At 36.2% G+C, this 115,343-nt stretch carries 101 protein-coding genes, 2 pseudogenes and 1 riboswitch (1 of these 104 only partly in view); of the genes and pseudogenes, 68 read left to right on the forward strand and 35 right to left on the reverse strand.

Translation table 11 applies throughout. The annotated features are described in order from the left end of the window. The first annotated feature begins 6 nt into the window (after positions 1 to 6). Positions 7 to 5,223 (forward strand): pectate lyase, encoded by a 5,217-nt coding sequence (pelA, locus tag ACTWP4_RS07345; protein ID WP_443128111.1) that lies wholly within the window; start codon positions 7 to 9, stop codon positions 5,221 to 5,223. Positions 5,224 to 5,393: 170 nt separating this feature from the next. Here pelA and ACTWP4_RS07350 read toward each other — a convergent pair whose 3' ends face one another. Then, positions 5,394 to 5,831: a YndM family protein gene (locus ACTWP4_RS07350; protein ID WP_443128112.1), complete on the reverse strand. Its 438-nt coding sequence runs from the start codon at positions 5,829 to 5,831 to the stop codon at positions 5,394 to 5,396. A gap of 425 nt (positions 5,832 to 6,256) precedes the next feature. On the opposite strand from ACTWP4_RS07350, the gene sppA reads away from it, so the two are divergent. From sppA to ACTWP4_RS07365, 3 genes are all read left to right on the forward strand, one after another. After that, positions 6,257 to 7,258 carry a signal peptide peptidase SppA gene (gene sppA / locus ACTWP4_RS07355; protein WP_443128113.1) on the forward strand — a complete coding sequence of 334 codons (1,002 nt, stop codon included), beginning with the start codon at positions 6,257 to 6,259 and terminating at the stop codon, positions 7,256 to 7,258. A gap of 12 nt (positions 7,259 to 7,270) precedes the next feature. Beyond that, positions 7,271 to 7,735 carry an RDD family protein gene (locus ACTWP4_RS07360; protein WP_443128114.1) on the forward strand — a complete coding sequence of 155 codons (465 nt, stop codon included), beginning with the start codon at positions 7,271 to 7,273 and terminating at the stop codon, positions 7,733 to 7,735. Between the two features lie 154 nt (positions 7,736 to 7,889). After that, entirely contained in the window at positions 7,890 to 8,081 is a 192-nt protein-coding gene (locus tag ACTWP4_RS07365) for a CBM96 family carbohydrate-binding protein (RefSeq protein ID WP_443128115.1), read from the forward strand. Positions 8,082 to 8,174: 93 nt separating this feature from the next. Here the strand turns inward: ACTWP4_RS07365 and ACTWP4_RS07370 are convergent, their stop codons facing one another. Together ACTWP4_RS07370 and ACTWP4_RS07375 are read right to left on the reverse strand one after the other, a co-directional pair. Next, positions 8,175 to 9,248, reverse strand: coding sequence for a response regulator transcription factor (locus ACTWP4_RS07370; RefSeq protein WP_443128116.1), 1,074 nt, complete (start codon positions 9,246 to 9,248; stop codon positions 8,175 to 8,177). Then, positions 9,233 to 11,053: a sensor histidine kinase gene (locus tag ACTWP4_RS07375; protein WP_443128117.1), complete on the reverse strand. Its 1,821-nt coding sequence runs from the start codon at positions 11,051 to 11,053 to the stop codon at positions 9,233 to 9,235. Before ACTWP4_RS07375 ends, ACTWP4_RS07370 begins: the two co-directional genes overlap by 16 nt. A gap of 165 nt (positions 11,054 to 11,218) precedes the next feature. Between ACTWP4_RS07375 and ACTWP4_RS07380 the strand changes: the two genes are divergently transcribed. From ACTWP4_RS07380 to ACTWP4_RS07425, 10 genes are all read left to right on the forward strand, one after another. Continuing rightward, complete coding sequence (locus tag ACTWP4_RS07380) at positions 11,219 to 12,565, forward strand: ABC transporter substrate-binding protein (protein WP_443128118.1); 1,347 nt, start codon at positions 11,219 to 11,221, stop codon at positions 12,563 to 12,565. A 23-nt stretch (positions 12,566 to 12,588) separates the two neighbouring features. Further along, positions 12,589 to 13,539 carry a carbohydrate ABC transporter permease gene (locus ACTWP4_RS07385; RefSeq protein ID WP_443128119.1) on the forward strand — a complete coding sequence of 317 codons (951 nt, stop codon included), beginning with the start codon at positions 12,589 to 12,591 and terminating at the stop codon, positions 13,537 to 13,539. 32 nt (positions 13,540 to 13,571) lie between these two features. After that, positions 13,572 to 14,405: a carbohydrate ABC transporter permease gene (locus ACTWP4_RS07390; protein ID WP_443128120.1), complete on the forward strand. Its 834-nt coding sequence runs from the start codon at positions 13,572 to 13,574 to the stop codon at positions 14,403 to 14,405. A 109-nt stretch (positions 14,406 to 14,514) separates the two neighbouring features. Then, on the forward strand, positions 14,515 to 15,378 hold the full coding sequence (locus ACTWP4_RS07395) for a sugar phosphate isomerase/epimerase family protein (protein WP_443128121.1): 864 nt from the start codon (positions 14,515 to 14,517) through the stop codon (positions 15,376 to 15,378). A gap of 25 nt (positions 15,379 to 15,403) precedes the next feature. Continuing rightward, positions 15,404 to 16,414, forward strand: coding sequence for a Gfo/Idh/MocA family protein (locus ACTWP4_RS07400; RefSeq protein ID WP_443128122.1), 1,011 nt, complete (start codon positions 15,404 to 15,406; stop codon positions 16,412 to 16,414). A gap of 39 nt (positions 16,415 to 16,453) precedes the next feature. Continuing rightward, positions 16,454 to 17,476 (forward strand): Gfo/Idh/MocA family protein, encoded by a 1,023-nt coding sequence (locus tag ACTWP4_RS07405; RefSeq protein ID WP_443128123.1) that lies wholly within the window; start codon positions 16,454 to 16,456, stop codon positions 17,474 to 17,476. A gap of 20 nt (positions 17,477 to 17,496) precedes the next feature. Next, positions 17,497 to 18,258 carry a glucosamine-6-phosphate deaminase gene (locus ACTWP4_RS07410; RefSeq protein WP_443128124.1) on the forward strand — a complete coding sequence of 254 codons (762 nt, stop codon included), beginning with the start codon at positions 17,497 to 17,499 and terminating at the stop codon, positions 18,256 to 18,258. Next, entirely contained in the window at positions 18,248 to 19,414 is a 1,167-nt protein-coding gene (gene nagA / locus ACTWP4_RS07415) for an N-acetylglucosamine-6-phosphate deacetylase (protein WP_443128125.1), read from the forward strand. Before ACTWP4_RS07410 ends, nagA begins: the two co-directional genes overlap by 11 nt. A gap of 125 nt (positions 19,415 to 19,539) precedes the next feature. Then, positions 19,540 to 19,665 carry a hypothetical protein gene (locus ACTWP4_RS07420; RefSeq protein ID WP_443128126.1) on the forward strand — a complete coding sequence of 42 codons (126 nt, stop codon included), beginning with the start codon at positions 19,540 to 19,542 and terminating at the stop codon, positions 19,663 to 19,665. Between the two features lie 17 nt (positions 19,666 to 19,682). Continuing rightward, complete coding sequence (locus ACTWP4_RS07425; protein WP_443128127.1) at positions 19,683 to 20,639, forward strand: hypothetical protein; 957 nt, start codon at positions 19,683 to 19,685, stop codon at positions 20,637 to 20,639. A gap of 359 nt (positions 20,640 to 20,998) precedes the next feature. Here the strand turns inward: ACTWP4_RS07425 and brnQ are convergent, their stop codons facing one another. The 3 genes from brnQ to ACTWP4_RS07440 all read right to left on the reverse strand — a co-directional run bounded on the left by brnQ (position 20,999) and on the right by ACTWP4_RS07440 (position 25,302). Continuing rightward, positions 20,999 to 22,318, reverse strand: a complete 1,320-nt coding sequence (gene brnQ / locus ACTWP4_RS07430; RefSeq protein ID WP_443128128.1) for a branched-chain amino acid transport system II carrier protein — start codon at positions 22,316 to 22,318, stop codon at positions 20,999 to 21,001. Between the two features lie 723 nt (positions 22,319 to 23,041). Next, positions 23,042 to 24,298 (reverse strand): oligosaccharide MFS transporter, encoded by a 1,257-nt coding sequence (locus ACTWP4_RS07435; RefSeq protein WP_443128129.1) that lies wholly within the window; start codon positions 24,296 to 24,298, stop codon positions 23,042 to 23,044. Next, positions 24,295 to 25,302, reverse strand: coding sequence for a glycoside hydrolase family 43 protein (locus ACTWP4_RS07440; protein WP_443128293.1), 1,008 nt, complete (start codon positions 25,300 to 25,302; stop codon positions 24,295 to 24,297). The genes ACTWP4_RS07435 and ACTWP4_RS07440 overlap by 4 nt, the downstream gene beginning before the upstream one ends. A gap of 424 nt (positions 25,303 to 25,726) precedes the next feature. On the opposite strand from ACTWP4_RS07440, the gene ACTWP4_RS07445 reads away from it, so the two are divergent. From ACTWP4_RS07445 to ACTWP4_RS07460, 4 genes and pseudogenes are all read left to right on the forward strand, one after another. Further along, positions 25,727 to 26,230, forward strand: a complete 504-nt coding sequence (locus ACTWP4_RS07445; RefSeq protein WP_443128130.1) for a DinB family protein — start codon at positions 25,727 to 25,729, stop codon at positions 26,228 to 26,230. 63 nt (positions 26,231 to 26,293) lie between these two features. After that, positions 26,294 to 26,391, forward strand: a riboswitch (TPP riboswitch). A gap of 128 nt (positions 26,392 to 26,519) precedes the next feature. Next, entirely contained in the window at positions 26,520 to 27,203 is a 684-nt protein-coding gene (gene tenA, locus ACTWP4_RS07450; protein ID WP_443128131.1) for a thiaminase II, read from the forward strand. Continuing rightward, the gene (locus ACTWP4_RS07455; protein WP_443128132.1) at positions 27,203 to 28,474 is read left to right on the forward strand and encodes an acetylornithine deacetylase; all 1,272 of its coding nucleotides are present in this window, start codon (positions 27,203 to 27,205) and stop codon (positions 28,472 to 28,474) included. Before tenA ends, ACTWP4_RS07455 begins: the two co-directional genes overlap by 1 nt. 141 nt (positions 28,475 to 28,615) lie before the next feature. Beyond that, positions 28,616 to 28,780 (forward strand): annotated as a pseudogene (locus ACTWP4_RS07460) (short chain dehydrogenase); the annotation flags it as partial. Positions 28,781 to 28,968: 188 nt separating this feature from the next. Here ACTWP4_RS07460 and ACTWP4_RS07465 read toward each other — a convergent pair. After that, the gene (locus tag ACTWP4_RS07465; protein ID WP_443128133.1) at positions 28,969 to 30,711 is read right to left on the reverse strand and encodes an ABC transporter ATP-binding protein; all 1,743 of its coding nucleotides are present in this window, start codon (positions 30,709 to 30,711) and stop codon (positions 28,969 to 28,971) included. Positions 30,712 to 31,040: 329 nt separating this feature from the next. Here ACTWP4_RS07465 and ACTWP4_RS07470 point away from each other — a divergent pair, with 329 nt between their 5' ends. From ACTWP4_RS07470 to ACTWP4_RS07490, 5 genes are all read left to right on the forward strand, one after another. Continuing rightward, positions 31,041 to 31,436, forward strand: coding sequence for a GNAT family N-acetyltransferase (locus ACTWP4_RS07470; protein WP_443128134.1), 396 nt, complete (start codon positions 31,041 to 31,043; stop codon positions 31,434 to 31,436). A 385-nt stretch (positions 31,437 to 31,821) separates the two neighbouring features. Further along, positions 31,822 to 32,640 carry an STAS domain-containing protein gene (locus tag ACTWP4_RS07475; RefSeq protein WP_443128135.1) on the forward strand — a complete coding sequence of 273 codons (819 nt, stop codon included), beginning with the start codon at positions 31,822 to 31,824 and terminating at the stop codon, positions 32,638 to 32,640. 117 nt (positions 32,641 to 32,757) lie between these two features. Then, a complete protein-coding gene (locus tag ACTWP4_RS07480; RefSeq protein ID WP_443128136.1) occupies positions 32,758 to 33,324 on the forward strand; it encodes a DUF4256 domain-containing protein in 567 nt (188 codons plus the stop codon). A gap of 275 nt (positions 33,325 to 33,599) precedes the next feature. Continuing rightward, on the forward strand, positions 33,600 to 34,250 hold the full coding sequence (locus ACTWP4_RS07485) for a lysostaphin resistance A-like protein (protein WP_443128137.1): 651 nt from the start codon (positions 33,600 to 33,602) through the stop codon (positions 34,248 to 34,250). A gap of 128 nt (positions 34,251 to 34,378) precedes the next feature. Continuing rightward, positions 34,379 to 34,816: an NUDIX hydrolase gene (locus ACTWP4_RS07490; RefSeq protein WP_443128138.1), complete on the forward strand. Its 438-nt coding sequence runs from the start codon at positions 34,379 to 34,381 to the stop codon at positions 34,814 to 34,816. Between the two features lie 130 nt (positions 34,817 to 34,946). Here the strand turns inward: ACTWP4_RS07490 and ACTWP4_RS07495 are convergent, their stop codons facing one another. From ACTWP4_RS07495 to ACTWP4_RS07505, 3 genes and pseudogenes are all read right to left on the reverse strand, one after another. Further along, entirely contained in the window at positions 34,947 to 35,060 is a 114-nt protein-coding gene (locus ACTWP4_RS07495; protein ID WP_443128139.1) for a YjcZ family sporulation protein, read from the reverse strand. Positions 35,061 to 35,216: 156 nt separating this feature from the next. Further along, a complete protein-coding gene (gene fosM, locus ACTWP4_RS07500) occupies positions 35,217 to 35,639 on the reverse strand; it encodes a FosM family fosfomycin resistance protein (RefSeq protein WP_443128294.1) in 423 nt (140 codons plus the stop codon). A gap of 183 nt (positions 35,640 to 35,822) precedes the next feature. Next, positions 35,823 to 36,041, reverse strand: a pseudogene (locus ACTWP4_RS07505) (phosphotransferase family protein); the annotation flags it as partial. Between the two features lie 198 nt (positions 36,042 to 36,239). Here ACTWP4_RS07505 and ACTWP4_RS07510 point away from each other — a divergent pair. From ACTWP4_RS07510 to ACTWP4_RS07530, 5 genes are all read left to right on the forward strand, one after another. Next, positions 36,240 to 37,685: a HAMP domain-containing sensor histidine kinase gene (locus ACTWP4_RS07510; RefSeq protein ID WP_443128140.1), complete on the forward strand. Its 1,446-nt coding sequence runs from the start codon at positions 36,240 to 36,242 to the stop codon at positions 37,683 to 37,685. Next, positions 37,669 to 38,367, forward strand: a complete 699-nt coding sequence (locus ACTWP4_RS07515) for a response regulator transcription factor (RefSeq protein WP_443128141.1) — start codon at positions 37,669 to 37,671, stop codon at positions 38,365 to 38,367. Before ACTWP4_RS07510 ends, ACTWP4_RS07515 begins: the two co-directional genes overlap by 17 nt. Positions 38,368 to 38,512: 145 nt before the next feature. Next, entirely contained in the window at positions 38,513 to 39,007 is a 495-nt protein-coding gene (locus tag ACTWP4_RS07520) for a hypothetical protein (RefSeq protein WP_443128142.1), read from the forward strand. A 19-nt stretch (positions 39,008 to 39,026) separates the two neighbouring features. After that, positions 39,027 to 39,233: a hypothetical protein gene (locus ACTWP4_RS07525; protein WP_443128143.1), complete on the forward strand. Its 207-nt coding sequence runs from the start codon at positions 39,027 to 39,029 to the stop codon at positions 39,231 to 39,233. Positions 39,234 to 39,687: 454 nt separating this feature from the next. Continuing rightward, the gene (locus ACTWP4_RS07530; protein WP_443128144.1) at positions 39,688 to 40,665 is read left to right on the forward strand and encodes a D-alanyl-D-alanine carboxypeptidase family protein; all 978 of its coding nucleotides are present in this window, start codon (positions 39,688 to 39,690) and stop codon (positions 40,663 to 40,665) included. 181 nt (positions 40,666 to 40,846) lie between these two features. Here ACTWP4_RS07530 and ACTWP4_RS07535 read toward each other — a convergent pair whose 3' ends face one another. After that, positions 40,847 to 45,646 (reverse strand): hypothetical protein, encoded by a 4,800-nt coding sequence (locus ACTWP4_RS07535; protein WP_443128145.1) that lies wholly within the window; start codon positions 45,644 to 45,646, stop codon positions 40,847 to 40,849. An 876-nt stretch (positions 45,647 to 46,522) separates the two neighbouring features. Here ACTWP4_RS07535 and ACTWP4_RS07540 point away from each other — a divergent pair. Continuing rightward, positions 46,523 to 46,684, forward strand: a complete 162-nt coding sequence (locus ACTWP4_RS07540; RefSeq protein WP_443128295.1) for a hypothetical protein — start codon at positions 46,523 to 46,525, stop codon at positions 46,682 to 46,684. Between the two features lie 100 nt (positions 46,685 to 46,784). Here ACTWP4_RS07540 and ACTWP4_RS07545 read toward each other — a convergent pair whose 3' ends face one another. Genes ACTWP4_RS07545 through ACTWP4_RS07555 form a run of 3 tightly spaced genes read right to left on the reverse strand, consistent with a single transcriptional unit; the run spans position 46,785 to position 47,896 of the window. Beyond that, on the reverse strand, positions 46,785 to 47,147 hold the full coding sequence (locus tag ACTWP4_RS07545; RefSeq protein WP_443128146.1) for a DoxX family protein: 363 nt from the start codon (positions 47,145 to 47,147) through the stop codon (positions 46,785 to 46,787). Between the two features lie 22 nt (positions 47,148 to 47,169). Continuing rightward, entirely contained in the window at positions 47,170 to 47,571 is a 402-nt protein-coding gene (locus tag ACTWP4_RS07550) for an SRPBCC family protein (protein ID WP_443128147.1), read from the reverse strand. Next, entirely contained in the window at positions 47,561 to 47,896 is a 336-nt protein-coding gene (locus ACTWP4_RS07555) for an ArsR/SmtB family transcription factor (RefSeq protein ID WP_443128148.1), read from the reverse strand. Before ACTWP4_RS07555 ends, ACTWP4_RS07550 begins: the two co-directional genes overlap by 11 nt. A 310-nt stretch (positions 47,897 to 48,206) precedes the next feature. On the opposite strand from ACTWP4_RS07555, the gene ACTWP4_RS07560 reads away from it, so the two are divergent. Next, positions 48,207 to 48,782, forward strand: a complete 576-nt coding sequence (locus ACTWP4_RS07560) for a DUF3995 domain-containing protein (RefSeq protein ID WP_443128149.1) — start codon at positions 48,207 to 48,209, stop codon at positions 48,780 to 48,782. Between the two features lie 196 nt (positions 48,783 to 48,978). Here ACTWP4_RS07560 and ACTWP4_RS07565 read toward each other — a convergent pair whose 3' ends face one another. After that, positions 48,979 to 50,244, reverse strand: a complete 1,266-nt coding sequence (locus ACTWP4_RS07565) for an FAD-binding protein (RefSeq protein ID WP_443128150.1) — start codon at positions 50,242 to 50,244, stop codon at positions 48,979 to 48,981. A gap of 234 nt (positions 50,245 to 50,478) precedes the next feature. Here ACTWP4_RS07565 and ACTWP4_RS07570 point away from each other — a divergent pair, with 234 nt between their 5' ends. Then, positions 50,479 to 51,444, forward strand: coding sequence for a bile acid:sodium symporter family protein (locus ACTWP4_RS07570; RefSeq protein ID WP_443128151.1), 966 nt, complete (start codon positions 50,479 to 50,481; stop codon positions 51,442 to 51,444). Between the two features lie 133 nt (positions 51,445 to 51,577). On the opposite strand, the gene ACTWP4_RS07575 is transcribed toward ACTWP4_RS07570, so the two are convergent. Then, on the reverse strand, positions 51,578 to 52,495 hold the full coding sequence (locus tag ACTWP4_RS07575) for a VOC family protein (RefSeq protein ID WP_443128152.1): 918 nt from the start codon (positions 52,493 to 52,495) through the stop codon (positions 51,578 to 51,580). A gap of 302 nt (positions 52,496 to 52,797) precedes the next feature. Continuing rightward, entirely contained in the window at positions 52,798 to 54,153 is a 1,356-nt protein-coding gene (locus tag ACTWP4_RS07580) for an alkaline phosphatase (RefSeq protein WP_443128153.1), read from the reverse strand. A 619-nt stretch (positions 54,154 to 54,772) separates the two neighbouring features. On the opposite strand from ACTWP4_RS07580, the gene ACTWP4_RS07585 reads away from it, so the two are divergent. The 4 genes from ACTWP4_RS07585 to ACTWP4_RS07600 all read left to right on the forward strand — a co-directional run bounded on the left by ACTWP4_RS07585 (position 54,773) and on the right by ACTWP4_RS07600 (position 57,648). Further along, the gene (locus ACTWP4_RS07585) at positions 54,773 to 55,141 is read left to right on the forward strand and encodes a hypothetical protein (RefSeq protein ID WP_443128154.1); all 369 of its coding nucleotides are present in this window, start codon (positions 54,773 to 54,775) and stop codon (positions 55,139 to 55,141) included. 194 nt (positions 55,142 to 55,335) lie between these two features. Next, entirely contained in the window at positions 55,336 to 56,070 is a 735-nt protein-coding gene (locus ACTWP4_RS07590) for a gamma-glutamyl-gamma-aminobutyrate hydrolase family protein (protein WP_443128155.1), read from the forward strand. An 86-nt stretch (positions 56,071 to 56,156) separates the two neighbouring features. Beyond that, the gene (locus ACTWP4_RS07595) at positions 56,157 to 56,795 is read left to right on the forward strand and encodes a hypothetical protein (protein ID WP_443128156.1); all 639 of its coding nucleotides are present in this window, start codon (positions 56,157 to 56,159) and stop codon (positions 56,793 to 56,795) included. Positions 56,796 to 57,015: 220 nt separating this feature from the next. After that, complete coding sequence (locus tag ACTWP4_RS07600; RefSeq protein ID WP_443128157.1) at positions 57,016 to 57,648, forward strand: spore coat protein; 633 nt, start codon at positions 57,016 to 57,018, stop codon at positions 57,646 to 57,648. Between the two features lie 75 nt (positions 57,649 to 57,723). Here ACTWP4_RS07600 and ACTWP4_RS07605 read toward each other — a convergent pair whose 3' ends face one another. Together ACTWP4_RS07605 and ACTWP4_RS07610 are read right to left on the reverse strand one after the other, a co-directional pair. Further along, positions 57,724 to 58,254 carry a GNAT family N-acetyltransferase gene (locus ACTWP4_RS07605; RefSeq protein WP_443128158.1) on the reverse strand — a complete coding sequence of 177 codons (531 nt, stop codon included), beginning with the start codon at positions 58,252 to 58,254 and terminating at the stop codon, positions 57,724 to 57,726. A 180-nt stretch (positions 58,255 to 58,434) separates the two neighbouring features. Next, positions 58,435 to 59,475: an NAD(P)/FAD-dependent oxidoreductase gene (locus ACTWP4_RS07610; RefSeq protein WP_443128159.1), complete on the reverse strand. Its 1,041-nt coding sequence runs from the start codon at positions 59,473 to 59,475 to the stop codon at positions 58,435 to 58,437. Between the two features lie 204 nt (positions 59,476 to 59,679). On the opposite strand from ACTWP4_RS07610, the gene ACTWP4_RS07615 reads away from it, so the two are divergent. Continuing rightward, complete coding sequence (locus ACTWP4_RS07615; protein WP_443128160.1) at positions 59,680 to 61,614, forward strand: fructose-1,6-bisphosphatase; 1,935 nt, start codon at positions 59,680 to 59,682, stop codon at positions 61,612 to 61,614. 87 nt (positions 61,615 to 61,701) lie between these two features. Here the strand turns inward: ACTWP4_RS07615 and ACTWP4_RS07620 are convergent, their stop codons facing one another. Next, positions 61,702 to 62,403: a MerR family transcriptional regulator gene (locus tag ACTWP4_RS07620; RefSeq protein ID WP_443128161.1), complete on the reverse strand. Its 702-nt coding sequence runs from the start codon at positions 62,401 to 62,403 to the stop codon at positions 61,702 to 61,704. 187 nt (positions 62,404 to 62,590) lie between these two features. Between ACTWP4_RS07620 and uvrA the strand changes: the two genes are divergently transcribed. The 4 genes from uvrA to ACTWP4_RS07640 all read left to right on the forward strand — a co-directional run bounded on the left by uvrA (position 62,591) and on the right by ACTWP4_RS07640 (position 69,978). Next, positions 62,591 to 65,059: an excinuclease ABC subunit UvrA gene (uvrA, locus tag ACTWP4_RS07625; RefSeq protein WP_443128162.1), complete on the forward strand. Its 2,469-nt coding sequence runs from the start codon at positions 62,591 to 62,593 to the stop codon at positions 65,057 to 65,059. 466 nt (positions 65,060 to 65,525) lie between these two features. Next, positions 65,526 to 67,604, forward strand: coding sequence for a 5'-nucleotidase C-terminal domain-containing protein (locus ACTWP4_RS07630; protein ID WP_443128163.1), 2,079 nt, complete (start codon positions 65,526 to 65,528; stop codon positions 67,602 to 67,604). 327 nt (positions 67,605 to 67,931) lie between these two features. After that, positions 67,932 to 69,002, forward strand: coding sequence for an NAD(P)H-dependent flavin oxidoreductase (locus ACTWP4_RS07635; RefSeq protein ID WP_443128164.1), 1,071 nt, complete (start codon positions 67,932 to 67,934; stop codon positions 69,000 to 69,002). Positions 69,003 to 69,174: 172 nt separating this feature from the next. Beyond that, positions 69,175 to 69,978 (forward strand): pentapeptide repeat-containing protein, encoded by an 804-nt coding sequence (locus ACTWP4_RS07640; RefSeq protein WP_443128165.1) that lies wholly within the window; start codon positions 69,175 to 69,177, stop codon positions 69,976 to 69,978. Between the two features lie 128 nt (positions 69,979 to 70,106). Here ACTWP4_RS07640 and ACTWP4_RS07645 read toward each other — a convergent pair whose 3' ends face one another. The 3 genes from ACTWP4_RS07645 to ACTWP4_RS07655 form a co-directional block, all read right to left on the reverse strand. Beyond that, positions 70,107 to 70,454, reverse strand: coding sequence for a DUF1801 domain-containing protein (locus ACTWP4_RS07645; protein WP_443128166.1), 348 nt, complete (start codon positions 70,452 to 70,454; stop codon positions 70,107 to 70,109). 76 nt (positions 70,455 to 70,530) lie between these two features. After that, the gene (locus ACTWP4_RS07650; RefSeq protein ID WP_443128167.1) at positions 70,531 to 70,863 is read right to left on the reverse strand and encodes a hypothetical protein; all 333 of its coding nucleotides are present in this window, start codon (positions 70,861 to 70,863) and stop codon (positions 70,531 to 70,533) included. Between the two features lie 348 nt (positions 70,864 to 71,211). Continuing rightward, positions 71,212 to 72,090, reverse strand: a complete 879-nt coding sequence (locus ACTWP4_RS07655) for a helix-turn-helix domain-containing protein (protein ID WP_443128296.1) — start codon at positions 72,088 to 72,090, stop codon at positions 71,212 to 71,214. 207 nt (positions 72,091 to 72,297) lie between these two features. Between ACTWP4_RS07655 and ACTWP4_RS07660 the strand changes: the two genes are divergently transcribed. From ACTWP4_RS07660 to ACTWP4_RS07730, 15 genes are all read left to right on the forward strand, one after another. After that, positions 72,298 to 73,542, forward strand: a complete 1,245-nt coding sequence (locus ACTWP4_RS07660) for an ABC transporter substrate-binding protein (RefSeq protein WP_443128168.1) — start codon at positions 72,298 to 72,300, stop codon at positions 73,540 to 73,542. 68 nt (positions 73,543 to 73,610) lie between these two features. After that, positions 73,611 to 74,498: a carbohydrate ABC transporter permease gene (locus tag ACTWP4_RS07665; RefSeq protein WP_443128169.1), complete on the forward strand. Its 888-nt coding sequence runs from the start codon at positions 73,611 to 73,613 to the stop codon at positions 74,496 to 74,498. Between the two features lie 2 nt (positions 74,499 to 74,500). Beyond that, positions 74,501 to 75,319 carry a carbohydrate ABC transporter permease gene (locus tag ACTWP4_RS07670; protein WP_443128170.1) on the forward strand — a complete coding sequence of 273 codons (819 nt, stop codon included), beginning with the start codon at positions 74,501 to 74,503 and terminating at the stop codon, positions 75,317 to 75,319. 34 nt (positions 75,320 to 75,353) lie between these two features. Then, positions 75,354 to 77,669, forward strand: coding sequence for an alpha-xylosidase (gene yicI, locus ACTWP4_RS07675; RefSeq protein ID WP_443128171.1), 2,316 nt, complete (start codon positions 75,354 to 75,356; stop codon positions 77,667 to 77,669). A 124-nt stretch (positions 77,670 to 77,793) separates the two neighbouring features. Further along, positions 77,794 to 78,954, forward strand: coding sequence for a GntR family transcriptional regulator (locus ACTWP4_RS07680; RefSeq protein ID WP_443128172.1), 1,161 nt, complete (start codon positions 77,794 to 77,796; stop codon positions 78,952 to 78,954). Positions 78,955 to 79,156: 202 nt separating this feature from the next. Continuing rightward, positions 79,157 to 80,443 (forward strand): glycoside hydrolase family 125 protein, encoded by a 1,287-nt coding sequence (locus tag ACTWP4_RS07685; protein ID WP_443128173.1) that lies wholly within the window; start codon positions 79,157 to 79,159, stop codon positions 80,441 to 80,443. 31 nt (positions 80,444 to 80,474) lie between these two features. After that, the gene (locus tag ACTWP4_RS07690) at positions 80,475 to 81,767 is read left to right on the forward strand and encodes an ABC transporter substrate-binding protein (RefSeq protein WP_443128174.1); all 1,293 of its coding nucleotides are present in this window, start codon (positions 80,475 to 80,477) and stop codon (positions 81,765 to 81,767) included. Further along, on the forward strand, positions 81,754 to 82,686 hold the full coding sequence (locus tag ACTWP4_RS07695) for a carbohydrate ABC transporter permease (RefSeq protein WP_443128175.1): 933 nt from the start codon (positions 81,754 to 81,756) through the stop codon (positions 82,684 to 82,686). Before ACTWP4_RS07690 ends, ACTWP4_RS07695 begins: the two co-directional genes overlap by 14 nt. 17 nt (positions 82,687 to 82,703) lie before the next feature. Then, on the forward strand, positions 82,704 to 83,573 hold the full coding sequence (locus ACTWP4_RS07700; RefSeq protein WP_443128176.1) for a carbohydrate ABC transporter permease: 870 nt from the start codon (positions 82,704 to 82,706) through the stop codon (positions 83,571 to 83,573). Between the two features lie 51 nt (positions 83,574 to 83,624). Further along, entirely contained in the window at positions 83,625 to 84,248 is a 624-nt protein-coding gene (locus ACTWP4_RS07705) for a YesL family protein (RefSeq protein ID WP_443128297.1), read from the forward strand. Between the two features lie 90 nt (positions 84,249 to 84,338). Beyond that, positions 84,339 to 86,147, forward strand: coding sequence for a glycoside hydrolase family 76 protein (locus ACTWP4_RS07710; RefSeq protein WP_443128177.1), 1,809 nt, complete (start codon positions 84,339 to 84,341; stop codon positions 86,145 to 86,147). A gap of 86 nt (positions 86,148 to 86,233) precedes the next feature. Beyond that, on the forward strand, positions 86,234 to 87,202 hold the full coding sequence (locus ACTWP4_RS07715; protein ID WP_443128178.1) for a Gfo/Idh/MocA family protein: 969 nt from the start codon (positions 86,234 to 86,236) through the stop codon (positions 87,200 to 87,202). A 25-nt stretch (positions 87,203 to 87,227) separates the two neighbouring features. Next, positions 87,228 to 88,097 carry a sugar phosphate isomerase/epimerase family protein gene (locus tag ACTWP4_RS07720; RefSeq protein WP_443128179.1) on the forward strand — a complete coding sequence of 290 codons (870 nt, stop codon included), beginning with the start codon at positions 87,228 to 87,230 and terminating at the stop codon, positions 88,095 to 88,097. A gap of 72 nt (positions 88,098 to 88,169) precedes the next feature. Continuing rightward, positions 88,170 to 89,000, forward strand: a complete 831-nt coding sequence (locus ACTWP4_RS07725) for a sugar phosphate isomerase/epimerase family protein (protein ID WP_443128180.1) — start codon at positions 88,170 to 88,172, stop codon at positions 88,998 to 89,000. Between the two features lie 117 nt (positions 89,001 to 89,117). Next, positions 89,118 to 90,194: a glycoside hydrolase family 76 protein gene (locus tag ACTWP4_RS07730; protein ID WP_443128181.1), complete on the forward strand. Its 1,077-nt coding sequence runs from the start codon at positions 89,118 to 89,120 to the stop codon at positions 90,192 to 90,194. 230 nt (positions 90,195 to 90,424) lie between these two features. Here the strand turns inward: ACTWP4_RS07730 and ACTWP4_RS07735 are convergent, their stop codons facing one another. Then, entirely contained in the window at positions 90,425 to 92,695 is a 2,271-nt protein-coding gene (locus ACTWP4_RS07735; RefSeq protein WP_443128182.1) for an AraC family transcriptional regulator, read from the reverse strand. A gap of 903 nt (positions 92,696 to 93,598) precedes the next feature. After that, the gene (locus ACTWP4_RS07740; RefSeq protein WP_443128298.1) at positions 93,599 to 95,104 is read right to left on the reverse strand and encodes an extracellular solute-binding protein; all 1,506 of its coding nucleotides are present in this window, start codon (positions 95,102 to 95,104) and stop codon (positions 93,599 to 93,601) included. Between the two features lie 247 nt (positions 95,105 to 95,351). Here ACTWP4_RS07740 and ACTWP4_RS07745 point away from each other — a divergent pair, with 247 nt between their 5' ends. Next, a complete protein-coding gene (locus tag ACTWP4_RS07745) occupies positions 95,352 to 96,284 on the forward strand; it encodes a D-2-hydroxyacid dehydrogenase (RefSeq protein ID WP_443128183.1) in 933 nt (310 codons plus the stop codon). A 313-nt stretch (positions 96,285 to 96,597) separates the two neighbouring features. On the opposite strand, the gene ACTWP4_RS07750 is transcribed toward ACTWP4_RS07745, so the two are convergent. Next, positions 96,598 to 97,737 carry a hypothetical protein gene (locus ACTWP4_RS07750; RefSeq protein ID WP_443128184.1) on the reverse strand — a complete coding sequence of 380 codons (1,140 nt, stop codon included), beginning with the start codon at positions 97,735 to 97,737 and terminating at the stop codon, positions 96,598 to 96,600. 69 nt (positions 97,738 to 97,806) lie between these two features. Between ACTWP4_RS07750 and ACTWP4_RS07755 the strand changes: the two genes are divergently transcribed. From ACTWP4_RS07755 to ACTWP4_RS07790, 8 genes are all read left to right on the forward strand, one after another. Continuing rightward, positions 97,807 to 98,352 (forward strand): hypothetical protein, encoded by a 546-nt coding sequence (locus tag ACTWP4_RS07755; RefSeq protein ID WP_443128185.1) that lies wholly within the window; start codon positions 97,807 to 97,809, stop codon positions 98,350 to 98,352. Between the two features lie 143 nt (positions 98,353 to 98,495). Continuing rightward, on the forward strand, positions 98,496 to 99,278 hold the full coding sequence (locus tag ACTWP4_RS07760) for a DUF2935 domain-containing protein (protein ID WP_443128299.1): 783 nt from the start codon (positions 98,496 to 98,498) through the stop codon (positions 99,276 to 99,278). A gap of 260 nt (positions 99,279 to 99,538) precedes the next feature. After that, positions 99,539 to 99,919 (forward strand): hypothetical protein, encoded by a 381-nt coding sequence (locus ACTWP4_RS07765; protein ID WP_443128186.1) that lies wholly within the window; start codon positions 99,539 to 99,541, stop codon positions 99,917 to 99,919. A 68-nt stretch (positions 99,920 to 99,987) separates the two neighbouring features. After that, the gene (locus ACTWP4_RS07770) at positions 99,988 to 101,076 is read left to right on the forward strand and encodes a sensor histidine kinase (RefSeq protein WP_443128187.1); all 1,089 of its coding nucleotides are present in this window, start codon (positions 99,988 to 99,990) and stop codon (positions 101,074 to 101,076) included. A gap of 24 nt (positions 101,077 to 101,100) precedes the next feature. Continuing rightward, positions 101,101 to 101,703: a response regulator transcription factor gene (locus tag ACTWP4_RS07775; protein ID WP_443128188.1), complete on the forward strand. Its 603-nt coding sequence runs from the start codon at positions 101,101 to 101,103 to the stop codon at positions 101,701 to 101,703. 560 nt (positions 101,704 to 102,263) lie between these two features. Continuing rightward, complete coding sequence (locus ACTWP4_RS07780) at positions 102,264 to 103,013, forward strand: nucleotidyltransferase domain-containing protein (protein ID WP_443128189.1); 750 nt, start codon at positions 102,264 to 102,266, stop codon at positions 103,011 to 103,013. Between the two features lie 86 nt (positions 103,014 to 103,099). Next, complete coding sequence (locus ACTWP4_RS07785; RefSeq protein WP_443128300.1) at positions 103,100 to 103,867, forward strand: Cof-type HAD-IIB family hydrolase; 768 nt, start codon at positions 103,100 to 103,102, stop codon at positions 103,865 to 103,867. An 88-nt stretch (positions 103,868 to 103,955) separates the two neighbouring features. Next, entirely contained in the window at positions 103,956 to 104,576 is a 621-nt protein-coding gene (locus ACTWP4_RS07790) for a chloramphenicol phosphotransferase CPT family protein (protein ID WP_443128190.1), read from the forward strand. 43 nt (positions 104,577 to 104,619) lie between these two features. Here the strand turns inward: ACTWP4_RS07790 and ACTWP4_RS07795 are convergent, their stop codons facing one another. Next, complete coding sequence (locus ACTWP4_RS07795) at positions 104,620 to 105,189, reverse strand: GNAT family N-acetyltransferase (RefSeq protein ID WP_443128191.1); 570 nt, start codon at positions 105,187 to 105,189, stop codon at positions 104,620 to 104,622. A gap of 18 nt (positions 105,190 to 105,207) precedes the next feature. Beyond that, a complete protein-coding gene (locus ACTWP4_RS07800) occupies positions 105,208 to 105,558 on the reverse strand; it encodes a VOC family protein (RefSeq protein ID WP_443128192.1) in 351 nt (116 codons plus the stop codon). A 137-nt stretch (positions 105,559 to 105,695) separates the two neighbouring features. Between ACTWP4_RS07800 and ACTWP4_RS07805 the strand changes: the two genes are divergently transcribed. Then, positions 105,696 to 106,175 carry an SRPBCC domain-containing protein gene (locus ACTWP4_RS07805; RefSeq protein ID WP_443128193.1) on the forward strand — a complete coding sequence of 160 codons (480 nt, stop codon included), beginning with the start codon at positions 105,696 to 105,698 and terminating at the stop codon, positions 106,173 to 106,175. Between the two features lie 352 nt (positions 106,176 to 106,527). On the opposite strand, the gene ACTWP4_RS07810 is transcribed toward ACTWP4_RS07805, so the two are convergent. From ACTWP4_RS07810 to ACTWP4_RS07840, 7 genes are all read right to left on the reverse strand, one after another. Then, a complete protein-coding gene (locus ACTWP4_RS07810) occupies positions 106,528 to 106,992 on the reverse strand; it encodes a DinB family protein (protein WP_443128194.1) in 465 nt (154 codons plus the stop codon). 52 nt (positions 106,993 to 107,044) lie between these two features. Continuing rightward, on the reverse strand, positions 107,045 to 107,239 hold the full coding sequence (locus ACTWP4_RS07815; protein ID WP_443128195.1) for a DUF6366 family protein: 195 nt from the start codon (positions 107,237 to 107,239) through the stop codon (positions 107,045 to 107,047). 34 nt (positions 107,240 to 107,273) lie between these two features. After that, positions 107,274 to 108,230: an acetamidase/formamidase family protein gene (locus ACTWP4_RS07820; RefSeq protein ID WP_443128196.1), complete on the reverse strand. Its 957-nt coding sequence runs from the start codon at positions 108,228 to 108,230 to the stop codon at positions 107,274 to 107,276. 62 nt (positions 108,231 to 108,292) lie between these two features. Then, positions 108,293 to 108,946 carry a VanZ family protein gene (locus ACTWP4_RS07825; RefSeq protein ID WP_443128197.1) on the reverse strand — a complete coding sequence of 218 codons (654 nt, stop codon included), beginning with the start codon at positions 108,944 to 108,946 and terminating at the stop codon, positions 108,293 to 108,295. 688 nt (positions 108,947 to 109,634) lie between these two features. Further along, complete coding sequence (locus ACTWP4_RS07830; RefSeq protein WP_443128198.1) at positions 109,635 to 111,275, reverse strand: methyl-accepting chemotaxis protein; 1,641 nt, start codon at positions 111,273 to 111,275, stop codon at positions 109,635 to 109,637. Positions 111,276 to 111,293: 18 nt separating this feature from the next. Next, positions 111,294 to 112,271: a BMP family lipoprotein gene (locus tag ACTWP4_RS07835; RefSeq protein WP_443128199.1), complete on the reverse strand. Its 978-nt coding sequence runs from the start codon at positions 112,269 to 112,271 to the stop codon at positions 111,294 to 111,296. A 313-nt stretch (positions 112,272 to 112,584) separates the two neighbouring features. Continuing rightward, positions 112,585 to 113,151, reverse strand: a complete 567-nt coding sequence (locus tag ACTWP4_RS07840; RefSeq protein WP_443128200.1) for a Maf family protein — start codon at positions 113,149 to 113,151, stop codon at positions 112,585 to 112,587. A 116-nt stretch (positions 113,152 to 113,267) separates the two neighbouring features. On the opposite strand from ACTWP4_RS07840, the gene ACTWP4_RS07845 reads away from it, so the two are divergent. The 3 genes from ACTWP4_RS07845 to ACTWP4_RS07855 all read left to right on the forward strand — a co-directional run. Further along, complete coding sequence (locus ACTWP4_RS07845; RefSeq protein ID WP_443128201.1) at positions 113,268 to 114,182, forward strand: hypothetical protein; 915 nt, start codon at positions 113,268 to 113,270, stop codon at positions 114,180 to 114,182. Then, positions 114,183 to 114,563: a MazG nucleotide pyrophosphohydrolase domain-containing protein gene (locus ACTWP4_RS07850; RefSeq protein ID WP_443128202.1), complete on the forward strand. Its 381-nt coding sequence runs from the start codon at positions 114,183 to 114,185 to the stop codon at positions 114,561 to 114,563. Positions 114,564 to 115,188: 625 nt separating this feature from the next. Next, on the forward strand, positions 115,189 to 115,343 hold the 5' portion of the coding sequence (locus tag ACTWP4_RS07855; RefSeq protein ID WP_443128203.1) for a glycoside hydrolase family 43 protein. 808 nt of this gene lie beyond the right edge of the window; only the first 155 of its 963 coding nucleotides appear in the window; it begins with the start codon at positions 115,189 to 115,191; its stop codon lies off the right edge, out of view.

The raw sequence follows: 115,343 nt of genomic DNA on the forward strand, positions 1-115,343 counted from the left end.
AAGTGGATGAAAACAGTATTTAAGATTTTTGTAACGTTTATTTTATTGCTCTCATTTATGCCAAATAGTGTTTTTTCAGGATTATCAGCAGCTACAGAAAACCTACCATCTAAACCAATAGGATTAACGGCTGAACCACATGAAAGTCAGCAGGTTGAGTTAAATTGGATTGCTGGACTTGGAAAACATATCTTGTATGTAGGTACAGGAAATCGTGCTGATGAAATGACAATGAACCACTTTGAATCACTAGGGTTCTCGATAACTTTTAAGGAAGATAAAGAAGTTATTGGAGAGGATGCGGCTTCCTATGATCTAGTATTTGTTGGTGAATCATCAAGCTCATCAAATATTGGGAATAAATTTATTGATTCTTCTGTTCCTGTTGTTTATGCAGAACCATTTGCACTGGATGATGTCCAGTTGACTGAATCCACCTCCGGATCTTTTGGAAGCTATGAGGATCAAGATTCAATAAATATCAAAGCAAGTGAACATCCTTTAGCTGCAGGATTAAGTGGTACCGTCAAAGTTTATAATAAGGCTGGTAAAATTAATTATGCTACACCAGGTGAAGAGGCAATTACCATTGCTACTGCAGCTGATGATGATAGTAAAGCAACCATTTTTGCCTATGAAAAAGGTGCAAACAATGTAAATGGAGATCCAGTTCCTGCACGTCAAGTTGCCACGTTTTTATTTGCTGGCCAAGAAGAATATATGACAGAAGCAGGCTGGAAATTACTTGATCAATCCGTTATGTGGGCGCTAGGTATGGATAATATTAATAATAATGAAACCTATACAATAAAGCGGAGCACAAAAGACGGAGGTCCTTATGAAGTTGTCGCAACAGATGTAACGGAAACGAGTTATATCGATAACGGATTAACGAATTATACGACGTATTATTATGTGATTTCTGCAGTGAATGCTGCAGGTGAAAGCGAAGATTCAGAACAAGTCAGCGTCACACCTATTGAAATACCTGATCCTCCAGCAGCACTGACAGATTTAACGGCTATTGAGAGAAATAGTCAGGTTGATTTAACTTGGAATGCTGGTGACAGAAAACAGATCTTATTTGTTGGAACAGGTATTCCAGCTGATGAAAAAACAATGAAACACATAGAGTCAATTGGTTTCGACGTAACGTTTAAGAAAGATAATGAAGTAAGTGGAGAAGATGCGGCATCCTATGATTTAGTGTTTGTTGGTGAATCCTCAGGGTCTGCCTATATTGGTACCAAATTCATGAATTCACCAACTCCTGTTGTCTATGCTGAACCATATGCCCTGGATGATGTTCATTTAAGTGAAGCGGAATCTGGATTATTTGGAAGCTACGAGAATCAGGAATCTATTACTATTAATAATAGCAATCACCCATTAGCTGCAGGATTAAGTGGTACAACTAAAGTCTACAACCAGGCTGGAAAAGTCAACTTTGGTACACCTGGAGAAGAGGCGATTACGATTGCTACTACTGCAGACGATGATGGTAAAGCAACTATTTTTGCTTATGAAAAAGGAGCAAAAAATCTAAATGGTGACCCAGTTCCTGCGCGTCAAGTAGCGACGTTCTTATTTGCTGGACAGGAAGATGTTATGACGGAAGATGGTTGGAAGTTGATTGATGCCTCCGTAAAATGGGCGCTAGGCATGGAAGATAAGTACGCTTATAAAGAAACCTATAATGTAAAGCGTAGTACGACAAAAGAAGGGCCTTATGAGACAATCGCTGAAAACATTGAGAAAACAACATTCCGTGATACAGGATTAGAAAATGGCACGAATTATTATTATGTTGTCTCAGCCGAAAACATTGGTGGGGAAGGTAATCATTCAAATGAAATAAGTGCTTTACCTGTAGCTCCATTACAAGCACCAACTGGCTTGTCCGCAAGTAATGGTAGTCAAGAGGTAACAATTAGTTGGGAATCAGTCAATGGGGCAACCTCGTACCAAGTCTTACGTAGTAAAGAAAAGGGCATATCCTATGAGGTAATTGAAAATGCAGTAACGGAAACGTCGTATACAGATACTGACTTAACAGAAGGTGAAACGTATTATTATGTGGTATCTGCTCAGAGTGAAACATCTCAAAGTGCAAACTCCGATCCTGTAAGAGGAGTTGCTATTCCGGAAAGTGGAGTTCCTGCGATACCGACTGGAATAGAAGCAACTGCTGGCGAAGGACAAGTAGTCTTAGAGTGGCCTTCTGTTAGCGGAGCTGACACATATAACATTAAGCGTGGTTCATTTGAAAGTGGTGAATATGAAGTCATTGCTACAGATGTTCCTCTTACAAGTTATCAAGATGCAGGAGTAACGAATGGTGAAACATATGATTATGTAATTTCCGCTGTAAATGAGAATGGGGAAAGCTTAGATTCTGAACCATTAGCTGTTACACCTGCTGAAGTGACGATTGTAGCAAAAGAAGGCGGAGATTTTAAAACAGTACAAGAAGCGATTGATGCTGCACCAGATAATAGTTCTAAACGTCATGTCATCTACATTAAAGATGGGGAGTATCGCGAAAAACTGACGATTCCAGAGAGCAAAACAAATCTTAGTTTTGTAGGTGAAAGTAAAGAAGGAACTGTCCTTGTATATGATGATAACGCAAACACACTAGGTCCAGATGGCAATCCATTAGGTACTTCAAAAAGTTCAAGCGTTTTTATCTATGCAGATGATTTTATTGCAAAAAACTTAACTATCGAAAATGATTCTGGTCAAGGGACAGGACAAGCGGTAGCTGCTTATGTTGCAGGAAATCGTGCATACTTTGAAAACGTTAGGTTTTTAGGTTATCAGGATACGTTGTATACACACTCTGGAAGACAGTATTATAAAGACTGCTATATTGAAGGTGATGTTGATTTCATCTTTGGTGGAGCGACAGCGGTTTTTGATAATTGTCAAATCCATAGTAATCGTGACGGTAGCATGTTGACAGCTGCAAGTACACCACAAGATATTCCGTTTGGCTATGTTTTCCTAAATTCTAAAATTACTTCAGATGAAGGGATAGAAGATGTACGTTTTGGTAGACCTTGGCGTCCATATTCAGCTGTTTCCTTTATCAATACCGAAATGGATGCTTCTATTGCTCCTGATGGTTGGGATAACTGGGGAGAACAGGCAAACGAAGAAACGGCAAGATATTCAGAATATAATAGTACAGGTCCTGGGGCAAATCCGAAAATGCGTGATCCTTGGACGAAGCAATTAACGCCGAAAGAAGCGAATCAATACACAGTTCAAAATGTGTTGAAAGGTTCAGACGGATGGAATCCAACTAGAATTGGGGTCATTCCGTTATCTGCGATTTCAGCACCGATTATTTCGCTTGAACAGGAAGACGCTATTGTAAATGAGCCAAGCTTTACTATTTCAGGTAAAGTAGACAAAGAAGCTACTGTTTCTGTAAATGGAAAGGACATACCTTTAAAACAGGACTTAAGTTTTAGTGTAACTGTTGAACTAGAATCAGGCCTAAATACGTTCACTGTAGAGGCGGTTGATGCAGAAGGTAATAAATCGGTTCCTGCTGTCTTAACAGTTGAATACGATCACGTGAAACCAGTTGTAACGGTAGATGATCCTGAAGCTGAAAAAGACGGAAATCACTATAATGTGATGTATAATCCATTCCCGATTACTGGTAAGCTTAATGAAGCAGGAAGTGTAAAGATTAATGGGGAGGAAGTAAAATCATCGGCTGATTTTACATTTAGTTCAAAGGTAGAGCTTGAACCTGGATTAAATAAGGTAACCATTACGGCTGTTGATCGTGCCGGAAATGAATCCGAACCTGTAACGCTCCAACTTGTTCCAAAAGGGAGTTCTGTACCAGACGGTCCAATAAAGATCATTAAAAGTGAGGTTACAGGCTCTAACACGGTAGAAGTAACATTCAATAGTAAGCTCAAAAACTTTGATTCAAGTGATATTGAATTACAGTTGGCAATGAATGATTGGGCAGATCTTGATCCTGGTCTTGAACCGAACGTCACTGTAGAAAGTATCTCTACAAGAGTGAACAAAGAAAAGCAAACAGTAGCGGTTATTAAAACGAAGGAGTCCTTTAACGAGGATGGAACGATTAATAAACCAACCACAGAAGATCCATTTAACATTCCATACCTAAATGCTCCTTATTATACCGGTGATAGAGCTAATGATATAAAACAAGCTGATGCACTATTAACTTGGCAAATGGATCATGGCGGATGGTATAAGAACATGGAAGATAAGTATAATCGTCCTTGGGATGGTGAAGAACCGAAGTCCGAAATGTACACGCCTGAACATGGTGAACTAGGTGTGATAGATAACAATGCAACAACAAACGAAATTCTCTTTTTAGCTCTAATGTATAACGAAACTGGTGACACTCGCTATAAAGAGTCTGTATTGAAAGGAATTAATTATTTACTTGAAGCTCAATATGATACTGGTGGCTGGCCGCAAGTATACCCTGCAAGAGGCAACTATTCGGATTACGCGACGTATAACGATAATGCGATGATTCGCGTTATGAATGTGTTAACCATGTTCTCACAAAAAGAGTATCCATTTAATACAGATATCGTTACGGATGATCTTTCGAAACAGATAGATGCGTCATTAGATCTTGGATTAGAGTATATTCTAAAATCTCAAATTACGGTAGATGGTGTATTAACGGCATGGTGTGCACAACATGATCCTGTTACGTATGAACCAATGGGAGCTCGTTCTTATGAACATCCATCCATTTCAGGTTCAGAGTCAGTCGGAATTGTACAGTATCTCATGTCATTGCCTAATCCTTCCAATGAAGTGCAGGCCGCAATTGATGGTGCCTTAAACTGGTTTGAAGAGGCTAAAGTTGAAGGGGTAAAATACGTATCAGGTGATCCTGAAGGTCAATATTTCTACCCTGATTCAACAACTAACACCTGGTACCGCTTCTATGAAATTGGCACTAATATACCAATTTTTTCAGGAAAAGATGGTGTTATCAAGCATAAGATTCTAGAAATTGAGAAGGAAAGAAGAGATGGTTACCGCTGGGCTGGGGAATGGCCACAACAATTACTGGACGTAGCGAATTCAACAGGTTATTACGAGGATCGCGTCTATGTCAAAGTAGTTGGTGAAAACTCGCAAAATGCTGTAGGTGAAACATTGGAAAAAGGAAGTTTATTTAGAGTTGAAGCTGGTATGTAATGACCATGTCTATTAAATAACCTATGTCATATATAGCCTTAGTCCAAATCGGACTAAGGCTATTTTTATTTGCATACTCTCTTGGGGCCAAGTCCCGACGGAGAAAGAAAAGAGTATATCCTTTTATGATATGTCTTGATGTAGGCTAGATAGGTTTATGTTTATATAATTTATTCATCTTTATTATTTTCAGATCGTCTTTCTCCTAACTCATCCGATATTTCTGTCTGGTATTGAAGGTTTCTATTTGCGATATTGGTATCATTAGGTAAAGTCTGATTAGCCAAATAGCGATGAAAGAACGTTTCAAACAAACCTATTCCTACTGCAGCAATCAAAGAAGCAGTAAAGACGTTATCAGCTACAGTCATACCATCAGCAAAAAAATAAATAATCATCCATGCTAAGAAAAAGTCTGCAACGGTTGCTACCGCATTATTTGTTCTTGGCAATATGAGCATGTCACCGATAAGATAAGCAGCTATTCCTAACACTGCAGTTAAAAGTAAAACCTCTCCAAAAGTCATTTCATACATTAATCCAAGAATAATATATAGAAGACCTAGAGTAGCTAAAAACTTTATCACTAAAGCTCTAAAATGTTTCATGAGTGTTCCTCCTTTTGTTTATCATGGTGTCAATCGTTCGCAAAATCCAACTGATGGAAATCTCACTTTATATTGTTGATTGCTTTTGAAAAATTATTCCTTCCTGTAATAATAGTTACTTGGAGCTTTTTCCCAACGAAACAGCATCTGGGTTCAATCATTGCTTTGTTGTGGAATCGGGTTAATTGCCATATTATGATTTAACATAACTTAAACAGGCAGAATATATAATAAACTTACCTAATCAGTTTGGAAAATCTAGAGGTAAACCTACAAGGGAAATTATGGGGAATAGTTTTCGTGCACTCAATGTATAATCAATCAACTTTAAATGTTATTTAAAAAATGTCGTTATAAATGAAACATCTATGAAGTAACGTACGTAATCATTTTAGCAGAGGAAACGAAAAAAGGAGGAATTACATATGAACAAAAAGCGCTGGATCGCTTTAGTAGTTGCAGTAGGACTATTTCTTGCTTCCATAGGTTTTCAGTTTCTAACAAGCCTGGCAACTGCTGATTATGAAACCATGTTTAATTTTCAAGATCCGGAAGATAACTTCGGCGAAAAGGTGATTGAGAAGGGATCAGGTACTAACAAAATTGCAGTACTTCATTTAAATGGAGTGATTCAAGATACAACACCAAGCACGTTAATCAACACAAATTCCTATAATCATGAACGCTTTTTAGATATGCTCGAAAAAGCTGGAGAAGATAATCGTGTTGATGGCATTATCTTACGTGTGAATACCCCTGGTGGTGGTGTAGTAGAAAGTGCAGAAATACATGATAAAATCGTAGAAATTCAAGAGCAATATAAAAAGCCAATCTATGTATCGATGGGCAATACTGCTGCATCAGGAGGGTATTATATTGCGGCACCAGCAGATAAAATTGTTGCACATAATGCTACTCTTACTGGTTCGATTGGTGTGATTATGGAAAGCTTTAATTTTGCTGAATTTGCCGATGAACATGGTATTGATTTTAATACGATTAAAAGTGGTGAATATAAGGATATCATGTCGATGTCTCGTAAAATGACAGATGATGAACGAGAGATATTGCAAACAATAATTGATGATATGTATGCTGAGTTTGTTCAAGTAATTGTAGATGGCCGCGGATTGTCAGAGGATCGTGTACGTGAATTAGGAGATGGCCGAGTATATACGGGAGCGCAAGCACAGGAAGTGAAACTAGTCGATGAACTTGGTTCGTTGGACGATACCATTGAAATGATGAGGGAAGATCATGAACTGGAAAATGCTCAAGTCATTGAATACGAACGAGGGTTGAATTTTAACCAGTGGCTAGGTGGAACTGTTCAAAGTATGCTTGGTTCGGAAACAGATTTAGTTGGTATCAAAGATTTACTACGAGAAAATAATGCACCACGTGCCATGTATCTCTATTCACAATAAGGAGGTGTCTGAATGACTGAAGAACAAATGAATTACCCTTCAACATCAACAATAAATAAACGCTATGCAGGGTTTTGGATGCGATTCTGGGCTTACCTCGTTGATTTAATTATTGTATTCAGTATTAACGGCATCTTACTTGTGCCACTTAAATTTATCAATGACGGATTTAGTATGGAATTAGGATATTGGACGATTACAGGGATTATTGGTTCCATTGTTTTTTATCTTTACTTTTTGTTGATGACTAAGTACTTTAACCAAACATTAGGTAAAATGATTTTTGGTTTAAGAGTTATTCGCGAGGATAGTCAATCACTTAGGTGGAGTGATCTCCTCTTTCGGGAAGTAGTCGGGAGATTTATTCACCGCGTGTTTTTTATCACCGTGTTTTTGTACTTGTTTGTCGCATTTGGTGCTCAGAAGCAAGGGATCCATGACATGATTGGTAATACACGAGTTGTAATTGAAGAATGATCAGATATAATAACAAGTGCCTGTCACTGTAGCGACTTTACTCGCCACTAGTAACAGGCACTTTATATGCATTCATCAAACCAAAATTTCTTGAACAGTCTGCATCAAAAAAACCAATAATATCTAATTAACTGGAATAATCGCCCAGGCTCAAGTGATTCAGACAGTTGGAACAATTGATGTCACTGGAGCAGGATGGTACAGTATTGACGTAACAAATTTTATTAATGATGAAATGGGAGATAAAATCGTGTCATTTAAATTTTCTGACGATGCCACAATGGAAAGAATTGTTAAAGTAGACAGTAAAGAGAATACGAATCCGGCTTATCTCGTTTTTCAATAAAATAGTACAAAAGCTCTCCCATTTGGTAGAGCTTTTGTATTTTCGTAAAGTAGACTCATTCCGGAAATGGAACGATTCATTGACTGATAGAAATCATTCCTGTTTAGATAGAAGCCCATCTTTTTCTACCTGCTTTCTAAATTCAATTGGTGTAAGACCATAATATTTTTTAAATGTTTTGCTAAAATGTGGATAATCAGAGAATCCCACTTTAAAGGCAATATTAGTAATATTCATTTTCGAGTCTATTATCATTTCTTTCGCTTTTGTCATTCTTAGTTTGATTAAATATTTTTTAAAACTAATGTTCATTTCTTCTTTAAAAGAACGACTAAAATAAGCTTCTGAAACTCCAATAATACCAGCTACCTCTTGTAGCGATAACTCTTCTTTTGAAAAGTTTTCCTTTATATATTTTACAGATTTCAGGATATTTTGACGTGATCCTAAATTACGAAGTCCTTTAATAGTATTTATCAAATAACTAATTTCATGTTTTGCTCTTTTAATAATCATATCCATCGTATCTGGCCATTTCATATCTTCAGGCAGACGTTGAGGAAGATTAAGGTTTCTGTTTATTAATTCGTTTTCTATATCTCTTAATAGATTTTCTAATAATTGAGAGAGAGAAAATGGATTATTTTGCAGCTTATGATGTCCTTCAATAATAGTGCTAATTTTTTCATGCGCTTTGTCTTCATTAAATTGCCAAATATATTCGATAATTTCTTTCTTATAGGTTTCAAGTAGTAGTACCCAATCATTATGTTTTGTGTAAGAAGATTCGTATTTTTTCATTTGTCTATATATATTATCTATGGTGGTGAATATTTGTTCCGGTACGATAGGTTTTAAAATAAAGTCCGAAACACCAAAACGAATGGCTTTTTGTGCATAGTTAAAATCATTATAGCCGGAAATGATGATAAACTTAATGTTCGGGTCAATTTTGTTAGCAGCTTCTATAAGTTCAAGTCCATCCATTTCGGGCATGCAAATATCTGTAATAATTAAGTCTATAGAGTGTTTCTCTAACAATTGAATAGCTTCTTTTCCATCTTCAGCAATTCCTATTACTGAAAATGCATCTTTTCTTTTTGTAAGCAGTTTTTGTAAACTTAATTGAATTACATGTTCATCATCTACAATCATGACGTTATACATGAACTTGCCTCCTCCGAATAGGGAAGTTTTATTTCAATAATGGTTCCTTTATCTTGGGTTACTTCTTTGATTTGTAATCCATATGAGGAACCGAAAGCTAAACGGATTCTTTCATGGACATTCCATAAACCAATACTTTTAGATTCTTTTTCTTTATCCTGAATGTGATCATCATTAGTACTCTTAAAAGCAAGATTATATTTTTCTTTAATGTTTGAATTGATTCCATACCCTTTATCAATAATTTGAACGATAAAGTAATCTGAATTTTTAAACGTATGAATGCCTATGTAAGAAGCTTTCATTTTATGATCTTGGTATCCGTGTAAAAAGGCATTTTCAACTAATGGTTGCAGGGATAAACGGATTATTGAAATTACCTCTAGGCATTCATCATCTATTTGTAAGTCTATTTCTAAATGCCTGTGTCTTTCCTTCTGAATCTCTAAGTATGATTTGATATGGTCAATTTCTTCTTTTAATGAAACAACCTGTCGGGCATCACCAAGATTATAACGGAACATATGTGCAAGAGACGTAGCTGTTTTACTAATGATCGTATTATCTTCTAAGATTGCATGTGAATTAATAATTTCCAGTGTGTTATAGAGAAAATGCGGATTAATTTGAGCCTGCATAGCACGAAGAGCGGATTCTTTTTGTTTAATCTGCATTTTTTGTTCTTTTAATTGAGCTAAATGGACTTCTTCATATAATCTTTTCAATTCATTAATCATTCTGTTAAAACTTCGAAATAAATTTCCGATTTCATCTTTACGTTCTTTATATTTTGTATGTTGTACTGTTAAGTCTCCTAATTCCACTTTTTTCATTAAATTTTGAAGGTAGGAAAGAGAACCAGTTAGTGACAATGAGAATCCTCCAAAAACCGAAAGAGCCACCATAATAATAATTCCACCTAAAATAATAGTGATTGTTCGTAACTCTAGTAAATGGCTAATAATTTTTTCGTGGGGGAGTTGCGCAATTAAAACCCAGTCTGTAGCCTGGAAGTGCTCATAAATAAAAATATCCTTCTCTTTGTCCTGAGTAGTAGTAAAAACGTCACTCCTATTCTTTAGATAACGATCTAATGTAGCTGATTTTACATATTCCCCAATAAGGTTGGGATTTGTATGATAAATGATTTGACCAGTATAATCCATTATCCAGACATTTGAATTCTCTATGAATAGGTTGTTACTTATATTGGAAATTTGGTTTAAGTTTATATCCACAATTAATAATGCTTCATATAAATAGGAATTATTGCTATGAATTTTTCTTGAAACGGTTATAACAGGCTGGGATCCAATTTTCTGTAATCCTATAACATTAAAGTTATCCATCTCAGTTGCCTTATTTAAAAGGGAGTAATTCCTGTTTCTAACGCGATCCATGTCAATTAATTCAGTACTATTATAGTAAGTTATCTGTCTGTTATTTTTACTTATCAGGGATATCCCAACTATGTCTGACCTTCCATCCATCATCTGTGTGAATAACTCTTGTTCAATTTGTTCTGATAAAATAAAATGTTCATATCTACTTAGTTCACGGCTGTTAATGAATCTTTGAATTTGAGAGTTGGAAATAAACGGATATGTAGAATTCTCCAAGTTAGAAATGTATAAATTTAAGTATTCATTTGTCTGCTGCATTAATTTTTTGTTTGATTGAATTGCTGCTTGTTCAATAGTAGAGGTTGAGTTTTCATACCATATGAAGCCTATTATAGAAATCGGTAAAAAAACAAAAAGAATAAAGATCCACAATAGCTTCCCTTTTATTGAATGCGCTTTCATAATTACCACTTCCATACCTTGAATTTTTTAAAAATTGTATTAGTTCTATTACTTGAGAGCAAAAAATCACAAGTAAGCAAAGAAAAACCATTCCGTATGATAGGAAAATGTTTAATAATAATAGATGTAAGCGTTATACAGAATAAAAAATAGGAGGTACAAGGAATGAAGCAACACATAAGTTTTTCTATTTTACTTTCACTAATTTTGGTAATGGTAATATTTATAGCGGGATGTTCATCTAATTTAACTACAGAAAATGATACATCAAATTCAGAGGAAGAACAAGTAACAATCAATCTTGGTTATTACTCAGGGGGGGAATCTGATGAGAAAATGCAAGAGTTAATTGATGGTTTTATGGAAAAGAACCCAGAAATTAAGGTTACTACACAGAGTGCTCCATATGGACAGTTTTTCCAGAAACTTGACACACAAATCGCTGCGGGGGAAGCGCCAGATATTTGGCTGTCAGATGGTGTATTAGTAATGAAATACGCAGAAAGAGGAGCAGTTAAGGATTTAACCGAATGGATTAATCGAGATTTGAATAAAGAAGAGTATTACGGGTTGGAATTTAACGAGGACACAAACGGAAAATACTGGGGTGTACCGCAAGGTATTCAAATCGGTGCTCTTTATTACAACAAAGATCTCTTTGATCAAGCAGGTGTAGATTATCCTAATGAGGATTGGACGTGGGAAGATTTAAAAGAAGTAGCTGCGAAATTAACTATTGACGCTTCAGATAAGAAACCAGGTGATGAAGGATTTAATAGTGATAATATCAAACAATTCGGTTTAACATTCTTCAGTATTACTGAAGGATGGTTCCCAGTTCTAAAATCATATGGCGGCGGTATCTTAAATGACTCATTGAATAAGTCTATTATTAATTCAGATGAAAACAAACAAGCATTAGAGTGGATGGTAGACGGAATGAGTCGTGGTATCATAACTGACCCTGCTGATTTAAAGAGTTTCCAGAGTTCGATGGCGGTATTTCCAAGTGGTTCAGCTGCAATGAGAATTGGGATTTACGCTCGTGTGTTAGCTGCGAACGAAGCAGGATTAAACTATGATGTCACGGTACTGCCAAAAGGTCCGGATGGGGAGAGATTTTCACCAGTAATAGCAAACTCATGGGTGATTAATGATAGTACGAGTGACAAGAAAGCAAAGGCTGCCTGGGAATGGATAAAATACTGGGCGACTGAAGATGAGGTACAAAAAGAATGGGCTGCTCTTGGGGAAGCTGTGCCAGTAAAAAAATCGGTGGCAAATTCTGAAGTATTCTTAAATGCATCTGACAAACCTGAGAATAGAGAAGCATTCTTAGAAAGTTTTGATTTTGCAGGAACACTTGATACCAATGCAGTCTGGAGTGAATGGGTAGCAAAATTTAATGAGCATGCTCAACGTGCTTTTCTTAAAGAATCGACAATCGATGAGGCTCTGGAGAATGCAGATAAAGACATTCAGGAAATCGTAGATGAATTCTATAAAGAATAATATATATGAAAGGGATTGGTAAGATGGAAAGTCAACGTGTAACTCAGACACCTACAATCCTAACAACAAAAAAACGTAAACTACTAACATATGAGGGGAGATGGGGGCTTCTGTTGGTCTCCCCTTATTTAATTCATTTCTTTGTATTTGTTGTTGGGCCATTAATAGCTTCCTTATATTTTAGTTTTTCTCAATATGATATGTTGAATCCTCCTAACTGGGCAGGATTAGAAAATTATGAAAAGTTATTTAATGAACCTTTATTTTATAAATCCCTTTGGAACACCCTATATTTTGCCATTTTATTCGTTCCAACACAGGCTTTCTTAGCTTTATTGTTAGCGGTTGCCCTAAACCAAAAACTGAAAGCATTAAAACTATATCGTATGGCACATTTTATTCCGGTTATTTCATCATGGACGGTTGTGATGTATGTTGTAGACGCTATTTTCAATCCTCGTTTTGGAATGGCGAACAACTTTTTAATTAAACTCGGTCTTGAGCCGCAACGGTGGTTAAATGATGAACAACTCGTAATACCCCTGTTAGTCATAGTAGCGGTCTGGAAAGGGGTTGGATATATGATGGTTATATATTTGGCAGGATTACAAAATGTTCCAAATGAATTATATGAAGCTGCTGAAATTGATGGCGCTGGTACGATTAAGAAATTCAAGTCGATCACACTCCCATTAATTTCACCAACTACTTTTTTAGTTATTGTTCTAAGTACGATTACAACTTTCCAAGCCTTTGAGCAGATCTATGTTATGACAGGTGGAGCTGCTGATATAACTGCAGCGGGTGGACCGAATGATGCTAGTTTAGTACTTATGCTCTATTTATACCGAGAAGGTTTTTCTTTCCTGCATATGGGGTACGCTTCGGCTATTGCTTGGATTTTGTTCATCATTTTATTTCTTTTAACACTTCTTCAGTTGTGGGGACAAAAGAAATGGGTTCATTATAATTGATCATTTTCACTAAGAGAAAGGAGTTTATGTGTATGAAGAAAGAGCGTAAGTTTTTTTCAGCAAAGGCATTAGGGTACTTCATTATTACTATTAGTGCCTTAATCATGGTCATGCCATTCGTTACTGCTTTATTTAACTCTCTTAAAACTTATGCTGAGTTTACGGCAGTTCCACCTATATGGATTCCAGAAGTGTTTCAATGGTCTAATTATGCAGAAGTGTTTAAATTAGGTAACTTTTTAGACTATACCGCGAATAGTTTTCTCGTTACGTTTTTGTCTGTATTAGGAGCGCTGCTTTCATGTTCGATGGTAGGGTTTGCGTTTGCTCGATTAGAATTCCCTTGGAAAAACATTTTATTTGTCATGGTTTTAGGAACAATGATGATACCGCCAGTCGTTATCATCATCCCTCATTTTATGATTTTTAAACAAATGAACTTACTGGATACATTAACACCTCTTTGGCTTCTGGAATGTTTAGCACAACCATTTGGGATTTTCCTAATGAGACAAGCGTTTTTGAGTATTCCAAAAGAATACGAAGAGTCTGCAAAATTAGACGGTTGTAATCCTTTTCAAACTTACTGGAGAATTTTCATGCCAATGGTAAGACCTAGTTTAGCAACAGTAGCTATATTTACCTTTATGACTAAATGGAATGAAATTCTAGCTCCTTCCATTTATTTAACATCGAATGAAAAATTCACATTGCCAATTGGAATTTTGTCATTAAGTGGGCAGTGGTTTGGAAATGAACAATATATGGTGGCTGCCGCTTTAATGAGTTTGATTCCGATTTTAATTGTGTTCTTGTTTGCAGAACGCTATTTTGTGAGTAATTTTACAAATTCTGGTATAAAGTAAAGAAGACAAGGAAACAGAAGCACAAATGTAAGATGAAGGAGAATTTTGATCCAATTAATGTTTCATAAGCTTCATCTGTTTTACATTATCTTGAAAAGGAGAAATTCATATGAAATATGCGGCTTTTAGTGGGGTGTTTATAGAATACAGTATCCAGCAGGCAATGTTTTTTTCGAAGGAATTGGGCTTTGATGGGATTGAAATTGCATGTAAAGAACCCCATTTATCTCCCTTTACTTCGCTTCAAAGAGTAAAGGAAATCAAAGAAATAGCTGATCAATTAGATCTGAAAATCCCTGTTCTAGGAGGGTATATGGGCCATTTTTCAACTTCTAGTGATAAGGAATGTGAAAAAGCATTACAAGAATTTAAGGAAATTATAGAATGGGCAAATATTCTGGATGTGGATATGATTCGTGTATTTCCAGGAGGACCTAATGCTTTTTTAGCTGAGAATTATCATTATGAAAAAGCAGCTTATTGGCTTAAGAAGTGTGTGGAAGAAGCAAAGGTTCACGGAATTAAAGTTCTACTTGAGATTCATAATATTAGTTTAATAGAAACAACTGAAAGCAGTAAAAAATTATTGAAAATGGTGGATGAGCCTGGGAATATTGGGCTGATTCACGATGCAGGAAACATGTATATCACTGACACATGTTATACAAGAGAGTCCATTCTTGAATTAAGGAACCAATTATTTCATGTTCATGTAAAGGATGAAAAGAGGATTGGAGGAGCAGGTGAACCAGGGACCTTCACGAATTTAACCAAAAATGGGATGGAACATTTTCTTCAATGTTTACTTGAAGAAGGGAAGGTCGAACATCAGCCTGTATTTGATACTTTAAGTGAAATTGGTTATGACAAGTGGATTACTTTAGAATGTGCTGCACCTTATCCTCCGAAAGAAAGATTGTTAAAAGACCTGGTAAAAGTGAAAGACATGATCAATAGAAGTACTCATTCTTAATTGGGAAAAGAAAGGAAGGAATAACGTGAAGTTTTCGATAATTGGATGCCAGCATCCACATATTAGTATATTTATTGAAGAAATGCTGGAATTAGGTCATGAGTGCATGGGTCTTTATGAAACAGAAAATGTATCACTAGCAAATTCAATAGCCAAGAAATATCAATTACAAGTTGTTAATGATATGGAATGTTTATTAGTGGATGAGGTAGAATTAGTAGGCTGTGCCAGTATAAATAACGAAAAGATAAACGTAATCGAAAAATGTGAGAAGTATGGAAAGCACGTTATGATCGATAAACCGGCTGTTACAAATCGTAGAGATTTAGTTAAATTAAAAGAAGTTATGGATAGAGAAAAGATTCAGGTCGGAATGCTTCTTACAGAGAGGTTTAGACCAGCTCTTTATACATTGAAGCAGCAAATTGATAAAGGAGAACTTGGCGACATTATTAGTATTTCAATGAGAAAACCTCATCAATTAAAGCCTTCTAAACGCCCACGTTGGCATTTTTCAAAAGAGAAATCAGGTGGGATTATTATTGATTTATTTATCCATGATATTGATTTACTTCGATGGTTAACAAGAAGTGAAATACAATCCATTTCTAGTTATATGACAAAAAATATTTGTCCAGAATACGAATCCTTTTATGATACAGCAGGACTTCAAATAGTCATGGAGAGTGGCATTAGTTCGCAATTATATGCAGACTGGCATACCCCAGATAAAAGCTGGACATGGGGGGACTGTCGTATCTTTGTAGTAGGAACTAAAGGAGTATCTGAGGTTCGTCTAGAAGGAGATCCTTTTATATCGAAAGAAGAAATACTCTTTCAAGTGAGTGATCAAAATGATTTAGCAAAAATAAACATGATTGCTGCTCCTTTGACAATTACAGCAGATTTTCTTAATCGAATTTTTTGGGCAAACAGTACATTGGGGCATCAGGATATTCTTACTGCCACAGAAGCTACCATCATTGCGGATGAACAGGCAGAAAGAATAGAACATAAGTCTTTATATGATCATTAAAGAGATTGATTGATAGGAAAATAGAAAGGATGGTACAAAATGCCAAAAACTAGATTTGCCATATTAGGTTGCGGTATTATAGCAGAAGTTCATGCAGAAGGGATTACTAAAATAGAGGAAGCAGAATTAGTTGCAGTGTATGATATAAATCCGGAAGAGGGAGAAAAATTTGCTGAAAAGTACGGGGCGGTACCGTGTAGCAATTTTGAACAAATGTTAGAGATGGAAAGTATTGACGTAGTGTGCATTTGTACACCAAGCGGTTTACATGCTAAGCAAACAATACAAATTGCCAAGGCGAAAAAACATGTGCTAGTAGAAAAACCTATGGCTATTAAACTAGAGGATATAAATCCTATGATTCAAGCATGTGAAGAAAATCAAGTATTGCTTTCTACTGTATTTCCACGACGAATGTCTCCTCAAGCTCGTTTTGCGAAAGAGTTAATTCAGAACGGAAAATTAGGGGAATTAAGTCTATGTTCAGCTTATGTCAAGCTGTATCGAAATCAAGAATATTACGACAGTGCAGGTTGGAGAGGAACATGGGAAGTAGATGGCGGAGGAGCCATGATGAATCAGGGGATCCATACTGTGGATATGCTTCAATGGTTAGTGGGCCCAGTTTCTTCACTCTACGGAAAAACGAAAGCAGTTTTACGAGATATTGAAGTGGAAGATACAGCTGCTACTCTATTGCAGTTTAAAAATGGTGCAATGGGGATTCTGGAAATTACGACAACAGCATATGAAGGAAAAGGTCAACGATTGGCCATTCACGGTGAAAAGGGAACGATTGAAATAGAAGAAGATACAATTACTAAGTTTGAAATTGAAGGTGAAGAAGTAGAACTACCGGATTTTGAAAGTTTTAATGTAATACCTGATGGACATCGCCTGCAAATCAAAGATATGGCTTTAGCTGTTCATGAAAACCGTACTCCTTATGTTCCTGGTGCAGAAGGAAGACATTCCCTTGAAATTATTCTTGGAACCTATGAATCTAGTCGACTATTAAGAGAAGTCGATTTATCAGGAAAAAGTCTAAAATATTTTGATTAAGCTGTGGAGGTGAAAAGAAGATGAGACCTATTAAATTTGAAAAAGTTGACCAGCTAAATTTACACATTTTTAATAATCGTGATGAATTGGGGAAATCTGCTGCAAAAGACGTGGCAGCAAAGATCATGGAACTGTTATCACAAAAAGACACAGTCCGAATGGTTTTTGCAGCTGCCCCATCTCAGATCGAATTTTTACAAGCGCTTGTATTTGAGGAAGAGATTGAATGGGAAAGTATCACTGCATTTCATATGGATGAATATATAGGTCTTGAAAGGGATGCTTCTCAAAAGTTTAGTGCATTTTTAAAAGAGCATATATTTGGAAGATTGAATTTTGGACAAATTCATTACATTGATAGTATGAATGACCCTCGAGAAGAATGTAGAAGGTATGTAGATCTCATTCGATCTGATCCTATCGATATTATCTGTCTGGGGATAGGAGAAAATGGCCACATCGCATTTAACGATCCACCGGTAGCGGATTTCCATGATTCAGAAAAAATGAAGGTGGTAGAGCTGGACGATGTTTGCAGACAACAACAGGTAAATGATGGTTGTTTTAATCATGTAGATGATGTACCTTCACATGCACTAACATTAACGATTCCGACAATAATGTCTGGGAAATTCCTGTATTGTATAGTTCCCGGTCAATCCAAAAAAAACGCAGTGAAAAACACGCTAACTGGTGACATCTCGACAAAATGCCCAGCATCTATTTTAAGAGAACATGCAAATTGTTATATGTATGTGGATCGTGATTCATATGACATCTAAAAAAGTATTTCAAGGTATTCACTATAAGACAAAGAAACCAATACAAGTGACATTGAATGCAGATAAGATCGAGCGAATAGAAGAGTTCGATAGTGACAGGAATGATTATCTACCCATAATTACACCAGGGTTAGTAGACCTTCAAATTAATGGTTTTAAAGGAATAGATTTCAATGCAACTTCCTTATCCAAAGAAATGATTAAAGATGTGACCAGAGCCCTTTTTGAGGAAGGTGTAACAACCTACTATCCCACAGTTATTACAAATGGGGATAAAGAAATTGAAAAGGCTGTATATGAAATTTCACAAGCTTGTAAAGAGGATGAGATGATTTCAAAAACGATTGCCGGTATACATTTGGAAGGTCCATTTATTTCTTCAGAAGATGGACCGCGGGGTGCCCATGGACAAGAGTATGTTAAAGCACCGGATTGGAAACTATTTCAGAGATGGCAAGGGGCAGCTCAAGGGAAAATTAAGTTATTAACGCTCTCTCCTGAATGGCCGAACTCCTCGGAGTTTATTCTTAAATGTATAAAAAAGGGGATTCAGATTTCAATTGGACATACTGCTGCCACCGTAGAACAAATTCAAGAAGCAGTAGAAGCAGGTGCTAGCATGTCTACTCATTTAGGAAATGGAGCACATCTTATGTTACCGCGTCACCCTAATTACATTTGGGAACAGTTAGCCCAGGATGATCTATGGACGTGTTGTATAGGTGATGGTTTTCATTTGCCAGATTCTGTTTTAAAAATAATCTTTAAATTGAAAAAAGAGAGGGCTGTATTAGTTAGTGATGCTGTATATTTAAGTGGATTAGAGCCTGGAGAGTATAACACTCACATCGGTGGTGAGGTAATCCTTACTAAAGAAGGAAAACTCCATTTATCGCATAACCCAGATTTACTTGCTGGTTCAGTTCAAATGTTAAAAGAGGGGATTAGGCATATAGTGGATGCTGGCATATGTTCATTTGCAGAAGCGTGGGAAGCCGCATCTCTCCATCCTTCCCGCTTAATGAATTTGGCTTCAAAGTTCGGATTAGAAGAAAATGCACCAGCAGACTTGGTACTGTTGAAACAAGATTCAGACCTAAAAATAAGTCATACGTTGAAAAATGGTCAAATAGTTTTTGAAGGAAAGTATAAATGATATAGAAAAAGGTTATTAATAGTAATTAATTTGGAGTGCAAAAGTCCTGTATGTACAGCTACTTATACAAATGTTGTAATAGATTTAGGGTTTCTATGGGATTGCTTAAATTACGGGAGTTATGCGTGAAGGAGCTTGAAAATGGTGTTAACCGTAAGGGAATAGGTGCAGGAATAATTGCCTCAGAACATATGAAAGTTGTAAAAAGGATAAGAGAATTACGGTTGGTTGCCGTAGCTGATATCGATTAAAAATAGGAGGATGCGTAATGATTAAAGGAAAAAGTAAAAGAGTACAATGGTTTACTGTGCTATTGATGTTAATTTTTTTGGTTCCAGCGATTCCAACATCTGTATCTGCCGAAACGACTGCAGGAAAGGATAAAGCGATGTGGGCATGGTTTCCTAATCAAGATATCAATACAGTAGCTGGGCGGAAGGAAATGATCGCGTTTTCCAAAGAAAAGGGCATTAACGTGATCTACTTGAATATTGGTGAAAGGGACAGTGATCCTTATTTAGAAACGCATCCAGAACAATACCGGGAATTCATCAGATTGGCTCATGCAAATGATATTAAAGTTTACGCTTTAGACGGGGCAGCCGAATGGGCAAAACAAGAAAACTATAAAATCCCGATAAGCCGTATGCTAAACGTATTTATGTATAATCATAATTCGACCGGGGAGGAGCAATTCGACGGGATTCAATTCGATATCGAACCGTATCTGTTGGACGAATGGGATACTGATGGCCGCGGTCAATTGATCCAGGAATATTTGAATGTATTAAAGGTTTTGAACCACATGGCTGACGCTTATGGCAAAAACCATGACTTTGATTTCATGGCAGCGATACCGTTTTGGTTTGACGGGGAAAGATATGAGACCACTTATCATGGCAAAACAAAGCCATTATCTGACCACGTGATGGACATTGTCAGTAATGTGGCACTCATGGCCTATCGAGATTTTGCGGAAGGTCGCGATTCCATCATATATCACACTGAACATGAAGTCGAATATGCAAATGAAATTGGAGCGAAAGCCGTAATCGGAGTAGAAACACAATATCTTGAACCATACGAAAAAGTATCCTTCTTTGAAGAAGGAGAAACTTACATGAATAACCAATTACAAATCGTAGATCAAATCTACTTCGACCAATTAGGATACGGAGGCCAGGCGATTCATAAGTATCAAAGTTATCAGACGATGAGGCCATGAATAACAGTGGAAATCAAATGAAGGTAGTACTGCTCGTGTGCATAGCCTTACTGACAGGTGAGTATTTCTATGAAGCTAAGTGAGGGATAAAATGATTTAATAACTTACTGATAAGTTTCTTTAACCATCAAGGGGCAAAAAACTCCCACTTTAGGTAAGATTTATAAAAATTGAGCACCCTAGGTTAGGACTAGGGTGCTCTAGTGAGGTATTAAAAAACTCCTCCGAGGTGCTAAACTATTTCGGCTCGCCAACCAAAAGAAAAGCATGATGAGGAGTTTTAAATGGACACTTAATTTAGCACGAAAAACGGAATTGTAAGTATCATCTTTACTCGTCAAATGTGGCAGGCACTTTTATTATATGTTAGTAGGTTTAATAAAGCTTAAAATCAAACCTACTAAACCACCGACAATTGCTGGTATAATCCAACCCAATCCTACAGTATATAAAGGAAGTACAGTAGTAAACCATTCATTAACCACTTGTATGTTTATCCCCGCTGCATTCAAGCCATCAAACAGAGCTATAATAAATGTACATAATATGCTTATTTGATAAACTTCTTTCCTTCCTTTGAAAAGCGGGTGTAAGAAGGTTAAAATCATTAAGCACATCGCTAATGGATAAAGCATAGATAAGACTGGTATCGAAAATTCGATAATAGTAGATAGTCCAAAGTTTGAAATAACCGCACTAAACAAAGTAAAAATTATCGCCCATACTTTATATGAGACGTTTGGCACAATTTTATGAAAGTAGGATGCACAAGACGTAATTAAGCCGATACTTGTAGTTAAACATGCAGCTACCACAATAAATCCAAGAATTATTTTTCCATATGAACCAAAATAGAATGCAGATGTCGCCGCTAAAATCGCACCGCCATTATCCAAATAGCCAATGCCATTTACACTGATCGCGCCGAGATAGGCTAGCGATGAGTAGACAATAGCTAAAAGCGCTGCAGCAATTAGTGCAGCTTTCATAGTAGAAACTAAGAGCTTTTTTTTCGATACAGAGCCTTGGTCTTTCATGGTATTAATAATGATAATTCCGAAGACGAATGCTGCGAGTACATCCATGGTTAAATACCCTTCTTGAAAGCCTTTGAAGAAACTGTTTACCGTGTAGCCTTCTGTCGGCTCTTGAATGGCACCAATCGGATTAAAGAAGGCTGCTAAGATTAATAACGTAATAACAATTAACAAAAGCGGTGTTAGTATTTTCCCGATAATATCGACGAGCTTCTTAGATTGCAACGAGAAATATAGAGATAAACCAAAGAATATGATGGTAAAGATCAGCAATGACCAATTGCTCGATTTATCCTCCAAAAACGGAAGAATTCCCATTTCATAAGCAACTGTATTAGTTCTTGGCAATGCAAATAATGGTCCGATTGTTAAATACAAAGCAACAGTAAAAATGAGACCGTACAATGGATGAACTTGACTTGCAAGTGATTGCAAATTACTTTTGCCTGAAATGCCTAATGCTAAGACAGCAAGTACAGGCAATCCGACGCCGGTAATGATAAAACCTAAGTTTGCTAAAAATAGATTTTCCCCTGCAGCTTGCCCTAATTGTGGTGGGAAAATTAAGTTTCCTGCCCCAAAAAATAGAGCAAATAACATAAAACCTACTGTGATGACACTTACTGAATTACGTGATGACATACTAAACCTCCGTTAATTATTATGTAAAATGCCATACAAGGCATTGTGGTTGTGTCGACATGCTTCGTCAAAAAATACAGAATATCATGTAATCATTTGAAAAGCAATACATATTAATATCTGTTTTATAGGTAAATATTAGGGCGGAAGATATATAGAGTTGATAGAGAAGCGCTAGAAGTTGATAGAGAAGCGCTAGAAGTTAATAGAGAAGCGCTTGAAGTTGATAGAGAAGCGCATGAAGTTGATAGAGAAACGCCTAAAGTTGATAGAGAAGCGCTTGAAGTTGATAGAGAAGCGTTTGAAGTTGATAGAGAAGCGTTTGAAGTTGATAGAGAAGCGTTTGAAGTTAATAGAGAAACGCATGAAGTTGATAGAGAAACGCTTGAAGTTGATAGAGAAGCGTTTGAAGTTGATAGAGAAACGCTTGAAGTTGATAGAGAAGCGTTTGAAGTTGATAGAGAAGCGCTAGAAGTTGATAGAGAAACGCCTAAAGTTGATAGAGAAGCACTTGAAGTTGATAGAGAAACGTCTGAAGTTAATAGTAGATCCGAACTGTTGAAATTCTTACGTGACATTTTCAATTTATGTTCGAATATAAAAATAATGAAAGCTATCGCCAGATTCTTATGACAATAGCATAAGTGTTCAAAGCCCAAAAGGCTGCCAGACCTACCTGAACTAGGTGGCCTGGCACTTTCATTTCAGTTATTGTTCTAATCACTATGCAGCAGATAGATTTTTTCTGGTATCTGTATAATGTCTTTCACTTTTCATGATCAAAGCTCCAACAATAACAAAGGCTAGAATGATAAACGCCAGCACGACATATCCATTCTGGAAGCCAAGAATATTGTATAAGTAACCCATTACAAAAGAGAAGATAGAGATTCCAACCTGTTTCGCGAAATTAAATCCTAGCATATATACGGTAGCTGATAAACGAACATCAAATACACCCGTAATATATTTCATAATAGAAACAAGCATTAAAGGCATCTCAATAGCAGCTAGTAATCTCCAAGTTGCTAACATCCATATTTCTGTGAAGAATGCTGACCCAATTACACGGATAAACAATACAATTCCAGCTAGAATCAGACCATTTTTAGCACCAATTTTATTGATAAACCATGGCGCTAAAACCATAAATCCAGCTTCAAGGAATACTTGTACAGAAGCAATTCGACTAAAAACAAGCTCACCTCTCGATGCATCATTGAAAAAGCTTGCAAAATAATTGGGGAACTGTTGATCAAATACATCAAACATTGTTGCGATACCGATCATCATAATACAAAATCCCCAGAAGCTTCGATTTCTAAATACATTTAAAATATTTTCTTTTGTTACTGGTGTTTCTTCCTCTTCTGAAGCTTCTGGTGCATCAACGTTCGCTTCTTCTTCTTTTCTTACACGAAGCGTCCATAAAAGAATACCAAGAATTACTGCTGATACTGTACAAGCCCAGAAAATGCTGTATGGGTTACGAACAAACATAATACCACCGATAAATGCTGCCGTACCACCTGCGAGTGAACCAAATAAACGCACATGTCCATATTCATACTTGTTTGCACGTGTGGAACGCTCGATATATGCCTCTACGACTCCAACACCGCCATTTAAACATAAACTTAAATAGGCCCCACCAACAATTGCACCAAAGATTGCATTAATTTGCAGCAGTGGGAGAAAAGCAAACTGAACAAATGGTCCAATAAATAAAAGACATAAAACAACAAAACCAAATAAATATTTTTTCAGTCCTAGTTTATCTTGAATGATTCCATAAATCGGTTCCAAAACTAGAGCAGTAATCGCCATAGCGGAGAATACTAATCCGGAAATACTCGTATCAAGATGAGCAGTTTTATTTAACCAAAAAGGTAAAAAGGCGAATATTAGCGCCCATATCATGAAATAGAAGTAATACATACCTCCGAAATTCCAAAATTTTAGCTGTTTTAAATTGTTCATTGTTGTCTACTCCTTTTTAAAACTTCAGGTGTTTGTGGTGTCCATCTATCATCTGGAACAGGTTTACCGAAAACAGGATCTCCATTTGCATCCCATTCGATTTTTTGTGCTCTTGCTTGACGATTTGGTTCATAGAGCGGGTCTCCAACCAAATGAGTATAGTTGCGAGCGTGGTAAACTAAAATTGTATCTTTTCCGTCTTCAGATTCTGTAAAACAGTTATGCCCTGGACCATACTGACTGTTTTCGGGACAACTTTGGAAAACTGGTTCTTGGTTTTTTGTCCATGACTTCGGATTCAGAAGATCGTCATTCTTATTAGCAGTTAGTAGTCCCATGCAATAATCGACACCAGTGGCACTTCCTGAAAAGGTTATGAACACCTTTTCATTCTTGATTAAAACAGCTGGTCCTTCATTTACCCAAAATCCTTTTATCTCCCATGGAAGTTCAGGTTTTGATAACATGACTGGTTCTGTTTTTAATGTCCACGGATTTTCCATTTTTGCAATATATAGGTTTGAATGCCCTTTAATATCCAAGTCTTGTTGTGCCCATACGTAATACTGCTCATCATGATGGAAGAAGGTTGTCGCATCTAATGCGAACGTTGACATGCCAGTTTTTACTTCACCTTTTTCAATCCAAGTTCCCTCCATTGGATTTTTTGAGGCGTTTTCAAGAACATACATTCTATGATTGAACGTATCGTCATCAATATTTGTATCAGGTGCAGCAGCGAAATAGATATACCATTTACCATTGGCACGATGAATTTCAGGTGCCCAAATTAATTCGCTCAATGGACCGCTTTCATGTTTCCACCAAATAGCAATTTCTTCTGCATCATGTAAGTCATTTAGTGTTCTTGCTCTCCTAAGTACGATACGATCATATAAAGGGTGGGACCCTGTAAAATAGTAATAACCGTCCGAATGTTTATACACAAAAGGATCAGCACGTTGTAATACGATTGGATTCATTATGTCTTCTTTCATATGTATACACCTCTATTAACTATGTTTTTCTTACTTACATTAAGGAATATTACTACTTATACGTATAAGTGTCAAACAAAAATATTGAAAAAGTTATTTAATTCATATGATAGATTAAGAGAAAAATGATCGATGTTAGCTAGATGGAATTGTTGAAATAAAGGTTTTGTAAGCTTTTATCACTTGTTTTGCTTTTTTGGGGAATATAGTATGATAAGTTTTTTGTTTTAAATTTGTATGGATTCATTGAAAACGCTTTATAAAATATGTACGAACAAAAATTTGTGGGGTATGGGTGTATACTTGAATATAAGTGCAAGAATCATTTAAATCTTTAAAGTGAAATAGTTTTGGAATATTATGTTAACATAGATTTAATAGGTGTTTACTAGGGCTAGGCAACAATTAGTAACGAAAAAGGAGATTTTAAATGGAGAAAATTGAACAACTAATTCAAGAATTTGAACAGTTTAATGATTGGGTTCGATCTCTAACGAAAATAGAGGATGACCTTTTCTTTGAACCTATTAAAAAAGGAAAATGGTCTCCCGCTGAAATTATTAGTCATATTACTTATTGGGACCGTTACATGTTACAAGATTTAATACCAAAAATGACATCGGGAGCAAATGTCGAAAGTGCTGCATTTGACGTCATCAATCAACCAGCTTCTGAATATGCTTTATCTGGTGTTAAAAAGCAGCAACTATTAAAGGAACAAATCGACGCCAGGAGTCAATTAGTCAAAGTGTTAAAGGGAAAATCAGAGGAAGAATTTTTTGCTGCATATACGTTAAATGGGGAAGAGATAGACCGATATTCAGGTTATCCTCATTCACTCTTCAATTATATAAGTGCTTTTGTTTGGCATGATAACCACCATAAAGAGCAGATAGAAGCGTTTTTGAGCGACAAGAATGAAACAATACTATGACTAGCTTCGTTTGATTTTCCAAATATTAGCTAGTACACTAAAATATGAAACTAAATAATTCAATCATTCGACTAGGGGAGCATGTAGATGCTGAGAGAGGAATTCGACCCTTTGAACCTGATCTAGTTAAAACTAGCGTAGGGAAGTGGAATGGGTAGTCATATAGATTTTGATTAGTCTATATATTATTAGACCCATCTCCTTTCCTTGGTGATGGGTTTTTGTTATGTCATTGTTAGGAGTTACAATCATTTTTATTCGCAATTACAAAAAATAAGGAGAGTGCTAAATGAGTAGATTGTTTACAGAGCGTCTATGGAGAAGAGTGGAACCTATTTGGAATACGTATCTTGAACATCCGTTTGTTAAGGGATTGGGTGATGGTACATTAGAACAGGAGAAGTTCAAACATTGGTTAAAGCAAGACTATGTCTATCTGATTGATTATGCAAGACTTTTTGCAATAGGAAGTGCTAAAGCAGAAGACTTAGAGAAGATGACGACCTTTGCCAAGCTGTTACATGGCGTATTAGATGTGGAGATGGATTTACACCGTAAGTTTGCGGCAGAATTCGGTATATCTAAAGAAGAACTTGAGGCAACAGAACCGTCTGCGATTACAACAGCATACACGAGCTATATGTTGAACTTATCTCAGCGTGGAGGTGTGGAAAATGTCGTTGCATCAGTACTGGCATGTGAATGGAGCTACAATTTTATCGGGAAATCTCTAGCGAAATTACCAGGTGCCTTAGATGATGATAATTTTTATAGTAGCTGGGTGGAAATGTATAGTTCCAATGAGTTTACAGAATTAGCTGAAGAGACAAAACAGTTGATGAATCAGATTGCGGAAGGAAAGCAGGAACAAGAGTTAGCTAGACTTAAGGAAATTGTGGTGAGGACTAGTCAGCTTGAATATATGTTTTGGGATATGGTCGAAAATAAAGAAGATTGGCCGGTGAATATATGATGAATGATCCTGAAATAACCCATTTAGCAAATCTTGTAGAGGAACGAAAAGACGAATTAAAGCAAATTCTATCTGATCTTATAAGTTTTCCAACAGTGAGTCCGCCTGCTAGAAATACGTCTGAAATTCAGGCGTATATAGCTGAGTATTTAGAAGGATTAGACTTTCAAACCGAACGTTGGGATGTATTTCCGAATGATCCTAACCTTGTCGGTATTAAGAAAGGGATGCAATCTGAATCATACAATAGTCTGATCATTAACGGGCATATTGATGTGGCTGAGGTTGGTGATGATTCCAGTTGGACAGTACCTCCTTTTTCTCTCACTGAAAAAGCTGGATTTCTGTATGGTCGTGGTGTCTCCGATATGAAGGGAGCCATTGCTTGTACTCTATTCGCAGTAAAGCTGTTACATGAAGAAGGGATAAACTTAAAAGGTGATTTACAGATCCAGACGGTAATCGGTGAGGAAGTTGGTGAGGCAGGTACACTTTCTTGTATTGAAAAAGGATATAATGCTGATTTTGCACTAGTTGTTGATGGTAGTAATCGCGAAATCCATGGTCAAGGTGGTGTGATTACGGGATGGATAACGGTTAAAAGTAAACAAGTTTATCATGATGCAATGCGTGCTGAATTAAATGACACAGGTAAAGGTGCTAGTGCAATCGAAAAAATGACCAAAATTATCGATAGCTTGCGTGCGTTGGAACAGGAGTGGGCGGAAACCAAACAGTATCCAGGATTTAAAAAAGGTACGACTACCATTAATCCGGCGGTCATTGAAGGTGGACGCCACCCGGCATTTGTAGCGGATCAATGTCGTCTTTGGATTACAGTTCATTTTTATCCTGGTGAAGATTATCAAGAGGTTGCAGAAGAAATAGAGTCGTACCTGACACAATCTGTTGAAAACGATCCGTGGTTTCAAGACAATCCACTTCTTTTTGAATGGGGCGGGAAATCCATGATAGTGGACCGAGGTGAAGTTTTTCCATCTGCTAAGATAGATCCAGAGCATCCAGCTATGAAGCTTCTGCAACAATCACACTTCACTGTCGAACAGGAAACAACTACTATTGGTATGTCGAAAACGGTGACAGATGCGGGTTGGTTCGGTGATGCTGGAATTCCGACGGCTATTTACGGCCCAGGAAAATTAAATGAAGCACATTCTGTTGATGAAAAAATAGAATGGGATGAATTAATTACGTTTACGAAGACATTGCTAACGTTTATTTCATCTTGGTGTAATGCAAAGAAACAGTAGGATACTAGAGGTATCAACCCATCTGGGGTGGTACCTTTTTTGGTAATGTAGCGACTGATAATGGAATAATTTGGTATCTTATCACAGTCACAACAGGGAGCATCACACTTTTGAGATTAAAGTGAGCTTAAACCTGAACTAAATGAAATAGCGATAAATAGTAAACTGAAGGGTCAAGTCAAACTAGTATTAATTGGACAACATTACATAAATGAAGGCGGAAATTTTACCTTAACGACCGGCATTATGATGGATGACCCTATTTTAAATAGTAGTTCAGCAGCGATGGCTAATGGTGCGGTTGCTAGTTAAAATGTTGAGATATATCCTGAATTCTTAAGAACAGCTTTAAGTAATTTACCTCAAAGAACAGAACACCTTGTAGTAAATCAATAGCATGTGAATTTTTGTAAGTAACGGGAAGTTATCTTCAAGAAGAAAATGCATGAAAAAATCGACTCCCTTTAAAAAAGAGCCGATTATTTATTTATATTTTATACTTGTAGTTCAAATTGTTTGGAGTATAAGTTTGCATACACTCCACTCTGAGCAAGCAATGTATCATGGGTTCCTTCTTCTACAATCCCTTCTTCTGTTAAAACGATAATTCGTTCCGCCTTACGAATAGTGGAAAGTCGGTGAGCTATCACAATAGTTGTACGCCCCTTTGCTAGTAATTCCAGTGATTCCTTTACAATGCTTTCACTTTCGTTATCAAGTGCGCTTGTTGCTTCATCTAATATCAGAACAGGAGGGTTTTTTAAGAATACACTAGCGATACTAAGTCGTTGTTTTTGACCACCAGACAGTTTTACGCCTCGTTGTCCAATCTCAGAATGGTATCCATTTGGCAGGCGCATGATGAAGTCGTGGGCATTTGCATGCTTGGCAGCAGTAATAATTTCATCTTCGCTAGCTTCTGGATTACCATAACGAATATTTTCCATAACAGTATCAGCAAAAAGGTAAACATCCTGTTGTACCACACCAATGTTTTTCCTTAAAGATTGCAATTCAACATCACGGACGTTTATTCCATCAAGTAACACTTCCCCATCATTCACATCATAAAAGCGGGGGATTAGCGAGCATAACGTCGTTTTCCCAACTCCAGATGCACCAACCAATGCAACGAACTCCCCGGGTTTAATATGAAGGGATAGGTTTTCCAAGACATCATTTATATGGTTATCGTACCGAAAAACAACTCGCTTGAACTCAATGTTACCATGTACCTTTGACATGGTTATGGCATTTGGCTTGCTTTCGATCGAAGGCTTCACTTTCATTATTTCCATAAAACGTAGAAAGCCAGTAATCCCTTCCTGAAGCTGTGTACTCATATGTGCCAACTTTTGAATTGGTTCAACCAAGAAGTTGATATACAGTAAAAAAGTAATCAAATCTGCTAAGTCTAATTGTTCGTTTACGATATTGACACTACCATAGACGATTATCGTAATGGTTATTAACTGGATAATCGTTTGAAAACTATTAAAAAATAATGCCTCAGCTTTATATGTTTTCTTTCGACTATCAAGGAAACGGTTATTTTCTCGATTGAATTTATTTACTTCTATATGCTCATTTGCAAACGATTTTACTACCCGAATTCCATCCAGACTGTCCTCTACTTGTGCGTTTACATCTGCAATTCGCTCTTTGTTTGTTTTTAGAGCCTTAAACAACATTTTATTAAAATACAAGGAGAAGACACCTAAGATCGGTAAAAAACAAAATACAGCAATGGTTAACTGAGCATTAATGGTGAACAAAATAACAAATGCACCGATAAACTGAACCAAGTATCTAATGTAGTCTTCTGGACCATGATGATACAATTCGGAAAGTTGTAACAGATCGTTTGTTATTCTAGACATGAGCTGACCTGTTTTTTCTTTATCATAAAAACTAAAAGAAAGCTTTTGCATATGTGCAAATAGCTCACTTCGCAAATCACTTTCCATACGTGCACCAACTTCATGACCCTTGTAGTCCACAAAGTAAGTACCGATATTTTGAATCATGACTATGACAATCATTAGCGCTCCAATCCAATACACTTCATTTAAGGCAGTAGACAAGTCTCTTTCCAGAATATCTTTTGTAATATACCGAACGAGTAAGGGAAACACCAAAGTCAATGCAGATACGAAAAGAGTGCACGCCAATACCGTTAAAAACAATTTTAAATACGGCTTGTAATATGATAAAAATTTTTTTACTGGAAAACGCATGAATTTACCCCTTTATTGTGTTATTTAGTTAAACACATATAAGGGGAAACGGTTACATTTTTAAGAAAGTGTTTCACCCTTATATGTTAGTGCGATTCTTTCTACCATGTTTTTCATGTAAATTACCTCCTTGATTGTTGATATGTAATATTATATACGATATCTTTTATTATTAGAAGATTTGTTGAAGAGTAAGTTTTGAGAATTTAGAATAATTAGTAAAAATTTAAGTGTTTTTTAAAATAACGATGTCGATTACCGAAAATGGCAGCCGGTTATTTCACTAAATGGCTGAATAGTTGAAGAAGGGTTAATTAGGGAGGGATAAAATGAACTATGAAGTTATAATAAACATACCAATATCCAACAATGAAGTACCAGAATTAAGAGATCTTATTGGCTGGGCGAGAAGGGAAAAGGATTATCCAACATTGTTTGAGCGTTGTAATTTCTGGGGTGGGGTAAGAGACGAAACTAATAAACTAATTGCTTTTGGTTACGTTTGTGGAACGGGATTAGAACATGGTTATATGGAAGATATAATAGTTCATCCTGATTATCAAGGACAGGGAATTGGTGTTGAGTTGGTAAGGGAGTTATTGAGAGAGTCAGAACGATTTGGATTAGAAATTGTAACGGTATCATATGTGGAAAATAAAACTAACTTTTATAAAAGATGTGGCTTTACAACTGGTTCAGGAGGAGTATGGGAATCAAGTAAATAATAAATCAAAACTAATAGGGCGTTGATTGAAGATAGATTAACGCTTTTTTTATTGATGTTATTCAACTAAAGGGTATCAAAAGTTAAACAAGACTATCATTAAAAATTTGGTGGTCTTTTCTTTTTGTGGCTGAATTGTTGGAATATTATGTTGAAATTAAATTGCAAGATATTAAACTAAAAGGCAGTAATGTTGAATAAAGATTGGGTTTCGTATGAATTTATTATGTTTTTTCAAAAATTATGTTTGAATATCTTAAAAAAGGGTATTAACCCTTTTGATGTATTAATTATTATTTATTTCTAGCTATGCGAAATTAATACATTATCACTATGCCTATTCCTAGGTTTTCCATTGGTTAAAAATAGCAGGGGGGAATTAAAAGTTGGATATTTATTTCGAACCTACATTTGAACTAAGAGAATTTTTCAAGGCTAACAAGAATAATTTTGAATGTACTTTGTTGGATGAAGCAGTAAACGTTAAAGATAAAATCGATGAAATTCTAAAAATCGGTAACATAGATTTAGTTAATAATGCACATCAGTTAACTGTTTATATCATTAATAATGAAGATAATAAACTAAAGCAATTTGCGAAAAAGGAAGGGATAGCCTGGGCAACACACTCTATAGAACTAACTTTTAAACTGGAATGGGTACAAGCTATTCGTAGAACTTTATGGGTTTTTATACATAAGTATTATGAGCTAGCAAATAAATATCATATTAAGGATTTTTTTAATTTAGAAACAATGATAAATAATCGAGTAGACGATTTTTTAAATACCTTTTTTATTAGTTATTCTACATATAAGGATTCTTTGATTGATGCACAAAAAAAAATAGTCGAAAATCTATCGGTTCCAATTATACCTATAAATAGCAATATTAGTATATTGCCATTAGTTGGGTCAATTGATAGTAATCGTATTTATATTCTAAAGGAAAAAGTATTAACAGAGGTATCAGAATTACGAATTCAGACGTTGATAATGGATCTTTCAGGTATCGCTAGTATGGAAGAAATCGTTACCTATGAATTATTGAAAGTTATTGATGGAATCTCAATGATGGGATGTTCAACTATAATAACAGGATTACGAACGGAAGTTGTAAAAAACATAACGGACTTAGGAATCAAATTTAGTCCAGAAATTAAGATGTTAGGAACTTTACAACAAGCACTAGATGAATACCTTTAACATTTAAGTTTTTAATAATCATCTTCAAAAAAAGAGTTCTCGCCTATATTATTATAGAAGTAAGGCAGTTCAGTCGTTAAACCATTATTAGTAAGAAACAATAAGGAGGAAACTAATATGACAAAGAAAAATAAGGAGTTGTCACTAGAACAACGTGAAGAATTACTTGGAGTATTGAAAGCCCGTTTTGAGAAAAACATGAACCGCCATAAAGGTCTTGAATGGGCTAAAGTTCAAGCAAAGCTGGAAGCCAATACTGAAAAACTGTGGTCGCTCAATGAAATGGAAAGAACTGGCGGTGAACCGGATGTTGTTGGTCATGATAAGAAGAAGGATGAATACATTTTTTATGATTGTTCAGCGGAAAGTCCTAAAGGTCGTAGAAGTGTTTGTTACGATCGGAAAGCTCTGGAGTCAAGGAAAAAACACAAACCAGAAAATAGCGCTATTGATATGGCAACTGCTATGGGCATTGAACTTTTAACAGAAGAACAATACCGGGAGCTGCAGAAACTTGAAAATTTCGATAAGAAAACATCAAGCTGGGTGCAAACACCTGCTAATATAAGAAAACTAGGCGGTGCTATCTTTGGTGATCGTCGCTACGATACTGTCTTTGTGTACCACAACGGAGCAGAATCCTACTATGCTGCAAGGGGATTCCGTGGTTCGCTAAGGGTCTAAATTTATGCTTAGACAGCTAGAGTTGAATTTGAGAACTCATCTCCTGGGGGAAGACTTTAATTTCATTCTTCAACCTTAGGGTGTAAAAGTCTGACAAGGCGATCATCAAATGATCGTCTTTTTCATGTTTTAAATCATACGAGAAAGTTGTCACAATTTAATAAAATAGTTGTTAATCACTAAATATTTTACAAACAGGTGCGATAATAAAAATAGGATGAACATTTAATCGAATCTAGGTTAGTAACGATATTAATAATAAAGAGGTGGAAGAATTGAATCTGGATATAAGTAACCAAAAGAGAATAATTGTTTTATTATCACCACTTGTCATTATCTTATTAGGATTTACTACAGCTAGTCTTTTCTCAAATATTATCGGTGGATGGGCTTGGGTTCCACTGGCAATAGTTTATTGGAGTTTACTTGGATTATCTATCTATTATTTTAAAGCCAATAAAGCGGTTAAAGAATGGTTAAAAAAACCAAAACGTTCATTCTTAATGGTCACACTTTCTTTACTTCTTGGTATGTTTCCTCTCACCATCTTAATCATGAACTATGCATTGTTTGATTCCGCAATCCTTATTGTTCTTTGGCTAATATTTGCACTCATTAATCCGTGGTTTGAAGAATTGTATTGGAGAGGTTTATTATTAGATGCAGCAGCTGATTGGTTTCCAAAATGGGTTGGTGTTATTTACACAACTATTCTATTTGTATTAAGTCACCCTTTAATGTGGGGAGTATTTTCAATTGCAAGTAAGTCCCCTCATCTATATATTTATTTAACGGTTATGGGTGTTATTTGGTCTATTACCTATTATAAGACGAGGAGTTTGAGGTGGGTAGTGCTTTCCCATTTTATTGTAGATATTGGCAACTTAACAGTACTAACTTTTCTTAATATTTATATACCGTCGTGATGAATATGATACGAGACGATCGTTACTTTGATTGTCTTTATTTTTTTATGTTTATCACGGTGCTAAACTTCTGTAAGACCCCCACTGACCATAGGCTCACTTTATAATAATGAATATAGGAGGTTCCAATGAAAAAAGGGGTAATTAGACCGGTAGTTATTTGTTTATTTAGCAACAATGATACTATTCTTGTTGGGGAAGGCTATGATTCCGTTAAACAACAGTATTATTTTCGTCCAATTGGTGGTGGCATAGAATATGGAGAATTAAGCTCTGATGCACTAGTTAGAGAAGTGAATGAGGAAATAGAGAAAGAAATAACTAATCTAAAATATTTAGGAACTATTGAAAATATTTTTACATACAACGGTGATATTGGACACGAGATTGTTATCGTATATGATGCTACATTTGTTGATGATTCGGTTTACAAAGTTAATTCCTTTGAGGGAAAAGAAGATGATGGAACTGTATTCAAGCTCTTCTGGAAACCTCTAAACGAATTTAAAAAAGGTAAATTAAGGCTCGTACCTGAAAATTTAATGACGTTAATACAAGAAAAATAATGAATCGAATTTAGGTCAACAAAAATAACCGGTTGAACCGGTTATTTTTGTTTGAAGGTTTTATCTAATCATACGACGAGTTGGTAAACAGTCCGAGCTTAAAGAGGAAGGAATTGGGAAATCTTGAATATTAGTAACCACCGTAGCCACGAGTGAAACCAGATGCACCTACAATGATTAAAAGGATAAACAGTACAACAATTAAAGCGAATCCAGTTCCATATCCATAACCGCCTGCACTCATTATTCAGCACCTCCTTATGTTGAGGTCAATACATTATATGTTAAAGATATGTTATTGATTGGACAGATGCATTCATTAAATGAACTATTTTTGAGTATCATAAATGAAGTAAAACAAAAAAGCAGTAAAATTATCAAGCCCCTTTTTTAATCAGACTTAATCAAAAAACTCCATATGCGTTTTTTCTTGTTTGTAGTAATCCAATCTATTTTGTAAAGTACCTGTATGAAACTCAAATTTATGCCCATCAGGATCGGTAAAATAAATAGATTTCCTATCTCTTTTATCCCTTGGCCGACCTGGCAATATGTTTACATTCAATACCTTGAGTCTGTTGTACATTTCATCAAAATCTTTTTCTTCGATTGAAAAGGCAATATGTGTGTAAGATTCCTTTATTTCATTACGTGGTATTTCTTTTTCTACATTAAGAGCAATCCACATACCATTCAAATCGAAATAAGCAGTGTTTCTTCCTTTAACTAACAACTTAGCATCAAACACTTTTTGGTAGAAATCAATTGAATTTTCTAAGTTAGAAACGGAAAATAAAAAATGATTGAGACCTTTTATCGACACTTTTATCACCCCAAGTAAATTATTTCTAATTATATCCTTGATGCCAATAGCTTCATTATCGTTATTCTCTATTCCGTGAAGTGCTTCTTGTACAACGAATGTATTTTTGTGAAGATTTGCACGTTCAGAAATTTCAGGTCCGTTAGGATATAAGTTCATACACATATTAAAAAAGTCTTCTTCATAGCTTGCCAATACTCCAGCAAAATCATATGTGGGGTCTCCTAAACCAGAACCACCGAAGTCTATTATACCTGAAATCTTAGTTGTTTCTGGAATCCATAAGATATTAGATGCTCCAAAATCTCCGTGGATGAGTGTTGTATTAACATGTTGACCGATGTCATTAGGATAACAGTCTTCAATGGAAAGGTCAGGATAAACCTGTTTAATATTTGCAATAGTTTCTTATCATTCTAATACTCCCTCTGTTTGTGTTTGTCTTAAATTTTTGATTTTAGCTGAAACAACATATCAGCTTCTTATTTGTTACACTGTAGATAATTTAATTATAGTTCATAAAAAGTTTATCATTTGTTTAAAAATGGTTCATTCATCATGTTTATAATTAGGCTGGGCTTTATGGAAGGAGCAATAAATATGTCTATTCGAAAACGTCTCATCATTTCTCACGCTGCAATGATCATTACCCCTATCTTTATGATCGCACTAATAATGGGTTTGTTGCATGTTGTTCTTAATGGAGATATGCCATTTAACTCTGGACAATGGTGGGGCAAAGAACAAGAAACACAGGAACAACAACTATTTAATCAATTGAAGAAAACTGCATCACTAGATCAAGACAAATTATATGATGCGTCGTATTTAAATATGGTAAATGAACAACTTAAAAAAGAAGAATCCAACCTTGTGATCCGAAAGGGAAATGAACTTATATATAGCTCTAAGCAAGTAGAAACATTGCAAAGCAACGAATTGCCTTCATTTGGAAATGAGGAATATGGACCAGGTATCAGGCGAATAGGAAACGGAAAATATTCTGTTCTTCAGTATGATTTTTATTTTCAAGATGGAATGGAGGGCTCGATTTTAATATTAAATACTTCTTCATCGTTTGTTGCATTTGCTAGAGTATTTTTCCCAATTTTGTTTCTCAGTCTCATTCTAATTCTTGTTTTGACGAATGGATTATTATCTTATTTCATGTCCAAGCGTATTTTGCAGCCTGTTAATCAATTATCTAGCGCTGCAGACAAAATTAGTAGGGGAGATTTTGATTTTACGGTAAAGGCTAAAGGAAAAGATGAATTGAATAAGCTCTTAAGTACATTTGATAACATGCGCTTGCAATTAAAGGAATCTTTAGAACTACGAGATAAATATGAACATAACCGAAGAGAACTAGTTGCCAATATTTCTCATGACTTAAAAACACCAATAACGTCTATTATCGGATATGTTGAGGGGATTCAGGATGGAGTAGCGAATACCCAGGAGAAACAAAAGCAATACTTTGATACGATTCATGCAAAGGCAACCTATATCAATCAATTAATCGAAGAGCTTTCGCTTTTTTCAAAATTAGATGTAAAGAGAGAGGCTTTTCATTTTGAAGTGGTGAACATAACAGCATTTTTCGATGACTACCTGAAAGAAATAGAAGATGATTTAGAGGAAAAAGGAATCGAACTCTTATTTCAGAGTGGCAAAATAAATAGCAATGTCCTCCTAGATAGAAATAAAATGATCCGTGTCGTTCAAAATATTATATACAATAGTGTTAAATATATGGAAAGAACACCAGGACAAATTGCTGTCTCGCTGACGGATAAGGAAGAAATGATAGAAGTATGCATCAGTGACAATGGGACAGGGGTTCCTGAGGAAGAGCTAAAAAACATTTTTACACGTTTTTATCGTATTGATGCTTCCCGAAGCACTAGTGGAAGTGGATTAGGGCTAGCCATTGCATCTCAAATCATTCGTACACATGGGGGGATGATTTGGGCAGGAAACAGTCAAAGCTGTGGTCTGTCTGTTTATTTTACTTTGCCAAAAGAAAAGGATGATAGAATTGGTTAAGCGGATATTAATCATTGAGGATGATCAAAGTATAGCTGTATTGGAAAGAGATTACCTAGAAATTGCCGGGTTTCAAGCGGATATTGCGATAGATGGAATGGACGGTTTAGATAAAGTGAGAAGTCAGACGTTTCAATTAATTTTACTCGATTTAATGCTACCTAAGATCGACGGATTTGAATTATGTAAAATGATCAGGGAGGAGACCAATGTCCCTATTTTGATGGTAACTGCAAAAACTGATGATATTGATAAGGTACGTGGTCTAGGTTTAGGTGCTGATGATTATATAGTGAAACCATTCAGTCCTAATGAATTAGTAGCACGAGTCAAGTCACATCTTGCTATGTATGATAGATTGATTCAATCAAATGAGACCAATGGGGATATATACAAAAAAAACTTGCATATTAACACGTTATCCAGACAAGTTTTTATAAAGGATAAAGAAGTGGAATTTACCAATAAGGAATTTGATTTACTCGCATTTTTAGCCTTACATCCGAATCAAGTGTTTTCAAAGGAACAGTTATTTGAAAAAATTTGGGGACTTGATTCGATGGGGGATAATGCCACTGTGACGGTTCATATTAAAAGAATCCGAAAAAAAATAGAAAATGACACTGCGAACCCTCAATATATCCTGACTGTATGGGGGACAGGATATCGATTTCAGGGGTAAGTAGGATGTAATGAATAAATAGAAGAAATAGAACTCGCCAAATTTGGTGAGTTTTTTTATATCCATTTCATAAAAAGTTTATAGTTGCTTCAGATAATGTTCAGTTTTGCCTGCTATAGTTAATTTGTAGGCGGGAGGTGAAGCAATGAAGCTTTCTATGACTGCGAGGAGAGGTTTGATCACACTTCATATATTATTTGCGGCAATTATGTTAGGTAACATGGTTACGTTTCTTATACTGAGTATTACATCAACTGCAACGGCTGATGCCAGTCTAACAGAGAGTTGTTATGCTATTATGCATATCCTATCGAAAACGTCCATAAGAGCATCAACTATAGGAACAACTATTACCGGAATACTCTTATCGATTTGGACAAAATGGGGACTGTTTAAATTTAAATGGATCCTAGTGAAAGAAATTTTTACAGTATTACTAATTGTTCTAAATGTATGGGGAATGTCTGGACTGACGCTAAATGCCTTGCATGAGATCACACTAGTAGGTGATGGATTAAATTCGCAGTTTACCTTATGGGTAGGAATTCTTATTCAATTGGTCTCGCTCATCTTTATCTTTGCCATTTCTGTCTATAAGCCATGGGGACAGCGAAAAAACATATTACCTCATGCAAAATAAATAATAGGAGTTGTTTTCAATGCATATTGCACCATTTCCATTTTTCTTAATCCCATTAATATTCTTTGGTTTAATCATCACGGCGATCATCTTCTGTGCTCGTAATCGAAGGTCATGCGGGGATAGTCACATTAACCCAAGGACGCTTTTAGAACGGAGATTCGTCAATGGAGAAATAACAAGTAGCGAATATCATGAAATGAAAGAAGTGCTAAAGGAGAAATAACATGATTGCGAACTTGGCGGTATTCTCTTTGGAGAGTATCCCCTTTTTTTTTCCACTTTCGTTGAATGTATGTTTAACAATAGGGACTCTTTTTCTATAAAAATTATAACTTTTTTATCTGTATCATAAAACTTTTTTCCATTGAGAAACGTTAATTTAAGTAGGGGGATAAGTGTGGTGGACGATTAAGAACTTAATATGTCTGAAAGTGAATCAGCAATGGATATACTAGTAAGAACTATTTCGTCTTCATCACGGTGCTAATCGTCCGTAAAACCCCCCACTTCAATGTTCGAGTAAATCAAAGAAGCTAAGTGGGGGATAACGGACGCTAACACCCTGATAAGTTTCACTAACCATAAGTGGGGAGCAAAACCCCCACTTATGGAAGTCTCACTTTATTAACGGAAGTTGGATATACTACCGTAGCTAAACGAATTATTTGGAGGTTTACATGAAATTATTAAAACGATTGGTCATAGTGATGGTCCTCGTTATGATTGCTGGAAGTGGGCTGTACCTAGCAGAACTTTACCTATCAATCAACCATTCACCTGATCGAAACAAAGTGATTAAATCAAACGAAGTAGAGAAACAAGTAAATAAAAACATAGAGAAATTACCGGATTTAGGTATTCAAGCGAGTGCAGTCATATTAATTAATATGGATGATGGTGGCATTTTATACGATAAAAACATAGAACAATCCTTGCCGACCGCTAGTATGTCAAAGATGATGACAGAACTTTTAGTGTTAGAAGCAATTCAAAAGAATGAAATTGCTTGGGAGCAAACGATAGCAATCAGTGATTATGCTTATTCGATCTCTAATCATCCTGGTTTTTCTTCTGTATTCTTACAAAAGGGACAGCAGTATACGATTCGTGAATTATTTGATGCGATGGCGATCCACTCGGCAAATGGTGCAGCGATTGCTTTGGCTGAAGTAGTGGCAGGTAGTGAAAAGGATTTTGTAACTAAAATGAATCAAAAGGCGCAACAAATAGGGCTTGAACAGACAAATTTTGTGAATAGTACGGGGTTAAATAATAAGGATTTGGGTGAATTTTATTCGGTCGGCTCCGCAACCGATACAAACTGGATGTCTGCCAAAGATGTGGCATTGCTTGCGAGGCAATTGATCGAACAATTCCCTGATATCCTTGATGTTGTTGATGAATCTGTCTATGTGTTTGGAGAACAGACATATACGAATACGAATTGGATGTTACCCGAACTCAATAAGCAAAATGTTGGCTATGATGGAGTTGATGGACTAAAAACAGGATATACAGATGAAGCAGGCTATTGCTTTGCTGGTACTGTCAAGCGAAATGGTGAACGCCTGATTTCGGTGGTGATGGGGGCTTCTTCCATAGTAGAGCGTTTCTCGGAAACAAAACTTTTGTATGAAACAGCATATAGTCAATAAGGTAGCTATTTCCTCTAAACATTGAAAGAAGATGATTCCTGTGCATACAGAAATCATCTTCTTCTTTATCACGGTGCTAATCGTTTGGAAAAACCACACTACAAGGTTCGAGTAAATCAAAGAAGCTAAGTCGGGGATAACGGACGCTAACATCCTGATAAGTTTCACTTTTTAGGCATTTCTATTTTGGTTCTAGAACGGTTAAGCCAAGAAGACCAGTTAACACCTCGTTACTAAGTGTCTCAAGCTCCACACTTTCTATTTGCTCTGTTTCTCCAAGGTCAATACTCAATATATTTCCATGGGCATCGTCGCCTAGATCTTGGATGAATCCATTTTGAGCATAGGAATTGGATGTGTTCTCCTTTAACCAATCATCTAAATTTTCTGGGTTAACAAGAGGAAGTACTTTTTGTTTTCCATTACTAAGGTTAACTGTAATTTTTGCATTCTCTATACGGCTTTGCATGTGATTCGTCGCTGCTACTACAAAGAAGTAAAGCTTATTTCCCTTAACATTAACTGGAATTTCAACATTGCCAGGGAAATTATCATAAAGGGATGTAAATACCGCATTTTCAGCCTCTTTAGTTATGGAGAATGGGATCCCTATATCTGATGCGAAATTCTCGCCTTCATAATCCAGACGAGTCAAGTTTGGTTTAACCTTATCTTGTCCGCCTCGATATTGCCACCAATTCAGTCCATATTCAGTAACTGTACTCGGGATATTATCCCAGTAAAACAAGTCTGGCTGAGGAGAATATTTATTTTGATGCAAGTATTCTAAATCTTGATTAACAAGATCACTTAAATCTATCGTGTGAGTGTTGAAAGAATGCTTAAATGCACCGGAAAGCTGCTCATTCAATTCCCAGTTTACCAGATTGGATGAAACCTTAAACTCGGCATTACCTTCAGCTTTAAAAGTTAAAAGATTTTCTCCAGGCGTCAGCTTTGATGGGTCTTTGATTTCAAAGGTAATAGTATCCGATTTTTTATTTGCCTTTATAGGAGTATGCAAATTAAAGGTTGTCCCCGCAATGCTTACAGTTCCTTTTAAATTCATATTTTGTTGACTATTATTTTCTATTGTAAACTGGGCAAATGGCTTTCCGTCCTTTACTACCAACTCTTCATCTGCGATCTCCAACGATTTCTTAAGTGTGATATCAACAGGTAACCACATTTCACTATCACCGGACTCAACTAAAACAAAGAAGGTATGGTTACCAGGTTTGTTATTTAAAAGAACAGATGCTTTTGAATTCTTGACAGTCGCTTGATCCATATCAAGGATTCCTTGCGGGTCATGCAGACGAATAATATTGCCATTCTTTACGGAGAATGTATACTCTTCGCCAACAGCCCCTACAGAGTTACCATCCACCTCTGGCATAGTATTTGTTTTACCATTGTTATAAATAACCTCAATTTTTGCATCATTGCTTTCTGCTGTTTCAATTTCTAGCCAGGTGTGACCTATGCCTGGATTAAGTGAGTAATCCACATCTTTCCCATTTATCTTCACAGACTTTATCTTTGTACTGCGCGCTATTAGATTTATTTTATATTCTAACGCTTTTTCACTATTTACTATAATTGTTTCCATGTCATTCGCATAGCTGTAGTCATACCCTAAGTAATCTGTCTCGATTGAAGCATGGTCCCATTCTCGTGGAAAAGCTGGCTGAATGGTTGCTTGATTATTCGGTACATCCATTTTAATTCCAAATAATCCTTCCACAGTTGTTCTTACATACATGGAAGTTACATCGGTAAAGTCTACGTGACCGGATTGTGAACCATCTTGATTTTGAACATAGGAGAGGACACCTGGTCCTGGGCCTTTAAAAAGATTAGCATCAATTCCGGCTTGTAAGTCTTTTGCTTGTTCTACGAGACCAAGACGATAGTAAGTAAGCATTAGATTAGTAGATTCAGCTGTGTACAGTCCTCTACTTGAATAAACATTAGGTAACCAGTTAGAAGACCATGGCAAGCGGCCATCCCTAGGAGTTGTACCTATCTCGTTTTCAATGGCGTACTCTGTAAATCGTAGCATTTGGTAGCTTTGAAATGGATCAGTGAATCCTAAATCAATCGGCGTATAGATACTAGAGAGGTCAGGTGATTCATGTACCCGTTGCAAACCAAACACATCTTTATATTCGCCATAAACTCCGATATCCTTTACCCATAGCTTATTTTTCATAGCTTTTTCAATTTTTGTTACCCGTTGTTCAAAAATTGTTGGATCTTTCCCTAATCGTTTTGCGATGTCGACCATTTCCTTATTGGCACGCCAAGCATATACAGTTGCAATTGTTGCTCCACCACCATTGTTCCATTTATTATCAGTATTCCATGCATTTAGATGGCTTTCGTATAACCCTTCGTCATCAGTTTCCATATACTCATCCATCCAGTTTAGATGATTAGCAATAAAATTAAAGCCGCCATTGGCCATCATGTCTAGATCACCTGTCCACTCCCAGTTGTACATCATCATATCAACTAATACTTCCCCCATGTTGTAATGAGAGTCTCCATTAAGCTTGGATGGAATTCTACCATTGGATGCCTGTTTATCAAAATAGGCTGCAGCATTTTCATAGGCACGATCTTCCCATCCTGCTGTTGTAGCGCCATAAGTAGATCTCCATCCTGGTAATGCGACAAACCAATTGATAGGACCATGCATAAAGGTTGGACTGCTCCATGATGCATCTAATGCCAGCGTTGCTGCTGGAAGGGCTGCATTCAAATAAGGGTTAGGTGTATCGATTTTAACCGACTGTGATAGATTCTTGTAGTGGTCCATACTATTCGCCAAAACTTTTTCTGGTTCAGCTAAATAGTTCTTCATCTCAGAAGATTCTAGATCGCCTGTGGTGATACTGAAAAATACTTCATTATCATAGTTCCCTTCCGTTGTTCCAATTGCCATTGGCTGAGAATCAGCTTTTGTTTCAAGAAGGGCATCTGGACCATCACTATAAGCAGAAGCATCCACCCTTTTTAAATTTAGAGGGACATTGGCTGTTCCATAAAGAGTTGGACCTCCACCTTCAATAGAGAAATGGTTATTTTCTATTTTTACATCTGTCCCCTTAGCATCTGATGGAGTGAATTTCATGGAATCATAATCCTGGGATCCATAACTTCCTTGGTCTCGACCGCCAGAGGCAATGACTAAGTCATTAGTGTATGCATCGGGCAATGTGACTTTGACTAGTAATCCATCAAAATTTTCAGGTCGAACATAAGTTAATAGTATAGTTCCTTCGACTGACGGATCTTGAAGCTCATATTCCTGATGACCTGAAACATAACGAGAAGTGATCGATTCAAAGTCAGAAAACCATTTTCCGTTTTTTAAACCTAAAAATATATGGCCTAATTTTTCCTGTGCACTATTTCCTCTGTTACGGAATAGCAGACTATTAGGTTTATCTCCGACCAATGCAATAATTCTTGGAGAATTATGAGGTCCGTATAGTGGACGATTATACGATTCTTCACCATTCTTAACGGCAAATCCGCCATCTATTGGCAAGTATTTATACTGTTTTTTGCTGATGTGAATGTTCTCTTGTTTCGAAATATTCTCATTTTCAGCGGCTATTGCCCTTATAGTAACCATTTGCTCTAAAGCAGTACTAGAAACGGTAAGTTTTCCGTCCGAGCTTATATCGACACCTTTAGGTGATTCTCCGGCAATTTCCCATTTTATTTCAGCATTGGGCATGATGCTTCCAAATTGATCCATAACATTGGATTGATAAGAAAATGTCTCGGTACCATCTTCAGGCAATGCTATACCTCTTTGTCCTAGTACGGTAACTCTAGTTTCCTTAGGCCGATATATAATTATTTTTTTCTCCAAGGACACTTCGGGGTTTGATTGTACCGAAGCCTTTAAAGTAATTGTTTGCGGTGAAGATGGGGAGTGATCAACCGTAAGTACTCCATCCTGATTCAGACTGACACCTTTTGGGACATCACCTTCTATTTCCCATGATACTGATTCATCTGGAAGTTCATAGCCATATTGATCGAAAATATTAGCATGATAGGGAGTTTCACTACTATCATTATCAGATATGTTTATTCGATCTGGTCCTTCGATATTGATAGAATTCGGTTCAAGTTGTGTACTGGCGGAAGGTCCATTGTTCGTCCAGTTATCTGCTGCATCACCAGCTTCTACTCGTAACATCGCATCTGTTAAATCAAATTCTGCCCCCTCTAAATGATAGGAGGTTAGTTCCTGTTCTGTTTGGGTAGAGTCTGCATCTATAACCTTCAACAAAGTATCGTTTTTATAAATTTGATATTGAGTGACAGCTACATTGTCACTAGGGGTATCCCACTGCATATCTACACTGTTTTTCGTAATGTTTGCTAATGTAAGTTCTGTTTGCTCAGGCCACACTGGAGAAGTCGATTCATCAGTGGAAATAACTTCAACACCATTTGCGCGTCCATCTTCACCGAATTTTATATTTAACTGGTTGTCTTGTACCTCGGTCTGATAGATTTCTACTGCAAATTGATTAGTAGTTGCCTGTATTCTCTCCTGCTGTACTCCTTCAATTGTCACATCTGTTTTGTTGGCAGCGATGTGATCTCCAGATATGACCTTTACATAGTAGCTACCATTCTGGATATCGACCTTAAAGGAATAGCCACCACCGTTAGTAAAATCTCTACGAAGGTCGTCGGGAGCTCCTCTGTCTCTACAATCTGTATCTTTATCTAGTCCATATCCTATGGAGCTATCATATAATGTATGATTAGATATCTGATGGTAGCCTTCTGTAATGGGACTCGATTCACAACCGAAATCAAATTTCAATTGCATGGATAAGCTTGTCTCAGTCTCCGCAGTCACTGCTTTATCCAGACTTAAAAACATAGAAAAAGTGATCGTCAGACAAAATAAAATAAAAAGTGCTTTTAGTCGTTTCTTAGACATTCAATAACCTCTTTTCTCATGAATTGATGATGGAATCGTTTTTAATTTTATCCACCTTAAAAAATAAAAAAATCCAAACTTTAAGTATGGATTTTTCTCATGATGTCTTATTATATTTTGTAATCCACATAACCAAGCTCACAGAACATTACAAATCAGATCAGATTATTGAGTCTAATGGCCTGTATGTTTCCACCTCCAATGTGATTAAAAATGATACCGGTAACAAAAAAATATCACAAAAGTAATCCAATGTCTATGAAACGTTTTGTCGAATGAAAATATACTTTTTTTGGCCATGAAAAATTTTATAAATAATTGTAATGAACTGGATGAAGCATAAAATCAACGTTTTCCGCAAAAAACTATGGATATATTAAGCGAGGAAGTGATTTTAGTGGAACTTATGATGTAGAGTACAAGGGATTAAGAGTTAGAAACATTGGTTGATCGATTTATGAAGGGTGGTAATCAGCGGAGGAAGCAGGTTTACTAAACAAAATTCAATTAAAAAGTTTTTTTGGTAGGAGATTTTCTGTCTATTAAAGCATTCCTTTTAGATTTCCAAGGAACGGTTGTACACGAAGATGGAGTTGTTTTCTCAAATATTTGTAAACAAATAAAAGCAAATTCAAGAACTGAAGTTACCCTTTCGGAAATTGGAGTTTTTTGGTGGATTAACTTTTCAGGGATTGGATTTCTGTTCTATCTAATGCGAATAAACTGGTAAACAATCAGCGAAATGAAAAAAATGTAGAATTTTTTTCTGAAAATAATCTCCTAAGCTATCAACAGATAGATGATAGAAATACACTTCCGATATTCAATTGAATCTTTTTTTCAGTAGAAGAAGAAGGAATTCAATTTATTGATGAACTGGAGCAAGGAGAAATAATTGTTCATGCCAAGTATTTTTCAGAAATCATAAGAAAATTACCTTCTCAAACAGTACAAATAGAAGTAGAAGAACATCAAACCAGACAAAGGTACTTTTTGAATTTCAAATTAGATTGGTATGCCCATTATTATTACACTTAAGTTAAATTCTAACCCAAAGCAAACGCAAAACAACAGTCCTTAGCAGGATCAGTTGTTTTACGTTAAAGATACAATTTTCAGTCCGCTGTTTCATAGTAAGTTAGGAAAGCACGAGGTCGTTTACTTTTATCATGAATAGTGTAATAACTAATACAAAAAACACTAAGGCTGGCGACATTTTTCCAAATGTATCTTTGACCCTGAGATGCGCTAAACATGCTACTAGCATTGTGATCCCTAACCAGATGCCTGCCCATACTACTACTCCCCCATACCAATAGCCGATGATAAGTGTAACTGCTCCAATTAACTGGACGATGCCTGAAACGATACGAAACCATTGAGGCAGTTTAAGGTTATCAAAAATGTCAGTCCAATATTTAGCGCCTAGAACCTTTGCGCAACCTGAGAATACAAAATAAGCGGCTAACAAACTTTGAAGAATGAAAGAAAACACTGTCATTAAATTCACCTCCTAAAACCTTTTATAGTCCTACTACCAACTTTTCAAGCTGACTCGCCATTTTTTTCCACCCATATTTCGCCCCGTTATATGAAAGGCTTTCGCTTTGAAATCCAGTATGTTCAAGATGCAGATGTATGATGTTTTTTTCTTTTTTAAGTGTCCATGTAACTGTAGTATTTTCTCCGGCAGTAGCCCAAGTGTAGGATAATCTGTAAGGCTCCTCTACAACGAGTACTTCGGAATCAACTATTCCATTCCAATACTTAGACGGCTCGGTACGAAACTGAAATTTGTACCCGACAATCGGTTTAAAATTGTTATCCATTACCCATTTTGCCAGCATAGTTGAATCAGTTAACGCATGCCATACTTTTTCGATAGAACACTCAAATTGAAAGTCCAGTGAAATTTCAGGTTTCATTTTGTTCCTCCTCTAATAATTGGTGTAAAAGCTCAGCTCTTTCATTCCAAAATTTCGTGTAATAAGATACCCAGTCCTCAATTTCCTTTAGTGGCTCGGGATTCAGTATATAGCGGGTTTCTCTTCCGACCTTTCGGTCTTTTACCAATTCGGCATCTTTTAAGATTGTCAAATGTTTAGAAATCGCTGAACGCCCCATTTGGAAATGCTCGGTTAACTTATGTAGGGGCAACTCCTCAGCATTAGCCAGTAATCGGAGAAGCTTACGTCGGGTTGGATCGGCAACTGCGCTATAAACATCTCTAGTCTCATTTTTTTTATTCAAATCCTGCCTTCTCCTCATCGTTAGTTGATTAGTTACCGTTTGGTGTCCTATTTATACTTTTATTATATGACACCATTTAGTGTCATGTCAAGATTTATTAAGTTTTTCTCATTCCCTTTTTAACTTAAGTGAATGTGGGATTTATGGGGAATGATCCTATGATGGAGTGTTTTATTATTCTATCAAGACAACAGTAATCCTTTGGCGTCCTTTTTGTAACGACAATAGTCAAATAACCGTCTAATAAGAGAGGCGGAGTCAGAAGAAGTCCGTAAATAAACATATGACATGGAGGTGTGTTCCGATAACTATGAATACACAAAATCAACAACCGAAAACAAAATCGCTGATTTGGTCAGGTTACGCAGTATTTATTTGGTCCATTATCTATATGATTCCACATCTTTATTGGGCTTTAGGAGGTAAAGTTGGGGGGGCTTTACTAAAACCTAACATTACACAATCGATTTATTTTGAATTGATTAATTGGATTGCATCCGTATTTCTAACTGTTGCAGGACTCATAGGCCTTGCATTTATTTATTGGAATAAGAACAGATTTACTAAGTATATGCTACTATTTATATCCTTGGCAGGGTGTTCGTTAGCTACCTCGCACGCAATTTATGGAATTATATATCGAATATTTCAAATCAGAGGGGTAGTTGGTGTAGAATCGGGATCATTTAATATCCATGAAAATGCCTTTGTGTTATGGGATCTAGTGCTCTTTGAGCCGTGGTTTATGATCGAGGGGATTTTGTTCGGCATTTTAGGGTGGTGTTCCTTAAAAGAAACGCGTAATAAAAAAATCTGGCTTGCGGCTTGTACATCCGGCATTATTTTCGGCCTAGTAACGGGAATAATGGGTGTAAGGTTTGCATAAGCATTCAAAAATGCATACCAAGTCGGAGGTATTTTATAATTCCTCTACTAGTTCTTGTTTTTGTTGATCAAATATTACACCGATTTCATTTAAGTTTATCTCTACAAATTTCAAAAGTTTTTTTAGATCTGGCGATCATGAAAAGTGCCTGCCACAATTGCGGTTTTCCTCGCATTAGTGACAGGCACTTTATCATTCATTCACCAAAAACATAAGTATCTATAAATTCATTACTGAATTTACCTTTCGGATCATAGTGCTGAAGTAATTGCTGGAAATCCGTTAGTTTTTCATAGAGCGGTCGTACCTCTTCTTTTGACATAGTAAATAATTTGCCCCAATGGGGACGAGCTTGATAAGGTGCAAGAATTTCTTCAATTTTTGGCAGCACTTTTTGTACAGAATCCCAGTCATCTTTCCATGTAAGATGAATTCCAATCGAATCCTGATTATAAAATGGACTCATCCACAGGTCATCTTTGGCGATACTTCGGATTTCATTAACATGTAGAAGCGGTGCAATTTGCTCGCGAATGGTACTAATTCCTTTTAACGCCTCATATGCATGTTTTCTTGGAATGATATATTCTGTTTGCAATTCATCTCCACTGCTTGGTGTGAAATCAATACGGAAGTGTGGTAGCCTGTCAAACCATGGTCCAGGTACACCCATTTGTTCGGTACAATTTACCGCTTCAATTCCAGCGATAGGATGGCAGTTGGCAGTTGCAGGATGTGCTCCAAATAAATCTGTTGGTACCTTCACTTCACTTTCATCTGAATGTAGTTGTTTTAACCAAACTTGATTGATCGTGTCGCTCTGCCAAGTTGTAAATAAACTAACACTGTATGCGCTTGAGAAAATGTCATCTAAATGGTGTTCAAGTTGTGCTAAAGGTAGATGCTCGTACACATACTGGCTGATTTGAAAGGAAGGAACGATGTCCAATGTCATCTTTGTTACTATTCCTATTCCACCAAGGCCTACTACTGCACCTTTTAATTGTTCTTCATTTTTTTCTCGGGAAAATTCGACCAATTCACCATCAGCAGTAACGACTTCCATCGCACGTACTGAATTAGATAAACACTTGTTTTGGTCACCTGAACCGTGTGTTGCTGTTGCACATGCACCTGCAATTGAAATGTGAGGCAAAGAGGCCATATTCTCAAGTGCAAAGCCGTTTTCTTGCAGATAGCGGCTTAGATCACTATAGATAATTCCGCCTTCAACTGTTACGGTTTGTTTTTCACGATCTAATGCTATTACTTTGTTCAATTTATGTAAGGAAACCATGTTTTCACTTGAATCGGCTATTCCATTGAATGAGTGACGAGAACCTACTACTCTTAATTTGTCGCATTGTTTTACGAGATTCTGAATTTGTAAAACGCTTTCAGGTTCGTGCCAATTAGCTGCACGGTATGTATAGTTACCTGCCCAGTTTTTTTGTTGATTCATTACATTAACGCTCCTTTACATGATCGGAAAAATTTTTTATTAAGGAATTTACAATTTTTATTTATTCTATCATATTTTACAGTTGATTAGGGTAATTTCTTTCATTTTCGTTCTTTACTCTTATTCATCTACATATTGCATAAATCCAATAAAAATCTAAATTTCAAAATATTATTTAAAATATTCAGAAAATATTATATAATTTCTAAATATGCATGAAAGAGGGGGAGTAATATGAAAGTATTGGAGAGAGTTAGCAGTTTTGTAGGGAGTACGTTTGCCATTTGGGTCGTACTATTTGCGGTCTTATCATTTCTTATACCTTCAGGATTCACGTGGTTAGTAGCTTATATCACACCATTATTAGGAATCATTATGTTTGGTATGGGGCTTACGCTATCTGCTAAAGATTTTAAAGAAGCGTTTAAACGTCCGAAAGAGGTGGCGATTGGGGTAATTGGTCAGTTTATGATCATGCCATTGCTAGCCTTTACACTTGTAACGTTATTACCTGTTTCAAAAGAGGTGGCAGTCGGTGTTATCTTAGTTGGCTGTTGTCCGGGTGGTACTTCTTCAAATGTCATGACGTACTTATCCAAAGGGGATACAGCTTTATCCGTTTCGATTACTGCGGTTTCGACGATTCTAGCACCATTTTTGACACCAGCACTTATTTATCTGTTTGCTAGTCAATGGTTGGAGGTATCTGCAGGGACCTTATTCGTATCGATTGTGCAAATTGTATTAGTGCCGATCGTGTTAGGGCTAATTGTCAAAGCGTTATTGAAAGACAAAGTAGAAGCGGGAGTGAAAGCAATTCCGTTAGTATCTGTAATTGGTATCGTGGCAATTGTTGCGGCAGTAGTAAGTGTCAACCATGAACAAATTGCGGAGACTGGATTACTTATTTTCTTAATAGTTGTGCTACATAACGCGCTAGGTTATCTAATTGGTTATTGGTTAGGAAAAGTAACAAAAATAGGTGCCAAGCAACAAAAAGCTGTTTCTATTGAAGTGGGAATGCAAAACTCAGGACTTGGTGCAACACTAGCAGCTGCACACTTTAACCCATTAGCAGCTGTGCCAAGTGCGATCTTTAGTGTGTGGCATAACATTTCTGGACCAATTGTTGCGACTATTTTTAGGAAGCAGCAAGAGAAAGAAAATAAAAGTGATATAGATCAAAGTCATAGTGCTTAAATAGCGTGAGGGTTAGACTTTGGAGTGGACGTTTGTTCTCTATGGTCTGACCCTTTTTTGAGGAGAGCTAAATTAATAGTCCATAAAAACGCATGCAGAAAAGTCTTCATGCGTTTCGCGGACTGTATTTTTATTATCCCTTATATGCTTTCTGTAACACAGCAAGATCAAGTTTTTTCATTTTAAGTGTTGCCTTACTAACACGCTCTATTTGTTCCGGTGTGCTATTACCGCTCATCATCTCTTCCATTTCTTTCGGAACAATCTGCCAGGACACTCCAAACTTATCTTTCAGCCAGCCGCATTGCTCGGATTCAGAAACTGCAGATAGTTTATCCCAGTAGTGATCGACCTCTTCTTGTGTGTCACAATATACCATAAATGAGATTGCCTCGTTAAAACTGAAATTATGATCCTGTGCACTGTCCATTGCGGCAAACCACTGATTCTCAAGCATGAAATCAGAAAACATGACAGTTCCTTCTTTGTCAGGTTCCATATCTTGAGGGTAGCGGACAATCTGACCCTGTTTTGAATTCGTAAAGATGGACAAATAAAAATCAATCGCTTCTTCCGCATTACCACAATTATCACCGACAAACATTAGTGAGGGCACTATCGCAGGACGCTCTTCTCCTTCTGGATTCGTTAGGATTAACTGCCATGTCAAGCCATACTTATCTTGAATCCAACCATATTTCTCACTAAATGGATACTTATCAAGTGGCATTAAAACTGTACCGTCTTCGGACAATTTGTTCCAAACCTCATCTAATTTTTCACTCGCATTTGCTTCTCGAGATGGATCGAAGTTAACCATGAAAGACACTGACGGGTTGAATTTGAAATAGGGTCCCGCGTTGATCGCCATGAATTTCTGTCCCCACAACTCAAAAGAGATTAAATCAGCGTCGCCTGATGGGGTGTCTTTGAGTGTAGTTACATTTGTGATTTTTGAGTCCGGGAAAATGGAAGCATAAAAATCTGCTGCTTCCTTCGCTTCCTTGTCATACCATAAATGCGGAACAATGATTTGCTTTGATTCAGTCATAGTTATTCCTCCAAATTTTTTTAATTTATCACGGTGCTAAACGTCCGTAAGACTCCACTTCAAGCTTCAAGTATATCGAGGAAGCTAAGTGTATGATAACCCCACTGACCATAGTCTCACTTTATTTTACCATTCTGATTCTATGTTGATTTCTTATAGATTGCTGAATATTTCTACTTTCTTTCATATATGCTGCATGTTGAATCATTTACAATCAACCTATACTCATTTTCATTAAAAAAAGACCGAATCACTCTACAGATTCGGTCTATCTATTCTATTGAAAAGGGGGTTTTTCAAAATTAGTTGTCTAGGTTTACTTTTAGAATGTTCGCCAATGTTTTGGGAATGTCCGTATTATCAAAGAATCCTGTAAATTTATCGGATTGTGGACCATATGCATAAATAGGAATATCTGCACCAGTATGATTAGTACTTGTCCAGCCAACAGAAGCATGGTCACTAACTACGTGATTAATAGCAAGTGCTGCATCACTAGCATTTTGAATAGATTGCACTTCTGCTTCTGTTAACGTTAAATTTGTGTGTTCTTCAACGATTTCTTTTGCATTGGAGCGGTCTTCGTTTAATTGGGCAGCCATGAAGTCACCTGTTGCTGTTACATTGTTTAAAATATCAGCATTTAATCCTGAGTAAGCGCCAGATCCTGTTGTCATACCACCAGTATCATGATCACCACCAACAATCACTAATGTCTTTCCATCTTGTTTAGCAAATTCCATTGCTGCTTCAACGGCTTCCTCAAATGCCGCTACATCAGACATAGCCCATGCTGCATCATTAGCATGTCCAGCCCAATCTATTTGACTTCCTTCAACCATAAGGAAAAATCCGTCCTTATCCTGATTTAAAACATCAATGGATGCTTCTGTCATTTCTGCTAAACTTGGTTCTTCTGTTTGGTCACGATGTAATTCAGGGGAAAGTGCATCCTCGGCAAAAAGTCCAAGTAATTTTTCTCCTTCTTCAACATCAATGTCTGTACTTTCTAGCAATTCTTCTCTTGTTTCTGTATACGTAAAACCACTTTCTTGAGCTTGTTCAATTAAATTTAATTCCTCTTGATTGCCACCATCAGCTTCTGGTAGGAACATATTTTGTCCGCCGCCTAGAAGAACATCTACTTCACTAGAAATATATTGTCTGGCAATTTCTGTTTGATTATTTCGATCTTCTACATTTGCAACAAAGGATGCCGGTGTAGCATGTGTTATTGTTGATGTAGCTACTAATCCAGATGATTTTCCATCTTCTTCAGATGCTTCTAAAATCGTTGATAGTTCATTTCCTTCTGGATCAAGGCCGATTACGCCATTGTCGGTTTTTACGCCTGTAGCCATTGCCGTACCAGCTGCTGCAGAATCCGTAATATCAGCGTTTGCCGAATGCGTCGTATACATTCCTTTTAGATGTGCATCCCAAACAGCATCCTCTCCTTTGTAAACACGGTAATTGGAAGCATAGTCTGCACTAAATCCGTCTGGAATCATGTAAATGATATTTTCGACTTTTTTTCCACCATTGCCGTTACCATGTCCTTTTCCTGGTGATTCAGGCTTGTCAGCAAAAACTGGAATACTAACTGCTGATAAAACTAGACCTGTACTAAGTGCAACGGCACCTATTTTCTTAAACATTCTCTACCAACTCCTTCATAATTTTGCTTACAATTACAAGATACTAGAAGAATATTGATAGACTATTAAGTGATGGTAAATGTTAGATAAAAAAAATACAGGCTTAAAATCTATGATTATTTTCCCTATTCTATGAAAAAAATATGACTATACTTCTTCTTTACTAGTCGAGTATCCGAACCTTTTTGCCATTTGTCAGGGTGCTAATCGTCCGTTGAAACCCCACTGATGTAACTCTAACAATTGGATGGTGAAGAGGTTAATTAGATGTATCAACACCATTATTTGGTTAATACTCAAGCTAAATGCTGCAATAATTTTCTGAATCAATAATGTTAGATAATTAGATCTAGTTCTTAGTACATATTGTGTATATTGCTGTTATCATTAATTTGCTGTAGAATAACTATTTGTTAGTACCATAGAGACATCAGTCAAACTAAAAAGAGAAAATATTATTCAGGTATAATTTCTCACGGTGTTAATCGTCCGTACAACCCCCACTGATGGAAGTCTTACTTTATATAAATTGACGCCGTTTCTATTAATGCAATGAAGTTTAAGTCTATCAATAGGGGGAGTAACATAGATACATCGAGAGAGAAAGGAAGAGGTAAAGATGGCAAAAATAGAAAATATGACAGAAGACGGTGGTTATATTATCGATGTTAAAGCCACAAGTAAAATCGTCTATATGAATATAGTTGGGACTTTTACGCTAGAACAAGCAGAGAAATTTCATCAAGATTATCATAAGCAATTAGGTTCCGTTTCAACCATTGATTATGTGTTAGAAGTAGATTGCAAAGATATGAAGGTTATCAGTCAAGAGATGACACCGAAATTAGCCCTTTCTTTTGAATTATATAAAAATTCCGGTTTTAAAAAAATTAAATTCTTAATTAATAACAATGTGCTGATCAAAAAACAACTTAATAGCATAGCTAAAACGGTGAATTTACCAAACTATGCAATAATTGTAGGATAATACCGAAACGAAAAGCGCTCTTCAAAGAGGGCTTTTCGTTATTTATCACGGTGCTAATCGTCCCCCCACTGAGGGAATTCTCACTTTATAACTATGTTATTCCAATATTAAGAGTATATTTTTCCCCTTTTTTTTGCAAAATAATAAAGGTTTTAAGTATGATACATGAAGATATTATCAGGTAGTGAAAGGTAGTGTTAATCGTGGAACCTTCTATCAGGCCTGTTATTGGAATTACTTCTTCGATCGTTAGTCACAATAACATTCCTAGTTATAATCTACATGAGAAACATATACAGTCAGTAATACAAGCGGGTGGTATTCCTATTATCATTCCCACTGGTTCAGAAACGATGGCGGAAGTATGGGTGAGTATTTGTAACGGAATTATACTAGGCAGTGGGGAAGATATCGACCCCAATTCTTTTGGATCAAATCCAACACCAAAAATCCAGAATACCAATAAAAAACGTGACTTTACAGAAATTGAATTGGTGAAATATGCACAAATTCAGAGTAAACCTATTTTAGGGCTTTGCAGAGGTGCAACTATGTTAAATGTTGCATTAGGTGGGACAGTGATTCAAGATATAGAAACGAGTAATCCTCTTGCAATAAACCATAACCAGAAAGCGGCAAGACCAGAGCCAACCCACTATATTCAGATTGATGAAATGAGTAGGTTATATCAAATTCTCGGCAGTACAAATATCCAAGTAAACAGCATGCATCACCAGGCGATTGATAAGCTTGCGCCTAATCTGAAAAAAGTAGCGGCAGCCCCAGATGGTGTCATTGAAGCCGTCGAAGGAGTAGATAAAACATCACCTATGATAATGGGGATACAATGGCATCCAGAAGAGATGGCGAGTAAAGATCCAACAATGCAACGGATATATGACGCGTTTATTAAGGAATGCAAAAACTAAACCTATATGTACCTTTGACATTTTTTATCACGGTGCTAATTGTCCACTGACGGTTATAATATAAATAAGTTGGGGGTGATGATAAATTGTCTGCGTCAAACGAAGTACCATATGTTTGGTATGCAAGCTATGGTTCTAATTTAAGTAGGGAAAGATTTTTATGTTATATAAAAGGTGGACGCCCGAGAGGTTCTGAAAAGAGAGAGGTAGGGTGTAGAGATAAATCCCTTCCCCTTGCAGAAGCAACACATATTATGCGATATCCTCTATACTTTGCAAAAGAGTCACAGCGCTGGCAAAGACAAGGTGTAGCTTTTATTGGATTAAGCAAAGATGAGAAGTTCTATACATACAGTAGAAAATATTTAATAACAGTTGAACAGTTTATGGATGTAGTCAAACAGGAAAATAATGGTGCAAACATAAAAATTAATTTAGATGAAGTGATGAAGAAAGGGTTTAAGACATTTAGAGATTCATGGTACGGAACGATTTTATTTTTAGGTGAAGAGGAAGGTTATCCAATTTTAACTTTTACAGCTGACTGGGATTTTGATGTTCCTTTTAGTACACCTTCTAAAGAATACTTAAGTATTATTATTCATGGTCTAAAAACAACATTATCATTAGAGAATACAGAAATTTTGCATTATTTGATTACGAAACCTGGAATAAATGGTCATTATTCGACAACTAGCCTTGAAAAGATAATAGAAGAAGTATAAAAAAGTCCATGTATAAGTTTATAATAAATCCTCAGAAAAACTAAATGCATTTTTTTCTAAATATTTTATATTATTATTTACATAAAGCATAAATCATTAATTCTCGTAAAAGTTAAGAAACAACATTTACGAGTTTTTTTGTTATAAAGAAAATTCTTATACATAAATGTTCCCTTACAGGAAAATATATACTTGAATTTAAATACAGGAGGTTACTATAGTGCAAAATCAAAATCAAAACCAAATGCAAAACAATGCACAAATGCCACAGAATATGGCGAATCAAGGGACTAGTCATAATCATGGTGCTCACGAGATGATGGATTCCCATGAATTAATTGGTGGCTTAATCGGGATGATGGAGCAGTATCAGTTGTATGATCAAAATATTCAAGATCAAGAATTAAAAAACATCTTGCAACGTCAAACTTCCTTTCTCACGCAACTGTATAACACAATCGTAGAAAGCTTCCAAACAGGCCAAGATCCTCAGGTACCAACACAGCAGTATAAAATGCAGCAAAATAATGAAGTTACTTATGGAACACAGGCTGGGCAACCAAAAAAACCAAAGCAGTCTGTTAATGAATTTACGGATGAATGTTATTCTTCTTTTATGTTAGGCCATACAAAATCAATGGCTTCTGGTCTCACTATGGCAGCGGTAGAGATGAACAATCCAGTATTACGCCGCATCATTGCTGATAGTGTGCCGAACATGATCGAGATGAGTTATGAACTATTCCTATATCAAAACAAACATGGATATTATCAACTGCCAAAACTAGATGCTCAAGATATGAATAATATGCTACAGGCATATACAAAAGCTCCACAACAAGGTATGCATTAAGATTCATGTAAAAAACCTCAAAAATGTTGGTTAACAACGTTTTTGAGGTTTTTGTTTGGCTGATGAAAAATTATCTTAATCCGTTTTCAACCTTGAATACATGTTTAAATTAATAAACCTATCTTTAGATTTCTCACACTGTCTTAATGTCCCCTCAAAAGTAAAACCTAACTTGTCCAGTACTTTAATCGAATTAATATTTTCCGGTTCTACCTTAGCTTCGATTCGATGGAAATGTAATGTATTGAAGGCGTATTGAATAAGGGATGAAATTGCCTCTGGCGCATACCCTTTACCCCAGTGATCCCTTGCTATCTCATAGCCTATATCAGTTTTCTCATTATCAAAATCAAGAGAATTATATCCACAAGATCCTATAATTTCGTTGGTTTTCTTTTCTATGATGGTAAAGCGAATTGCTTTCTGATCCTGTGCCAACTGGTCAAGAAAACTAATCATTTCTTCAGCCTGGTTTTGTGTTGTGAAATTACTAATATTCATAAATTCCGTCACTTTAGGATCCGACCAAATGGTAAACAGACTAGCAGCATCATCAGTAGTCATTCTCTTTAAATGTAATCTTTCTGTGTTTAAATGTTGAATCAATACTTTTACCTCCCATTTTCTTCTTTAATAGATGGATGAAAAATATTGATACTGCGCATTATTCAGCCCCTTCTAATTGATTTACTAGCCAGTAATGGATTCGATATGTACTTCTCGAATTGTTCGCTAGATATATATATGTTTTATATCTTCCAAAATCATATTCAATACCATCCGTTTTTAAATATAAGCATAATCATCCAAATTCAAAACGGTTTCTTTGCCTGTTAAATATGCCGCAACCTCTCTGCCGATTACGGGTCCAGCTGTTAATCCAGAAGAACCTAACCCATTCACTGAAAAAATATGATCTTCAGTCCATCCGATATATGGCAATGAATCCCTTGTGAAAGGACGTAATCCTACAGCCATAAATTGATCGCTAATATCCGCTAGAGGAAAATACCGTTTTGCTTCACCATGTAAATAATCCTGATTTTCTTTAGACGGCGTAATGGAAAATTCATCGGTGTCTTCGTGTGTTGTTCCGATTGCATAATGGTTTGATCCTGTTTCAACGATATACATCGGTCCTAACCCCATTACAACAGGAGAGGGAGTATGACCATCCTCTGCTTGCAATTCGAGATGTAGTAGTTCCGCTTTTTGATGGCGAACATTCGGTTTGTTAGAATATTCACCTGCCCATGCACCTGCTGCATAGATGATAGTTCCTTCACATTTTTCTGGATCTGCGTTTTGCTGAATCCATTTTCCACCGTGAGTATGAATACCTTCCTTTAATGCTGTTAGAAGCTGATCTCCACTTATCTGCCCTCCACCTTCTACAAAGACTGCAGGATAGTTATTGGTCAGATGTGGATGCATTTCTTTCACTTCTGCGTCGGTTAGCTTGCGAACAGCTCCCATTTCTGGTGAATCATCCTGTTTTGCAGAAATTCTCTCATATGCAAGTTGTTGAATTCGCTCATCTTTAAAAAGGCAAATCGCGCCATTTCTTTTATAACCAGTGGATTGTCCAGTTACTTCCTCAAGTTCCTGAATAAAATCTGGGTAATAACGAGCACCTTCTTGTACAAGTTTGTACCACTTTTTGTTTCTGCGTTGGCTTACCCAAGGACAAATGATACCTGCTGAAGCAGATGTTGCCTGTCCATTGTCTGAGCGATCAAAGACAGTAACAGAATTACCGGTTTTGGCAAGATGATAAGCTATAGAAGCTCCGGCAATTCCACCGCCAATGACAGTATATGTCGACATGTAATCCCTCCTGAAGGCTATTATAGCGTAAATCGACGCTGTAACGAAATAGATGAGGAGTGCTACCGATATTTCCCGAGAAATAATTTTTTAATGTAGCAGTTTTGCGTAAAAAGAGTACGTTAAAAGTAATAAAACTAGATATGTGTTGCATTAATTGTTACAATAATGCTATATAAATCACTGAGAGGGGATATATTTACATTGAATACGAAGTACTTAGACTTACTTGCAGAAAAGTATGACAGTGAAGAAAAAGTGGTAACCGAAATTATTAATCTGGAAGCGATTCTTAACTTACCAAAAGGAACGGAGCACTTTGTCAGTGATTTGCACGGGGAATACCATGCATTTCAACATGTGCTTAGAAATGGCTCAGGTAAAGTGAAAGAAAAAATTACTGACATTTTTAAGGATAAGCTGACACAACAAGAGATTAATGAATTTGCGACTTTAGTATATTATCCTGAAGAGAAATTGAAATTAATCAAAAATAATAACTTTAACAATAAACAGGAATTACAGGATTGGTATGAGAAAATCATTTGCGATATGATTCAGCTGATTCCTTACGCATCATCTAAATATACTCGATCGAAGCTCCGTAAAGCATTACCTGAACAGTTTGTCTATGTCATCGAAGAATTACTTTATAAATCAGATAAATACTCCAACAAAAAACCATATTATGAAAAAATCGTCCAGCAAATTATTACACTTGGCCAAGCTGATAAATTAATTACAGGACTTGCTTATACGATACAACAGCTGGTAGTAGACCATCTTCATGTAGTAGGGGATATTTATGATCGTGGACCTGATCCAGATAAAATAATGGATACGTTAATAAACTATCATTCTCTTGATATCCAATGGGGAAATCATGATGTTTTATGGATTGGTGCTTATGCTGGTTCAAAGGTTTGCCTTGCCAATATTATTCGTATTTGTGCGCGCTATGATAACCTCGATATTATTGAAGATGTTTATGGTATCAATCTCAGACCATTACTTAATTTAGCGGAGAAATACTATGATGATAATCCTGTTTTTAGACCTAAGGAACATCCGGACAGACCACTTTCAGCTGATGAAGCATTACAAATTACTAAAATCCATCAAGCGATAGCAATGATTCAATTTAAACTGGAAAGCCCGATTATTAAACGGCGGCCATTTTTTAACATGTCGGAAAGACTTTTACTGGAGAAAGTAGATTATGAGAATAACGAAGTAACGGTGTACGGTAAAACTTATTCACTTGAAAACACGTGCTTTGCTACAGTAGACCCGGAGAATCCAGCAAAACTGTTACCGGAAGAAGAGGAAGTAATGGATAAACTTTTGCTTTCTGTACAATATTCAGAGAAATTATCGAGACACATGAAGTTTCTGATGAAAAAAGGGAGCCTTTATTTAAGATATAACGGAAATTTATTAATTCACGGCTGTATTCCGATTGATAAAGATGGCAACATGGAACAGATGGAGATTGAAGGCAAAACATATAAAGGCCGTGATTTACTGGATAAATTTGAAAAATATTTACGCCATGCTTTTGTGAATTTGGAACAGACAGACGATCTGGCAACAGATATGGTTTGGTATCTTTGGACAGGGGAATATTCATCACTCTTTGGCAAACGTGCGATGACAACCTTCGAGCGCTATTTCATTAATGATAAGGAAGCACATAAAGAGCAAAAGAACCCGTATTTTTATTTGAGAGAAGACGAAGAAGTATGCCGAAAAATGTTAGAAGAGTTTGATCTAGATCCTGATCAAGGGCATATAATAAATGGACATACTCCTGTTAAAGAAGTGGAAGGGGAGAATCCAATCAAAGCTAATGGCAAAATGATTGTGATTGACGGCGGCTTTTCCAAAGCATATCAGTCGACAACTGGTATTGCCGGTTATACGTTGTTATATAATTCATTTGGTATGCAGCTCGTTTCGCATCAACATTTTAATTCAAAGGAAGATGTACTGTTAAATGGTGCAGATGTTTTATCAGTAAGAAGAGTAGTAGATAAAGAACTCGAACGAAAAAAGGTGAGAGAAACAAATGTTGGAGAGGATTTAATAGAAGAAATTGACATGCTGAAGCGCTTAATGGAATACCGATATATGAATTAACTTAAATCAGTCTATTACCCTAATAACGGTTCTCATTTTGAAAAACCTCTTAAATGTTGTTAACAATGCTTAAGAGGTTTTTGATGTTTATTTCATAGCTTCTACTTGTTCAAACAGTTTATATAAATAATACTGACCCTTTAATTGCTCTTCCACTAAATAATCCATATAAATTAGCGAGTCTTTCGCAACCTTTTTTGCTTTCGTAATGTTATTGTTATCAAATTCTTTTATCATTTCCCTTATAATTTCGATAGAAAAAAATGCTTTTCTAAGTGTTCGAATAATTAACAGTTTACTAATATCTGATTTGGTATATCTTCTATAGCCATTCACTTTATCACGATTGGGCTCTATTAATTCTTCTTTTTCCCAATATCGTAAAGCGGTTGTGGGCACATCCAAGGCTTCAGCAACTTCACCAATCGTGTAGAATTCCTTCTGTTTTCTGACCGGAATTTTTTCAGCAACTTCTATTTCCAATACTTCGATTACTTTCTCTGTTTTTTCCTTTTCTTTATGTAGGTCTGCTTGTTTTTCATTTACTAACCAAAGTACTTCTGTAAATTTTCTTTTTTGAACAAGAGGCATAATTTTATTAACAAAACCCATGCCAAAGCCAGTATTTAGTGCTCGTATGCATACAAAATATGCTACATGTTCCTCTGTATAAACTCGATAACCATTTTCTTTCCTTATCGATCTAGGTACGATTCCCCATGATTCGTAATGTCTAAGAGCACTCGTACTAATATTTAGTTTTCTTGCAATATCTATTGGGCGAACCATGCTATCCCTCCTATAGTCGTACAACTATTATCAACATTTTGCTTTGTATTTTCAAACTTTAGAGCAAAACATTAAAGTCCATGTGACGGATAATTGTTCAAAAAACAATTCTTTTTTACATTAACCTTATAACTTGCATTAATGTAATAGAATGGTTTGTGAATCATAAAAATAGGGAGGAAATTCTATGACCAGTATTCAAATTAAAGGTGCTTATGAAAACAATTTAAAACACATCTCTGTATCGATTCCTAAAAATAAGTTAGTCGTTTTAACAGGACCATCAGGATCAGGAAAATCAACTTTAGCTATGGACACGTTACAACGAGAATGCCAGCGCCAATATATGGAGTCTTTAGGTATGGCAACAGATAGTGTAAGTAAATCAAAGGTAGAGGCAATGATCGGACTATCACCATCTATCAGTATTGGCCAGCAAATAACGAATCGAAATCCAAGGTCAACGGTTGGAACGGTTACAGACATGTACACCTATTTACGACTTATTTATGAACGACTTGGAGAGCGGAAATGTCCCAATTGTCAATTTTCTATTTTGCCTTCTCTTGATAAGGAGACAATGCAAGAAGAAACGTCAGGTTATACCCAATACATTCATTGTCCCCAATGTAATACTCGCTTAGAAAAATTCACCCGCTCTCACTTTTCTTTCAATACTCCTGAAGGTGCATGCCCAACTTGTGACGGTCTTGGAGAAGTAAGTGATATTAAAAAAGATATGGTTTTTGACGAAAGTGTAAGCTTAAATGATGGTTGTGTTAAAGTTTGGATGAGTGGCACCTATTTTGATTATCAAAAACATAATGTGTTAATGGCTGCAAAATATTATCAAATTCCAATTGACGAGAATCTCCCTCTAAAAGACTATTCCACTGCCCAACGTGATTTGCTCTTTTATGGAGTAGAAAGTGAACAATTTAAAGCACACTTTCCCGATGTAAAACCACCAAAAACTGTTTCAAAAGGAAAATTTGAAGGAGTACTAACTGCGATTTGGAGAAGGTATAAGGAAAAAGGTGGTCAATCAAATGAAGCAACGCTTTTTCATTCCCAAACATGTCCAGATTGTCATGGGGAAAGATTGAATAAAGAAAGTCGAGATGTACTTGTTCATAATACTTCGATAACGAATCTAACCACCATTTCTTTAGAAGACATTTATGATTGGCTACAAAATCTTCAAAAATCCTTAACAGAAGGACAAAAAATATTTATTGAAACATATTTGCATGATTTGTTAGAAAAAGTAAGTAGGGTGTTAAAAGTTGGATTAGGTTATTTGAATCTAGACAGGCAAACTATTACATTGTCTGGTGGTGAAGCCCAGCGATTACGCTTAGCCTCTCTTCTAGGCTCTGGATTAACAGGAGTTTTATATATTTTAGATGAACCAACAGCAGGACTTCACCCTAAAGATACAAAAGGATTAGTGGATATTATGAAGCAATTAAGAGATTTAGGAAATACAGTATTAATTATCGAACATGATGTTGATGTTATGAAAGAAGCAGACCATATTATTGATATGGGTCCAGAAGCCGGTAGTGGTGGAGGAGAAATAGTTGGGGAAGGAACAGTAAAAGAATTACAAGCACAAACAGGTTCTGTAACTGGTGCGTTTTTAAGCAAAGATAAAAATACTATATTTGAACGGCGAAAAGGTACTGGACAAGCAATTCATATTCAAAATGCCTTTAAGCACAACTTAAAAAATATATCTGTAGACATTCCATTGAACCGTTTCGTTTCTATTTCTGGAGTTTCAGGATCAGGAAAATCGACGCTTATCTTTGATATTTTGGCAAATCAAGATGTAACAGGATGTGATAGTATAACGGGCTTAGAATCAATAGATGAAGTTATTACCGCTAGTCAGACAGGTTTAAGTAGGATGCAACGCTCTAATGTAGCCACTTATACAGATATGTTTACAACTGTACGAAATTTATTTGCCAACTTAGCAGAAGCGAAAGAACAAGGTTTTCGAGCAAAAGACTTTTCCTTCAATACTGCTGGTGGTAGATGTGAAAATTGCCAAGGTCTCGGATTTATTTCTTTAAATATGCACTTCATCTATGACCTAGAAGTGATATGTCCGGTATGTCATGGTACCCGATTCAAAGAAGAGCTATTAACGGTGAAATATGAGGGTTACTCTATTTCTGATATTCTCGATATGTCAATTGCAGAAACAATGGAACTTTTTGAAAATCATAAAACATTAGCTCCTAAAATCAAGTTGCTAATTGAAATAGGATTAGGTTATTTGAAATGGGGACAATCGTTAACAACACTTTCAGGTGGGGAAGGACAACGACTGAAGTTAGCCAAAGAATTAAATAAAAAAGCAAAAAATCACACACTCTATTTATTAGATGAGCCTTCCAATGGATTACATCCTAAAGATGTGAAGCAACTATTAATTTTGCTAAATAAATTAGTGGAAGGTGGAAATACAGTTATTGTAGTTGAGCATAACATCGATATTATTCGTGCTTCTGACTGGGTGATTGATTTGGGGCCAGAAGGTGGAAATAACGGTGGTACTATCGTATCAACAGGAACTCCGGAAAATGTAGCATACGCTAGAGCTTCCTATACTGGTAAGTTTCTGAAAGACTCAATGAGAGTATAATTTATCACTGTGTTAATCGTCCGTTTAACCCCTGCTTCTAGGTTCGAGTAAATCAAAGAAGCAACGGAAGCTAACACCCTGATAAGTTTCACTAACGATCAGTAGGGGGCAAAAACCCCCACTGATGGAAGTCTCACTTTATGATGACAAAAAAGGCGACATTCTTAATTTTATTTTGAATGGACGTCTTTTTTTGTTTGTGAGCAGGAAATCTTATATAATTGGTATAAAATAGTAGTTTTACATACATTTTACGAATAATTAATTGTAGGTTAATAGAGAATTCCTAGAATGATAGAAGATGGTAAACAAAGGAGGGGGATACTGACACTTCACAAATTGTTGGAATTACATACTTCTCATGTCCTAACATAAGGTGAGACTTCCATCAGTTGTGATTTCAAGGACGATTAGCAGAGTGAAAAATAGATTCATAGAAAATCATTTATTAGGAGGTAACGATTAAATGACTAGAGATATGCGTATTGGTTTTTCTTTACGAATATTTGCAATTATTGTACTAGTATTAATGTTTGTTTTACCTATAAGTACGTTGGCTGCCGAGGATGATAGTGAGGATTTTTCGTTAACAATCATGCACATGAATGACACACATGCACATGTGGAGCCATTACCTCAAATGTTAACCGCTATAAAGGAAGTGCGAACAGAAAATCCTGACGCATTGTTATTCCATGCCGGGGATGTTTTTTCAGGTACATTGTATTTTAATCAGTTTAAAGGACAAGCTGATTTGGCATTACTAAACATGATGGATTTCGATGCGATGGTTTTTGGCAATCATGAGTTTGACTTAGGTTCAGGGGAAGATGGACATCAGTCTTTATCAGAATTTGTAGCGGCAGCAAATTTTCCATTCCTAGGGACTAATGTTGATTTCTCAGCGGATCCATTTATGAGTAGTTATGTAAATGCTGATGCTATTACAGGTTCACCAGAAAATGGATCGGTCTATGATGGAATAATTAAAGAAGTGAATGGTGAAAAGGTTGGTATTTTTGGATTGACGACAGAAGATACAGCTAATATTTCCAGCCCAGTAGATGTTCAGTTCTTGAATTATATGGAAGAAGCAGAAAAGGCAGTTGCTACATTTGAAAAACAAGGTGTCGACAAAATTGTCGCATTAAACCACATTGGTTATGATAGTAATCCTGAAATGGGAAATGATTTACAGCTAGCGGCAAATGTGGATGGAATTGATGTTATTGTTGGCGGGCACTCTCATACAAGATTAGATGAACCAACCATTGTCTCAACAGATGAAACTGGTGCTGAAAAAGATCCTACTGTAATCGTTCAGGCACATCAATACGCTCAATTGTTAGGGACATTAGAGGTTGCGTTCGACGAGAATGGAGTAGTCACTGGTCACGCCGGTCAATTAATGGATGTAAGTGAAAAAGAAGCTGATCCAGAAGCCGCGGAAGTACTTGCCGATTACAAAGTAGAAGTAGATGAGTTAGCTAATCAAGAAACAGGTGCAGTTGCAATGAAGGATATTCCAAATCCCCGTCTCGGTGATAGTGATGTTAGTGTTCGTGCAAATGAAACAGAATTAGGCAACCTTATTACAGACGCCATGTTAGCCAAAGCAAAGGAAAAAAATCCTGACGTTGTTATTGCAATGCAAAATGGTGGAGGAATTCGTGCGGCAATAGATGCAGGTCCGATTACTGTTGGAGAAGTGATCGCTGTGTTACCGTTTGGCAATGATCCAGTGGTGGCTGAATTAACAGGAGCGGAAATTAAAGCAATACTTGAGCATAGTGTCCGTCAAGCCCCAGCAGAGAGTGGCGGTTTTTTACAGATTGCTGGTATGAAATTTAACTATGATAGCACCAAAGAACCTGGATCTCGTATCATTACCATGGAAGTGGAAATCGATGGTGAATACGAGGAGATTGATTTAAATCAGACTTATTTAGTAACTACAAACAATTTCACTGGTAAAGGTGGAGACGGTTTTGACGTATTTGCCCAAGCATATGATGAGGGGCGTGTAAAAGATATCGGTGAAATCGATTGGGAACAATTACGCGATTATATGGTAGAAGACCTAAATGGTGAGGTTGATCCGGTTATCGAAGGTCGTATTATAGACTTATTAGGGGAAGAGCCAGGTAAACCAAAACCAGATCCGGATCCAGAACCAGAACAACCGAAAGAAGATAATAATGATGAAGGAACTCCAGATGACACAAATGATAAAGAAGGATCCGGAGACGAAACTGACAACGGCGGATCTGAAGATGATAATGAAAACACAGATGGAGAAACTGACAATGAAGATGCTGAGAATAAAGAGGATAAAGAGGATAAAGCAGATTCTGAAAAAGACAGTGATCAAGAAGTTTATGTTGAAAGTAACAATGAAGCAAGTTCCGATGATGGACATAATCAAGAAGAAGGAGAACGTCTTCCAGATACGGCTACTAACATGTATACCTTTCTCTTATTCGGTGGCATCATCTTAATCATTGGAATAGGTTTTCTAGTTTATAGAAGAGTAAAACTATCATAACCAGAGTAATTTCAGGTCTGTGACCTACTAGATCAGTAGTAGGTCACAGACCGAATTTTTTAGAGACAGTATTTCTGGAGATGTCTAGTTCTGAGCGTTGAGAACTCGTTTTAATCGGCGTTTTCACCAGGAATAGCCATCAAACCGTCGAATAGAACGCACCAAATCGACGTTTCTCTATAAATTAATCATTCCTCTGTCGATTAGGAACTAGTATTTTGTTAAACTATAATAAATCTATCGAACAATCATTCAAGTACCATATTAAAATGGATAAATATGTTATACAATGATATAAAAGAGATTCTAGAAAAAGAGGTGTAGATGATGCTTCAAAATGAAATGACTGAACTTTTGCATATTCAATATCCGATCATTCAGGCACCAATGGCGGGTGGCGTAACAACATCAACATTAGTAGCTGAGGTTTCGAATAATGGTGGTCTAGGAATGATTGGCGCAGGCTATATGTCTCCTGTTCAAATGCGTGAACAGATAAGAGAAATAAGGGAGTTAACATCCAACTTTTTTGGTGTGAATCTCTTTGTTCCAGAAGAATTTGATATGACAGAAAATGAAATCAACACAGCTGAACAGTTATTGCAACCTATTCGGGAACAATTGCATGTTGAAGATAAATTGGATATTCCGACATTTAGTAAAGTAACAGAAACTTTTCACGAACAAATGAAGGTAGTAATCGAAGAAGAAGTTCCTGTTTGCTCTTTCACCTTTGGTATTCCTTCTAAAGAAATGATTAAGGAGTTAAAAGAACATAACATTATTCTGGTGGGAACAGCTACAACTGTTAAAGAAGCAATAGAAATAGAAAAATGTGGAATGGATATTGTTGTTGTGCAAGGCAGTGAAGCAGGTGGACATCGAGGAACCTTTTTGGCTGGGGAGAAGGAAAGTTTAATTGGTCTAATGTCGCTTATCCCACAGGTTGTTGACCAAGTGAAAATCCCTGTTATTGCTGCGGGAGGAATAATGGATGGAAGAGGGTTAATGGCTTCTATTTGTTTAGGAGCAATGGGAGTTCAAATGGGGACTGCTTTTTTAACTTGTGAGGAAAGTGGAGCTAATAAGTTACATATTAAAGAAATTCTTCATGCTACTGAAGACCAAACCGCTTTAACTCGCGCCTTCTCAGGAAAATGGGCGAGAGGAATTAACAATAAATTTATAACAGAGATGAAACAACATGAAGGATCCTTGCCAGACTTTCCTGTGCAAAACAGCTTAACGAAAACAATTAGAAAAGCCTCTTTCTCACAAAATAATCGTGATTATATGTCACTCTGGTCTGGGCAAAGTCCAAGATTAGCCAAAAGACAAACTGTCAAATCATTGATTCATAATTTGATGACAGAAGTAGATAAGTTTAATAAAGATTAACCCAATTATTTAATTATAAAGAAAGAATTAGTGTAACCATTCGAGTGTTAAGAGAAAGAAATAATAATCCCAAAATTTCTTGAAAAAGAGGAATTAGGCTTATGAAAAATATGATAAAATTTCTATTGAAAGCATTTCCAAAACATCAAAATAATAGGGCGTGTTGAAAACGATGCATGAGTTAAAATCGGATTGTAAAAATTGCTTTGCTTTATGTTGTGTAGCTTTACCTTTTGGAAAGTCTAATGATTTTCCTTTCCACAAAGACGTCGGGGAACCTTGCCGAAATTTATGCTCCAATAACTTGTGTTCTATTCATGATCAATTGAGAGAAAAAGGCTTTAACGGATGTGTAAGCTATGAGTGTTTCGGTGCTGGCCAACACGTTTCACAGACTATCTATAAAGGAAAAGACTGGCGTGAAGATAGTGATCATGCAGAAGAAATGTTTGCTGTATTTCCTGTTGTCCAGCAACTACATGAAATGCTCTGGTACCTTAAGCAGGCATTAACACTAAAGGAAACAGAATCCTTTCATGATAGCCTACAAATCCTTTACGATGATACCGTTAAACTTACTGAGAAGGACCCTAAGGAGATTCTTGAAATAAATATTACTGAACATAGAAGTAGTGTAAACATACTATTAAAAGAGACGAGCAAGTTATATCGAGACGACCTGATAAATAAAAGTAAAAAAATCAAAAAAACTGCTGACTTATTAGCTGCCGATTTAGCAGGATTAGATTTAAAAGGTGAAGACTTTCGCGGGAAGCTATTAATAGCAGCAAACTTAAGCGATAGTAATTTGAGAAAAGCTGATTTTATCGGAGCGGACCTTAGAGATGCCAAATTATATGGTGCTGATTTGACAGATGCTCTTTTTCTTACTCAATCTCAGATTAATGCAACAAAAGGTGATCTGGATACTAAAATTCCAAAATATTTAGAAAAGCCTGATCATTGGAGGAGATAAATTTCACAGACCTAGTTTGATAGATAAAGCGAGACTTCCATCAAGTGGGGTTTTACGGACGCTACACCCTGATAAGTTTCACTAACTATCATTGGGGGTCAAAAACCCCCAATGATGGAAGTCTCACTTTATAAACGATCGAGGTCGATAGCCTGATTGATATAATATCCGAATGCAGTTTCATCCACGTCGGCTATATTCTTCACACGAATATGTCGCATTTTTTTGCCTTCTCCACCTAATAGATTGTATTTATCGTCTAACTGACCTCCTGCATAAAAACCTAAATTAACATGCTTTTTTGAAGGCTGTAGGTAGCAAATATTATTATTAATGCTATAAGAAGGCATTCCCCATTTTATTTCTTCTTTAAAATTATCTGATGACTCAAGGACTATTTGTCGTAAGCTGTTGGTGATTTCTTGGATAGGATCAGGAAATTGACTAATAATTTTTTCGACAGATTTGTTTGGCATATACTTTCTTCCTCTCTGTTTGAAACAAATTGATAAGCAATCATCCATAATTTTGCTAAATAATTGCCTATGTTGTTCATAATTCTATTTTATCTTTTCCTGCAACACTTTTGATATGTAAATCTCGTCGAGGAAAGGGAATTTCAATATGATTGTCATTAAGGATTTTATCAATCCGAAAATTGATATTACTTGTAGTTTTAATAACTAAAGTAGATTTTGGAATCCATATAAATAATTCAAAGTCTAGCGAAGATTCACCGAATCCAACAAAATTAACAAAAGGTTCCGGGTCAGTTAAAATATTTCCGGACGCCATTCTTTCATCCTCAGCAACCTGTAACAGTAAATATCTAACAAGCTCTACATCAGATTCATAAGCTACCCAATAGGAATTCGAAGTGATCACTATAGGAACGGTTTACCACATGCTCCTCTAAGAAATAGGAATTGGGAACAATGATGTGTTCATTTTCAATCGTTGATTGAATAATGGAAGATTCGATTAAAAGTGAATTGTATACCTGTTTCTAATTGATATCTGGAATATGCTTTTGGTAATACAAATTTAGTGATTATATTTGATGCACTATTTGCCAATGAAACCCAATTGATTACCGTTTTGATTACTTGAAAATTGTTGGATTTCTTTGTGATTAAAATAGCAATCCAACGTAACAATAAGATAAACAGTAGAAAAATACAATAAATGAGATCTTTAGTTAGCCCTCTGTATTATTCCCTCTTTACCAGAAAATCAAGAATTAATCCCATTCGCTTTCCTAAACTCTGATGGGGTACATCCTTTATGTTTTTTAAATGTACGAATAAAATAACTTTGATTATCAAAACCTACTTCTAGCGAAATTTCAAGTATTTTATAGTTGGTTTCCCGTAATAATCTTGTGGCATGATGGACCCTGACAAAATTTATATATTCTACTGGTGTCATTCTTACAAAAGATTTGAAGAAGCGATTAAAATGGCCCTCACTCATTTGTACAAGGGATGCGAGGTCCATTATTTTTATTTTCATGTGTGAATTTTCCTCAATATATTGCAAAACCTTTTTGATATGTTCTGTTTTTTCATCGCGAATTGGCTGTTTTGGAAAAGAATAATTCCCCATCCATTCAGCTATGATCTGAAACAATAGCCCTTTAATAAAAAGTTTATAAGCTTTTGGACGGGTTTGATCGTATTGAATAATTTGTGTTAGGTTACCCAGGATATTTTTTTCCCACTTGGACTTTGATCTAAATAATATTGGATGACCGATTTCAAGGTGTTTTATATAGTCTAAAAAATGCGTTTCAATATCATCATAAATAAAGCTTCTTAAAAGATTGATATGAAAGACAACTGCAGTAATCTTAAATTCATTATCTTGATAAGGATAGGCAGCATGAAGTTGGCCGCTCTGAATTAAGACGGCTTCACCAGGTTGTACGATGGTGCTGGAAGAACCAATTTGAAAAATGGCTGGTCCTTTTTCTAATAAGGTTAGTTCCATTTCATAATGCCAATGCAAACCGAAGATAACTCCATGGCTATCAAGGTGATCTTCTTCATAAATCTTGAGGGGAAACTTTTGGTCTCCATGACTTCTATCTTCGATTAACCGCTTCTTATCCATCACGACAACCTCCTTATCAACAGTATATCAGAATTGTGTTATAAAATGATAGAAATGAACAAGAAAATGTCGAAAAAAGTCATTATTATTGTACTTAGATAGATGTAACAAACATACTAGTCAGGGGATGGTAATTATTCATGGCAGTAATGATAACGATTTCTATGTTCCAATAGACTAATTTTAAATTAATAGGAGGTTTTTATAATGAAAAAAGTTCTAGCAATGATTTCTGTTTTGTTTGTCCTTGTATTAGCCGCATGTGGTGGTGGAGATTCCATTACAGATGGACAATCTAGCGAATCTGCAGAAGATTCTAATGCAGTGAAAATTTGGTATTATTACACAGGTAAGCAGCAAGATGAATTTTTGAAATTAATTGATGAGTATAATCAATCACAAGATAAGTATACAGTGGAAGGAGAATATGTACCTTTTGCTGATGTGAAAAAGCAATTGTCTGTTGGACTAGCTGGTGGTACGTTACCAGATATGGCTCAGATGGATGTTGTTGATAATGTTGCATTTGCTGAACAAGGTGTTTTAGAAGATATTACGTCTTATGTGGAAGAGTGGGGAGAAATTGATAACTTTTATGAGGGACCAGTTGAATCGGTAAAATATGATGGTAAATATTACGGCTTACCAGCTGGAAGTAACTCTTTAGGCTTATATTATAACGAAGATATGTTAGCAGATGCTGGAATTGATTCTCCACCAGAAACATGGGAAGAATTAAGAGAAGTAGCTAATAAGTTAACAACAGAATCGACTACAGGATTTGGTATGTCTGCGATTAAATCTGAAGAAGGTGCATTTCAATTTTATCCATTTTTACGATCAGCAGGTGCTGACTACGATAGTTTAGTCTCTGACGGGGCATTAGAAGCAATGACTCTACTAACAAATCTTGTCAAAGATGGTTCGATGAATGGTGGCGTCGTAAATGCTACACAAGATGACTTAGCTAGACAATTTGCTTCAGGAAAGTTAGCGATGATGATTAATGGTCCATGGAATATCGAACGTTTAAAAGAGGAAAACCCAGACCTTAATTTCTCTATTACTCAAATTCCAAAAGATGAAGAATATGCATCTGTACTTGGGGGAGAGAATCTTACGGTTATAAAAGATGGAAATGTTGAAGGGGCATTTGATTTCTTAAAGTGGTTCTTAGAGCCTGAAAGACATGAGAAATTCACTGCAGATACAGGTGTTTTCCCGGTTAGAAGAGATGTATTGGAGAATTCTGATTTTTGGAATAAAGATGAACATTTAAGTGGGTTTGTTCCTACGATGGATGTCGCAGTTCCAAGAGGGCCATCACCACAATGGCCAGCAATTTCTGAAGCAATTCAGATTGCGCTTCAAGAGTCACTAACACAATCGAAGTCACCTGAAAAGGCATTAGAAAAAGCAGCAAAATCAATAGACGAAACGATTAAAGAGTAAGGAAAAGAAAGCCCCTGTCAAATAGGGGCTTTCCATTATTCTCAAACTAAAACAAGGAGATGAAGGCTATGAAAAGCTTTCGCAGTGAATGGGGAAAATACGCATTTGTACTCCCGGCAGTGATCTTTATGCTGCTACTAATTGGTTATCCCCTTATATACAATATCATTTTAGGTTTTCAAGATGTTGATCTTAATAGCTTAGCTACAGGGGAAAGAAATTTTGTAGGCTTTGATAATTATAAAACGATAGCAGATGAAGAAGTATTTGGTATTTCCATTTGGAATACGATTGTTTATACAGTTGGTAGTGTTGTATTTCAAATCGTATTAGGCTTCTGTCTCGCTCTATTTTTTAGTATGAAATTCCGTTTGGCTTCTTTTTTAAGAGGGGTTGTCATGATTAGCTGGTTGATCCCTTTAACCATTACATCACTTTTGTTCAAGTTTATGATGGGATCTACAGAAGGTATATTTAATCAAATGCTGATGACCATTGGTATCATAAATGATCCTATACCATGGCTGTCTAGCCCTGATCTATCGTTATGGAGTATTATCATAACGAATATATGGGTAGGTATTCCGTTTAATATGTTATTACTTTCTACTGGTTTAAGTAGTTTACCTGATGATGTTTATGAAAGTGCAAGTTTGGACGGCGCAAACTGGTTGCAAAAACTGGTCCATATAACGATTCCATTGCTTAGACCCGTAATTTTAGTCGTGATGATGTTAGGTTTTATTTATACATTTAAAGTATTTGATTTAGTCTTTGTCATGACGGGTGGAGGACCTATCAATTCAACAGAAGTATTATCGACACTAGCTTATCGATTCTCCTTTGATGAATTTCAGTTTAACTTAGGTTCGGCAACCGCCAATGTGTTATTCCTAATATTGCTTGTGGTAAGTGTTATTTATCTATTCATGATCAACAAAGATGAGGAGGCCTAATAATGAGTAGAAGAAAAGAATGGATGTTAAATATCATCGGTATACTGCTTGTTGCAATATTTTTGTTTCCGGTATATTGGATGATCATTACTGCTTTTAAAAATCAGTCAGAAATATTTCAGTCTACTCCAACGTTCTGGCCGCAAAATTTTCAATTGGAGAGCTTTGCCGAGATCTTGAAAGATAATGTATTTCAATACTTTTTAAACAGTCTGATTATCTCTAGCTTGGCAACGATCATTGTGTTGATTTTGGCTGTTCCATCTGCATACGGTCTGGCACGTTTTAATGTAAAAGGGAAAGGTGCTATGCTTTTGCTTTTTCTTGTTACCCAAATGTTACCAGCAACAGTCATCTTGACACCATTATTTATTGTGTTCAATAACCTTAGCTTATTAAATACGTATTGGGGCCCAGTGTTAGCTTGTGCAACATTAGGAGTACCTTTCTCGGTTTTAATATTAAGAACGTTTTTTGTTGGGATTCCAAAAGCATTAGAAGAAGCGGCAAGAATAGATGGTTGTGGTCGCATTCGAACCTTTCTTAGTATCATTCTACCAATATCCTATCCAAGTATTGTTGTTTGTGGAGCGATCTCTTTCTTCTTTTCATGGGGCGATCTGATTTTTAGTTTAACCTTTAATAGAAATCAAGATCTATGGCCATTAACTGCAGGAATTTATAATGCGATTGGACGTTATGGAATTGAGTGGAATGATTTAATGGCTTTTGCAACTATTTCAGTATTACCGGTTATCATCATCTTTGTTATTCTGCAAAAGCAACTAGTGAAAGGTTTGGTAAGTGGATCTGTAAAATAATATACACCAAAGAAACGAGAAGGATGTGTGAAGTATGAAGTTTACTAATGGATTTTGGCTTGTGAAAGAAGGATATGAGATAAATAATCCAAGAGTTGTTCGAGATATCAAGTTTACCGATAATATTTTAACACTTTATGCACCATGTAAGTACATTTCAAATAGAGGAGATACTTTAAACATACCGTCCCTAACAATTCAAATTTCTGCTCCAATGGAAGAAGTCGTCCGAGTTAAGACATGGCATCATAAAGGGGGAGTGAAAAAAACACCTAACTTTGATGTCAAAGAAGGAGCGGTGGAAGCAACGGTTCAAGATAATGAGGAACAAATTATTTATTCAAGTGGCTCCATAAAAGTCATCATTCAACGAGATCCATTTAATATTGAATTTTATAATGACACGCAGAAGTTGACTCATATTGATTCAAAAGGATTGGCATGGATAAAAGGGCCGAATCAAGAAAGCTATATGCGTAGTCAATTAAATCTTAGCGTGGGAGAAAAAATCTATGGTCTTGGGGAGCGCTTTACTCCTTTTGTTAAGAATGGACAAGTTGTCGATGTCTGGAATAAAGATGGAGGAACCAGTTCAGAGCAGGCATATAAGAATATTCCATTTCATTTGAGTAATCGAGGCTATGGGGTATTAGTGAATCATCCTGAAAATGTCAGCTATGAGTTAGGTTCAGAGGCTGTATCAAAAACACAATTTAGTGTCGCAGGAGAGGACTTAGACTATTATATAATTAATGGGCCTTCTGCAAAAGAAGTATTGACCAACTATACGACGTTAACTGGTAAGCCTGCGTTACCACCAGCATGGTCCTATGGCTTGTGGCTAACAACCTCCTTTACGACAGAGTACAATGAAGAAACAGTCAATCATTTCGTGGATGGAATGGCTGAACATAATATTCCCTTAAGTGTGTTTCATTTTGATTGTTTCTGGATGAAGGAATTTGAATGGTGTAACTTTGAATGGGATCGAGATGCTTTTCCAGAACCAGAGGAGATGCTGAAGAGACTGAAAGAGAAAGGTTTGAAAATATGCGTATGGATCAATCCATACATTGCTGAAAAATCAAAGCTTTTTGATGAAGCGAAAGAAAAAGGATATTTAATTACAAAGCACAATGGTGATGTTTGGCAATGGGATCTATGGCAAGCAGGAATGGGGGTCGTTGACTTTACCAATCCTGACGCATGTACATGGTATGAGAGTAAGCTAAAAGCTTTATTAGATATGGGTGTCGATTCATTTAAAACAGACTTTGGTGAAAGAATTCCGACTGATGTTGTATATTTTGATGGTTCTGATCCAAATCGTATGCATAACTATTATGCTTATCAATATAATAAAGTGGTTTTTGATTTACTAGAAAAAGAAAAAGGTCACAAGGAAGCAGTTGTCTTTGCAAGGTCTGCGTCAGTAGGCGCTCAACAATTTCCAGTCCATTGGGGTGGAGACTGTGATGCCACCTATGAATCGATGGCAGAGAGTTTAAGAGGTGGCTTATCGTTATCCCTTTCTGGATTTGGCTATTGGAGTCATGATATTGGCGGCTTTGAAAATACAGCATCGCCTGATTTATTTAAACGTTGGACTGCTTTTGGATTGTTATCGAGTCATAGTCGCCTTCACGGAAGTTCCTCTTATCGTGTTCCATGGTTATTTGATCAGGAAGCTGTTGAGGTAACGAAGTACTTTTCTAATTTAAAGAATAGATTAATGCCTTATCTATATGCAAAATCGGTAGAAAATCACCGGACTGGGGTTCCTGTAATGAGACCAATGATCTTGGAGTTTGAGGCTGATCCTAATGCTCATGTGTTAGATCGTCAATATATGTTAGGAGATTCGTTGCTAGTTGCCCCTATTTTTAATGAAGATAGTATTGGTCACTATTATTTACCTAAAGGAAAGTGGACCCATCTCATTTCAGGTGAAGTAGTAGAAGGTGGATCTTGGAGAGAAGAAAAATATGATTATATGAGTCTACCTTTGTTTGTGAAAGAGAATACGATTTTACCAGTTGGTGCAAATATGGACAAGCCGGATTATGATTATCGAGACCATGTTACGTATTGTATCTATCAATTGCAAGATGGCGGGGAAGCCACCGCTGTTGTACCTGATATAAATGGGGACAATCAAGTAGATATTACAGCAAGTCGTCATGGTAACGAGGTAACAATTGAAGCCAATCATAACGAGCAATTATCTTATTCAATTTTGTTTAAAGGTTTAGACACGATTACTCATGTAAGTAGTGGGGATTTCGAAAAAGTTGAAGATGGTGTAAAAATTAATTTGAGCGGATCTCAAAAGTTTATCGTTACATTATAAGAATGGAAGGAGCTAGTCTATGGATGAGACTAGCTCCTTTTAACTAAGGTGTTTTAAATTGATTTCTTTACATATATGATATAACATGATATAACATATATAAATGTTTTTGTAATGAAAGTAGGTGTTTGCTTTGTCAAAGCCATTGTATGAGGTTTTGTACGAAAATATAAAGAAAGACATTACCTCTGGGGTTTATAAAGAGGGGGATCGTGTGCCATCAGAGAAAGAGCTATCACATCAATATGACGTTAGTAGAATTACAACGAAGAAGGCACTAGAGCTACTGGCCGGAGAAGGTTTGATCATTAGACATCCAGGTAGAGGTTCGTTTGTTAAAATGAGTTCGGATAATGAAGTGGAGGCAATGGAAAACGGAGCCAAACCATATAAAAAAGAGCGGGAATCCCCACTCATCGGTTTAGTGATAACGGATTTTGATGACAGCTATGGTACAGCTTTAATTTCGTCCATTGAAAAATGTACAGCAGAACAATCGTGTTTTCTTGTGTTACGACGTTCCTTTGGAATCCCTGATATCGAAGAGAAGGCGATTAGAGAATTAGTTAATCTTGGTGTGGATGGACTTATTGTTTTTCCTTCTCAAGGAGAGTATTTTAGTGAAGAAATATTAAAGTTAGTCTTAAATAAATTTCCACTTGTACTTGTTGATCGTCACCTAAAAGGGATTTCCACTGCATCTGTAAGTACAGATAACGTAGGTGCTGCAAGAATAGGTACAGAATACTTGCTAGAACTTGGACATCGATATATAGGCATCCTTACACCGCCTCCTAGCGATACAACTGCACTAGAAGATCGAATTGAAGGATTTGTTCAGGCTCATGCTGAAAAAGGCGTAATTGTAGACAGAGAGTTATGGATTAATAGTATTACGTCAACTCTCCCCAATTCTTTTAGACCTCCAAATATTAAAAGAGATATCGAAAAGATAAAAAATCATATGGTCGAACATCCTAACATTACGGCTTTGTTTGCTGCTGAATATTATATTGCCCAAATGGCAAAAGAAGCTGTTAGAGAATTAGGTATGCGTATACCAGAGGATATTTCGATTATCTGTTTTGATAGTCCTCCTACACATATAGGTGAATTTCACTTGACCTACTTAGCGCAGGATCAGGAAAAGATGGGTCGAAAAGTGTTTGAGCTTTTAATGAAGCTTCGAAATAAGGAAGATCAAGATATAAATCCCAAACGAGTATTATTAGATGCTAGTTTAATAATAGGTAATTCTACTGCACCTGTATCAGTTAAAAAATAACCCTAAAAATGCGACTCTCTTGTTAAGTCGCATTTTTTTAGTGTTCACAGAAAATGATATTGGGAACCTCCGATGATTAAGTGATCGTACCAGAAAATTAAAATAGTATATTCAAATGTAATATTAATTTTGTTATTGACATATTAATAATATCAATTATACTATTTGTAAATCAATTACTAAAGGAGGTGAAATTATATAGATGGCAACAAATACACTTCCCGAATCAATGTTAGAAATGATGGATAAAGTTACCAAGCATTTATCCAATCGTCCAAAGTTAGCAACCATGTTTTGTAATTGTTTTAAAAATACCATTCAAACAACAGTAGAACAGCTTGAAGATAACTCTACCTTTATTATAACAGGAGACATTCCTGCAATGTGGTTAAGAGATTCTACGGCACAAGTAAAGCCTTATTTAGCACTTGCAAACAAGAGTAATAACATCGCTTCCATTATAGAAGGAGTAATTAACCGACAAATTTTATATATCAATCTTGATCCCTATGCAAATGCCTTTAATAAAGAGGCCACAGGAGCAGGACAACAAAATGATATAACTGATATGTCAGAATGGGTTTGGGAAAGAAAATACGAAATTGACTCACTGTGTTATCCAATCCAATTAGCTTATGAATTTTGGAAACAAACTGGTAGTGCAAAACACTTTGATCACCATTTTTTAAATGCTGTGAAAAAAATAATTGAGGTCTGGAAAGTGGAACAACATCATGAAGAGGATTCTACTTATCGGTTTCAACGTACGAACGGTCCACAATCGGATACACTCACACGAGATGGCTTAGGAGAACCCGTTTGTTACACTGGTATGACGTGGTCAGGCTTTCGGCCAAGCGATGATGCATGTACTTATGGTTATTTAATACCTTCTAACATGTTTGCTTGTATTATTCTTGGGTATATAGAAGAAATTCTAACCAATATCTATCAAGCGAATGAGATTGTTGCAAATGTAAACGAACTAAAACAACAAATTCAAGATGGAATTAATCAATATGGAATTATTGACCATCCTAAATTCGGAAAATTGTACGCATACGAAACAGATGGATATGGCAACTATAATTTGATGGATGACGCAAATGTGCCGAGTCTGTTATCGATGCCTTATCTAGGATACTGTGAGATGGATGATGAAATTTATCAAAATACTAGAGCATTTATTTTAAGTAAAGAAAACCCGTATTTTTATGAAGGAAAAGTTGCCAAAGGAGTAGGAAGTCCACACACACCATCGCAATACGTGTGGCATATTGCATTAGCTATTCAGGGACTTACTACGAAATCTGAGACAGAAAAAGAGCAATTACTTACCATCTTTGAAAATACGGACGCTGGCACCGGTTATATGCACGAAGGATTTCATGTTGATGATCCTACAAAGTTTACTCGTAAGTGGTTTTCGTGGGCAAATGCAATGTACTGTGAGTTTATAATGGATTATTATGAAAACGCTTTAAAATAATATCCTAAATAATAAAAAAGAGGTGGCTGAGATGAAAAAATGTCAGTTAAGCTGGATGCTGTTACTAGGGTTAGTTTTAGGAATTATATTAGTTGGTTGTAGTAGTGAAGACAGCTCAAGTACGGACGAAGATGGAGGAGGGTCAGACGACAAAATAAAGCTAACTTTCTGGGGAGATTGGACAGGTGAAGGGGAAGAACAATTTAATCATATGGTTGAATTGTTTAATAAGTCTCAAGATCGTATCGAGGTAGAATACGTCATTCAAGAAGATTTGGTAACTAAATTTATGACTGGTATAACTTCCGGGCAAATTCCTGATGTATTACTATGGGATCGCTGGAGAACTTCACTTTATGCACCAAAAGGTGTATTACATCCTATTAATGACTTCTTAGAGAAGGATGGTATTTCTGAGGATGATTTTTATGGAGAAGCATTGAAGGAATTAAGCTATGAAGGTAATTTGTATGGGCTTCCTTTAACCGTAGATACTAGAGCTTTATTCTATAATAAAGATCACTTCGAAGAGGCAGGTTTGGAGCCACCAGAAACTTGGCAAGATTTAAGAGAAGCAGCACAAGTGCTAACGAAAAAAAATGGAAATGACCTTGAACGTGCAGGGTTCTCTTTTTCAGATGTAGGATTATTTAGTATGTGGATTCAGCAAGCCGGAGGACAAATGCTGACAGATGATCTAACAAAAACAGCCTTTAATAGCGAAGCAGGTTTAGAAGTTTTAGATTTTTGGGGGAAAATGATATTTGAAGATAAAGTGTATAAGCCTGGTTTTGATAAAGGACTTGAAGGGGCACAACATCCATTCATTACAGGTAAAGTGTCTATGCATTATACTGGCCCATGGGATTTACGTACTTATGAGCAATATGGTGATCAATTAAATTTCGGTGTTGTTCCTCCACCAGCAGGTCCAAATGGCGATCAAGGGGCTGTAATGGGTGGATTTGGATTAGCTATTCCGGAAGCATCCGAAAAGCAAGAGGCGGCCTGGGAGTTTATCAAATGGTGGTTAGCAGATCCTGAAAATGCGTTGGAATGGGGGAAAACTAGCTTAAATATCCCTGGGAATAAAGCTGCTTTAGAAGATCCGTTTTTCCAAGACGATCCATTTTGGAAACCTTTTATTGATTCACTGGAATTTGCAACGATTCGACCTAGACATCCAGGTTATTCTGTGGCAGAAGTAGATGGATTGATACCACAGCTTGAGAAATTCATTACTGGAGAGCAGTCTGCCGAAGAAGCATTAAAGAATGCCCAAGAACAGGGAGATAGGATGCTAGAAGAAAATGAAGTTGAATAATATAAATGGAGCCAAGGGAAGTTCTATCGCTCTTAGCTTTACATCTAAAAAAAGTTCGTTTAATCGTTATCAATCGAGAGCTGCTTATTTTTTGATTGCACCTACATTACTATTATTTGTGATTTTTATGATTATACCAATAGTGATGGCTATTTATCTAAGTTTCACAAGCTATGACATCATTAGCGAAATGGAATGGGTCGGTTTAGAGAATTTTAAAAGATTAATAAATGATGACATTCTTTGGATTACTTTTAAAAATGTTGGCGTATTAGCTATTTTTTATGTACCGCTTATGATAATTATTTCGTTAATGCTAGCAATATTAGTAACCCAACCATACCGAGGAGTTACATTCTTTCGTTTAGCATTTTATATGCCCACAGTAACATCAGCTGTAGCAGCTTCGATAGTTTGGCTATGGTTATTAAATGCAGAATATGGGCTTATTAATCAATTATTGAGTTATATAGGAATTGCTGGTCCTGCTTGGTTAGCAGAGTCAGGTCCAGCAATGGCTTCTGTCATTGCAGTTACTCTTTGGTTGGGAGTAGGCGGTAACATGATTATTTATATGGCTGGTTTGAAAGGTATTCCAAATCAACTATACGAAGCTGCGAGAATTGACGGGGCATCTGCGTTCAAACAGTTGATTCATATTACCGTTCCCATGCTAAGACCGACAACGTTATTAGTTAGTACGATGACAATTATTGGTGCTTTGCAGATTTTTGACCAGGCATATGTTTTAACCCAAGGGGGACCAGCAAATTCTACTAAAACAATTGTTTACCATATTTACACAACCGGTTTCGAACAGTTGCAAATGGGCTATGCTTCGGCACAGGCACTTGTATTGACATTGACCATTTTAATCTTTACTGTAATCAACTTTAAAATTAATCAAAGTAAGGATTAGAAGAGGGGAGGATTATGATGAAGCAAAAAGAAAATTTCAAAAAATTATTTTTTTACATCCTAAGCTCGGCTATTGCTCTAATTATGGTTATGCCGTTTATTTGGAGTTTGCTAACATCGATCAAGCCAGATGAAGAGATATTTAGCATTCCAATTCAGTGGCTTCCTTCCACAATTACAATCGATCACTATATCGAAGCGTTTAAATCAGTTCCGTTTGGTCGTTATCTTTTCAATTCGCTATATCTAGCAGTCATGGGCGTGTTTTTTAACTTATTGTTTGGTTCGATGAGTGGGTACGCTTTTGCTAAGCTGAAATTTAGAGGAAGAAATGTCATTTTTGCCGTTTTACTAGCAGCCATGATGATTCCTGGGGTTGTTGTAATGATTCCCCAATATATCGTCTTGAACAACATGCCGTTAATGGGTGGTAACGATATCTTAGGTCAAGGAGGTCACGGATTACTGAATAACTTTTGGGCCGTTATCCTTCCAGGTGCTGCCGGATCTTTTGCAGTATTTTTTATGAGACAGTTTTTCTTAACCTTGCCAGATGAATATATGGAATCGGCTCGAATAGATGGCTGTAGCGAATTTCGAATTTATTGGAACCTGTACTTGCCACTAACAAAACCAGCTTTAGCAACACTTGGGATTTTTACTTTCCAAGCAGGTTGGAATAGCTTTTTATGGCCATTAATTGTCTTAAATGACCGATCATTGTACACTGTGCAAATTGGATTACAGGCGTTTACATTTGATAAACAAACCGCCTATGGTCCCATGATGGCAGCAACAATCGTGATTATTTTGCCGATCATATTAATCTTTATGTATTTACAAAAGTATTTCATCGATGGTGCAAATTTCTCTGGAATTAAAAATTGATGTCATTTTGTAACCGTTTAGAAAAAGAAGGTGAATACGGTGTATAAGTTGATGGAATGGATTGCTAAACTCGCGTTACTCAATATGTTATGGATTTTGTTTACTTTATCTGGTTTCCTTGTTTTTGGCTTTTTTCCTGCAACAGTAGCTTTATTGATGGTTACCCGGGATATAAAGCGAAATAATTCAAAAGGGATACGTGTATCTTATCTTCAGTATTTTGTTGATAATTTCATCCAAGTAAATGCGTACGGGTTTTTTATAGTGACCGTAAACATATGCTTCATTTCACTCGCAATCAAGTCGGTAAACCAATTTTCCGTAGTTTTTTCCGTTCTGATATTTGTTATTACGGTATTGGTGTTTTTGATATCACTGTATATATTGCCCGTTTTTACCCACTTTAAAGCATCTTTTGTCAATCATCTTAAACTTTCTATGGTTATAGCCTTAGGGCATCCAGTCGTATCCTTTGTATTATTTTCTTTATTTGCGATAAATTTTGGAATCATCTTTCATTCCAAGATTTTAATCGCCTTTCCCATTTTATTTTTGTTTTTTATGGTTAGTGTTTCTGCTTACTTTGCGACTGTCGTGTTAACGCCTGTTTTTGGGAAATTTAGTAGGACTACAGATTCTGATATGTCAAGTGTAAGGGGGGTAACAGAAGTCTAACATCATTCGATATGGAAATTGTCCTCACAACCAAATAATTATCACTCATTTTGAAAAATATCTATCTCATTAATGAAAAGGAGTGTCTGTATGCGTTTAAAATGTCATAGGCTTACGATGATGGCTGTTACATGTTTCCTTTTATTTTCTCTTTTTTCATTGAATATCGTTAAACCAAACTACTCACACGCTGCAACATCGTGGAGTGAGGAGTACGATGCAAGCCAAGGAACTTTGCATAACCTAGTAACGGAAAATTCTGAAACTGGTTATTTTGGAAACGGATACGTAGCAGGTTGGAATGAAGATGGTCAATCCGTTGAGATTAATGTGACCGTTCCGAATGATGGTAATTACACACTCGTTTTTAAATATTCGGCTGCAGCAGGTCAGGCTTCACGTTATCTAGAGGTAAATGGAGAAGGAGTCGTGGACCAAGTCCGCTTTTCAGGAACCGGGAGCTGGGGGGACTGGCAAACAACTTATCTGAATGATGTCTACTTAACGGCAGGTACGAATACGATATCACTAAGTTTTGTTTCAGATATGGGAAGCGTAAACTGGTTAAATTATGACAGCTTACTTGTTAAAGAACAGGGAGAGGAACAACTTGTTTCCTGGGGATTGACGGAAGAAGCGGAATTAGCACAAGCATCGCTTACGTCTAACTTTTGGAACACTGAAACGAATATGTTCAATAATCAATATCCTTATGATGAAAATAATAATCAATTCCACTATTGGTGGCAGGCACATGCCATTGATACGCTGATCGATGGCTATGAACGAACTGATGATTATGCCTATATCGATCAAGCGATAGCATTATATGAGGCAGTGAAAGCACGTAATGGTGGTGATATTCGGAACGATTTTTATGATGACATGCTATGGATGGCACTTGCGTTACAACGTTTACATGACTATACAAACAATCAAGAGCATGAAGAGGCAGTAATTACTCTGTGGGAAGACATTAAGACAGGCTGGAGCAGTGAATTTGGAGGAGGCATCGCTTGGAACAAAAATCAATTAGATTATAAAAATACCCCTTCGAACGCTCCAGCAGTCATTCTTGCTACTAGGCTGTATCAAGATTACGGAAATGAAGAAGATTTACAATGGGCTAAGGATATTTACAATTGGGTTCAAGATACATTAGTAGATCCGTCCAATGGTTTAGTGTGGGACGGCATTAACCGTACTGGCGATGGAAATATCGATAAAAATTGGGAATTCACTTACAATCAAGGTGTTTATATAGGTGCATCTGTTGAGCTTTATCAATTGACAGGAGAGAAAGAGTATCTTGATGAGGCGATCCAGACGGCAGAAACTACGAAAGAAAGGTTCTCGAATCACAATCAAATCATATATGAAGGTGGATCGGGCGACGGTGGCCTATTTAAAGGAATTCTCGTTCGTTATATGACTGAATTAGTTAAAACAGAAAACTCCCAAGTTAAGTTGGCAGAGTGGATAGTGAATAATGCCAAAAATGTTTGGAACCAAACAAACGAAGATCCTGAAATTTTGTTTGGTTCATCATGGGAAGGAACAATAAATCTACCGGTAGAACTTAGCCAACAGCTAAGCGGAGTCATGTTAATGGAGCATGCTACACAATTAGAACCAATTATTGTAAAAAATGTCATCCAGACGTTACAAGAACAGATAGATTCCTTTGTGGATGAAAGCGAAATAACCAGTTCACTTGCTAAAAAACTAAGTAATCACCTCGAACATGTGAATCATCATATAAACAAAGGCAATATGAAGCAAGTAATTAAACACTTGAAAGACTTTCATAAGCATGTGCAAAAAGGAAAGATAAAAGACCAAGTAAGTGAAATAGCATATCGACAACTGCAAGGATCCCTGGATACAATAATACATTAATGATTTTGCCTTATCTTGAATATGTTAATTCAAGCATTTAGAAAGTGAGCTTGTTTAGCTATTGATCTTTAAAAGGAGTGGAATTCGTGGAGATAATTCGCATTGGATTTATAGGAACCGGTGGAATGGCGCAGGTACATGCAGGTCAGTTATTAGAATTAGAAAATGTGGAAATTAAGGCTATTACTGATGTTAGCACTGAGGCGAGAGAACGATTTGTAAACCAAGCAGGTCTGCAAGATGTAGAGCAATTCACGGAATATCGTAATATGCTTGAACAAGTCGATTTAGATGGAGTTGTTATTTGCTCTCCTCATACATTGCATTTTGAACAGGCGACAGCTGTATTGGAAAAAGGTTTACACGTATTAATTGAAAAGCCGATGACGTGCTCATCGAAGGAAGCTGAGGAGTTAATTAAAATAGCCGAACAAGCCGATAAGATTATGCAAGTATCGTATCAACGTCATTTCCAACCAGAATTTATTTATATTCGTGATGCCATCGCAGCTGGGAAAATCGGTAAGCTTACATCGATCACCGCTTCCTTGTATCAACAATGGTGGCTTGGTTCCAATGATACGTATTCTTGGCGGAAGGACCCAAAATTATCGGGAGGCGGTTTTTTGATGGACTCTGGTAGCCATATTATCGATGTGCTACTTTGGGCATCAGGCTTAACTCCGGTTGAAGTAACTACACAGCTATCAAAACAAGGTGCGCCGGTAGAAATTGATACGTTTACTTCGATACGCTTTAAGGAGGGTGCAATTGCTGGACTAAACCTTGTTGGTTACTCACCTGTTTGGTATGAAACATATGTGTTTTGTGGTGAAGACGGCGCTATCTTCTATGAAAATGACAAAATTACACTACAGCTTTCAGGGAAGGAACCGATTGTACCAGAATTACCGAAGCAGACAACGAATCAGGACAAAAGTTTTATCGATGCGATTTTAGGAAAACATGAAGTTCAGGTTCCAGGCGAATTTGCATTAAAGGTAGTTCAGTTTTCTGAAATGGTGTATGAATCTGCTGGCTATAAGCCTTTATAAATGAACTAGAGGAGATGTAAATGACATGAATTTTAATATCGGAATGCGCATTCCACCGAAAATCGGTGCAGAAGGAATAGAAAAGATAGCGAGTTGGGCCTCAGAAGTAGGGTTGGATACACTTGATGTTCCTAAATTAAACCCGGAAGTAAAGAAGGTATGTCAAAAGGCTGGTATTGAAGTTGGATCTGTCGATGTTGAAAATGTGGCAAAACTATTTAGTTTAGATGAAGAACGGCGTGTTCATGCAATTTCTAGTCTTAAAAGTCAGATGACGCAAATCTCGGAACTAGGAGGTCGTGTGCTATTCATGTGTTTGGTTCCAGAGGATCATACACTGCCACGTGAGGAAGGGCTTGCAATCTGGAAAGAAACTTTTCCAGAAATCGTCCGACATGCAGAACAAACGGGTCTTTACATTGCAATTGAAGGCTGGCCCGGACCAGCACCTTATTATCCGACAATTGGATGTACACCAGAAACGCTACGGATCATGTTTGAAGCAATACCTTCTAAGCATTTTGGGATGACGTACGATCCATCGCATCTTGTGCGGTTGGGCATTGACCATATCCGTGTATTAAGCGAATTCGGTGAAAGAGTGAATCATTGCCATGGGAAGGATACGGAAATATTGCAAGATGAGCTTTATGAATGTGGTGTCATTCAATCAACTTTTTCGGAAAAGTATCTGTTTTCAGAAGGATCATGGCGCTATACGATCCCAGGACATGGAGAAGTAGACTGGGGAAAAGTAGCAGTCCGTTTGGAACGTTTGGGGTATCAGGGACCAGTTAGTATCGAATTAGAAGATTATCGCTATTGGGGCTCATTAGAAGCGGAGCAAAAAGGAATCGTAAAGGCAGCCTCGCATTTAAGAAGATACTTTAAATAGTAGATAGAGTAAAATAATCCATGACTTAATGTGATGTGAAATAAACAATATACATGTAAAAGGGTGAAGTAAGTGCATGATTTTAAGTTTGCCTTGAATACCTCGACACTGTTTCCGTTTGAACTAGATGTGATCGAGCAAATTAGGGTAGCAGCTGAAGCGGGATATGATGGCATTGAATTGTGGGTCAAAGATATTGAATCCTACCTTAAAGAAGGGGGTTCACTTAAAACAATTAAAGAGTTCCTGTCAGACAGAAATATATCCGTGGTTAATGCGATTACGTTCTTTAAGTGGTCGGATGCTGATGAGTCTACTAGAGTAAAAGGGCTTGTTGAGGCGGAACAAGAAATGTTATTGCTGAAGGAAATAGGATGTAAAGCTGTAGCGGCTCCACCCAGTGGGAATATGGATGATTTAGAATTAGAAATAATTGCTGAGCATTTTACTGCATTAACAACAATTGCAAAACGGATGGACATGGAAGTCTATCTTGAATTCTGGGGTAAGGCTAACAAACTAGCTACTTTGAGTGAAGCGATGTATGTGGCGATGGAGAGTGGACTGTCAGATGTTAAATTTTTATTAGATCCTTTCCATATGTACACTGGCGGAAGTTACTTTACAAGTTTATCTTATTTAAATCAGAGAAATATCGGTATTTTCCACGTCAATGATTATCCAGAAAACCCAACAAAGGAACAGATAACAGATTCAGAACGTTTGTTTCCAGGTGATGGGGTCGCGCCGACAGAAGAGATTGCGAACTATTTAGAAGAAATGAATTATCAAGGTTATTTATCATTAGAATTGTTTATCGAGAATTATAGTAATCGATCAGCGTTAGAAGTTGCTACCCATGGATTAAAAAAGATGAAACAGACTTACTTACCAAATAAATAAAAATAGTATTCACGGGGGATCTATATGTAATTTAATAATTGATCGTATGGATCACCCTGTTTTTTATGAATGTAAACAATAATATTTATGGTGGAAGCCTTAGTTAGGGAGGATATTATGAAGTTAGCAAACAAAACAACAAAATGGGAAACAAAAGCGCAGAAATCGTTTGATAGCCTGCTTCAATACTATTGGAATCACAACCTGGAAATGTTCAACAATCATTATCCAAATCCGGATAATCGCTGTAATCTTACATTCCATTACTGGTGGTATGCGCATGCGATCGATAGCTTAGTAGATGCATACAACCGAACCAATGACAAAGAGATTCTTGCACTTATCGAAACGGAATACGATGGTCTTTTGTTTCGCAACGGTGGTCAGCCAACTAATCTATTATACGACGACATGGAATGGCTAGCATTAGCATTGTTACGTGTCTATGAAGCAACGGAAAAAGATAAGTATTTAAAAGCTGTGCAAATTCTTTGGGATGATATAAAAACTGGTTGGAATGAGCACATGGGTGGAGGGATAGCTTGGCATAAACACCAGATAGATTATAAGAATACGCCAGCAAATGGTCCGGCTATTATTTTAGCAGCAAGGTTATATAATCATTTTGGAAATGAAGTGGATTTAGAGTGGGCACAAAAAATCTTTGATTGGCAAGAGCAAAACCTTGTTGACCCTGAAACTGGCTTTGTTATGGATGGAATCAATCGACTAGGTGATGGGAAAGTTGATACGGATTGGGAATTCACATATTGTCAAGGCGTGTATGTAGGGGCAGCAGTTGAGCTTTATCGGATATCCAACAATGCGAGATACTTACAAAATGCCTTACAAACTGCACATACAGCAATAGGAAAATTATATGATGTTGAACATAAAGTGTTAAAAAGTGAAGGAAATGGGGATGGAGGTCTGTTTAAAGGAATAATGATTCGGTATTTTACTGAATTAATTTTAACAGCTCCATCGGAAACAAGCGCAATACTTCAATGCTTAGAGGAGAATGCTGAAACCCTTTGGCAAAATGGGAAGGATAACGAGAAAACAATATTTAACCATCTGTGGAATGAGAAACCGGATCTAATTAAAGGGATTGATTTAAGCATTGAGCTAAGTGGTGTCATGCTATATGAATGTTTGGTAAAGATAGAAAGACAAGGATTAATTAAGCAATAACAGAAATAATCCCCAATTTTATAATTACATTAGTTAAAATTTTATACGCTGAAGGCATAGGCCATTTTTAATTGATCGAGGAAAATCTAGATGAAGCCTGCCCCTGAATAGGGGACGGGCTTACTTTTTGTATGGAATCATTTCACGGTCCAATTTACTATTAACGAATTTACCATTTCCTATGGTGTAATGCTCACTTCTCTACTTAAAAACTCCAGGCCTACTTCTAGCTACTCCAATTTCATTTTTTTTCGATAATTCCCTGGTGTCATCCCGACATTCTTACGAAAAGATCTGATGAAATTCTGTGAGTTATTATATCGCAGTTTATTAGCGATATCTTTAACAGGCATCTTGGTATTTTCCAACCATTCTTTGGCCATTTCGATGCGATATTGTGCTAAATATTCACTAAATGACATATTGGTCTCACGGCGAAATAAATTACTTAAATAGCTAGCATTATAATGCAGGCGATCTGCCACACTTTCCAATGTTAACTCCTGATCGTATTCTTCATGAATCATATGAATAACCTGTTCTGACAATGAGTGATATTGTTGCTCTGAGCGATTTTTGATATGGTGCATTATCGGATATATCATGATCTGTTTGAACCAATTCTCGATATCCTCCCTGATTCGGAAACGATGGAGATAATTAATTAGGGTCTGTTTGTCATCAATCATATCAATCTCAATTGCTAACATTTCTGTAAATTCTAATAAATTATTGATAAATCGAAGAATAGAGATTTCGTATTGTGTATATGTTAATTGTTTGTTAAAAATATTATCTAGTAGCTCTGTTAACTTTTGTTCAACACGCAATTGATTATAATTTTTAATGGCATCAAAAAGGTCATGTTCAATTTGTTTTGGATAAAAGGTTTTGAAGGAATGTTGCGATTCCAATGAATCAAACCAAATCACTTGCCCTTTCCCCAATACAATCGTTTGTCGCAATGCAGCTTCACTTTTTTGTAATGCATCGTTAGTCTCGGCTAAGTGTGTATATCGATTACTAATTCCAATACTGACGGAGATCTTCAACACTTCCAAAATCGTATTTTGAAGCTTTTTTGTTAAGCTATCCATGTATTGCTTATATGCTTGGTTGTTCTCTGCACCCATTAATATCGTTACTTGTTTATCCTCTAAGACGATAGGTGTCAATCGCCTTTCCTCACTAATTAACTCATTCATAATCGTGTTAATCGAAAAAAGGATAATATCATTATCGTTATCAGTAAATCTCGTACCTTCTAACGAATCAATTTTTATTAGCATCACGGTAAACCATTGCACATTTTTGTTCTGGATAGGTAGTTTTTCATTTATTTCACTTTCCGTGACATTGCCCAGAATTAATTTATTCATGAAAAAATGATGTAGCTGATCCTTTTGAGATTGTACTCGATCCTCTAATGTCTGATTTTTATCTAGTATAGTATGGATTTGCTTAGTGATTTCTCCAATTTCATCACGGGATTCACTGTTATCGTTTGGTAATTTCATGATGTGGATGATCTGTTGAATCGGCTTATATAATTTTCCAGAACCGATAATGGCAACGATAATAAGCCCCGACACTATAACAAGACATATAATTAAGGTGAACCAACCTATAGCATAGGAAGATTCTTTAAGGTCATTTAATCGAATAAGGTTAATATAAGTCCATCCGTTATAATTTGAAACGCGATAAGTGACAGTATATTTTTCGTTATTATAGTCGAAGTGAAATTGATTTTGTATCTGATTATTTTGTTTTATCGCATCAATAACAGGGTGATTTTCTAATGAATGATTTTTCTGGTTCTCACTGTTAAAAATCATTTGATTGTTTTCGTTCAATACGATAGTTGATCCATTATTTTCTTCCATTAGCATCCGGTCTTGTAGATCACATACAGGAATAACAGCAGCAATAAATCCCTTATTATTGACAGAGCTAAGAGGGAGCTTTTTTACCATAGTAAGATAACGCTTACAATTATTAGCATATTCGTCAATGAAAGTATCCTCAGATTCTTGAAGTAACCATGCGGATTTATTAGCAAGCTCACTATAGTTTTCAATAATTCCTTTATCATGATTGGCTAATCTTTTTAATCCTCTATTCCGGAGTAGCCACATCTGTTCTTTGTTTATGTATGCAATATCAACAACTCCGGAATCAAAACGTTGCAGGTAATTTAATTCTTTTTTTAAACGTCGATAAAGCGGAAATTGTTTTGGTTCCATTGGGATTTCCAGCAGCTGATTGGCAAGTGGAGACATAGCAAAATTTGTTAATGATTGGTCTACTTGCTTTAACACCTGTTCCATCGTCAACTGGGTTTGATAAACATTATATTCTTTCTCCTTTTCTACCTTACTTTGTATACTGTCGGATGAAATAAGAAAAGAGAATATTCCTACCAATAAGACCGGGATGATTCCAAGCAATAAAACAAAAGATAATAGTTTAATATAAAATTGTTGTTTTTTCTTAAACAAATCATCCTACCTCCAACTTCTAGCTGTTCATATAAAACGACTCTATAAATTTTATCACGGTGTTAACCGTTTGTAATCTCACCACTGACTATAATCTCACTTTATCATAGCTTATCGATATTTCCATCTGATAAATGGAAAAAGGGTCTGGGACATAAACATTATTCTCTACTCTAAAAACAAATGATACATACATATTGATGCACAAAAAGAGGTCATTTTGAAATGATGCTTGGTGCTAAGCAAGCCCGCTCCCCTTTCCACGGGATTTTCTCCTAAGCTAACTTTGGCAAGCAAAATACGCTTACCAAAGTGGATCTTAGGAGAAAATCATCCCGTAGGAGTTGAAGCGAACGGCCTCCGCTATATGAATGCTCTACACCTTTAGCATGAAAAAACATGAAGGCAATGATACTCTATCATTCAAGCAATAGAAGATTGCCATTGTTGAAATGAAAAACAAAGACATTTACTGTCGTAAACGCTCTACATTCTTATAAATTCGGAGAAAAACGCTGTTATGAATCACGTACTTACTTCAACAACTCAAACTGTTAGCTCCCTGCAAATATTGTAGAACCCAATCTAGTGGAGGTTGCCCACTTCAACTCCTGTGGGACCGTTTTACCTGAAGATCCACTTTTCTAAGTGGTTTTTGCTTGGAAAAGTTAGCTGAAGGAAAAACCCCACGGAAAGGGAAGTGGGCAGCCGGAGCGGTTTTTTAGCAGTAAAGACATGCCAATATTACCACTTGATAAAAAATCAGTTCATACACAATATTCCCCTCTTATGCATGAAAGAAAAAACCAAACGATATCGAACACTATTCGATTAATCGTTTGGATTTTACTAATTATAAATCACTTCTGTCCCAGTTTCTTTTCCGGTTAACCCATTATTATGTTATTTGGAAGCATTGAATTCTTTGATGACATCATTACCACCGGCTGATTTCCACTGTTCGATTGCTTCATCAAATCCTTGTTCATCAATTTGACCAATAATGTAATTAAATGTTGCGTCGATAATAATCGTATTTAATTCCTCGCTTTTTAAATCATATGTTTCGGAATCTAAAGTAATAATAGGGTTTTTAATGAGATAATTTTCGTTATCCTTAAACAATTTTTCAGCTTTTTCTCGTGCTTCTAAAGGAAATGCACCTTCATAACGTCCGTTTGTTTCGGGTTCGCCGATCTCCAATGTTTGGTATGGAATTACTTCCCGGTCCAATTTACCGCTATCCTCAATTGAAACAGCTTTACCATTTTCTACATTGTAATGCTCGCCTTCAATGCCCCAGTATACGGTGTTGGAAACCTCAGGCTCCATCATTTTATCAAAGAATGACAAGATTTCTTTTAATTCTTCCTCTGTTTCAACCGTAGATTTTGGAAAGAAATAAGGATGATTATATCCAGGAATAGCCCAGATTTGATATTCTCCATGAGGACCTTTTATTTGGTTGTGTACATCCAGTTCCATATCTGGGTTCAAGGCAACCCCGTCACTATAAAGCTGGCTTACATCACACATACATCCGATATAAGCGCCTGCTTTTCCAGATTTAATCATGTCCTGTTGGTCAGGCTTACTGGTAACAGGGAAATCTTGATTGATGTATCCATTTTTATGTAGGTCTCTCATGAAATCAAGTGTTTCTTTGTATTCTGGAAACATAAATGCAGGTAGTAATTGTCCATCTTGTTCTCCCCATTCATTGGGCGCATTAAACCAGGATGCGATCGTATTAAAGGATCCGTAAGCTAAATCTCCTCTATCAGCTAAACCGATTGTATCATCTACACCATTTCCGTCCGGATCATTTTCCGTAAATTGTTTCATCATTTCGAAAAATTCCTCTGTTGTTTGTGGTGTGTCTAAGCCAAGATTGTCTGCCCAATCTTTTCGATAAATAATACCTTGTCTAGATAATGGGCGTCCTTGATAAAGCGAATATAATTTTCCGTCTACCCTCATGTTATCTAATATATCGTCCTTAAGTTTCTGTAAATTCTCATACTCATCTAAATAAGGTTCAATTTCCCAAAATTGACCATCACGTATTGCTTCCTTAAAGTTACCTTCTATTGGTATGTTTGCGACTTCTGGCATACTACTTGTTGCAAAGGCTGTGTTCATACGATCCTGATAATTATTTGCAGGAACATACTGCAAGTCGAGTTTTACTTCCGTTAATTCTTCGATTTTTTCCTCCAGCATCGGATCAGGTGTTTCCGCTGAATGCAAAGGAGCTAATATGGATATTTCATTTAAATCTTTATTTACAGTACCTCCTTCACTCCCAGAATCATCCTCACCATTAGAAGCGCTTTCATTATTGCTACAAGCAAATAAAATGATTCCAAACAACGTAAACAAAATTAAGATAGTTAATTTCTTTTTCATTTGCATTTCTTCACCCCTTTTTCGTGTTGTTTTAAGTCTACGACGAATGATTAAATTTCGTATATAATCAAATTTTTGTTATTACGTGGTAAACCTAATGAAAATAAGCAGAAACTAAAGCAAAACTAATATAATGATTATTTCTGATATAATGATTTTTTTCAAGTTAGTTGGCTTGATGTTCGATTTCATTTAGTATTTACTCATACTTAGGAATTGTTTCTTGATTGAAGAAAGGAGATTATCAATGAAGATCAATAAAATTTTGTTTGTCAGCACCTTAAATAAAGAAATAGAAGAACTTATAGAAAAAGTCGGATTGAAAAAGGAATGCCGTTATTTGACTGAAGGTGAACTTCAAGATGAAGATTTAGAATGGGCTGATGCATTTGTATCTTTTAAAACTAGATCTAGTTATGATTATAGCAAAGTGAAATGGGTTCATTCCCTAGGTGCAGGGGTTGACAGCTTTTTATATCAAAAGAAATGGGATGAAGATGTTCTGTTGACAAGAACGATATGTTCATTTGGACAAAGAATTAGCGAATATTGCTTAAGTTACATATTAAAGGATATACAGCTTCATGATCAATTCCTTCATTTGAAATCCACAAAGCGTTGGAATCCAATTACACCAAAGATGCTAAAGGAAGCAAAAGTAATGATTTATGGCACAGGAGAAATCGGACAAAAAATAGCCCAAGTGCTTTCCTTTTTTGGTGTAGAGGTTTATGGCGTGTCACTGAGCGGTAAACCAAAAGAATTTTTCACCGGAGTGTATACAGTAGAGTCGCATTTTTCGTTATTAAAGCAAATGGATTATATGATCAACACATTGCCATTAACGGAAAAGACAGAAAAGCTATTTGATGTTGAAATTTTTAGCCATGCATCTAGTATTGGTTTTATCAATGTAGGTAGGGGAGAATCAATAAGTGACTTAGCGTTGTATGAGGCCTTAGAATCTGGTCAAGTAAGGTTCGCGGTACTTGATGTGTTTAACGAGGAGCCATTGCCAAAAGAGAATAGATTGTGGGAACATCCTAATGTAGTAATTACACCTCATATTGCTGCTGTGACAACATCCAAAGAAGCGGTAGAATGCTTTGTTGACACACTAAAAAATATAGAGGGGGATAGACATTTAGCTAATAAAGTAGATATCAAAAAAGGATTTTAAAATGGTAAATTCCAGTCCTCTGATAATTAATTGCCGGTACTCATTAGAAAAAGTAATCCCTCAATGCCCAGCTAAAGCACATGAGGGATTATTGTTTGTTAGCCTTTTTAAGGAGACAAGAAAGTATAAAATTCGCGCGGATGTCTAGCTCCAAGCGCCCAAAAACTAGGCGACTTCACGAATCGTCCTACGATAAAGAAGACTTGCCGATTGGTGAAGCCAGAGGCTTAGTCGCCCTTATACCCTTGGGTGAAAGTCATCATCGGATCGCAAGCTCACCGTGATTCCTTTATCTCAGTTGATTCTGAAGCCGCTACGTTTCTAAGCGGGCACTTTGCGCTTTTCTTATTACTTTTACAATTAAATATGGTATCCACACGACTAGTGGAAACAAAATAGCCATTCCGAGCACATTCTCTGAAACTTGATAAGCAATAGATTCATTTTCCTCAAAACTCATAGTCGTGGCAATTCCGAAGACAAAGACATTTATAACGAATATCAGCATAAAATACCAACGCAGATAATGGCGTAAAATGAAGAAAAATAATAGACTGATAAGGAAAAACATAACAAAAATTGGCCAAGGATTCTCAACAGCAAACCAGCCATTTTTACAAAGCTCTATTAGTCCAAAGGTAATTCCTATCATCAAAGCATAGCTAAATAAAACAGCATTTGCAATAGGTCTGAATAAGGATTTGTCTTTTCCGACAGGTTCAATATTATGTTCTTCTGGTGGGTATGTTTGGTTCCAATTTCGATACATCTCTTTCTGTTGCTGTTTCCAATTCCCTTTATAATCTAGTGGAATAACATGAATATGGGATTCTAATCGTCTCATTCTTTCTTCATCTGTGAATATATTTAGCTCATTACTATAGAGTACTTCTGTTGTGAATTGTAGGGAGATATTCTGTTCTTTGAAATAGGTTAACCAAATATCGATATTCTCATAATTCATGGGAAAAGGGACCATCAACAATTCTTTTTTGTAATTTGCATCATGAATAATATAAAGTATGTAACTTATATCGGTATGCTTATTTCCGTGTTGCGTTCTATATTCATTTGTTATATACGGTGCTACAACAACTTTCTGTATAGTAGAAAGCTCTATTTCTGTTAGTGTTGGTTCTTTATCATATGTATTTTCCCATTTACTTAGTTGAATGGTATCTGGATAGAACTTATATGTTGTGAGATGGTTATTTCGCCAGATCAATCCACGAGCATAGGAAAATACTTTGATACCTAACCAAATACCTAGTGGAATAAGCAACATCAGTAACCCGGACCACAGATTTATATTATTGCTGAACACTTTTATTGGTCCAACTATCATAAAGATACTAAAAAGAAAAAGGACTGAAATGATATATGAAAATAATATCCACCAGAAAGGGTCGATTTTTTTCTCAACGTATTGATATTTAACCTTACTTGATTGCATATTACCCTCCTCAAATGTAGTTAGATTTGCTACAATAATTATAACAAAAAATAGAAAGTTGTGAAGATATTGGATGTAGTAAAAGATATTATCTTTTCAGAATGGCAATGGGTGACGGTGTTTCTTTCTGTAATTGCATTTACGGCGATGATTGTTGGAAGATATCCATTAAAGACGACTTTGAAATCTGGAATTATAGCTGTTTTCATTAATTTTGTTGCTGTTTCTTTTTTTATTTATTTTAGTGTATCTTCCGACCAGACTTATCCAAGTGATATGGCAACACCGCCAGAGGATATAGATGTAGAGCAAAGATTGAGTGAAGTTTTTGAAAATAATAAAGAGCGGGTTCAGAACAAGGAACTGGTTGCACTGGTACAGCCTATCACTGAAAATGACAATGTTACTTCGCATGTATTTGTTAAGAATTTTCATAATAAATGGGAGTTTCGAGGTAAGGTAAGGGTTGCGATATATGATGATAATGGTAATGCAATCAATGATGAGGTGTTTGATATTACTTTAAAGCCGGGTGAGCAAAAACAAATTGATACTGATTTTGGTGATCCATACTTTGACTCGTTCCGTTATGAGTTTTTTCCAGAGGAAAATTGATCAAGTAATATAGGAAAGAATAAAGATTAAGGCAGAAATCCAGCTAATTAAGTGGTTTCTGTCTTTTTATTTGCATAGCCAGTCAACCATTAATATTTCCTCAATTCCCCGAATAGAATAAACCATCAATGCATAAAAAGGGGATGTATGATTTGAAATCCAATTATTTAAAAAGTGCTGTGTTTGAACATCAATTTTGGCTGCGGGTGCTCGGAGATCATGCCCGGTTTATTAATGATTCCCTTTATCCATCAGAAATAGAGGATATTGAAAAGGCCAAAATGTTTCGCTCACAGTATGACCAACTACTTGCACAATCAAGTGCAATAGATACGTCTAACGCGATTTCTTTTTCGATTATGGTTGAAGATCTTACCAAGCAATTCAGAGAGTTTAAGCTTTCCATCATTAAGCGACATTTGAAAGGTCAGATAGGGATACACCTGACACCTACATTTATTAATCACATGGTCAATGAGTTGGAAGAATATTTGTTGATTTTAGGTTATCTGAAAGAAGGAGAGGTACCGCCAATCTTCCACGAATTACATCATCACCTTCTTTGGCTTTTGGATGCATCAGGTCATGCTGGAGCGATTAATGATGAGATGGATGCCGTCGAGCAAAGATTGAAAGAAAAGAGTCATGCTTTTACGGAACACTTTAATCAATTCTATCTAAAAGCAGTGGAACTTACCGGTTATTTACGATCCAATGTTAATGCATTCCCTGCATTAAAAAGGTTCAATAATGACGTAGAAGTAGAAATAGGTTTATTTAAAACATTTTTGCACGAATTGGAAGAAATGGAGTTAAGTGCAGAAGTATTAAGTACTTTTACTGCTTCCATGGCTGACCATATGGCTCGTGAGGAGCAATATTACTTAATGAAAGTGGCGCAATCTAAGCATGCTACCGGAAATTGAGTAACTATGTTTTAAATTCTTTTAAATAAGAATGCGATGCTTTCCCCTTTTGGATATTATTTCTGAAGGGGGATTTTCTAGTTTTAGTGGAAGAAGCATCTGGCTGAAAGTACTGAAACTTAAGATATAACAATACCAAAATGGTGTAAAATTAATGGAAATGATATTTATCATCTTAAAGAAATGATATTCATAACTACTAATTAATTTCCCTTTTCTTTACGATAAATATATCTTAAAGAAAAGAGGAGATTGGATTTATGAAAAAAAGTATAATGATAGGATGTTTTGTTGGCATGGTTGCAGGGGTGGCAGGAATAATCACGGCCTATTTAATTGGTATGTTTACAGAACTTTGGTTTGATCAGTTGACTTGGGTTTCTATCGGAATTGCGGCAATTGTAACGAATATGGCTGGGGCATTCATTTACACCAAATGGTTTCAGGCTACCAAAAACCCAAGAGTTTACTACATTATTCTAGTTACGGGAATTACTTTGTTGATGACAGTTAATGATATTGTAAACCCACCAGCAATGGATTTTGGGATTGTAGCACACCCTGTGCATATAGTCGTCGCACTACTTTCGATTTGGTTGATACCCACTTGGCTTGAATCGAAAAAAACAGCAAGTACCTGATAATTTCAGTATTGGTATCCATTACATGATAGTATAGAAATATATTCATTTTAAAGGAAGCGGTTTAAATGAAATCACGATTGTTAATTAAACATTCGAAGAAAACAGCCTTGCTGGGGCTGTTAATCCTTCCAGTTAGTTATTTGGCATTCATGCCTGTTGAGCCCGGTTTTCTAGTATTATTTTTAATCCTCGGGTTCAGCTACTACAAAAGTCTTGCGAATGATAAGTATCAGATCGTTTATATTATTGTTCAACTAGGAGCTGTAGCAATGATAGGTGCATTTTATACACCATGGAGTTTATGTTTAGGATTTTATCCGGCAGTTGTGACAGGATTGCTTGATTCCTATCGTATAATCACACGGATTATGATCTCCATGACAGTCTTGTATGTAGGTGCAATCATTCTATACTATATGCAATCAGTGGACCACGTTCAGCCATATTGGATCCCTGTTGTCCTTTCATTGTATGTAATCCCTTATGTGATAAGGATATTAAATCAATCATGGGAAATGAATATGCAACTTCATCGAGCTAATAAGGAGATTGAACGTCTTGTAAAAAATGCCGAACGTCAACGTATTGCGCGGGATTTGCATGATACTTTAGGGCAAACATTGTCCATGATTACTGTGAAAAGTGAGCTTGTGGAACGCTTAATCCCTACAGATAAGGATCAGGCAATTGCAGAAGTTCGGGAGGTCCAGACTATTTCACGATCTATTTTGCTGCAGGTCCGGGAGCTGGTTAGTGATATGCAATCGATTAATTTTGAAGATGAACTTAAACATGCTAAGTCAATACTTCATTCGGCAGGAATACGATTTATCCATGAAACCAATACTGCAACAAGCATAGAACCGACCATCGAACATATTCTCGGGATGTGTCTTCGTGAATGCATTACTAATGTCGTCAACCACAGCAATGCTGAAACTTGCACTGTCAGTTTACAAGAATTACGGGAGGAACACGTTCTAGTTGTCAGAGATGATGGTAAAGGACTGGGTAAAGAGAATACGAGATTCGATGAATTCGGTAATGGAGTATTAGGAATGAGAGATCGTTTATTATTGATTGAGGGCAAAATTAACTATGAGTCTAGTCAATCGGAGGGGACTAAAGTGACCATCACTGTTCCAAAAAAATGAAGTTCTTATGATAGGGGAGATTAAATGCTTATTGTTATAGCAGAAGATCAAGGAATGCTCCGAGGTGCCATAAGTAAATTGTTGGCTATGGAAGAAGATATTGAAATTGCTGGAGAAACTGACAATGGTAAAGATGCACTCCGATTAATCCAACAACATAAACCAGACATTGCCCTTCTGGATATAGAGATGCCTTCATTAAGTGGTTTGGAAGTAGCGGAAAAGCTACAATCTGAGGGAAGTGATTGCAAAGTTGTAATAGTTACTACCTTTGCACGAAGCGGGTATTTGCAACAGGCAGTGAAAGCCGGAGTCCAGGGGTATTTACTTAAAGACGCACCGGTATCAGAACTTGCTGAATCACTTCGCAAGATTCAGTCAGGAAGACGGTTCTTCAGCCCGCATCTAACCTTCTCGATGATGGAAGAAGTAAATCCACTCACAGAACGGGAGACTGAAATTCTTAGTTGTCTGAAAGCAGGTGATTCTGTGAAGGAAATTAGTTCTAAACTATATTTATCACCCGGAACGATCCGTAATTATATTTCTGAAATTATTCAGAAACTCGAAGCGAAAAATCGCATTGACGCTGTAACCATAGCCGAAAATAAAGGTTGGCTGGATTAACTTACATGGTATTTATAATTTATGCAAGGCTCAGCTACGGCCCAATTTTAATCGCATCTGCACGCACACCCTTGATTTATTTGTATAATGTATTTTATATCGTATGCTGTCTGCTGTTAATAACGTTTTATGCTCATTTATCGTGAGCCAAACATGATGAAGAGGTTTATTTATCGGGCACTTTTTTCCACTTTTCGGGCGCTTTTGAGGGGATAACGGGCACTTTTCACTATTTATCGGGCATTTTTTTATGGATATCGGGCAATTTTGTGCATTTATCGGGCACTCTCCCATATATCAAAAAAGACATCTTGGATAAACTCAAGATGTCACAAACTTATTTAATTCCTAACTCCTCCATCACATGCAATATATGAATTTCTATGGCGCTATTTGCACCATTAGGATTACGTTTTTCATAAAGACCATCATGATCGTATCTTTGATTGCTAGTTCTTTATTTGTATGGGGAACTACCTTATCGATCGCTGGATAATTCATTATGGGTTGCCTTAATAATTAATACATTGTAATTTAAGGAATAAAAAGGAGGCGTTTTGTTGAAAGAATTGGAAAAATCGAACATTGAATGGCTAGAGGATCGGACCATTATTTTATCACCAACAGGTAGTTATGCCTATGGAACCAATACAGATAATTCAGATAGAGATTATAAAGGAGTTTGCATCCCACCAGTAGACTACTATTTAGGATTACATGCTTTTAATGAATATAATACAACTGGTGGAAAGAATTTTAAAAACACCAAAGATGATGTTGATATAAGTGTTATTCATATAAATAAATTTGTTAAGGATGCAATGCAAGGGGTTCCGAATAATATCGAGATTTTATTTGTCCGCCAGCAAGATTACCTTAAAGTCACAGAGTTAGGGCAAGTGTTAATTGATCATAGAAAGCTGTTTTTATCGAAACACATTTATAAAAGGTTCGGTGGATATGCTTATTCTCAAATACAAAAACTGAAAAACAAGAATGATACAGATAGAACAGCTCTCACTAACCTTTACGATTATGATACAAAATTATTTATGCATAGTATTAGATTACTCACTAGTGCTATCGAGATTTTAGAAACAGGGGATTTTCATACATATCGACCAAATAGACAATTACTTCTTGACTGTAGAAATGGCAAATACTCTTTGAGCGAAGCATTGGAAATGATCGAAATGTATGATAATCAATTAACAATAGCTTGGAATAAATCAGAACTTCCTGAAACACCAGACTACGATAAAATTAACCAGCTATTAATTGGGATTAATAAAAGAGGGTTAGTGATTTAGTGAGAGAGTCTAACAATTTGATTAAGTATGAATACTTTCTGAATTAACAAAAGATTAAGGTGGGGGAGAAGCTTAAGGTGTACAAAATGGTAGCTTTAGACATAGATGGAACGTTACTGAATAGTAAGGGTCAAGTACCAGCAATGCATAAAAAAATAATTCAAATGGTACAGGAAAAAGGAGTCCATGTTGTATTAGCAACAGGTAGATATTATATGCAAGCAACAGGAATTATGAATGAACTTAATTATAATGGTATATTGGTTTCTAATGATGGTGCTGTAACCATTGATGGGAGAACGAAACAAATACTATATGAAAACTCATTTTCGATTAATGATATTGCTCATTTTGTTAAAATGTGTCGTAAGGTAGATGTTCAATTTGCAGTAGTGACCGCATTTAATTATTATGGAGAATCTGTTAGTAAAGAGCATAAAGAAAATTGTAAGGAACATGGTATTGAGTATATGTATAGTGATGATGTATTAAAGATTTCTGAAAAAGTTATGAAATTCTCTATCATGGACATAACAAAAATAGGTGGTTGGCAACATCTTGAACCAACTAGTAATATAAGATTGAGGGTAGACGGTGAATTTTGGAAGGAATATATGTCTACAAAAGCCACCAAAACAAATGCTCTAAAGGAAATCGCTAATAGTTTAAATATATTACCATCGGAAATTATTGCTATAGGAGACTATTATAATGACTTAGATATGATTGAATATGCAGGAGTGGGAATAGCGATGGGGAACGCTCCTGAGGATTTGAAAGAAAAAGCGGATGATGTAACGCGATCTAATGACGAAGACGGTGTTTACTATTCGTTAAAAAAATATCTTGTTTAATAGATTTAGAACTAAGTTGACTATTTAATGAAAATGGCAGGACAAATATAAGTATTTTGGTAATACCTTATTTAGGAGGAATCCCTAAATGTTAGAAGTAGATAAACCTGGAACGATTATTATTTTAAATGGTGCCCCGAGATCTGGGAAGTCTAGCATAGCCTCTATAATCCAGAAAACATATGAAGGTGTGTGGATGAACTTAGGGGTAGATCAGTTTATGAAGATGACCCCAGAACGCTTTCAGCCGGGAATTGGTTTACGGCCTGGTGGTGAAATACCTGAACTCGAACCGGTTATAAAAGTAATGTATCAAGCGATGTATGAGGCAATCGCACAATTCAGTCGTTTAGGACTAAATGTTGTGGTGGATGTAGGTCATCATGACGGATATTCAGTTCCACTTAGAATCCTACCAGATTGCGCTCGTATACTGGATGGGCTTCCTGTTATGTTCGTTGGAGTGCATTGTCCGATCGAGGTGGTAATGGAACGACGAATGAATACATGGAATCATGGTTACAACGCTGATGGCACTGTACCCAAGCCAGTTGCTTTATGGCAGAAACTTGTCCATGATCCTGGTATCTATGATATAGAAGTTGATACCTCTGTTTTCAGTCCAGAAGAATCTGCTAAATTAATCCGCCAAGAACTAGAAAATGGTAAGCTACCAAAAGCTCTCCAGTTCATCAAGAATGATAAGTAAAATGTAACAAAGGGAAAGTAGCTTGATCAACAAGCTACTTTCCCTATTTCTGTGCTGCAAATTCTTCTCTCAAAATCGAGTATATCTTTACATCCCAATGCTTTCCTTTGCTAAATACTGCTTTCCTCAATTCTCCTTCAAACGTCATACCTGCTTTCTCCATAACTCTTGCTGAACCAATGTTTTCCACTAAACATTTTGCTTGAATCCGTTCCAATTCCATATGATTAAAACCAAATGCAATAACTTCTTTGGCAGCTTCTGTGACAATTCCTTTGCCCCAATAGTCTTGAGAAATTACATAGCCAATTTCTGCAATATATTGACTGGTATCCCATGAGACAAAATCAATCGTGCCTATCATCTTTTGAGTGTCTTTTAACTCGATTGCCCACGGCGCAATGTTATTATTTTTATATAGACTTAGGATATATTGGACAAACGCTTGTGTTTCATCTAGAGATTTGTGCGTTTCCCATGTTACAAATTTCGATACTTCTTCATTAGATCCATAGGCATAGATATCGTGAACATCATCTAATGATACTTTTCTTAAAAATAATCGTTTCGTTTCTAGTGTTGGCAAATCACTGAATATATCTTCCACTTCCATAGGGTATACTACCTTTCCTTATCTTTCACACACCATCAAATGATTTCCATCGGGATCCTTAAAGTTAAAAAAATGCCCAAATTGAATCTCAGAAAGCAATTCTACTTCTTTGTTTTCCATATACTGATAGGCCTCATTAATATTATCTGTATCAAAATGAAAAGCGGGTGTTTTCAGAATTGTTTCATCACGATAGATTTTACTATCGAGTACCACATTCAATCCATCTAATTCAATTACATAAAGGTGTCCTCCAGGGAAGTCGTTGTTAGGTTCTAAGTCTAGTAAATCACAGTACCAGTCACGTGCTTTCTCAATATCCTTCACAGGTATAAATATAGCAGTAATCTTTTTGTTTAATGGATTCATAGAAACAGCTCCTCTTTTATAAGTTTTAGTAATTTAACCATATTATGAAGAGAGAAACTAGTCAATACAAAATAATGTTTTGTAAAACTGTTGATCATTTAGTATGTTAAAATAGCCTTAAAAAGGAGGTCATTCTAATGAATTACGGTACACTTAGTAAAGATAATGATCGATACACCTTAACATTTGTACGAGAATTTCCGTTTTCTCCGGAGAAAGTATTTGATATTTTAATCAATCCAGGTTCCTTTACGCAATGGTATCCTTTCGCAACAGGAGAGATGGAAGTAAAAGTTGGCGGAAGGCTGAAGTTTGACGATGGAGAAGGTTCCGTATACGAAGGAGAAATCACCGAGTTAGAAGCGCCGCACACATTTGTTTTCAAAGAAGTAGATGATTTGCTTGATATGAGAATAGCAGAGAAAGAAAACGGCTGTGTTTTTACATTTAATCATTCATTCCATGATGCCTCTATGGCGATGTACATAGCAGCAGGTTGGCATCGGTGCCTTGATGTATTTCAGCAAATTGTTTATGGTGAACAAGTGATGTGGCAGGACAATGCAGAAGAATTACGTGAGTATTATAAAGAAGCCTTTGAAGAAGGAGAAAAGTGAGCCCAAATTCAATTAGGCTCATTTTTCACTTTATTATTATCAAAAATAATATTGATAGGGAGATAAATGAGAAAAACTAGAAATAACTTTTATATCCCGGCCGAATGGAAATTATCCAAGCGTTTGCAGGTGGCAAACAGCTAACGCCATCCCAATTTTCTGTGAGATTTACCTAACTTCCCACGCCATAATATACCGGAATATTAATTATCTTTATGAAAGTATCTTGGATGATGACGCTAGTTCCGGTAGGCTGAGTATTATCTGTTTGATATTGCAATTCTTGATACGGTTCAAGAATTGCAAAAAAGTCTATGAGAAGTATTAGAGCCATGTGTGAAGCATAAGAGAATTATTCGAACATGGAGACTTTAGGATCTTTACCATAGCAATGAACAAGTATGGCGTGTAATTGTCCCCTATGATGGTAAACGTGTGCTAATATCTCTAACAGCCATTCATATTTTGTATAAGTTAACCCCCAATGTGAAGTGGTTTCAGATAGGAGTTCTTGCTCGGTTAAGTTCATATAATTACTTTTCAGTGATTCGAAATTGGTTATTAAACCATCTTTTATGGAATCTAAGTTTTCATATGATACTTCTGCATAGAGGTTTTCCATCTCTTCTTTGGTTGCTTCTTTGGAAATAAGCCAATCTGCTTCGCAAATCAATGCTATATGTTCTAATAGTTCCCCGATAGAATGCTTATTAGATGTTGGTCTTTTTTGTAAATCATCTTCTTCTAATTTTTCAATTATTTCAATAACTGTATTAACAGCAACTTCAATTTGGTGTAGAACATTTTCACAATTCATATGTAACCCCCTTGAATCTTTCTCACTTCAATCCAGCAAAAAGGAAGGCCTATTACCGAAAGAAAATGGAGTAAATGATAAAACCTAAAATGATGACAAGAGTGAGTATTCCAGTACCTTTCCAACCTAAACTTCCAACTAAATCTGGCAGTCCACCACCATGAATACTCCCAGAAGGAGTTCTTTTTAATTCTTCTTGTCTCATTCTTTCTCTTTTTCTTTCAGGAGTTTCTTTTTCTTCCGTCATTTTAACACCTCACTTATTAAAATTCACTACTTTGTTAAGAGGGGGGATTACCATGAATACTAGCAAATGAACCGTGAGGCAAAATTGCGTGCACGCCCTTAGTGCCATTAACAATTTGAGTAATTCTCATATTTACTGTCAAACTAGCAAGAGTATAAGCTTCTTTACGACTGAATCCGTATAGTTCCTGCATAAGATCTAACATTCCTTCAAGAGCAATCAAACAAGCTTCATCAAGGTCTTCATCAAAACCAAAGGTAATCCAACCTGCGGGAGTATTAGCACGGGGCATCGATAATTTCATGTCCTCTTTAAGTGTAAATGTTAAATCGACAACATCCATTGGGCATTCAATCGCTTGCGTGCTAACTTCGCCGTCACCTTGTAATGCATGGCCATCGCCAACTGAGAACAGTCCTCCAGAAACAGGAATAGGGAGGTATAAAATACTTCCTTCCACTAGTTCTCTGCAATCTATGTTCCCACCACAAAACCTTGGCGGTATGGTTGAATGAATACCTGCTTCATTAGGAGGCATCCCCATCGTCCCCATAAAAGGTGACAAAGAAACTCGATGATTGAGTTGACTTGTTCCAATCATATTCTTAATATCTAAATTCCAGTTTAAGTGATACCTATCTTGTTCTGTTAACCCTAGTCGTTTTTTAACTTGATTGGAACCACCCGCGAAACTCCATCCCCATGATGCTGGACGTATTTCATTTATATTAATCATTAAAACCATACCTGGCTTAGCGCCATTAATCGCTATTGGCCCACAGAGGGCATGACCACTATTTTCTTTTACCTTTTTAGTTTTAAAAACGTTTCGTTGACCCGATGATTTAAAAGGTTCTAGCCCCCATAATGCATCGAGCGTGGAATAACGGACAGAGTCGCCTGAATGTATAGTTAATACGGGTTTGAAATTCTTAGAAAAAGAGCCGTGAAGTGTCTGATTTTGAGGTTCAATATAGTAGGTAGTAGCCATGGATAACTCCTTTTAATATATTATTTAATTTTGGGATGACTAGAATCTATTAATTTTATAAACTATAATTTAATTCTATTCTCGCTTTCAATCATGCTAGCATTTCTTGAATTCAATTTTTGCAATGGTCTAATTTGTAATTTGTCCACTATTTTAAAAATTAATTTATAAATAAGATATCCAATTATGACACCTAACACATTAAAAATGACGTCATCAATATCAGTGACTCGCCCCCGACCACTTGCTTTTGGTCCTACAAATTGTAAAAGTTCAATACTAAGTGACACTCCAAAACCTAATAACAGAGTGCGTTTAAAAGACTTGAATTTATCCAATAATATCGGAGTTAAGAAGGCTAATGGCATTAGTAACAAAATGTTGCCACCTATATTTTTTGCAAGTAGTTTAATCATAAAAGGCACATCTCCGCCGTAAGCAATACCAATTTGACTAATATCTTGAATAATTAATTTTAGAGGTACTAGATTTAAATAACGATACTCATTCTCGAAATCAGCAAACCCTACCGGTATAGGAAATAAGGTCATAGAAATGACCATACAAATGTATAGCACAAAAAGAAAGCTTATACTTTCCCTTAACCAATATACTGATTTTTGTTTTTTATACTTATTTCCAATTAAAATACCTCGTCCAACTAAATATAATGTCATTCCAAGCATTATAAACATATTACCTTCGATTGAATACAAACACTTTCCCTTCTTTCACATTGACTTATCATAATCATAACACACAACCTAAAATATACCAATTTCACATTGAATCTACTTGAGGGAATATATGAATATAGTAAATTATTTTATACAATAATAAGAAAAACTGAGTAAAACTCGCCCGGCCTTATAACTAAAGGCTAAGTAGTTTTGTGGCGTTGCTATTAGTAGCCATTTTGAAATAAATCGATCATTTGACCACCACTCCGGCTGCCCACTCCCCTTTCCGTGGGGGTTGCCCTTCAGCTAACTTTTTCGATTAAAAACCGCTCAAAAAAGTGGATCTTCAGGGCAAACGAGTCCCACAGGAGTTGAAGTGGGCGCCTTCGTTTAAGCATGCGCAATAACTTTTGTCAGACCTAGCAAACTTGGGTTATTATCCCTGTGAAAGTGCATAAATAACGCATTATAACCACTCCTGCGGGATGGTTTTCTCCGAAGCGATTTCCTTACACATGATAACTTTCATAATAAATAACATGATTAGTCAACTATATCTTTCTTTATGACACTTTTTAAACGTGAATAGGATACCAGAATACTGTGATACCAACGTTTATATGCTTTCCTGCGGGATCTTCAGCTCGCAATGTAAAAAAACAGCAAGCCAATCACTAATGTGACGGACTTGCTGTTTGCTTCAAATGTGACTCATTTATAATTTTTAGATTCTAAATCGACTTACTTTATCTTGTAATTCTTGTGCCATTTCTGCTAATACTTTGGTAGCGGCAGATACTTCTTGGATAGATGCTGTTTGTTCCTCTGTTGCACTTGCGACTTCCTGGGAGTGATGTGCAGTGTTTTCTGTTATTGACGATACATTGTTCATTGATGTAACAAGTGTCTGGTTATTGTTTTTCATTTGACCTAGAGAAGTATTTACTTCATTGATTCGTTCTTGGACATCTGAGACAACTTTTGTAATATTTCCAAATGCATCACTCGCTTCAGTTACAAGAGATGAACCTTGTTTAACTGCTTGATTTCCTACTTCCATTGACTCTACCGCTTTACCGGTTGTTTCTTGCATCACCGTAATTAATTCATTGATCTGGCGTGCAGACTGACCGGATTCTTCCGCTAATTTTCTCACCTCATCAGCAACAACGGCAAACCCTTTACCATGTTCACCAGCACGTGCAGCTTCGATTGCTGCGTTTAGTGCGAGTAAATTAGTTTGCTCTGCAATATCGGTTATCATATCGACAATTTTATTAATTTCCTGAGAATGATTATTTAAACCTTCAATGACTTGACCAGTATTATCGGTATTTTGATTGATGATTGCCATCTGCTCGATTACACGTTTTACGGTGTCCATTCCTTGCTCCGATTGTACAGATGCATGATTGGAAGACTCTGTTACACGTGTGATACGTTTGGATATAGATTCAATATCTTCAGAAATTTGTTCTACATTTTGATTAGACTGTTCGACATTTTTAAGTTGTTTTTCTGATCCATCTGATACTTCTTGAATCGTATTGGCAATTTGTTCGGTAGCAGTTGAGGTTTCATCTGCATTTGCACTCAGTTGCTCAGCGGAAGCAGCTACACTTTGTGATGTATCTAATACATTCGCAATTAATTCTTTTAAATCTTTGTTCATACGCGCAAAACTATTGTGTAACTGTCCGATTTCATCTTTATTTTTTGTTTCCTCTATAGATCTAGTTAGATCACCATTTGAGATAGCTTTAGCATGATCTGTTAGGGTATAAATTGGTTTAACGATCCGATTAGTCATGATAAAGGAAAAGCTACCTGTACCAAGTAATAAGACAATTCCTGAGACAATGGTGAAAATAAGGACCGAGTCAATCTTTTTCTGTAATTTCTGCTGTGCTATTTGATAGTTTTCATCAATGATTAATTGTAATAAATGAATATCATTTTGAATTCCACGAGTTCGAATTGATTGGCGTTTCGCCTCTGCTGCATCTTTTTCATCTAAAGCTGTAGTAACGTCTTTTTTTAAAGCTTGTAATTTTTCTTCAATTTTAAGTAATTGGCTTTCTGCTCTATCAGTATCCGATAATTTTTTTAATATATCGAAGCTTTTCTGCAAACTATTTTTCACAGACTTTGCATCTGCATCTGTTTTATTTAAAGAAAAACTGCTTAAACCTTGCTCAACGGAAATTACCGCACTATTTAATTTTTCGACATCTACAAGTTGTTCCACATTTTTATTATCAGAAGAATGAATTTGTGTCATTTGAAATGCTATAAATCCGATAATGATACAGGCAATAGTCAAAGGTAAAAGAGAGTTCAACCTTAATTTTCTTTTTAATTTCATGTGTGTCATCCTTTCTCCTTATTCGTTCACCGTAATCGCATTAGAGTTGATATCATCTGTCAGCTTATTTATCTGATTTTCTTCTTCAGATGATAGAGAAATAACACGAATAGGAGCTAATCCAACACCGTCATCACTCAAACCTAATTCAAGGTTGTCACTCGTAAGCTTACCATTATTGACAAGATCGGTTGCCAAGGTGTACATGGCGACATCAATGTTTTTCATCATTGATGTTACAACTGTATCTTCACCTAAGTAATATTGGTCAGAATCGACACCAAATGAATAAATTCCTTCTTTTTGTGCTTGCTTGATTACCCCAACTCCAGTGAAACCTGCTGATGGATAAATATAATCTGCGCCTTGTTCAATTAATTCAGCAGCAATTTGCTCACCAAGCTTATCATCACCAAAGTCTCCTGCAAAACGATCTAATACCTTTGCATCAGGATTTGTTGCAGCAACTCCTTGTTTATAACCATTTAAAAATTTACGGATAAGTGGCGTATCCTCACCCCCAACAAATCCGACAATATCGGATTCGGTCTTCATTCCGGCTATAGCGCCGATTAGAAAACTTCCTTCTTGTTCCTTAAAGTTTACACTTGTCACATTAGGTAAATCTATTACACTATCAACAATAACGAATTGTTGATCAGGATATTCTTTTGCGATCCTAGTTAAGTCTTCTTCAATCATGTATCCAAGTCCAATGATTAAATCATTTCCTTGCTCAATAAGTTGCTTTAAACCAGTTTGATAGTCTCCGACATCTGCTAATTCACGATAATCAAAAAGTATTCCTAACTCATCTCGTGCTCGTTCTAATCCGTAAAATGCAGAGTCACTGAATGATTGATCACCAAGCCCGACGTCCGATAACATAATGCCAATTTTAACTTTGTCATCAATAGTAGATGTTGTATTTTGCTCTGAACAACCAGCCAATACTATAATCAAAGACAAAAATAATACTAAAGTCCAATGTTTCATTTGCTAACCTCCATGATGTTTGAATTATGTAGTGTGTTTAAAAAAGGTATTTATACCTAATGTAACCTTATATAAAGTAACATACTTATTACTCATTATTCTATTGTTTTTAACAAATTGTAATAGAAAGTATATATGTAATCGTTTTATCACGGTGCTAATCATCCGTAAAATCTCCACTTCAAGGTTCGAGTAAATCAAAGAAGCTAAGTGGGGGATAACGGACGCTAACACCGTGATGGAAGTCTCACTTAATTGCATAAAAAAAGAGGAAAGTGCAATCACTTTCCTGATCATAGTCTCACTTTATCTCTTATTTCGGGAAAATTTTAAATTCACTTAATTCCCGTACAACGCGTGAAATTGGTAGCCCGACTACATTGTAATAGTCGCCAGTAATGCCTTTTACAAAGATAGCACCTACACTTTGAATCCCATAGCCACCTGCCTTGTCATAGGGCTCATCTGACTCGACATATGATATGATTTCTTCTTCTGTTAATGGCCAGAACTCTACGATCGTTCTTTCAACAAACACCATTTCTTTATCTGATGAGCGAAGCATCACACCGGTGTATACTTCATGTTTATTGCCGCTCATAGCTTCTATCATTTTATATGCCGCCTGCTTTGCTACCGGTTTTTCGAAAATATTTTGTTGAAAGGATACAACAGTATCAGCAGAAAGAATCACTTCATCTTTATTTTGAATTGGTACATGACTTCCTTTTAACATAGCGAGCTGTTTAACTTTTTCTGCTGGATCTGTTACAGTGATTTGAGTTTCATCGACATCAGGTTTTCTTATTGTAAAAGGTATATGTACTTGCTGTAATAATTCCTGTCTTCTTGGAGAGGAAGAAGCTAAGATTAAGTTCATGGCTATGCTCCTTTTTTGATTATGGTTTGTCCCTATCATAATTCCTCGAAAAGTAAATAGCAACTTTACCTCGATATGTTACAATATTTGTTAAAAGGCTTAGGGGGTGAAAGAGGGTGGAGAAGGATCAATACATAAAAGGCTTCCGATTGTTTATTCTGATAGCACTCATTATTAGCTTGATTATAAATGTCATGATGTTTTCCAAAATAAAAAATGTGGAAGAAGAGATTCGTTATTTAACAGAAAATCAAACGATGTTAAGCAATAGTGTGAACAGTCAGTCTGGTATGATCCAACAGGAATTGGATCAATTTATCGAAGAGCAGAGCTGGATTAGTCCGGTTACCATGGAAACAGATAAGAAACAATTAGCAAATGGTAGCACGGATATAACCTTTGCATGGCAATTAAAAGTATTTCATAAGGATTCAGAAGTCATGTTCCATTATAAATATGGCAAAACAGAAGAATTTATAGAAATACCGGCAAATGAGGAAACAGAAGGAATGTTTCAAGTACAAGTCCCGGTTGAAATGGAATTAAAACCAGAATGGCAGGTAAATGTTCATGCATCAAGTGGAAATTCTCATTCCTTAAAAGAAATCAGTAAACAAGAAATGGAATCTTTAGAAGAAGAAAATCAAATAAGCTATTTTGTGTCTGTTTCCCATGATGGACTGGTAAAACAAAGTCGACAACAATCGGAACATTTAGGATACTTAGGAACGAATAGCTATGGTTCGTTGTTTAGTGACGTGAATTTTAATGAAGATGATGTAAGAGTTCATGTTTACTATCATAATGTATCAAATCAGGATAATATCGTAGAAAAGGTAACCCTTTTGAAATATCAAGAGGATTCACTTCTTGAAGAAAAGCAATTTACTTTAAGAGGTGAAGAAATGAGAGATAGACCATTTGATCTTAAACCATTTAAAAAATATGACAATATGCGATTAGTTATTAAAGTCGAATACACTGATGGAACCATTTTTGAAAAACAAGTTTATCCAAATGAGGTGAAATAGATGAAAGACTTACAGACCTATATGAAAAAATATCATGAAGATATGAATTGGGAAATCCGCGATGGTCATTATGAAGAAGCAAAATCTTCGTTATTGATTAATTACATGCTTTTATCGACTGAGGTGGCGGAAGTAGCAGAAGAATTAAGAAATGCATTTAATCAGACAAATGAACTGATCAATCAAGGAAAAGGTGAAGCGGAAGCATTTGAAATAGCGAAAGCAAACATAAAAGAAGATATAGGAAAGGAACTGGCGGATTGCCTAGCCTACATGACGAAGTTTGCCAATTATTTTGAGATTGATATGGAGAAAGCATTTTATAATAAAATGGAAGAAGTAAAGCAGCGGCAAAATAAGGATATCGGTATTTCAAGGTGAATAAGGTAATATAGCTAACACAAACATCTCTTATTATATGGAGGTAAAGGTGTTAGCTTTTTTAATAAGGAGCGAAAGTATATAACCATTGGTATCACAGCATTTTGGTAGCCTATTCCCGTTTTAAATGAGTCAAAAATAAAGATATCGTTGACTAGTGATGTTGTTTATTATGAATGTTATCGTGTGTAAGGCAGCCGGAGTGGGGTCATACGGTTGATATATTTCAAAATGGCTACTAATAGCAATCGCCACAGATTTACTTAGCCTATAGTTATAAGGCTGGGTGGTTTTGCTCAGTTTTTCTTACAAGACAAGAAAGAATAAAATTTGCGCGGATGTCTAGCTCCGATCGTCCAAAAACTAGGCGACTTCGAGAATCGGTAGCAGGATGATGAACTTTACAATAGAGTAAATGAAACGAGATAACAATCTTAAGTATTAATGATTGATTAACATTCATGTAAATCAAAGTGAAAAATAACTAGTTCATAAGTAATATTTTCGCTTCAAATAATTAACAATATTAACAAACCATGCTATAATCTGTTTTGAATAAGTGTGTTGTTAACATTCAAGAAAAATGTAAGCGCATACTTAACAAAAATGTTAAGGAGTGAAGTAGATGGTTGTAAAAAATGGTTTGAAAGTATTGTTGTTTGTTTTGGTGTTTTTAGGAATTTCGAGTGTGTCCGTATCGGCAGCATTTTGGGAAATGGAAGAACATCCTATGATTCATGATCCTTCTATGATAAAAGAAGGGAATACTTGGTGGACCTT

The organism is Gracilibacillus sp. D59, from assembly GCF_052246695.1.
GTDB lineage: Bacteria > Bacillota > Bacilli > Bacillales > Amphibacillaceae > Gracilibacillus.

Coding starts and splice junctions, on each gene's coding strand:
- pelA (WP_443128111.1), top strand. CDS start 7: ATGAAAACAGTATTTAAGATTTTTGTAACGTTTATTTTATTGCTCTCA.
- ACTWP4_RS07350 (WP_443128112.1), bottom strand. CDS start 5,831: ATGAAACATTTTAGAGCTTTAGTGATAAAGTTTTTAGCTACTCTAGGT.
- sppA (WP_443128113.1), top strand. CDS start 6,257: ATGAACAAAAAGCGCTGGATCGCTTTAGTAGTTGCAGTAGGACTATTT.
- ACTWP4_RS07360 (WP_443128114.1), top strand. CDS start 7,271: ATGACTGAAGAACAAATGAATTACCCTTCAACATCAACAATAAATAAA.
- ACTWP4_RS07370 (WP_443128116.1), bottom strand. CDS start 9,248: ATGTATAACGTCATGATTGTAGATGATGAACATGTAATTCAATTAAGT.
- ACTWP4_RS07375 (WP_443128117.1), bottom strand. CDS start 11,053: ATGAAAGCGCATTCAATAAAAGGGAAGCTATTGTGGATCTTTATTCTT.
- ACTWP4_RS07380 (WP_443128118.1), top strand. CDS start 11,219: ATGAAGCAACACATAAGTTTTTCTATTTTACTTTCACTAATTTTGGTA.
- ACTWP4_RS07385 (WP_443128119.1), top strand. CDS start 12,589: ATGGAAAGTCAACGTGTAACTCAGACACCTACAATCCTAACAACAAAA.
- ACTWP4_RS07390 (WP_443128120.1), top strand. CDS start 13,572: ATGAAGAAAGAGCGTAAGTTTTTTTCAGCAAAGGCATTAGGGTACTTC.
- ACTWP4_RS07395 (WP_443128121.1), top strand. CDS start 14,515: ATGAAATATGCGGCTTTTAGTGGGGTGTTTATAGAATACAGTATCCAG.
- ACTWP4_RS07405 (WP_443128123.1), top strand. CDS start 16,454: ATGCCAAAAACTAGATTTGCCATATTAGGTTGCGGTATTATAGCAGAA.
- ACTWP4_RS07410 (WP_443128124.1), top strand. CDS start 17,497: ATGAGACCTATTAAATTTGAAAAAGTTGACCAGCTAAATTTACACATT.
- nagA (WP_443128125.1), top strand. CDS start 18,248: ATGACATCTAAAAAAGTATTTCAAGGTATTCACTATAAGACAAAGAAA.
- ACTWP4_RS07425 (WP_443128127.1), top strand. CDS start 19,683: ATGATTAAAGGAAAAAGTAAAAGAGTACAATGGTTTACTGTGCTATTG.
- brnQ (WP_443128128.1), bottom strand. CDS start 22,318: ATGTCATCACGTAATTCAGTAAGTGTCATCACAGTAGGTTTTATGTTA.
- ACTWP4_RS07435 (WP_443128129.1), bottom strand. CDS start 24,298: ATGAACAATTTAAAACAGCTAAAATTTTGGAATTTCGGAGGTATGTAT.
- ACTWP4_RS07445 (WP_443128130.1), top strand. CDS start 25,727: ATGGAGAAAATTGAACAACTAATTCAAGAATTTGAACAGTTTAATGAT.
- tenA (WP_443128131.1), top strand. CDS start 26,520: ATGAGTAGATTGTTTACAGAGCGTCTATGGAGAAGAGTGGAACCTATT.
- ACTWP4_RS07455 (WP_443128132.1), top strand. CDS start 27,203: ATGAATGATCCTGAAATAACCCATTTAGCAAATCTTGTAGAGGAACGA.
- ACTWP4_RS07465 (WP_443128133.1), bottom strand. CDS start 30,711: ATGCGTTTTCCAGTAAAAAAATTTTTATCATATTACAAGCCGTATTTA.
- ACTWP4_RS07470 (WP_443128134.1), top strand. CDS start 31,041: ATGAACTATGAAGTTATAATAAACATACCAATATCCAACAATGAAGTA.
- ACTWP4_RS07480 (WP_443128136.1), top strand. CDS start 32,758: ATGACAAAGAAAAATAAGGAGTTGTCACTAGAACAACGTGAAGAATTA.
- ACTWP4_RS07490 (WP_443128138.1), top strand. CDS start 34,379: ATGAAAAAAGGGGTAATTAGACCGGTAGTTATTTGTTTATTTAGCAAC.
- ACTWP4_RS07495 (WP_443128139.1), bottom strand. CDS start 35,060: ATGAGTGCAGGCGGTTATGGATATGGAACTGGATTCGCTTTAATTGTT.
- ACTWP4_RS07510 (WP_443128140.1), top strand. CDS start 36,240: ATGTCTATTCGAAAACGTCTCATCATTTCTCACGCTGCAATGATCATT.
- ACTWP4_RS07515 (WP_443128141.1), top strand. CDS start 37,669: ATGATAGAATTGGTTAAGCGGATATTAATCATTGAGGATGATCAAAGT.
- ACTWP4_RS07520 (WP_443128142.1), top strand. CDS start 38,513: ATGAAGCTTTCTATGACTGCGAGGAGAGGTTTGATCACACTTCATATA.
- ACTWP4_RS07525 (WP_443128143.1), top strand. CDS start 39,027: ATGCATATTGCACCATTTCCATTTTTCTTAATCCCATTAATATTCTTT.
- ACTWP4_RS07530 (WP_443128144.1), top strand. CDS start 39,688: ATGAAATTATTAAAACGATTGGTCATAGTGATGGTCCTCGTTATGATT.
- ACTWP4_RS07535 (WP_443128145.1), bottom strand. CDS start 45,646: ATGTCTAAGAAACGACTAAAAGCACTTTTTATTTTATTTTGTCTGACG.
- ACTWP4_RS07545 (WP_443128146.1), bottom strand. CDS start 47,147: ATGACAGTGTTTTCTTTCATTCTTCAAAGTTTGTTAGCCGCTTATTTT.
- ACTWP4_RS07550 (WP_443128147.1), bottom strand. CDS start 47,571: ATGAAACCTGAAATTTCACTGGACTTTCAATTTGAGTGTTCTATCGAA.
- ACTWP4_RS07560 (WP_443128149.1), top strand. CDS start 48,207: ATGAATACACAAAATCAACAACCGAAAACAAAATCGCTGATTTGGTCA.
- ACTWP4_RS07565 (WP_443128150.1), bottom strand. CDS start 50,244: ATGAATCAACAAAAAAACTGGGCAGGTAACTATACATACCGTGCAGCT.
- ACTWP4_RS07570 (WP_443128151.1), top strand. CDS start 50,479: ATGAAAGTATTGGAGAGAGTTAGCAGTTTTGTAGGGAGTACGTTTGCC.
- ACTWP4_RS07575 (WP_443128152.1), bottom strand. CDS start 52,495: ATGACTGAATCAAAGCAAATCATTGTTCCGCATTTATGGTATGACAAG.
- ACTWP4_RS07580 (WP_443128153.1), bottom strand. CDS start 54,153: ATGTTTAAGAAAATAGGTGCCGTTGCACTTAGTACAGGTCTAGTTTTA.
- ACTWP4_RS07585 (WP_443128154.1), top strand. CDS start 54,773: ATGGCAAAAATAGAAAATATGACAGAAGACGGTGGTTATATTATCGAT.
- ACTWP4_RS07610 (WP_443128159.1), bottom strand. CDS start 59,475: ATGTCGACATATACTGTCATTGGCGGTGGAATTGCCGGAGCTTCTATA.
- ACTWP4_RS07620 (WP_443128161.1), bottom strand. CDS start 62,403: ATGGTTCGCCCAATAGATATTGCAAGAAAACTAAATATTAGTACGAGT.
- uvrA (WP_443128162.1), top strand. CDS start 62,591: ATGACCAGTATTCAAATTAAAGGTGCTTATGAAAACAATTTAAAACAC.
- ACTWP4_RS07630 (WP_443128163.1), top strand. CDS start 65,526: ATGACTAGAGATATGCGTATTGGTTTTTCTTTACGAATATTTGCAATT.
- ACTWP4_RS07635 (WP_443128164.1), top strand. CDS start 67,932: ATGCTTCAAAATGAAATGACTGAACTTTTGCATATTCAATATCCGATC.
- ACTWP4_RS07640 (WP_443128165.1), top strand. CDS start 69,175: ATGCATGAGTTAAAATCGGATTGTAAAAATTGCTTTGCTTTATGTTGT.
- ACTWP4_RS07645 (WP_443128166.1), bottom strand. CDS start 70,454: ATGCCAAACAAATCTGTCGAAAAAATTATTAGTCAATTTCCTGATCCT.
- ACTWP4_RS07655 (WP_443128296.1), bottom strand. CDS start 72,090: ATGGATAAGAAGCGGTTAATCGAAGATAGAAGTCATGGAGACCAAAAG.
- ACTWP4_RS07660 (WP_443128168.1), top strand. CDS start 72,298: ATGAAAAAAGTTCTAGCAATGATTTCTGTTTTGTTTGTCCTTGTATTA.
- ACTWP4_RS07665 (WP_443128169.1), top strand. CDS start 73,611: ATGAAAAGCTTTCGCAGTGAATGGGGAAAATACGCATTTGTACTCCCG.
- ACTWP4_RS07670 (WP_443128170.1), top strand. CDS start 74,501: ATGAGTAGAAGAAAAGAATGGATGTTAAATATCATCGGTATACTGCTT.
- yicI (WP_443128171.1), top strand. CDS start 75,354: ATGAAGTTTACTAATGGATTTTGGCTTGTGAAAGAAGGATATGAGATA.
- ACTWP4_RS07685 (WP_443128173.1), top strand. CDS start 79,157: ATGGCAACAAATACACTTCCCGAATCAATGTTAGAAATGATGGATAAA.
- ACTWP4_RS07690 (WP_443128174.1), top strand. CDS start 80,475: ATGAAAAAATGTCAGTTAAGCTGGATGCTGTTACTAGGGTTAGTTTTA.
- ACTWP4_RS07695 (WP_443128175.1), top strand. CDS start 81,754: ATGAAGTTGAATAATATAAATGGAGCCAAGGGAAGTTCTATCGCTCTT.
- ACTWP4_RS07700 (WP_443128176.1), top strand. CDS start 82,704: ATGAAGCAAAAAGAAAATTTCAAAAAATTATTTTTTTACATCCTAAGC.
- ACTWP4_RS07705 (WP_443128297.1), top strand. CDS start 83,625: ATGGAATGGATTGCTAAACTCGCGTTACTCAATATGTTATGGATTTTG.
- ACTWP4_RS07710 (WP_443128177.1), top strand. CDS start 84,339: ATGCGTTTAAAATGTCATAGGCTTACGATGATGGCTGTTACATGTTTC.
- ACTWP4_RS07720 (WP_443128179.1), top strand. CDS start 87,228: ATGAATTTTAATATCGGAATGCGCATTCCACCGAAAATCGGTGCAGAA.
- ACTWP4_RS07730 (WP_443128181.1), top strand. CDS start 89,118: ATGAAGTTAGCAAACAAAACAACAAAATGGGAAACAAAAGCGCAGAAA.
- ACTWP4_RS07740 (WP_443128298.1), bottom strand. CDS start 95,104: ATGAAAAAGAAATTAACTATCTTAATTTTGTTTACGTTGTTTGGAATC.
- ACTWP4_RS07745 (WP_443128183.1), top strand. CDS start 95,352: ATGAAGATCAATAAAATTTTGTTTGTCAGCACCTTAAATAAAGAAATA.
- ACTWP4_RS07750 (WP_443128184.1), bottom strand. CDS start 97,737: ATGCAATCAAGTAAGGTTAAATATCAATACGTTGAGAAAAAAATCGAC.
- ACTWP4_RS07760 (WP_443128299.1), top strand. CDS start 98,496: ATGTATGATTTGAAATCCAATTATTTAAAAAGTGCTGTGTTTGAACAT.
- ACTWP4_RS07765 (WP_443128186.1), top strand. CDS start 99,539: ATGAAAAAAAGTATAATGATAGGATGTTTTGTTGGCATGGTTGCAGGG.
- ACTWP4_RS07770 (WP_443128187.1), top strand. CDS start 99,988: ATGAAATCACGATTGTTAATTAAACATTCGAAGAAAACAGCCTTGCTG.
- ACTWP4_RS07775 (WP_443128188.1), top strand. CDS start 101,101: ATGCTTATTGTTATAGCAGAAGATCAAGGAATGCTCCGAGGTGCCATA.
- ACTWP4_RS07785 (WP_443128300.1), top strand. CDS start 103,100: ATGGTAGCTTTAGACATAGATGGAACGTTACTGAATAGTAAGGGTCAA.
- ACTWP4_RS07790 (WP_443128190.1), top strand. CDS start 103,956: ATGTTAGAAGTAGATAAACCTGGAACGATTATTATTTTAAATGGTGCC.
- ACTWP4_RS07795 (WP_443128191.1), bottom strand. CDS start 105,189: ATGGAAGTGGAAGATATATTCAGTGATTTGCCAACACTAGAAACGAAA.
- ACTWP4_RS07800 (WP_443128192.1), bottom strand. CDS start 105,558: ATGAATCCATTAAACAAAAAGATTACTGCTATATTTATACCTGTGAAG.
- ACTWP4_RS07805 (WP_443128193.1), top strand. CDS start 105,696: ATGAATTACGGTACACTTAGTAAAGATAATGATCGATACACCTTAACA.
- ACTWP4_RS07810 (WP_443128194.1), bottom strand. CDS start 106,992: ATGAATTGTGAAAATGTTCTACACCAAATTGAAGTTGCTGTTAATACA.
- ACTWP4_RS07815 (WP_443128195.1), bottom strand. CDS start 107,239: ATGACGGAAGAAAAAGAAACTCCTGAAAGAAAAAGAGAAAGAATGAGA.
- ACTWP4_RS07820 (WP_443128196.1), bottom strand. CDS start 108,230: ATGGCTACTACCTACTATATTGAACCTCAAAATCAGACACTTCACGGC.
- ACTWP4_RS07830 (WP_443128198.1), bottom strand. CDS start 111,275: ATGAAATTAAAAAGAAAATTAAGGTTGAACTCTCTTTTACCTTTGACT.
- ACTWP4_RS07835 (WP_443128199.1), bottom strand. CDS start 112,271: ATGAAACATTGGACTTTAGTATTATTTTTGTCTTTGATTATAGTATTG.
- ACTWP4_RS07840 (WP_443128200.1), bottom strand. CDS start 113,151: ATGAACTTAATCTTAGCTTCTTCCTCTCCAAGAAGACAGGAATTATTA.
- ACTWP4_RS07850 (WP_443128202.1), top strand. CDS start 114,183: ATGAAAGACTTACAGACCTATATGAAAAAATATCATGAAGATATGAAT.